Origin of the sequence: Actinacidiphila rubida, from assembly GCF_900110255.1 — a bacterium.
GTDB classification, from domain to species: Bacteria; Actinomycetota; Actinomycetes; order Streptomycetales; family Streptomycetaceae; genus Actinacidiphila; species Actinacidiphila rubida.
Window position 1 is genome coordinate 1 of sequence record NZ_FODD01000037.1, and the last position, 88,763, is coordinate 88,763.

63 protein-coding genes, 1 pseudogene and 1 riboswitch are annotated in these 88,763 nt (G+C 72.7%); of the genes and pseudogenes, 18 read left to right on the forward strand and 46 right to left on the reverse strand.

Features of this window, described 5'->3' with window-relative positions:
* From BMW99_RS29920 to BMW99_RS29965, 10 genes are all read right to left on the reverse strand, one after another.
* A partial coding sequence (locus BMW99_RS29920) for a carboxyl transferase domain-containing protein (RefSeq protein WP_322900217.1) occupies nucleotides 1–681 on the reverse strand: 681 nt, incomplete at its 3' end.
* Between the two features lie 178 nt (nucleotides 682–859).
* Nucleotides 860–1,729 carry an HpcH/HpaI aldolase/citrate lyase family protein gene (locus BMW99_RS29925; RefSeq protein ID WP_069462914.1) on the reverse strand — a complete coding sequence of 290 codons (870 nt, stop codon included), beginning with the start codon at nucleotides 1,727–1,729 and terminating at the stop codon, nucleotides 860–862.
* Nucleotides 1,726–2,811 (reverse strand): HpcH/HpaI aldolase/citrate lyase family protein, encoded by a 1,086-nt coding sequence (locus BMW99_RS29930; RefSeq protein ID WP_069462915.1) that lies wholly within the window; start codon nucleotides 2,809–2,811, stop codon nucleotides 1,726–1,728. Before BMW99_RS29930 ends, BMW99_RS29925 begins: the two co-directional genes overlap by 4 nt.
* Before the next feature lie 66 nt (nucleotides 2,812–2,877).
* The gene (locus BMW99_RS29935; RefSeq protein ID WP_069462916.1) at nucleotides 2,878–3,396 is read right to left on the reverse strand and encodes a GNAT family N-acetyltransferase; all 519 of its coding nucleotides are present in this window, start codon (nucleotides 3,394–3,396) and stop codon (nucleotides 2,878–2,880) included.
* A 150-nt stretch (nucleotides 3,397–3,546) separates the two neighbouring features.
* Nucleotides 3,547–4,098, reverse strand: coding sequence for a hypothetical protein (locus tag BMW99_RS29940; protein WP_069462917.1), 552 nt, complete (start codon nucleotides 4,096–4,098; stop codon nucleotides 3,547–3,549).
* A 187-nt stretch (nucleotides 4,099–4,285) separates the two neighbouring features.
* The gene (gene cimA / locus BMW99_RS29945; RefSeq protein ID WP_075017916.1) at nucleotides 4,286–5,896 is read right to left on the reverse strand and encodes a citramalate synthase; all 1,611 of its coding nucleotides are present in this window, start codon (nucleotides 5,894–5,896) and stop codon (nucleotides 4,286–4,288) included.
* 472 nt (nucleotides 5,897–6,368) lie between these two features.
* Complete coding sequence (locus BMW99_RS29950) at nucleotides 6,369–7,457, reverse strand: branched-chain amino acid aminotransferase (protein WP_069467442.1); 1,089 nt, start codon at nucleotides 7,455–7,457, stop codon at nucleotides 6,369–6,371.
* Nucleotides 7,458–7,593: 136 nt separating this feature from the next.
* Nucleotides 7,594–8,637, reverse strand: a complete 1,044-nt coding sequence (locus BMW99_RS29955; RefSeq protein ID WP_069467443.1) for a 3-isopropylmalate dehydrogenase — start codon at nucleotides 8,635–8,637, stop codon at nucleotides 7,594–7,596.
* Nucleotides 8,638–9,176: 539 nt separating this feature from the next.
* On the reverse strand, nucleotides 9,177–10,808 hold the full coding sequence (pruA, locus tag BMW99_RS29960) for an L-glutamate gamma-semialdehyde dehydrogenase (RefSeq protein ID WP_075017917.1): 1,632 nt from the start codon (nucleotides 10,806–10,808) through the stop codon (nucleotides 9,177–9,179).
* A 26-nt stretch (nucleotides 10,809–10,834) separates the two neighbouring features.
* Entirely contained in the window at nucleotides 10,835–11,764 is a 930-nt protein-coding gene (locus BMW99_RS29965; protein ID WP_069467150.1) for a proline dehydrogenase family protein, read from the reverse strand.
* 133 nt (nucleotides 11,765–11,897) lie between these two features.
* On the opposite strand from BMW99_RS29965, the gene BMW99_RS29970 reads away from it, so the two are divergent.
* Complete coding sequence (locus BMW99_RS29970) at nucleotides 11,898–13,172, forward strand: PucR family transcriptional regulator (RefSeq protein WP_107485438.1); 1,275 nt, start codon at nucleotides 11,898–11,900, stop codon at nucleotides 13,170–13,172.
* A 36-nt stretch (nucleotides 13,173–13,208) separates the two neighbouring features.
* Here BMW99_RS29970 and BMW99_RS29975 read toward each other — a convergent pair whose 3' ends face one another.
* From BMW99_RS29975 to BMW99_RS30005, 7 genes and pseudogenes are all read right to left on the reverse strand, one after another.
* A complete protein-coding gene (locus tag BMW99_RS29975; RefSeq protein ID WP_069465743.1) occupies nucleotides 13,209–13,796 on the reverse strand; it encodes a Uma2 family endonuclease in 588 nt (195 codons plus the stop codon).
* 117 nt (nucleotides 13,797–13,913) lie between these two features.
* Nucleotides 13,914–15,506 (reverse strand): phosphoglycerate dehydrogenase, encoded by a 1,593-nt coding sequence (serA, locus tag BMW99_RS29980; RefSeq protein WP_069465744.1) that lies wholly within the window; start codon nucleotides 15,504–15,506, stop codon nucleotides 13,914–13,916.
* 315 nt (nucleotides 15,507–15,821) lie between these two features.
* Complete coding sequence (ilvC, locus tag BMW99_RS29985) at nucleotides 15,822–16,820, reverse strand: ketol-acid reductoisomerase (RefSeq protein ID WP_069465745.1); 999 nt, start codon at nucleotides 16,818–16,820, stop codon at nucleotides 15,822–15,824.
* Between the two features lie 73 nt (nucleotides 16,821–16,893).
* A complete protein-coding gene (ilvN, locus tag BMW99_RS29990; protein ID WP_069465746.1) occupies nucleotides 16,894–17,421 on the reverse strand; it encodes an acetolactate synthase small subunit in 528 nt (175 codons plus the stop codon).
* Nucleotides 17,422–17,462: 41 nt separating this feature from the next.
* Entirely contained in the window at nucleotides 17,463–19,334 is a 1,872-nt protein-coding gene (locus BMW99_RS29995) for an acetolactate synthase large subunit (RefSeq protein ID WP_069465747.1), read from the reverse strand.
* A 228-nt stretch (nucleotides 19,335–19,562) separates the two neighbouring features.
* Nucleotides 19,563–22,437 (reverse strand): annotated as a pseudogene (locus BMW99_RS30000) (putative bifunctional diguanylate cyclase/phosphodiesterase).
* 321 nt (nucleotides 22,438–22,758) lie between these two features.
* Nucleotides 22,759–23,724 (reverse strand): 2-hydroxyacid dehydrogenase, encoded by a 966-nt coding sequence (locus BMW99_RS30005; RefSeq protein WP_069462943.1) that lies wholly within the window; start codon nucleotides 23,722–23,724, stop codon nucleotides 22,759–22,761.
* 74 nt (nucleotides 23,725–23,798) lie between these two features.
* Here BMW99_RS30005 and BMW99_RS30010 point away from each other — a divergent pair, with 74 nt between their 5' ends.
* Both BMW99_RS30010 and BMW99_RS30015 read left to right on the forward strand, forming a co-directional pair.
* Nucleotides 23,799–24,806: an aldo/keto reductase gene (locus BMW99_RS30010; protein ID WP_069462944.1), complete on the forward strand. Its 1,008-nt coding sequence runs from the start codon at nucleotides 23,799–23,801 to the stop codon at nucleotides 24,804–24,806.
* Between the two features lie 64 nt (nucleotides 24,807–24,870).
* Nucleotides 24,871–26,121, forward strand: a complete 1,251-nt coding sequence (locus BMW99_RS30015) for a PQQ-dependent sugar dehydrogenase (protein WP_075017918.1) — start codon at nucleotides 24,871–24,873, stop codon at nucleotides 26,119–26,121.
* Nucleotides 26,122–26,817: 696 nt separating this feature from the next.
* Here BMW99_RS30015 and BMW99_RS30020 read toward each other — a convergent pair.
* The 14 genes from BMW99_RS30020 to mnmA form a co-directional block, all read right to left on the reverse strand.
* A complete protein-coding gene (locus BMW99_RS30020; RefSeq protein ID WP_079176232.1) occupies nucleotides 26,818–29,976 on the reverse strand; it encodes a helix-turn-helix transcriptional regulator in 3,159 nt (1,052 codons plus the stop codon).
* Nucleotides 29,973–30,200: a hypothetical protein gene (locus BMW99_RS30025; RefSeq protein WP_075017919.1), complete on the reverse strand. Its 228-nt coding sequence runs from the start codon at nucleotides 30,198–30,200 to the stop codon at nucleotides 29,973–29,975. Before BMW99_RS30025 ends, BMW99_RS30020 begins: the two co-directional genes overlap by 4 nt.
* A 358-nt stretch (nucleotides 30,201–30,558) precedes the next feature.
* Nucleotides 30,559–32,871, reverse strand: a complete 2,313-nt coding sequence (locus BMW99_RS30030) for an MMPL family transporter (RefSeq protein ID WP_079176233.1) — start codon at nucleotides 32,869–32,871, stop codon at nucleotides 30,559–30,561.
* A 235-nt stretch (nucleotides 32,872–33,106) separates the two neighbouring features.
* Nucleotides 33,107–34,615 carry an Asp-tRNA(Asn)/Glu-tRNA(Gln) amidotransferase subunit GatB gene (gene gatB, locus BMW99_RS30035; protein WP_069464688.1) on the reverse strand — a complete coding sequence of 503 codons (1,509 nt, stop codon included), beginning with the start codon at nucleotides 34,613–34,615 and terminating at the stop codon, nucleotides 33,107–33,109.
* 25 nt (nucleotides 34,616–34,640) lie between these two features.
* Nucleotides 34,641–34,865, reverse strand: a complete 225-nt coding sequence (locus tag BMW99_RS30040) for a hypothetical protein (RefSeq protein ID WP_069464689.1) — start codon at nucleotides 34,863–34,865, stop codon at nucleotides 34,641–34,643.
* Nucleotides 34,862–36,358 carry an Asp-tRNA(Asn)/Glu-tRNA(Gln) amidotransferase subunit GatA gene (gene gatA, locus BMW99_RS30045; protein WP_069464691.1) on the reverse strand — a complete coding sequence of 499 codons (1,497 nt, stop codon included), beginning with the start codon at nucleotides 36,356–36,358 and terminating at the stop codon, nucleotides 34,862–34,864. Before gatA ends, BMW99_RS30040 begins: the two co-directional genes overlap by 4 nt.
* A gap of 5 nt (nucleotides 36,359–36,363) precedes the next feature.
* On the reverse strand, nucleotides 36,364–36,660 hold the full coding sequence (gene gatC, locus BMW99_RS30050) for an Asp-tRNA(Asn)/Glu-tRNA(Gln) amidotransferase subunit GatC (RefSeq protein ID WP_069464690.1): 297 nt from the start codon (nucleotides 36,658–36,660) through the stop codon (nucleotides 36,364–36,366).
* Between the two features lie 129 nt (nucleotides 36,661–36,789).
* Entirely contained in the window at nucleotides 36,790–39,099 is a 2,310-nt protein-coding gene (locus BMW99_RS30055) for a putative bifunctional diguanylate cyclase/phosphodiesterase (RefSeq protein WP_079176234.1), read from the reverse strand.
* 223 nt (nucleotides 39,100–39,322) lie between these two features.
* Entirely contained in the window at nucleotides 39,323–41,539 is a 2,217-nt protein-coding gene (ligA, locus tag BMW99_RS30060; RefSeq protein ID WP_069466868.1) for an NAD-dependent DNA ligase LigA, read from the reverse strand.
* Between the two features lie 14 nt (nucleotides 41,540–41,553).
* The gene (locus BMW99_RS30065) at nucleotides 41,554–42,564 is read right to left on the reverse strand and encodes a methionine synthase (protein WP_075017920.1); all 1,011 of its coding nucleotides are present in this window, start codon (nucleotides 42,562–42,564) and stop codon (nucleotides 41,554–41,556) included.
* Between the two features lie 52 nt (nucleotides 42,565–42,616).
* A complete protein-coding gene (locus BMW99_RS30070; protein ID WP_075017921.1) occupies nucleotides 42,617–43,831 on the reverse strand; it encodes a glycosyltransferase family 39 protein in 1,215 nt (404 codons plus the stop codon).
* A gap of 207 nt (nucleotides 43,832–44,038) precedes the next feature.
* Nucleotides 44,039–44,755 carry an SDR family oxidoreductase gene (locus BMW99_RS30075; protein WP_069467315.1) on the reverse strand — a complete coding sequence of 239 codons (717 nt, stop codon included), beginning with the start codon at nucleotides 44,753–44,755 and terminating at the stop codon, nucleotides 44,039–44,041.
* A complete protein-coding gene (locus BMW99_RS30080; RefSeq protein ID WP_069467314.1) occupies nucleotides 44,752–45,282 on the reverse strand; it encodes an LOG family protein in 531 nt (176 codons plus the stop codon). The genes BMW99_RS30075 and BMW99_RS30080 overlap by 4 nt, the downstream gene beginning before the upstream one ends.
* A complete protein-coding gene (gene mnmA, locus BMW99_RS30085; protein WP_218108537.1) occupies nucleotides 45,279–46,427 on the reverse strand; it encodes a tRNA 2-thiouridine(34) synthase MnmA in 1,149 nt (382 codons plus the stop codon). Before mnmA ends, BMW99_RS30080 begins: the two co-directional genes overlap by 4 nt.
* A 195-nt stretch (nucleotides 46,428–46,622) precedes the next feature.
* Here mnmA and BMW99_RS30090 point away from each other — a divergent pair, with 195 nt between their 5' ends.
* Both BMW99_RS30090 and BMW99_RS30095 read left to right on the forward strand, forming a co-directional pair.
* Complete coding sequence (locus tag BMW99_RS30090; protein ID WP_075017922.1) at nucleotides 46,623–47,483, forward strand: thioesterase family protein; 861 nt, start codon at nucleotides 46,623–46,625, stop codon at nucleotides 47,481–47,483.
* 60 nt (nucleotides 47,484–47,543) lie between these two features.
* Nucleotides 47,544–48,710 (forward strand): cysteine desulfurase family protein, encoded by a 1,167-nt coding sequence (locus tag BMW99_RS30095; protein ID WP_069467494.1) that lies wholly within the window; start codon nucleotides 47,544–47,546, stop codon nucleotides 48,708–48,710.
* A 422-nt stretch (nucleotides 48,711–49,132) separates the two neighbouring features.
* Here the strand turns inward: BMW99_RS30095 and BMW99_RS30100 are convergent, their stop codons facing one another.
* From BMW99_RS30100 to BMW99_RS30120, 5 genes are all read right to left on the reverse strand, one after another.
* Complete coding sequence (locus BMW99_RS30100) at nucleotides 49,133–50,179, reverse strand: ABC transporter ATP-binding protein (RefSeq protein WP_407640337.1); 1,047 nt, start codon at nucleotides 50,177–50,179, stop codon at nucleotides 49,133–49,135.
* A 17-nt stretch (nucleotides 50,180–50,196) separates the two neighbouring features.
* The gene (locus tag BMW99_RS30105) at nucleotides 50,197–51,249 is read right to left on the reverse strand and encodes an ABC transporter ATP-binding protein (protein WP_069461792.1); all 1,053 of its coding nucleotides are present in this window, start codon (nucleotides 51,247–51,249) and stop codon (nucleotides 50,197–50,199) included.
* A gap of 122 nt (nucleotides 51,250–51,371) precedes the next feature.
* Nucleotides 51,372–52,382 (reverse strand): ABC transporter permease, encoded by a 1,011-nt coding sequence (locus tag BMW99_RS30110; protein WP_069461791.1) that lies wholly within the window; start codon nucleotides 52,380–52,382, stop codon nucleotides 51,372–51,374.
* Nucleotides 52,383–52,487: 105 nt separating this feature from the next.
* Complete coding sequence (locus tag BMW99_RS30115) at nucleotides 52,488–54,260, reverse strand: ABC transporter substrate-binding protein (RefSeq protein WP_069461790.1); 1,773 nt, start codon at nucleotides 54,258–54,260, stop codon at nucleotides 52,488–52,490.
* A 94-nt stretch (nucleotides 54,261–54,354) separates the two neighbouring features.
* The gene (locus BMW99_RS30120) at nucleotides 54,355–55,353 is read right to left on the reverse strand and encodes an ABC transporter permease (protein ID WP_069461789.1); all 999 of its coding nucleotides are present in this window, start codon (nucleotides 55,351–55,353) and stop codon (nucleotides 54,355–54,357) included.
* A gap of 262 nt (nucleotides 55,354–55,615) precedes the next feature.
* Here BMW99_RS30120 and BMW99_RS30125 point away from each other — a divergent pair, with 262 nt between their 5' ends.
* Nucleotides 55,616–57,142 (forward strand): DUF885 family protein, encoded by a 1,527-nt coding sequence (locus tag BMW99_RS30125; RefSeq protein WP_069461788.1) that lies wholly within the window; start codon nucleotides 55,616–55,618, stop codon nucleotides 57,140–57,142.
* 7 nt (nucleotides 57,143–57,149) lie between these two features.
* Here BMW99_RS30125 and BMW99_RS30130 read toward each other — a convergent pair whose 3' ends face one another.
* Together BMW99_RS30130 and BMW99_RS30135 are read right to left on the reverse strand one after the other, a co-directional pair.
* Complete coding sequence (locus BMW99_RS30130; protein WP_079176235.1) at nucleotides 57,150–57,953, reverse strand: enhanced serine sensitivity protein SseB C-terminal domain-containing protein; 804 nt, start codon at nucleotides 57,951–57,953, stop codon at nucleotides 57,150–57,152.
* Nucleotides 57,954–58,062: 109 nt separating this feature from the next.
* Nucleotides 58,063–58,803, reverse strand: coding sequence for an enhanced serine sensitivity protein SseB (locus BMW99_RS30135; protein ID WP_069466401.1), 741 nt, complete (start codon nucleotides 58,801–58,803; stop codon nucleotides 58,063–58,065).
* Nucleotides 58,804–59,009: 206 nt separating this feature from the next.
* A riboswitch (glycine riboswitch) is annotated at nucleotides 59,010–59,106 on the forward strand.
* A 186-nt stretch (nucleotides 59,107–59,292) separates the two neighbouring features.
* Here BMW99_RS30135 and gcvT point away from each other — a divergent pair.
* From gcvT to BMW99_RS30155, 4 genes are all read left to right on the forward strand, one after another.
* Nucleotides 59,293–60,426: a glycine cleavage system aminomethyltransferase GcvT gene (gcvT, locus tag BMW99_RS30140; protein ID WP_075017923.1), complete on the forward strand. Its 1,134-nt coding sequence runs from the start codon at nucleotides 59,293–59,295 to the stop codon at nucleotides 60,424–60,426.
* Nucleotides 60,427–60,493: 67 nt separating this feature from the next.
* Nucleotides 60,494–60,874 (forward strand): glycine cleavage system protein GcvH, encoded by a 381-nt coding sequence (gcvH, locus tag BMW99_RS30145; protein WP_069464045.1) that lies wholly within the window; start codon nucleotides 60,494–60,496, stop codon nucleotides 60,872–60,874.
* A gap of 10 nt (nucleotides 60,875–60,884) precedes the next feature.
* Entirely contained in the window at nucleotides 60,885–62,135 is a 1,251-nt protein-coding gene (glyA, locus tag BMW99_RS30150; RefSeq protein WP_069464046.1) for a serine hydroxymethyltransferase, read from the forward strand.
* A gap of 88 nt (nucleotides 62,136–62,223) precedes the next feature.
* Complete coding sequence (locus tag BMW99_RS30155; protein WP_069464047.1) at nucleotides 62,224–63,609, forward strand: L-serine ammonia-lyase; 1,386 nt, start codon at nucleotides 62,224–62,226, stop codon at nucleotides 63,607–63,609.
* A 33-nt stretch (nucleotides 63,610–63,642) separates the two neighbouring features.
* Here the strand turns inward: BMW99_RS30155 and map are convergent, their stop codons facing one another.
* Nucleotides 63,643–64,410, reverse strand: a complete 768-nt coding sequence (map, locus tag BMW99_RS30160) for a type I methionyl aminopeptidase (RefSeq protein ID WP_069464048.1) — start codon at nucleotides 64,408–64,410, stop codon at nucleotides 63,643–63,645.
* A gap of 58 nt (nucleotides 64,411–64,468) precedes the next feature.
* Between map and BMW99_RS30165 the strand changes: the two genes are divergently transcribed.
* Nucleotides 64,469–64,738, forward strand: coding sequence for a helix-turn-helix domain-containing protein (locus tag BMW99_RS30165; RefSeq protein ID WP_069464049.1), 270 nt, complete (start codon nucleotides 64,469–64,471; stop codon nucleotides 64,736–64,738).
* Nucleotides 64,739–65,171: 433 nt separating this feature from the next.
* A complete protein-coding gene (locus BMW99_RS30170) occupies nucleotides 65,172–67,571 on the forward strand; it encodes an endonuclease/exonuclease/phosphatase family protein (protein ID WP_075017931.1) in 2,400 nt (799 codons plus the stop codon).
* Between the two features lie 83 nt (nucleotides 67,572–67,654).
* Here the strand turns inward: BMW99_RS30170 and BMW99_RS30175 are convergent, their stop codons facing one another.
* The gene (locus tag BMW99_RS30175) at nucleotides 67,655–68,581 is read right to left on the reverse strand and encodes an NADP-dependent oxidoreductase (RefSeq protein WP_069467479.1); all 927 of its coding nucleotides are present in this window, start codon (nucleotides 68,579–68,581) and stop codon (nucleotides 67,655–67,657) included.
* 207 nt (nucleotides 68,582–68,788) lie between these two features.
* On the opposite strand from BMW99_RS30175, the gene BMW99_RS42960 reads away from it, so the two are divergent.
* The gene (locus tag BMW99_RS42960) at nucleotides 68,789–70,141 is read left to right on the forward strand and encodes a helix-turn-helix transcriptional regulator (protein WP_069467480.1); all 1,353 of its coding nucleotides are present in this window, start codon (nucleotides 68,789–68,791) and stop codon (nucleotides 70,139–70,141) included.
* A 937-nt stretch (nucleotides 70,142–71,078) separates the two neighbouring features.
* Here BMW99_RS42960 and BMW99_RS30185 read toward each other — a convergent pair.
* From BMW99_RS30185 to BMW99_RS30195, 3 genes are all read right to left on the reverse strand, one after another.
* Nucleotides 71,079–71,570: an ATP-binding protein gene (locus tag BMW99_RS30185; RefSeq protein ID WP_069461989.1), complete on the reverse strand. Its 492-nt coding sequence runs from the start codon at nucleotides 71,568–71,570 to the stop codon at nucleotides 71,079–71,081.
* Nucleotides 71,571–71,854: 284 nt separating this feature from the next.
* Nucleotides 71,855–72,622, reverse strand: coding sequence for an enoyl-CoA hydratase/isomerase family protein (locus BMW99_RS30190; RefSeq protein WP_069461988.1), 768 nt, complete (start codon nucleotides 72,620–72,622; stop codon nucleotides 71,855–71,857).
* Nucleotides 72,623–72,646: 24 nt separating this feature from the next.
* Nucleotides 72,647–73,870 (reverse strand): L,D-transpeptidase, encoded by a 1,224-nt coding sequence (locus BMW99_RS30195; RefSeq protein WP_245791683.1) that lies wholly within the window; start codon nucleotides 73,868–73,870, stop codon nucleotides 72,647–72,649.
* Between the two features lie 303 nt (nucleotides 73,871–74,173).
* Between BMW99_RS30195 and BMW99_RS30200 the strand changes: the two genes are divergently transcribed.
* Nucleotides 74,174–75,073 carry an MIP/aquaporin family protein gene (locus BMW99_RS30200; protein WP_069461987.1) on the forward strand — a complete coding sequence of 300 codons (900 nt, stop codon included), beginning with the start codon at nucleotides 74,174–74,176 and terminating at the stop codon, nucleotides 75,071–75,073.
* A gap of 103 nt (nucleotides 75,074–75,176) precedes the next feature.
* On the opposite strand, the gene BMW99_RS30205 is transcribed toward BMW99_RS30200, so the two are convergent.
* Nucleotides 75,177–76,112 carry a L,D-transpeptidase gene (locus BMW99_RS30205; RefSeq protein ID WP_407640338.1) on the reverse strand — a complete coding sequence of 312 codons (936 nt, stop codon included), beginning with the start codon at nucleotides 76,110–76,112 and terminating at the stop codon, nucleotides 75,177–75,179.
* 399 nt (nucleotides 76,113–76,511) lie between these two features.
* Between BMW99_RS30205 and glgX the strand changes: the two genes are divergently transcribed.
* Both glgX and BMW99_RS30215 read left to right on the forward strand, forming a co-directional pair.
* Nucleotides 76,512–78,800, forward strand: a complete 2,289-nt coding sequence (glgX, locus tag BMW99_RS30210; protein ID WP_075017925.1) for a glycogen debranching protein GlgX — start codon at nucleotides 76,512–76,514, stop codon at nucleotides 78,798–78,800.
* A 118-nt stretch (nucleotides 78,801–78,918) separates the two neighbouring features.
* Nucleotides 78,919–80,271, forward strand: a complete 1,353-nt coding sequence (locus tag BMW99_RS30215; protein ID WP_407640339.1) for an MFS transporter — start codon at nucleotides 78,919–78,921, stop codon at nucleotides 80,269–80,271.
* A gap of 219 nt (nucleotides 80,272–80,490) precedes the next feature.
* On the opposite strand, the gene BMW99_RS30220 is transcribed toward BMW99_RS30215, so the two are convergent.
* Together BMW99_RS30220 and BMW99_RS30225 are read right to left on the reverse strand one after the other, a co-directional pair.
* Nucleotides 80,491–82,401 (reverse strand): ABC transporter ATP-binding protein, encoded by a 1,911-nt coding sequence (locus BMW99_RS30220; protein WP_075017926.1) that lies wholly within the window; start codon nucleotides 82,399–82,401, stop codon nucleotides 80,491–80,493.
* Nucleotides 82,398–84,311, reverse strand: a complete 1,914-nt coding sequence (locus tag BMW99_RS30225) for an ABC transporter ATP-binding protein (protein WP_245791685.1) — start codon at nucleotides 84,309–84,311, stop codon at nucleotides 82,398–82,400. Before BMW99_RS30225 ends, BMW99_RS30220 begins: the two co-directional genes overlap by 4 nt.
* A gap of 300 nt (nucleotides 84,312–84,611) precedes the next feature.
* Between BMW99_RS30225 and BMW99_RS30230 the strand changes: the two genes are divergently transcribed.
* Both BMW99_RS30230 and BMW99_RS30235 read left to right on the forward strand, forming a co-directional pair.
* Nucleotides 84,612–85,751 (forward strand): peptidoglycan recognition protein family protein, encoded by a 1,140-nt coding sequence (locus BMW99_RS30230; protein ID WP_218108445.1) that lies wholly within the window; start codon nucleotides 84,612–84,614, stop codon nucleotides 85,749–85,751.
* Between the two features lie 594 nt (nucleotides 85,752–86,345).
* Nucleotides 86,346–88,763, forward strand: coding sequence for a M4 family metallopeptidase (locus BMW99_RS30235; protein ID WP_075017927.1), 2,418 nt, complete (start codon nucleotides 86,346–86,348; stop codon nucleotides 88,761–88,763).

The following is an 88,763-nucleotide window of genomic DNA, read 5'->3' on the forward strand; positions in this document are numbered from 1 at the left end:
CGCACCGCCCAGACCGTTCTGCGTGATGTCCTCACCCGTCACGGCCTTCACGACATCCGGCCCGGTGATGAACATCTGCGAGGTCTCACGGACCATGAACACGAAGTCCGTCAGCGCCGGACTGTAGGCCGCACCACCCGCACACGGACCCAGCATCACCGAGATCTGCGGGATGACACCCGAAGCCCGCGTATTGCGCTGAAAGATCCCGCCGTAGCCGGCCAGCGCCGACACACCCTCCTGGATCCGCGCACCCGCACCGTCGTTCAGCGACACCAGCGGAGCACCGGCCGAGATGGCCATGTCCATGATCTTGTGGATCTTCGTGGCATGGGCCTCGCCCAACGCACCCCCGAAGATCCGGAAGTCGTGCGCGTACACGAACACCGTCCGGCCGTGGACCGTACCCCACCCGGTGATCACACCATCGGTGTACGGACGCTTCGCCTCCAGCCCGAACCCGCTCGCACGATGCCGCCGCAACGGCTCCACCTCACGGAAGGAACCCTCGTCCAGCAGCAGATCGATCCGCTCCCGCGCCGTCAGCTTGCCCTTGGCCCGCTGCGCCTCGGTCGCCTTCTCGCTCGGCCCGCGCCAGACCTCCTCGCGAATCGCATGGAGTTCGGCCACGCGCCCCCGGGCGTCGTTCGCCGTGGCGGGCACCTCTTGCGATGTGGTCATGCAACGACAGTACGAGCGGGAGGCCCGGTTTCGGGCCATCGACTCTGTACAGTGTCCGTCCGCTCTTCATGGTGGAACCCGACAGACGCGCACGACCGCGGGCCCCGGCCCGGAGGAGGCGGGGGCCCGCGATCGGGTTCGCCGGCCGGTCCCGCGGACCCGGGCCCGGCCGTCCGGGTCAGCGCCCGGCCACCGCCTCGGCCAGCGCGAGCACCCGGCGCGCCTCCTCGACGTGCAGGTTCTCGATCATCCTGCCGTCCACCGTGACCACCCCGCGCCCCTGTGACGTGGCCTCTTCGAACGCGGCGATGATCCGCCGGGACCGCTCGACGTCGGCCTGGGCGGGTGCGTAGATCCGGTTGCAGGGCTCCAGTTGCCCGGGGTGGATCAGCGTCTTGCCGTCGAATCCCATCCTGCGGCCTTGGAGGGTCTCCTCCTCGAAGCCCGCCGTGTCCTTCACGTCGTTGTAGACACCGTCCAAGATGACCCGCCCGGTGGCCCGGGCCGCGAGCAGCGCCATGGACAGTCCGGTGAGCAGCGGGGCCCGGCCCGGGACGTGCTCCGCGTGGAGCTCCTTGGCCAGGTCGTTGGTGCCCATGACGAGCACGGTGAGACGCTCGGAGGCACCGGCGATGGCGCGGGCGTCGAACATCGCGACCGGGGTCTCGATCATGGCCCAGATGGCGGTGCGGTCGGGGGCACCGGCCGCCTCCAGCGCGGCCTCGACGGCGCGGACGGTGTCCGGGGAGTCGACCTTGGGCACGACGACCGCGTCCGGGCCCGCCTCGGCGGCGGCCCGCAGGTCGTCGGCGTGCCAGGGGGTGCCGGGCGCGTTGACCCGGATGGTCACCTCGCGGTGGCCGTACTCGCCGCCGGCCGCGGCGGCCGCGACCCGGCCGCGGGCCTCGGCCTTGGCGTCCGGGGCGACGGAGTCCTCCAGGTCGAGGATCAGCGCGTCGGTGGGGAGGGTCTTGGCCTTCTCCAGGGCGCGCTCGTTGGCGCCGGGCATGTAGAGCACCGAACGGCGCGGGCGCGGCTCGCCGCTCATCGGGCCTCCTCCCCTGCGGTGGCGGCCGCGTAGGCCGCGGCGAGCTCGGGGTCGCGGGCGGCGAGCGCGTCCGCGAGGTCGGCGACGACCAGGCACTGCTTGTAGGTGGCGTCGTCCTGCATCTTGCCGTCGATCATCACCGCGCCGGTGCCGTCTCCCATGGCCGCGATGACCCGGCGGGCCCAGGCGACGTCCTGCGGCGACGGGGAGAACACGCGCTTGGCGATGCCGATCTGCACCGGGTGCAGCGACCAGGCGCCCACGCAGCCGAGCAGGAACGCGTTGCGGAACTGGTCCTCGCACGCGGTGGTGTCCTGGATGTCCCCGAACGGCCCGTAGTAGGGCAGGATGCCGTGCGCCGCGCAGGCGTCGACCATCCGCGCGATCGTGTAGTGCCACAGGTCCTGCTGGAACGTCGGCCGCGGCCCGTCGCCGGCGGCTCCCCCGCCGGAGGCGGGCGGATCGGCGCGCACCAGGTAGTCGGGGTGGCCGCCGCCGACCCGGGTGGTCTTCATCCGGCGGCTGGCGGCCAGGTCGGCCGGGCCGAGCGAGATGCCCTGCATCCGGGGGCTGGCGCCGGCGATCTCCTCGACGGCGGCCACACCGGCGGCGGTCTCCAGGATGGCGTGCACGAGGATCGGCCGGGTGAGTCCGGCCTTGGCCTCCAGCTGGGCGAGCAGCCGGTCCACGTAGTGGATGTCCTGCGCGCCCTCGACCTTGGGCACCATGACGACGTCGAGCTTGCCGCCGATCTCGGGCACGAGGGTGAGCAGGTCGTCCAGCGCCCAGGGCGAGTCGAGGCTGTTGATCCGCGTCCACAGCTGGGTGTCGCCGAAGTCCACGTCCCGCGCGGTCTTCACCAGCCCGGCGCGGGCCGCCTCCTTGCGGTCGGCGGGGACGGCGTCCTCCAGGTTGCCGAGCAGGACGTCCACCTGCGGCGCGAGGGACGGCACCTTGGCCGCCATCTTCTCGTTGCCGGGGTCGAAGAAGTGGATCATCCGTGAGGGCCGGAACGGCACCTCCCGCACGGGGGCCGGAGCCCCCACGGCCAGCGGGCGGAAGAAGTCCTTCGCCGAGCGCATGCGATCTCCCGGTTGTCGGTCGGGGTGAGGGTGTGGCGCCACCCTACGGGGAGCGGCCCTCGCCGGTTACCCGACAGTACGTGTGCCGTTCGTCACCGGTGACCAGCGCATCGCGAGATCGGGTTCGCGCTCCATGTTGCCGGAGCCGTCGGTCTCCGCCGTGACGGTGAAGCCGTGGCGGACGTAGAACGCGCGCGCGTCGGTGTTCTTCTGGAACACGAACAGGCCGAGCCCGTCCGGCCGGTGGGCCTTGGCGGCGGCCAGCAGGAGGCTGCCGATGCCGTGCCTGCGGTGCTCGGCCAGCAGGTAGAGGGCGTCGAGTTCGTCGCCCTCGACGGCGGCGTAGCCGACCACGGCGCCGTCGGCCTCGGCCACCCAGACGGCGCTGCCGGGCAGCACGACGTCCCGCACCCAGGACTCCACCTCGGCGTCGCTGCGCTTGCGCGGCGGCAGGTAGGGCATGGTCGCCTCGCGCGACCTGATGTGGACCTGAGCGATGGCGGCCGCGTCGGCCGGCTGGGCGGGGCGTACCAGCGGCGCGGGGCGGGAGCCGGCGGGGGCGTTCTCACGGGAGGTGTCGGTCACCCCGGCACCCTACGAGGACACCACCCGCCCGGCCGAACGGTTTTCCGCCGGCCGGACGGGTGGCGAGGGCCCGGAGCGCGGGCCCGGAGGCGCGGTACCGCGGCTGCGGTGCCGCGCGGTGTGCTTCGGGTGCGCTCGGCTCCGCCGGGGTCAGCAGCCGCCGCAGTTGTAGTAGAGGACGTCCCAGTGGCTGCCCTCGTCGGTGTAGACGTTCCCGGCGGCGGAGTCCCACATGGGGTAGCCGTCGCCGCGCAGCCCGGCGTACGCGAACACGTTGTGCACGTAGTTGTTGAGACAGGTGTACTTGCTCATGTCGAGCTTGTAGCCGTTGTAGTGCGAGTACGTGCCGCTGGCGTGGCCGACCTCGGTGCCGCCGGTGATGTTGATCGCGCAGCCGCTGGCGTGCTTGAGGGTCACGGCGCCCTGCGCGGTGGCCTGGTTGAGGCCGTCGAAGGACGTGCACGTGGAGTTGTTGCGGTTGGTGCAGCCGCCGGACGACGACCAGGTGATGCCGGCCGCACGGAACATGCTCTCGGCCTGCGCCTGCGTCAGCTTGGTGACCGCGAACGCGTCGTGGCTCGAGGCGAGCCCGACGCCGGGCGCGAAGAGCACGGTGAGCAGGAGCGTCAGGGCGGTGACCACCGCCCGCAGACGGGTGCGCGGACGCGCGGGGGACGGGACGACCAGGGTGGTGCTGCTCATGCGATCTCCTCCTGCGGAGGCGGGCGTTGCCGCCTGGGATGGGGGATGTGCAGGTGGCGCAGGAGGAGTCTGCCCGAGCTCTACGCGCGTCCGCCAGGGTTCGGCCCGGATCTCCGTGCGGGCCCGGTCCTGGTCGCCGGACGGGCCCGCCGTGATCGCCCCGGGTCACCCCGGCACTACCGCGCCGTCACTCCTGGGGTTCGAGGCCGGCCCGCAGCAGGCCGTAGGCGTAGGCGTCGTCCAGGGCCTGCCAGGACGCGGCGATGACGTTGTCCGCTACGCCCACCGTGGACCACTCACCGCTGCCGTCGGTGGTGGTGATCAGCACCCGCGTGGTGGAGTCGGTGCCCGAACGGCCTTCCAGGATGCGGACCTTGTAGTCGACGAGGGCGAAGCCGGCCAGTTGCGGGTAGATCCGCTCCAGGCCCACCCGCAGCGCGCGGTCGAGCGCGTTGACCGGGCCGTTGCCCTCGGCGGTGGCGACGATCCGCTCCCCCTTGGCCCACACCTTGACCGTCGCCTCGTTGGCGTGGATGCCGTCGGGGCGGTCCTCGATGATGGCGCGCCAGGACTCGGTGCGGAAGAAGCGGCGCGGGGTGCGTCCGCCGGCCTGCTCGACCTCACCGCGCATCAGCAGCGCGAACGAGGCGTCCGCGGCCTCGTAGGTGTAGCCCTGCAGCTCACGCTCCTTGACCCGGTCGACGACGCGCTGCACCAGCGCGCGGTCGCCACCGAGGTCGATGCCCAGTTCCCGGCCCTTGAGCTCGATGGACGCGCGCCCGGCCATGTCGGAGACCAGCATCCGCATGGTGTTGCCGACCAGTTCGGGGTCGATGTGCTGGTACAGGTCCGGGTCGATCTTGATGGCCGAGGCGTGCAGCCCGGCCTTGTGCGCGAACGCGGACACGCCGACGTACGGCTGGTGGGTGGACGGCGGCAGGTTGACGACCTCGGCGATGGCGTGCGAGATCCGCGTCATCTCGCCGAGCGCGCCGTCGGGCAGCACCCGGCGGCCGTGCTTGAGCTCCAGCGCGGCCACGACCGGGAAGAGGTTGGCGTTGCCGACCCGCTCGCCGTAGCCGTTGGCGGTGCACTGCACGTGGGTGGCCCCGGCGTCCACCGCGGCCAGGGTGTTGGCGACCGCGCAGCCGGAGTCGTCCTGGGCGTGGATGCCCAGGCGGGCGCCGGTGTCGGCGAGCACCAGCCCGGTGACGGCCTGCACCTGGGCGGGCAGCATGCCGCCGTTGGTGTCGCACAGCACGACGACCGAGGCCCCGGCCTCGTGCGCGGCGCGGACGACGTCGGTGGCGTAGGCGGCGTCGGCCCGGTAGCCGTCGAAGAAGTGCTCGCAGTCCACGAAGACCCGGCGGCCCTGGGCGACGAGGTAGGAGACGGTGTCCCTGACCATCTCCAGGTTCTCCTCGAGCGTGGTGCGCAGGGCCAGCTCCACGTGCCGGTCGTGCGACTTGGCGACCAGTGTGATGACCGGGGCGCCGGACTCCAGCAGCGCGTTGACCTGCGGGTCCTCGGCGGCCGAGGCGTTCGCCCGGCGGGTGGCGCCGAACGCGACCAGGACGGAGTTGCGCAGCTTGAGCTCGCCGCGGGCCCGGGCGAAGAACTCGGTGTCGCGCGGGTTGGCGCCGGGCCAGCCGCCCTCGATGAAGCCCACCCCGAAGTCGTCCAGGTGCCGCGCGATCGTCAGCTTGTCCGCGACGGTGAGGTTGATCCCCTCACGCTGGGCGCCGTCGCGCAGCGTGGTGTCGAAGACGTGGAAGCCGTCGTCGAGTTCCGTGGTCATAGCCGTCTCACTCCTGTCAGGTGGATGGGTGTCCCCCGGGCGGCCTGAACCCACCCGGAGGTTCCGACTCCACTTGCCCCCAGCTCTCCCGTGCGAATTCGCCTCCGGCGCGGATGGGCCGGGAAACGAAAAAACCTCTCGCGGATGCGAGAGGTCTGCACGCGGGTCTGGGACACGGTGACGCTTCACTGGGGTCAGTGGGGCGTCACTGCGGACCGGCGTGCCTGCGGCCAATAATCATGGCGGGCGAGGACACGTTCGCAGTCTGCCACACCGCTCCGCTCGCGCCGCACCCGTCTCACCATCCGGTCCCCCCCGCCCGCCCCTCGGTCACCCCCCGCCGGGGCAGGGGCTCGCCGTCCTGGCGGGGGGGGTCGCCCTGTGCGGGCGAACGGCAACCCTCCGGGGCAGCCCCTCCCGCGCAGGGCGAACCGCTGCCCGGGGAGGGCGAACCGCTGGGAGAGGGGCGTCGTCAGACGCCCAGGGGGTGCATCCAGGTGTGCGCGTCAGCGGAACGGCCGGTCTGGATGTCGAGGAGCGCGGAGCGCAACCGCATGGTGACCTCGCCGGGCTGCCCGTCCGCGACGGACCAGTCCGCACGGGTGGACTTCACCGACCCCACGGGAGTGATCACCGCGGCGGTGCCGCACGCGAACACCTCGGTGAGCGTGCCGTCCTCGTTGCCCCGCTTCCAGTCCTCGACGCTGATCCGGCCCTCGCTCACCTCGTAGCCGAGGTCCGCGGCGATGTTGAGCAGCGAGTCGCGGGTGATGCCCGGCAGCAGCGAGCCGGACAGCTCGGGGGTGACGATGCGGTCCCCGTACACGAAGTACAGGTTCATGCCGCCCATCTCCTCGATCCAGCAGCGCTCGATCGCGTCGAGCCACACGACCTGGTCGCAGCCGTGCTCGATGGCCTGGGCCTGGGCGACGAGGGACGCGGCGTAGTTGCCGCCGGTCTTGGCCGCGCCGGTGCCGCCGGGCGCGGCGCGCACGTACTCCTCGGACAGCCAGACGGAGACCGGCTTGACGCCGCCGGAGAAGTAGGCGCCGGCCGGGGAGGCGATGACGAGGAAGAGGTACTCGTTGGCGGGGCGGACGCCAAGGCCGACCTCGGAGGCGAACATGAACGGCCGCAGGTACAGCGACGCCTCACCCTGGCTCGGCACCCACGCCTTGTCCTGCCGCACCAGCGCGTCGCACGCGGCGATGAAGGTCTCGACGGGCAGTTCGGGCATCGCCAGCCGGCGGGCGGACGCCTGGAAGCGCTCGGCGTTGGCCTCGGGCCGGAAGGTGGCGACGCTGCCGTCGGGCTGGCGGTACGCCTTGAGGCCCTCGAAGATCGTCTGCGCGTAGTGCAGCGTCATGTTGGCCGGGTCGATGGACAGCGGCGCGTACGGGACGAGCTCCGCGTCGTGCCAGCCACGGCCCTCGGTCCACCGGATGGTGACCATGTGGTCGGTGAAGTGGCGTCCGAAGCCGGGGCTGGCGAGGATCGCTTCGCGCTCGGCGTCGGCCAGTGGGTGCGACGAGGGCTTGAGCTCGATCGTGGGCGTCGTCATGTGTGGTTCCTTCACCGTCTTCCGCTCTGCCGTCCCGGATGCTAGGACGTCCAAGTTTCGCGCCGTACCGCGGCCCCGCCACCGATTATCGCAGCGGCGGGGCCGGGTACCTACCTCTGGGCGCGGTTCAGCCGGGTCAGGCCGAGACCCGGGCCGCCAGCGCGTCCCCGATCTCCACCGTGGACCGGGCCGGACGGCCGGCACGCTCGGCGAGGTCGGCCTGGACGGCGGCCTCGATCCTGGCGGCCTCGGCCTCGTAGCCGAGGTGCCGCAGGAGCAGGGCGACGGAGAGCACGGTCGCGGTCGGGTCGGCCTTGGACTGGCCGGCGATGTCCGGCGCGGAGCCGTGCACCGGCTCGAACATCGAGGGGAACGTGCGGCCGGGGTTGATGTTGCCGCTGGCCGCCACGCCGATGCCGCCGGACACGGCCGCGGCGAGGTCGGTGATGATGTCGCCGAACAGGTTGTCGGTGACGATCACGTCGAAGCGCTCGGGCTGCGTGGTGAGGAAGATCGTGGCCGCGTCCACGTGCAGGTAGTCCGTGGTGACGTCGGGGTACTCCGCGCCGACGGCCTCGAAGATCCGGGTCCACAGCCGGCCGGCGTGCACCAGGACGTTGTTCTTGTGGACCAGGGTGAGCTTCTTGCGCGGGCGGGCCTGCGCACGCTCGTAGGCGTCACGCACCACGCGCTCGATGCCGTACGCGGTGTTGAGGCTGACCTCGGTGGCGACCTCGTGCGGGGTGCCGGTCCTGATGGTGCCGCCGTTGCCGGTGTACGGGCCCTCGGTGCCCTCGCGGACCACCACGAAGTCGATCTCCGGGCTGCCGGCCAGCGGCGTGCCCACGCCCGGGTACAGCTTGCTCGGGCGCAGGTTGACGTGGTGGTCGAAGGCGAAGCGGAGCTTCAGCAGGAAGCCGCGCTCCAGCACGCCGGACGGCACCGACGGGTCACCGATGGCGCCGAGCAGGATCGCGTCGTGCGCCGTCAGCTGCTCGAGGTCGTCGTCGGTGAGGGTCTGGCCGGTGGCGTGGTACCGCTTGGCGCCGAAGTCGTAGTCCTTCGTCTCCAGCTTCACGTCCTGCGGGAGTACGGAGGACAGGACCTTGAGGCCTTCGGTGACGACTTCGGGCCCGATTCCGTCGCCGGGGATGACTGCGAGGCTGAGGGTGCGAGACATGCCCGCACCCTACTCCGCGTCCCATCCCGTGACACACGCCGTCCGCATGCCGGACGAAAGGTGCGACCGACGGGGCCGTACGGGGGGCCGGGGGCGGCCGGAGCGGCGGGCCGGTGGTCAGCCGCGCTCGTGGCCGGTGCTGCCGCCGTTGTCACGGCGGTCCATCGAGCGCTGCAGGGCGCGCAGGGCGTTCTGGCGGGCGGTCTCGTCCATGGGGATCAACTCCACTGGAAATCGGAGGAGATGGGAGTGCCATGGAACGCGGGCGGTGGGCCGGCGCCGCGGGGGGTGACCCGCCGGAAGGGCGCCGTGCTCGCATCCGCCACTCGCTCGATCGAGCGGGACGTTCGGCTTACCCACAACGCTAGGCCAGCAGCTTCGTCCTGTCTCCACAATTACTCGGACTTCCTACTATCTGAGACGGAGCGGCGGTCCGGAACGGCTGGAGCGGCAATGGAAACCGCCCCCGCGACCGGATGGGGACCGGGGGCGGGGGCGGCGGTTCGGGGGCGGGCCGGGCTGGCCGGGGCGGCCGGGGATCAGCCCTGGTGCGGGTACCGGTAGTCGGTCGGCGGCACCAGGGTCTCCTTGATCGACCGGGTCGACGTCCAGCGCAGCAGGTTCTGCGCGGCGCCGGCCTTGTCGTTGGTGCCGGACGCCCGGCCGCCGCCGAACGGCTGCTGACCGACGACCGCACCGGTCGACTTGTCGTTGATGTAGAAGTTGCCGGCCGCGAACCGCAGCCGCTCCATCACGTGGGCCGCGGCAGCGCGGTCCCGGGCGATGACCGAGCCGGTCAGCCCGTACGAGGACACCGACTCCATCTGCGTGAGCATCGCCTCGAAGTCGTCGTCCTCGTAGACGTACACGCCCAGGACCGGGCCGAAGTACTCCTCGCGGAAGATCTCGTTCTCCGGGTCGGTGGAAGCCAGGACCGTCGGGCGGACGAACCAGCCGACCGAGTCGTCGTACGTGCCGCCGGCCACGACCTCGACGGTCGGGTCGGCCTTGGCGCGGTCGATGGCGGCCTTGTTCTTCGCGAAGGCGCGGTCGTCGATGACGGCGCCGATGAAGTTGGTGAGGTCGGTGACGTCGCCCATGGTGAGGCCGTCGACCTCGGCCGCGAAGTCCTCCTTGAAGCCGGCGTCCCAGATCGAGCGCGGGATGTAGGCGCGGGAGGTGGCCGAGCACTTCTGGCCCTGGTACTCGTAGGCGCCGCGGGTCAGCGCCGTCTTGAGCACCGCCGGGTCGGCCGACGGGTGGGCGACGACGAAGTCCTTGCCGCCGGTCTCGCCGACGATCCGCGGGTACGAGCGGTAGCGCTCGATGTTCTCGCCGACCGTGCGCCACAGGTGCTGGAAGGTGCGGGTGGAGCCGGTGAAGTGGATGCCGGCCAGGTCCGGGTGCTGCAGCGCCACCTCGGAGACGGCCAGGCCGTCGCCGGTGACGAGGTTGATGACGCCGTCCGGGAGGCCGGCCTCCTTCAGCAGGCGCATCAGCAGCACGGCCGAGTGCGTCTGCGTCGGCGACGGCTTCCACACCACGACGTTGCCCATCAGCGCGGGCGCGGTCGGCAGGTTGCCGGCGATCGCGGTGAAGTTGAACGGCGTGATGGCGTAGACGAAGCCCTCGAGCGGGCGGTGGTCGAGCCGGTTCCACACGCCGGGCGCGTTGGCGACCGGCTGCTCGGCGAGGATCTGCCGGGCGAAGTGCACGTTGAAGCGCCAGAAGTCGACGAGCTCGCAGGGGCTGTCGATCTCCGCCTGCTGCGCGGTCTTGCCCTGGCCGAGCATCGTGGAGGCGGCGATGGTCTCGCGCCAGGGGCCGGCCAGCAGCTCGGCGGCCCGCAGGATGATCGCGGCGCGGTCGTCGAAGGACATCGCGCGCCAGGCCGGCGCGGCGGCCAGCGCGGCGTCGATCGCGTCCTGCGCGTCGCCGGTGGTGGCGTTGGCGAAGGTGCCGAGGCGCGCGCCGTGGTTGTGCGGCTGCACGACGTCGAACCGCTCGCCGCCGCCCATCCGCTCCTCACCGCCGACGAACATCGGCAGGTCGACCGGGTTGCCGGCCAGCTCCTTGAGCTTGGCCTCCAGCCGGGTGCGTTCCGGGCTGCCGGGGGCGTAGCCGTGCACCGGCTCGTTGACCGGCGCGGGGACCTGGGTCACAGCGTCCATGGAGCGTTCTCCTCGTGGGATTCGGGTCAGCGGGCGGGGAGGAAGGAGCGGAGGAAGAAGGCGAGGTTGGCCGGTCGCTCCGCCAGGCGGCGCATGAAGTAGCCGTACCAGTCTGCGCCGTAGGGCACGTAGATGCGCATCCGCTCGCCCTCGTCCGCCAGGCGCCGCTGCTCGGCGGTCCGGATGCCGTAGAGCATCTGGAACTCGTACGAGCCGGCGACGCGGTGGTTGCGGGCGGCCAGGTCCTGGGCGATGGCGATCATCCGCGGGTCGTGCGAGCCGACCATCGGGTAGCCCTCGCCCTCGAAGAGGATCCGCAGCGCGCGCACGTAGGCGCGGTCGACGTCCTTCTTGTCCTGCAGGGCGACGTCGGCGGGCTCCTTGTAGGCGCCCTTGACGAGCCGCACGCGGGAGCCGGCGACGGCCAGCGCGCGGGCGTCGTCCTCGGTCCTGAACAGGTAGGACTGCAGCACCGCGCCGGTCTGCGGGTGCGCGCGGCGCAGCTCGTGCAGGATCGCCAGCGTGGAGTCGACCGTGGTGTGGTCCTCCATGTCCAGGGTCACCGTGGTGCCGATCTCGGTGGCCAGCTCGGCGACCTCGCGGACGTTGGCCAGGGCGATGTCGTGGCCGCCGTCGGGCAGCGACTGGCCGAACGCGGAGAGCTTGACCGAGACCTCGGCCCGCGGGCCCAGATCGTCCTTGCGCAGCGTCTCCAGCAGGCGCAGGTAGGCGTCGCGGGTGGCCTGGGCGGTGGCCCGGTCGGTGACGTCCTCGCCGAGGTGGTCGAGCGTGACCTCGAGACCGCCGGCGGTCAGGCCGCGGACGGTGTCCATGGCGGGGTCCAGCTCGTCGCCGGCGATGAAGCGCTTCACCACGGGACGGGTGACGGGTGCGGCGGCGACGACGCGGCGCATACGGTCGCTGCGCGAGGCGGCGAGCAACACGGGACCGAGCACGGTGGCTCCTTCGGGCAAACGGATTCTGCTGACGTGCGGCGGACGCGCGCCGTCACCGTGAATCTAGGTACCGGCTACCCCGTGGACCATCGACAGCTGTCACGCATCCGGGTGCGGTCCCTCATACAGATGTATGAGCGCGGTGCGGGACAATGGGCGGGTGGCCGGTGAGTACGGGGATTTCCAGGAGCTTGTCGACGAGGTGTCGGCGCTGCTCGGCGCGCCCGCGACGCTGGAGGACCGGGACTTCCGGCTGATCGCGTTCGGCGTCCACGACAGTGACGACGACGCGGCCATGGACCCGGTGCGCACCCGCTCGATCCTCACCCGGCGCTCGACCGTGGAGGTCCGCTCGTGGTTCGAGCGGTTCGGCATCGCCCGCGCCACCGGCCCGGTGCGCATCCCCGCCGCCCCCTCCGCCGGGGTGTTCCGCGGGCGGCTGTGCCTGCCGGTCCGGCACGGGGGCGTCGTGTACGGCTACGTGTGGCTGCTCGACGAGGCCGAGCACACCGAGGCGCAACTGGCCGCGGCGATGGCCGTCGCCGCCCGGATCGGCGCGCGGCTGGCGGCCGCGGCCACCACCGGCTCGGCGGCCGGCCAGGCGCTGCGCTCGCTGCTCACGGCGGGGACCCGCGCGGCGCGCGACGAGGCGGAGGACGCGCTGGGTACCGCGCTCGGCGCGTCCGCCGACGCCTCGCCCGCCACGCCGCACGCGCTGGTCTGCGTCCTGGGCGCCGTGAACGTCCCGGGGGCCGCGGGTGGCGCGGTGGCGGAGCCGGTGGAGCTGCCGGGGCTGCGCGCGGTGCCGGGCGCCGCCGCGATCGCCTCCGTGCCGTGGGCGCCGTCCGGCGCGTACCGGCACGTTCCGGCGGCGCCCGGCACACCCGTCCCGGCGGCCGGACGGCCGGAGCCGGTGGCGCTGCTGGTGCGACTGCGCTCCCCGCAACTGGCCACGCCCGCGCGGGCCGCGGCACTGCGCCTGCTGGAGACGCTCTCCCCCGCGGTGGCCGGGCTGAGCGACGGCAGGGAGCGACTCGACGAGCTGCCGGACGCGTGGCGGGAGGCGCTGGACGCGGCCCGCGCGGCCGAGGCACAGCCCGAGCTGGGACCGGTCGCCTCCTGGGCCGACCTCGGCGCGTACCGGCTGCTCACCGCGCTCCCCCCGGGCGCCCCGCCGGACTCCGCGGTCGCTCCCCTGCTCGCCCCCGACCACCGCGACCTGGCGCACACCGCCGAGGTCTACCTCGACCACGCGGGCCAGGCGGCCCGCACCGCCGCCGCTCTGGCCATCCACCGCCAGACCCTCTACTACCGCCTGTCGCGCATCGAGCAGCTCACCGGCCTCGACCTCGCCGACGGCCGCTCCCGGCTGCTGCTCCACATGGCACTGAAGGCCGCCCGGCTGTAGCCGGACGGCCTTCGGGGTGACCGCGGAACGCGCCCGCTACATGGCGTCGATCTCGGTGAGGTCGATGTCGAGGGTGAAGGGGGCGGAGAGCTTGAGGTGGTCGTGATGGATGCCCGTCAGCTCGTACTTCTCCCCCACCCGGTCGAGTTCGTAGGTGTGGATCGCGGGCCGGCCGCTGTCCGTGCGCTCCACGAGCCAGAAGTGCGGGATCCCGGCTCCGGCGTAGAGGAGCGGCTTGCGCTTGCGGTCGCGGGCGGCCGACTCCGGCGAGACGACTTCGACGGCGAGCACCACGTCCTCGGCCTGGTAGGCGGTCTCCGCATGTCCCGTCGCGGGTACCGCTTCCTGCCGGATCACCACGAGGTCGGGCTCCGGCCGGCTGTTCCTGTCCACCACGACCGTCATCTCGCGCCGCACCCGGAGATGGCCGGGCGACTGTGATCGCAGTCCCACTTCGAGGAGGAACATCGCCAGCGTGTGGAAACTCTTCTGCGGACCCACGAAGACGAGGCTCCCGTCGATCAGCTCGCTGTGCGGCGGGAGATCGGGGATGCGGTCCAGGTCGTCCGCCGTGAAGCCGCCCGGGGGCGGGAATACCCAGGCCGGAAGCCGTTCGGCAGTCATGATTCCTCCCATGGGCGGAATTCTGTCCGCCGTGGTCAGAGTGGTGCCGGGAAACGACAGCGCCGCCATCCCTACGAGTGAATGGCGGCGCTGTGTTGACGAAACCGAGGTGCCGGGTCAGTCCACCAGGTTGACGGCGCGGGCCGAGGTGGCGCCGATCTCGTCGGCGATGTCGGCGAGGACGCCGGCCGGGATCGTCGTGTCGACGGTGAGGGCGACCAGCGCCTCGCCGCCGGCGGCCGCGCGGGCCACCTGCATGCCGGCGATGTTGACGTCGACCTCGCCCAGGATGCGGCCGATGGTGCCGACCACGCCGGGACGGTCGGTGTAGCGCATGAAGGCCATGTGGTCGGCGAGCGTCAGGTCGACGTCCTCGTCGCCGACCGCGACGATCTTCTGCAGGTGCTTGGGACCGGCGAGCGTGCCGGACACCGAGACGTCGCTGCCGTCGGCCAGGGTGCCGCGCACGGTGACCAGGTTGCGGTGGTTGGGCGACTCGCTGCTGGTCGTCAGGCGCACCTCGACACCGCGCTCCTGCGCGAACAGCGGTGCGTTGACGTACGACACGGTCTCCGCCACCACGTCCTCGAACACGCCCTTGAGCGCGCTGAGTTCGAGGATCTTGACGTCGTGCTGGGTGATCTCGCCGCAGACCTCGACGTCGAGCCGGGCGGCGACCTCACCGGCCAGCGCGGTGAAGATCCGGCCGAGCTTCTCGGCGAGCGGCAGCGCCGGCTTGACGTCCTCGGCGATCACGCCGCCCTGGACGTTGACCGCGTCCGGCACCAGCTCGCCGGCGAGCGCGAGCCGCACCGACTTCGCGACCGCGATGCCGGCCTTCTCCTGCGCCTCGTCGGTGGAGGCGCCCAGGTGCGGGGTGGCCACCACGTTGTCGAACTGGAAGAGCGGCGAGTCGGTGCAGGGCTCCTTGGCGTATACGTCCAGGCCCGCGCCGGCGACCCGGCCCTCCTTCAGCGCGGAGGCCAGCGCCTCCTCGTCGACGATCCCGCCGCGGGCCGCGTTGACGATCCGCACCGACGGCTTGACCTTGTGCAGCGCCTCGTCGCCGATCAGGCCGAGCGTCTCGGGGGTCTTGGGCAGGTGGACGGTGATGAAGTCCGACGTCTCCAGCAGCTCGTCGAGGGTGAGGAGCTTGACGCCCATCTGCGCGGCCTTGGCGGGCTGCACATAGGGGTCGTAGGCCACGACCTTCATGCCGAACGTGGCCATGCGCTGGGCGACCAGCACGCCGATCCGGCCCAGGCCGACCACGCCGAGGGTCTTCTCGCTCAGCTCCACGCCGGTGTACTTGTTGCGCTTCCACTCCCCCGCCTTCAGCGCCGCGTTGGCGGGCGCGATGTTGCGGGCGGTGGCGATGAGCAGGCCGCAGGCCAGCTCGGCGGCGGTGACGATGTTGGACGTCGGCGCGTTGACGACCATCACGCCGGCCTTGGTGGCGGCGGCCACGTCGACGTTGTCCAGGCCGACACCGGCGCGGGCCACCACGCGCAGTTTGCGGGCGGCGGCGATGGCCTCGGCGTCCACCTTGGTGGCGCTGCGGATCAGGATGGCGTCCACGTCGGCGATCGCGGGCAGCAGTTCGGCGCGGTCCGCCCCGTTGCAGTGCCGGATGTCGAAGTCCGGTCCGAGCGCGTCGACCGTGGCCGGCGACAGCTCTTCTGCGATGAGTACGACAGGCTTCTGGCTCACGTGGTCCTCACTTGTCCTTCGTGGGCGGCCGGTCCCGTGCGACCGCTCCAGGGAGGCGGGGTGGGCAGAGCCCACCAGGCGGGGTTGTGGCATGCCGCGGAAGACACACGACGCTGTGAGCCTGACGCGCTTGTTAAGGGAGTGTATCGACGGGGTGCTCCGACGGCCTTCGCCGAAATGGAAGGATCACCCGCAAGGGTTGCGTCGCTTCGTACAAACCCCGTACCGCATCGTGGTCAGGGTGCCGCCGGGGCGGCGGTCGAAGCGACGCAACCGAGCGCGTCGCGGGGTTCGCGGGCGGACCCGCGAGGGTGCTTACGCCTCCTCGTCCACCCAGCTCATCAGCTTGCGGAGCTTCTTGCCGGTGGTCTCCAGCAGGTGGTTCTCGTCGGCCTTCTTGTACTCGTTGTACTTCGGCAGGCCGGCGTTGTACTCCGCGATCCAGTTCTTGGCGAAGCTGCCGTCCTGGATCTCGCCGAGGACCTTCTTCATCTCGGCCTTGGTCTGGTCGGTGATGATCCGCGGGCCGGTGACGTAGTCGCCCCACTCGGCGGTCTCGGAGACCGACCAGCGCATCTTCTCCAGGCCGCCCTCGTACATCAGGTCCACGATGAGCTTGAGCTCGTGCAGGCACTCGAAGTACGCGATCTCGGGCTGGTAGCCGGCCTCGACCAGCGTCTCGAAGCCCGCCTTGACCAGCGCGGAGGTGCCTCCGCACAGCACCGCCTGCTCGCCGAAGAGGTCGGTCTCGGTCTCCTCGGTGAAGGTGGTCTTGATGACGCCGGCGCGGGTGCCGCCGATGCCCTTGGCGTAGGACAGCGTCAGCGCGAACGCCTTGCCGGTCGCGTCCTGCTCGACGGCCGCGATGCACGGCACGCCGCGGCCCTCCTCGTACTGGCGGCGCACCAGGTGGCCGGGGCCCTTGGGGGCGACCATGCACACGTCCACGCCGGCCGGGGGCTTGATGAAGCCGTACCGGATGTTGAGGCCGTGGCCGAAGAACAGGGCGTCCCCGTCCTTGAGGTTGTCCTTGACGGACTCCTCGTAGACCCGGGCCTGGATCGGGTCCGGCACCAGGATCATGATGACGTCGGCCTCGGCGGCGGCCTCGGCGACCGTCACCACGCGCAGGCCCTGCTCCTCGGCCTGCGCCTTGGACTTGGAGCCCTCGTGCAGACCGACGCGCACGTCGACGCCCGAGTCGCGCAGCGACAGCGCGTGGGCGTGGCCCTGGCTGCCGTAGCCGATGACCGCGACCTTGCGGCCCTGGATGATGGACAGGTCGGCGTCGTCGTCGTAGAACAGCTCGGCCACTTCGGGTCTCTCCTTGGTTCGGGTTGTACGGCCCACCGTAGACCGGTGGGCGGGAGGGGGGTCGGGGGTCTCGCTATGCGGATCGTTCCAGGGCGCGCAGCGACCGGTCGGTGATCGAACGCGCGCCGCGGCCGATGGCGATGGTGCCGGACTGGACCAGCTCCTTGATGCCGAACGGCTCCAGCATCTTGAGCATCGCCTCCAGCTTGTCGGCGCTGCCGGTGGCCTCGATGGTGACGGCCTCCGGGGAGACGTCCACGGTCTTGGCGCGGAACAGCTGGACGATCTCGACGACCTGCGAGCGGGACTCGTTGTCGGCGCGCACCTTCACCAGCACCAGCTCGCGGGCGACCGCGGCGGCGGCGTCCAGCTCGACGATCTTCAGCACGTTGACCAGCTTGTTGAGCTGCTTGGTGACCTGCTCGAGCGGGAGTTCGTCGACGACGTTCACCACGATGGTGATGCGCGAGATGTCGGGGTGCTCGGTCGTGCCGACCGCGAGCGAGTCGATGTTGAAGCCGCGGCGGGAGAAGAGCGCGGTGATCCGGGCCAGGACGCCGGGCTTGTTCTCCACCAGGACGGACAGCGTGTGCTTGGACATGGCGTGGTCTTCCTTCAGGTCTCTGCTGTTCCCGGTGGCGTTCAGTCGTCCAGTCCGTCGCTGAAGTCCGGACGGACGTCGCGGGCGGCCATGATCTCGTCGTTGGAGGTGCCGGCGGCGACCATCGGCCACACCATCGCGTCCTCGTGCACGATGAAGTCCACGACGACCGGGCGGTCGTTGATGGCATTGGCCTCGGCGATGACCTTGTCCAGGTCCTCCGGGGACTCGCAGCGCAGGCCGACGCAGCCCATCGCCTCGGAGAGCTTGACGAAGTCCGGGACCCGCGTGCCGCGGTTCTGGATGGAGCCGACGCCGCGGGTGGAGCCGGGGACGCCCTCGGCGCCGTCGTGCAGCACGGTGTTGGAGAACCGCTCGCCGTAGAAGAGGTTCTGCCACTGGCGGACCATGCCCAGGGCGCCGTTGTTGATGATGGCGACCTTGATCGGGATGTTGTTCAGCGCGCAGGTGACCAGTTCCTGGTTGGTCATCTGGAAGCAGCCGTCGCCGTCCACGGCCCAGACCGTGGCCTCGGGCCGGCCGGCCTTGGCGCCCATCGCGGCGGGCACCGCGTAGCCCATGGTCCCGGCGCCGCCGGAGTTGAACCAGGTGCCGGGCTTCTCGTACTTGATGAACTGCGCGGCCCACATCTGGTGCTGGCCGACGCCGGCGGCGAACAGCGTGCCCTCGGGCGCGAGTTGGCCGATGCGCTCGATGACCTGCTGCGGCGACAGGCTGCCGTCGGCGGGCACCTCGTAGCCCAGCGGGTAGGTGTTCCGCCAGAAGTTCAGGTGCTCCCACCACTCGGAGTAGTCGCCCTTGTGGCCGGCGTCGTGGTCGGCCTGGACCGCCACGATCAGGTCGGCGAGCACCTCGCGGGCGTCGCCGACGATCGGCACGTCCGCGACGCGGTTCTTGGAGATCTCGGCCGGGTCGATGTCGGCGTGCACGATCTTGGCGTGCGGCGCGAAGGTGTCCAGCCGTCCGGTGACGCGGTCGTCGAAGCGGGCGCCGAGCGCCACGATCAGGTCGGCCTTCTGCAGGGCGGTGACCGCCGAGACGTCGCCGTGCATGCCGGGCATGCCGACGTGCTGCGGGTGGCTGTCCGGGAACGCGCCGAGCGCCATCAGCGTGGTGGTGACGGGCGCGCCGGTCAGCTCGGCGAGGATGCGCAGCTCGGCGGTGGCGCCGGCCTTGAGGACACCGCCGCCGACGTAGAGGACGGGCCGGCGGGACTCGTTGATCAGCCGGGCGGCCTCGCGGATCTGCTTGGCGTGCGGCTTGGTCACCGGGCGGTAGCCGGGCAGGTCCTGCTGCGGCGGCCAGGTGAAGGTGGTCTCGTTCTGCAGCGCGTCCTTGGCGATGTCGACCAGGACCGGGCCGGGGCGGCCGGTGGACGCGATGTGGAACGCCTCGGCGATGGTCCGCGGGATCTCGTCGGCGTCGGTGACGAGGAAGTTGTGCTTGGTGATCGGCATGGTGATGCCGCAGATGTCCGCCTCCTGGAAGGCGTCCGTGCCGATGGACTTGGAGGCGACCTGCCCGGTGATCGCGACGATCGGCACCGAGTCCATGTGCGCGTCGGCGATCGGCGTGACCAGGTTGGTGGCGCCGGGACCCGAGGTCGCCATGCACACCCCGACCCGGCCGGTGGCCTGCGCGTAGCCGGTGGCGGCGTGGCCCGCGCCCTGCTCGTGCCGGACGAGCACGTGACGCACCTTCGAGGAGTCCATCAGGGGGTCGTACGCCGGCAGGATCGCACCACCGGGGATGCCGAACACCGTGTCGGCGCCGACGGCCTCGAGGGAGCGGATGAGGGACTGCGCGCCCGTCATGCGCTCGGCGGGGGCGGTGGATGCCGCACTGCGGGTCCGCGGCTGCGGATGGTGGGACCCGGTGGCCTGCTCGGTCATCTGCGTTCTCTTCTCTCGAAGATGAGGGCTGAGGGTGGTGGGATGAGGAGGAATTCCACTGCCCGAGACCGGCCCGGGCAACAAAAAACCCCTCGTGCCGTGAGGCAAGCGAGGGGAGCGCGCCGGTGGGGTGCGAGGCGGTGTGAGCCTCGGTCAGCCGACGCGCTTTCCAAGTACGAGAATTCGGGTGCGCATGGCCCTGACCTTCCTCCGGTCCCCCCTGGGGTGTCAAGCGGGTGGGACGGGCGTCTCATCATGTGAACGCCGTGGCCGGGGTGGCGGACCGCAGGAACCGACCTGCTCACGGGCGGTCTCCCCGGCCGGGACGGGGGCCGGGACGGGCCCCTGGACGGCCGCGGGCACGGGGTAGACGCCGCGGGCGAGCGAGCCGCGCAGGCGCCGCTCGTCCAGCGGTCCGGCGAAGGCCATGCCGACGCCCTGAGCGCAGCCCAGGTCGCGCAGTGCGTGCACCTGCTCGGGCCGGTCCACCCCCGCCGCGACGGTGCGGATGCCCAGGTCCTGGGCGATCCGCAGCAGCCCGCGGGTGACCGCGTGCTGGCGGCCCTGCTCCGCGACGCCCTCCACGAAGCAGCGGTCCAGCTTGAGCACGTCGACCGGCAGGGCGCGCAGCACCGCGAGCGCGCCGTGTCCGCGGCCGAAGCCGCCGAGCGCGATCCGCACCCCGCGCCTGCGCAGCCCGGACAGCCGGCGGCCCAGCTCGTCGTGCGGGATGTGCGGGTCGCCGCCGGCCAGCTCCAGGACCAGGGCGCCGGGGGGGCAGCTCGTGCCGGTCGAGCAGCGACTCGACGGTGCCGGCCGGCAGCTCGCGGTGGAACAGCCGCCGGGTGGACAGCCGTACCGTGACCGGGACGCGGTGGCCGGCGTCGTACCGCCGCGCGGCCTGCTCCACGGCCTGCTCCAGCAGCCACCGGGCCGGTTCCAGGCTGCGCTCCCCCGCGCCGGCCGGCGCGTCCGCGCCGTGCAGGAAGTCGGCCGGCGTGCTGGGGAACCCGGCCGCCGAGCGCCATCGCGGGTGCGCCTCGACGCCGGCGATCCGGCCGCCCGCCAGCTCCACCACCGGCTGGTGCAGCAGGGTCATCTCCCCTTCGTGCAGCGCCTTGCGGAGGCGTCCGGCCAGCTCCGTGCGGCGCACCACGTCGGCCTGCAACTGCGGGGCGTACAGCTCCACCCGGCCCTTGCCGGCCTGCTTGGCGCGGTACATCGCCAGGTCCGCGTTGCGCATCAGCTCGCCGGGGGTGTCGCCGGAGCGGGCGAGCGCGATGCCGATGCTCGCGCCGACCCGCACCTCGCCGCCCTCGACGCGGTACGGCCGGGACAGGGCGCTGCGCAGCCGGTCGGCGATCTCGCGGACCTGCTGCTCGCGGAACTCCTCGTGGCGGGCGCCGGAGCCGCTGATCAGCACCGCGAACTCGTCGCCGCCGAGCCGGGCGGCGGTGTCGCCGGAGCGCAGCGCCTCCCGCAGCCGGCGCGCGGCCTGGGTGAGCAGGTCGTCGCCGGCCTGGTGGCCCGCGGTGTCGTTGACCGCCTTGAAGCCGTCGAGGTCGACGTAGAGCACGGCGGCGCGGCCGTCGGCGGCCCGCCGGCCGCCCAGGGCGTTGCCGAGGCGTTCGGTGAACAGCGCCCGGTTGGGCAGGTCGGTGAGCGGGTCGTGCGAGGCGTTGTGCTGCAACTGGGCCTGGAGCGCGACGCGTTCGGTGACGTCGCGGCTGTTGAAGATCAGGCCGCCCTGGAAGCGGTTGACGCTGGACTCCACGTGCAGCCAGCCCTCGTGTCCGTCGCGCGCGTGACCGGAGCGGATCCGGCACTCGATGCGGGTGGCGGGCTCCTCCCCGGGCGGCGCGGCCAGGAAGCGGCGCACCTCGTGCACGACCCGCCCGAGGTCGGCGGGGTGGATGTGCGCGGCCAGCTCGGTGCCGACGAGTTCCTCCGGGTCGCGCCCGTAGACGCCCTTGGCGGCGGGCGAGACGTAGCGGAGCACGCCGCTGGGGGCGGCGATCATGATGACGTCGCTGGACCCCTGCACCAGGGACCTGAAGTGGCTCTCCTTCTGGGCCAGTTCCTGGGTGAGGGAGATGTTGTCCAGCAGCATGATGCCCTGCCGGACCACCAGCGCCATGACCACGGTGCAGCCGGTGAAGAGCACGACCCGGTCGCACTTCTGGCCGGTGATGACGTTGTAGAGGATGCCCAGGGTGCAGACGGTCGCGGCCAGGTACGGGGTGAGGGCGGTGAACGAGCCGGTGGCCTTGCGGGTGGCGCCGGCCGGGCGGCGCGGCACGGCGTGCTGCAGGCGGCTGCCGACCCAGGGCGCGTACGCCATCAGCAGCGCGCCGGCGAACCAGCCGGCGTCGAGCACCTGCCCGGAGCGGTAGTGGGCGCGCAGCAGCGGCGAGGTGAACAGTCCGTCGCACAGCACGGTCAGGGCCAGGGCCGCGATCGCGGTGTTCACCGCGGCGCGGTTGGCGGCCGAGCGCCGGAAGTGCAGCGCCAGCACCATGCTCACCAGCACGATGTCCAGCAGCGGGTAGGCCAGCGAGAGCGCGAGGCGGGCGGTGCTGGGGCCGTCGAGCTGCGCGGCGCGGGCCAGCGCCAGGCTCCAGGACAGGGTGAGCAGCGAGCCGCCGATCAGCCACGTGTCCAGGGCCAGGCACACCCAGCCGGCCCGCGTCACCGGGCGCTTGGCGAGCACCAGCAGGCCGATCACGGCGGGCGGCGCGAACAGCAGGAAGCAGAAGTCGGCGGCGGAGGTGCGCGGCACGGGTTCGCGCAGCACCACCTCGTACCAGCCCCACACGGCGTTTCCGGAGGCGAGCATGGCGGAGGAGATCGCGAACAGGACCCAGGCGGGGCGGTGCGGTCCCCGCGTCCTGCGGGCGTACAGCAGCGCGGACACGGTGGCCGTCACGGAGGCCGCCGACAGCCCGAAGTCGCCCATGACCAGGGCGACTTCGCTGGAGCCCCAGCCGAGGGCGGCGCCGGCGGTGTAGCCGCCGCAGAGCACCGCGAGGAGCAGTTGCGGCAGGAGCCCGCCGCGGCTCGCGGGGCGCACGGGTGGGAGCACCGCCGCGCTGGTGGCGCTCACGGTGCGGTCCGATGTCGGGTGGTGGTGGCTTCGGTGCGCTGGGCCCGCGTACCCGGATCGTTCGTTCCGTTCTGCATCGCCCGTCGCCCCCCTTGCTCGTGTCACTGGTCTGTCCGTCCACTCCCCGCCTCCCGCCGGTGTCCGGGCTGCGGCTCGTCCCCCGATCGGGACGATACACCAGATTCGTCACTCAGGGATAGGGCTTCTCTACTCAGCGTAATCACAAGGGAGTTGGTGGCAACCGCCCGCAGTCACCCGGTGCCTCAGGGTGCTCCGACCTGGGGTCCGGCGGTGGCCGGGAACGGGTCCCGGGCCGGCCGCTCAGCTGACCGCGACGACGTTCTCCAGCGGCTCCCCGGCCGCGAACCGCCGCAGCTGGGCGACGACCAGACGCTTGGCGCGCGGCAGGAACGCCGACGTGCTGCCGCCCACGTGCGGGCTGATCAGCACGCCGGGCGCGTGCCACAGCGGGTGGCCGGCCGGCAGCGGCTCGGGGTCGGTGACATCGAGTGCCGCGGTGAGCCGCCCGGACTCGGCCTCGGCGAGCAGCGCCTTGGTGTCGACGACGGGACCGCGCGCGACGTTCACCAGCAGCGCGCCGTCCTTCATCGCCGCCAGGAAGGGGGCGTTGACCAGCCCGCGGGTCTGCTCGGTCAGCGGCGTGGTCAGCACCACCACGTCCGCGGCGGGCAGCAGGCCCGGCAGGTCGTCCAGCGCGTGCACGGGTCCGCGCGGGGAGGTCCGCGCGGAGCGGGCGACCCGGGTCACCTCGCACTCGAAGGCCGCCAGCCGGTCCTCCACCGCCGCGCCGATCGAGCCGTACCCGACGATCAGGACGCGGCGGTCGGCGAGCGCCGGGTAGAAGCCCGCGTACCACTTCTCGTTGTCCTGACCGCGGACGAAGCGCGGAACGCCGCGCAGGGACGCGAGGATCAGCGTGAGCGCGAGCTCGGCGGTGCTCGCCTCGTGCACCCCGCGGGCGTTGCACAGGCGTGTGCCGGACGGGAGTTGGGACAGGTGCGGGGCGATGTGGTCGACGCCGGCGCTGAGCGTCTGGACCACCTGGACGCGGCGCATCCCCGGCAGCGGGCGGGCCCCCGCCGTGGGGCCCTTCATGTACGGCACCACGTAGAAGGCGGCGTCGGCGGGGTCGGCGGGGAACCGGTCGGACGTACCGTCCCAGAACACGTACGAGAAGGCGTCGGGCAGCCCCTCGATCTCCTCCGGTGGCAGGGACAGCCACACCTGGGGGCGGTCCTGGGCGACGGGCGCGGTCGAATCTGTCATGGTCAGGAGGCTACGGCTTCTTCCCCGGGGCGGACCGTGTGGCACAGTAAGGCCGCGCGAGGGAGGTCGGGTACGTGGAGCGCAGGACGGTCGGGGCGGCGGCTCTGGAAGTGGGCGCGGTGGGCCTGGGCTGCATGCCGATGAGCTGGGCCTACACCACGTCGCGGCAGGACGGCGAGGAGTCGCTGCGGGCGGTGCACACGGCGCTGGACCGCGGCACGACGCTGCTGGACACCGCGGACATGTACGGGCCGTTCACCAACGAGCTGCTTCTCGGGCGGGTGTTGAAGGAACGGCGGGCCGAAGCGTTCGTGTCGACGAAGTGCGGGCTGCTCGTCGGCGAGCAGCACATCGTGGCCAACGGCCGCCCCGGGTACGTGAGAAGGGCCTGCGACGCGTCGCTGCGCCGGCTGCAGACCGACGTCATCGACCTGTACCTGCTGCACCGCGTCGACCCCGAGGTGCCGATCGAGGAGACCTGGGGCGCGCTCGCCGGGCTGGTGGGCGCGGGCAAGGTGCGGGCGCTGGGCCTGAGCGCGGTGGGCGCCCGGGGCAGCCGGGTGCGCGCCCGGCAGGGCGGCAACGGGCACCTGCACGCGGAGACCCTCCAGCACCTGGCGCGCGCCCAGCAGGTCTTCCCGGTCAGCTGCGTGCAGGCCGAGCTGTCGGTGTGGGCGCCGGAGGCACTGGACGAGCTGCTGCCGTGGTGTACGGCGCGCGGTGTCGGCTTCATGGCCGCGATGCCGCTGGGGAACGGTTTCCTCACCGGCACGCTCACGCCCGGCGGCGGGTTCGAGCCGGACGACCTGCGGGCCCGGCACCCGCGGTTCACCGCGGAGATGATGGCCGCGAACCAGCCGATCGTGGCCGGCCTGCGCCGGGTGGCGGAACGCCACGGCGCGACCCCGGCGCAGGTGGCGCTGGCCTGGACGCTGGCCCAGGGGCGGTCGGTGGTCCCGGTACCCGGCACCAAGACCGCCCGCTGGGCCCGGGAGAACGCCGCGGCCGCGGCGCTCCGGCTGACCGACGGCGACCTCGCGGAGATCGCCGGGCTGCCGCCCGCGCGGGGGTCGTGGGACTGAACCGTGATCACCGCGCGGCGGCGAACGCGCACGGCGCGGGGTGGGTGTGTGGTGTGCTGGAAGGGTGAGGACAGTCAGTCGTACGGGCACGGACCGGCCGCGGGGCGCCGGGCGGCGCGGGCGCGCGGGCACGACCGCGGGTGCGGCGGCCGCCGGGCTGGCGCTGGTGCTGGGCGGCTGCTCCTCCGGCGGCGGACACGGGGTGTCGCCGCTGCTGTCCCCCTCGGGCCGGGCGTCCGCGTCCGCCCCGGCCGCGCCCTCCCAGCACGCGGCGCCCGGTGCGACGGCCTCCGCGACGCTGTCGGCGGCGCCGGCCAAGGGCACCGCGAAGGTCACCGCCACGGTGGCGACCGGTATCGCCCAGCCCTGGGGCGTCGCCCAACTCCCGGACGGCACGCTGCTGGTGGCCTCCCGGGACAGCGGGCGCATCTCCCTCGTCGACCCCGCGAAGCACACGGTCACGCCCATCGGCACGGTGCCGGGGGTGTCCCACACCCAGGGCGGTGAGGCGGGCCTGCTCGGGCTCGCCGCCTCCCCCCACTTCGGGTCCGACCATCTGATCTACGCGTACTTCACCACCGAGTCCGACAACCGCATCGCACGCATGCTGTACGACCCGACGCGGGCGAAGGGCGACCAGCTCGGGGCGCCCGACACCATCCTGCGCGGCATCCCCATGGGCCTGATCCACAACGGCGGGCGGATCGCCTTCGGACCCGACGGCATGCTGTACGCCGGGACCGGCGAGACCGGGCAGCGCGGGCTCGCCCAGGACGTGGGGTCGCTGGCGGGCAAGATCCTGCGGATGACGCCGGACGGGCAGCCGCCCAAGGACAACCCGGTACCCGGGTCGCTGGTGTACTCCACCGGCCACCGCAACGTCCAGGGTCTCGCCTGGGACGCCCAAGGACGCCTGTGGGCCTCGGAGTTCGGTCAGGACCGGTGGGACGAGCTGAACCTCATCAAGCCCGGAGGCAACTACGGGTGGCCGGTCGTCGAGGGCATCGCGCACCGCGCGCCGTACATCGACCCCGTCGTCCAGTGGCACACCGACGAGGCGTCCCCCAGCGGCATCGCCTACGCGGGCGGCTCCATCTGGATGGCCGCGCTGCACGGCCAGCGCTTGTGGCGCATCCCGCTCGACGGTCCCCGTGCGGCGGCCCCGCCGCAGGCCTTCTTCACGAACACGTACGGCCGTCTCCGCACCGTCGTCGCCGTCGACGCGCACACGCTGCTGCTCACCACGAGCAACACGGACGGCCGGGGCAGCCCGCACCCGGGCGACGATCGGGTCCTCCAGCTCACCGTCTCCTGAAGCTTTCCCCTGCGGAGAGCTAACGGGTGCCCCTGGGGCTTGCTGGGTTCGGCCTACGGGGTGCCCCCGGGGCTTGCTCGTTGTCCACCGGCCGGTGGGTGGCTACGGCTTCCGGGGTGCCCCGCGCTGCGCGCTGCCGTCTGCCGGTCTCGTCGTGGCTTGTCGCGCTGGGGGCACCTCCCGGCCGAAGGCTGGGGGACCCCGCGCCCCTGATATGCGTGCCCTTTGTCCGTGGGGTCGGGGGCGCTCCGGAAGCGTCTCCTCGGAAATGTGCATACGGGTTCGTCCACATCCGCACCCGGGGGCCACGCACATTTCTCTGCGGGGAGCACTTCCTCCCCACCCCCTCCCACTCACCCACCGTGCGGCGGGGGACATGGGACACGGCCAAGCTCTGTCCTCCCGCAGACGGGGACCGGCCGGAAGGGGACGATCCGGGTGTGTCCCCGCAGAGCTTTGCAAGGCCCCGGCCCACCAATCTGGAAAAAGCCGCCATGCAAAGCTCGAGGAGACACTCCCGGAGTGGCCCCTGACCCCACCCACCGACGTGCACCGCCAGGGGCGCGGGGAACTGCGCGACAAGCCACGACGGCGCGGCAGACGGCAGCGCGCAGCGCGGGGCAGCCCGGAAGCCGTAGGGCCGCGCGCAGCGCGGGGTGGGGCGAACCCCGCGCTGCGCGCGAACGCACCGGCGCGTCAGGAGGGGAAGAGGGCGAGCCGGTGGGCGAGCGCCGCCGCCTCGCCGCGGGTGGACACGGAAAGCTTCGCCAGGATGTTGGAGACATGCACACTCGCCGTCTTCGGCGAGATGAAGAGCTCCTCGGCGATCTGCCGGTTCGTCCGCCCCTCGGCGACCAGTCGAAGGACGTCCCGCTCGCGAGCGGTGAGCCCGAGCGTCTCAACCGACGTCCGCCCGGCGACGCTCGGCGCCGCCGTCGCGGTGGACGCCAGGGGAACCCCGGCCCGCCGGGCCACCTCCGCGACGCGCGCGCCCAGCGGCCCCGCCCCGGCCCGCAGGGCCGCGGCGTGCGCGAGGGACAGCAGGTCCGCTCCCGCCTCCCGCTCCCCCGCGGCCAGCACGCACTCGGCCCGGCGCAGCCGGATCCCGGCCAGCTCGACCGGCCGCTCCTCCGCGGCGAACGCCGCCTCCGCCGCGGCCCAGAGCGCCGCGTCGTGGCCGCCCCGGGCACGGTCCAGTTCGGCCGCGACCAGCAGTGCGTACGCCGCGGCCACGCCGGAGTCCCGTGGCAGCCGGCCCGCGGCGTCCTCGATCCGGCCGAGCGCCTCGGGATCGGCGCCGGCGGGGTCCGCCGCCTCCGCGGCCGCGCCCGCGGCGAGCAGCGGCCAGCCGAAGCGCGCGGTGCCGGGCGGGAACCCGACCTCGCCGACGGCCCGCAGCTCCCGCCGGGCGTCCTCGAACCTCCCTTGCGCGACGGCCAGTTCGGCGGCCAGGGCGCGCAGCGGGATGAGGTGCTGCGGCTGCGTGTCGTGCTGCAGGAGTGCCTGCGCCTCGGCGAGATGGGCCTCCGCGGCACCGTCGTCGCCGACGCCCAGCGCCCGGTGGCCGAGCAGGATCTCCAAGCCGCCGCGCAGATACGTGCGTTCGGCCAGCCGCCGGGCCTGGTCCAGCGGTACGAGCGCGGCCTCGTACTCGCCGGACGCCAGCAGCGACTCGCCCTCGTTGGTGAGCAGCCACGCCCGGGTGATGTTGGCGACCTTCTCCCCCAGCAGGGCCAGGCCCTCGCGGCTGACGCGGACCGCCTCGGCGGAGCGGCCGGCGCCCTCGAGCACCGAGGCGAGATTGCCGTAGGTGCGGGCGACGAGGCTGCGCGAGCGCAGGTCGCGGGCGACCCGCCGGACGTCCTCGACCTGCGCGATGCCGCGGTCGATCTCACCGATGTCGACCTGGAGGAGTCCGAGGGTGACACGGGCGTGCAGTTCGGTGTCGCGGTCGCCCGCGGCCCGGGCGAGTTCGACGGCACGCTCGGCGACGGAGATGCCCTCGGCACCGGACTTGTGGACCATGATCCACCCGGCGATCATGGCCATCACCTCGGCGTGCACGGCCGACGGAGGCAGCCCGCGGACGAGTTCGCGGGCGCGGGACAGCTCCTCCCAGCCGTCGCCGCGGGCGAGGTCCTCGGTGAGCCGGGACCGCTGGGCCCAGAACCAGGCGGCCCGGAGCGGCTCGACGGCGCCGGTGCGTTCGATGAGGTGCGTGGCGCGCTTGGCGACGGTGTGGGCCCGCTCGCGCTCGCCGCTCAGCCGGGCGGCGACGGTGATCTCGGCGAGCAGGTCGAGGAAGCTCAGCGGGGCGGCCGGCGCGTCGCCGCCGTCCGCGGCGTCCGCCGTGCCGGAGGCCGTCATGGGCGGGTAGGCCTCGGCGCAGTCCAGCGGCCGCAGCCGGGCGCGGACGTCCTCGGGGGCGTCCTCCCAGAGTTCCAGCGCGCGTTCCAGCAGGCGGTGCTGCTCGGCGTAGGCGTGCCGGCGGCGTGCCTCGACGGAGGCGCGCAGCACCGCGGGCAGCGCCCGGGCCGGGTCGTGGGCGGAGTACCAGTAGGAGGCGAGGCGGGCGGCCCGCTCGTCGGCCCGTACCAGGCCGGGGTCGGCCTCGACGGCCTGCGCGTAGCGGCGGTTGATGCGGCTGCGCTCGCCGGGCAGCAGGTCGTCGCCGACGGCCTCGCGGACCAGCGAGTGGCGGAAGCGGTAGCCGTCGCCGCTGTCGGTGGGCACCAGGATGTTCGCGCCGACGGCGGTCCGCAGCGCCGCGATCAGCTGGTCCTCCTCCAGGCCCGCGATCGCGTCGAGCAGCCGGTACTCGACGGTGTTGCCGCCCTCGGCGACGATCCGGGCGACCCGCTGGGCGTCCTCGGACAGCGCCTCGACGCGGACCAGCAGCAGGTCGCGCAGCGACTCGCTGATGCCGGTGGAGCAGGTGCCGTCGAGGGAGCAGGCGAGTTCCTCGACGAAGAAGGGGTTGCCGTCGGAGCGGGCGAAGACCTGGTCGACGATGGCGTCCTCGGGTTCGGCGCGGAGGATCGCGGCGAGCTGGCGGCGCACCTCGTCGTGGGTGAACCGGGACAGCTCGACGCGGTCCACGGTGCGCAGCCGGTCCGTCTCGGCGAGGAACGGCCGCAGCGGGTGGCGGCGGTGGATGTCGTCGGCCCGGTAGGTGGCGGCGATGAGGACCCGGGCGCGCTGCAGGGAGCGGAAGAGGTACGCGAGCAGTTCGCGGGTGGACCGGTCCGCCCAGTGCAGGTCCTCGACGACCAGGACCAGCGTCCGGTCGACGCCCAGGCGTTCCAGCAGCCGGACGGTGAGTTCGAAGAGGCGGACCCGGCCGTTCTCGTCGTGCGGGTCGCGCCGGGTGGCGCCCTGCTCGCCCAGTTCGGGCAGCAGCCGGGCCAGTTCGGTCTCCTGGCCGGCGGCGGCGCGCACGAGTTCGGGGCCGAGGGTGGCGTGCAGGTCGCGCAGTGCCGTGGAGATCGGCGCGAACGGCAGTCCGTCCGCGCCGATCTCCACACATGCCCCGACGGCGGCGACGGCCCCCGTGCCCCGCGCAGCCGTCAGGAACTCCTCGGTGAGGCGGGTCTTGCCGACGCCTGCCTCACCGCCGATCAGCACCGCCTGCGGCTCGCCCCGGTCCGCGGCGGCCAGGGCCGCGGCCAGGCGTTTCAGCTCGGCGTCGCGGCCGATGAACACCGGGCTCAGGGACTGTGTCTGCACGGTGTCGAGGATGTCATGCAAGGCCCTCGCGGCGACACCGTTTACCTGCGCGGTTCCGGTGCCCGCGGCCTCCCCGGCGGGCTGGGTGCCGGCGGCCGCCGGGGAGGCCGCCGGCGCCTGGGCGGTCATGCCGCGCTGTGCGGGTGCAGGGCGCGGTGCAGGCGGCCGAGTGACGATCCGGACGCCTCGGCGTCGCTGCCGCGGGACGCGGTCCTGGCGCCGGTGCGGCGCGCGCGCCGCTCGCTGGTGCGGGCGGCCTTGGCGTCCCGTGCGAGCCGCCACTGCTCGGCCTCGCGCTGGAGGTCGGAACGGTGGGCCTTCTGGAGCTCGTTCTGGAGTTCGTAGCCGAACATGGTGGGTCTCCTTGGATGTCGTGTCCTTTTCGCTGAGACAAGCTTCGTCTCCAAGGGGGGTCCGCCACATCGGGCACCTGCCCGAACTTCCGGGCCCGGGGGGGTCCCGGGCGCCTCAGACGGCGGCGCGGGGGCCTTAGACCGGACCGCCGCGGGGCCCGGCGGGGACTCAGAGGGCCTTAGGCCGGGCCCGGGGGGCCTTAGGCCGCCTCGGACGCCTTAGGCATCCGGGTTCCGGTGGCCCGTGGGCGCGCCGCGACCGTACGCGGCACGTGGGCCCGCGGCGCGGGCCCGTGCCGCGCCGGGACGCGGAACCCCCCGAACTCCTTGCGGAATCCGGGGGGTTGGGGCGCCGGTGTCAGCGGGTCCGGTACGTCTCCTGGGCGCTGCGGGCGCGCAACGCGCGCTCGTCGGACAGGGGCACCGGGCGCGGGGTGGGCGTGCGGGCCGGACCGGCGCCGGCGTGCTGGTCCGGTGCGGGCGGCACCGGTCCGCCGGGCAGCGCGGGCACCGGCGGTACGGCGGTGGCGGCGGGCGCCTCGATACTGAGCCGCGGCAGCCTGCGTTCGAGCCAGCCGGGCAGCCACCAGTTGGCGCCGCCCAGCAGGTGCATCAGCGCGGGCACCAGCAGGGTGCGCAGCACGAACGCGTCGAGGGCCACGGCGGAGGCCAGTCCGATGCCGAACATCGACATGACGCGGTCGCCGCTGAGCACGAAGGCCAGGAAGACGGCGATCATGATGACCGCGGCGGAGTTGATCACCCGGCTGGTCTCGGCCAGGCCGACCCGTACCGCGCGCCGGTTGTCGCGGGTCTCCTGCCACTCCTCGTACATCCGGCTGACCAGGAACACCTGGTAGTCCATGGAGAGCCCGAAGAGCACCGAGACCATGATCACCGGCAGGAACGGCTCGATGGGCCCGGCCCGGCCCAGGCCCAGCCACTCGGTGCCCCAGCCCCACTGGAAGATCGCGGTGACCACGCCGAAGGACGCGCCGACGGCGGCGACGTTCATCACCGCGGCCTTGAGCGGGATGCCCAGGGAGCGGAAGGCGAGCAGCAGCAGGATGCAGCCCAGGCCGACGACGGAGCCGACGAACAGCGGCAGCTTGCCGATGATCACCTGCGCGAAGTCGTCGTAGCTGGCGGTGGTGCCGCCGACGTAGACGTGCAGACCGTTCCCGTGCGCCGCGGACGGCAGCACGTCGTGTCGCAGGTGCTGGACCAGCGCGGAGGTGGCGTGGGACTGCGGGGAGCTGTCGGGGACGACGGTGATGACGCCGGTCGTGCCGGAGCCGTCGAAGACGGTGGGGCTGACGGACGCCACGCCGGCGGTGTGCTCCAGCGTCTGCGGCAGGGCGTCCATGGCCACCCGGGCGCTCGCGCTGTCCGCGGTGCCGACGAGGGTGAGCGGGCCGTTGGTGCCCGGCCCGAAGCCCTGGGCGAGCAGGTCGTACGCCTGGCGGGTGGTGGCGGTCGCCGGGCCGTTGCCCTGGTCGGAGGTGCCGAGGTGGAGCGTGAAGGTGGGCAGCGCGAGCACGACCATGACGACCGCGGCGAGCCCGCCGAGCAGCTTGGGGTGCCGTTCGACGAACGCGGACCAGCGGGCGGCCAGCCCGGCGGGCATCTCCGGCTGCGGGCCGAGCTCGGCGAGCGTGCGGCGCTCGCGGCGGCTGAGGGCGCGCTGCCCTATCAGGCCGAGCAGCGCCGGCAGCAGGGTGATCGAGGCGGCGACGGTGAGCAGCACGGTCAGCGCGGACGCGACGGCGACGCCGTTGAGGAATCCGAGGCGGAGGATGAACATGCCGAGCAGCGCGGCGCACACCGTGCCGCCGGCGAAGACCACGGCCCTGCCGGTGGTGGCGACCGCCTCCTCGGCGGCCTGGGCGACGGTCAGGCCGCGTTTGAGCCCTCTGCGGTGCCGGGTGACGATGAACAGCGCGTAGTCGATGCCGACGCCGAGGCCGACGAGCATGCCGAGCATGGGGGCGAAGTCCGCGACCGTCATGCCGTGGCCGAGCAGCACGGTGGCCATGTAGGCGGTGCCGCAGCCGACGAGCGCGGTCGCGATGGGCAGGAGCATCGCCGCGAACGAGCCGAACGCCAGCAGCAGCACCACGGCCGCCACGGCGACGCCGACGATCTCGCTGAGGTGGGCACTGGTGCCCTCGGTGCTGCCGACGGCCTGGCCGCCCAGCTCGACCTGGAGGTCGGCGGTCCCGGCGGCCTTGGCGGTGTCCACCAGGGCGTGTGCCTGGGCGGAGCTGATGTTCTCGGCCTCCTGGGCGTAGGAGACGGAGGCGTACGCGGTGTGGCCGTCGCGGCTGATCTGGCCGGCGCCGGAGGCGCCGTACGGGCCGACGACGGAGGTGACGCCGGGCAGGGTGCGGGTCTTGTCGAGGACCTTGGTCATGGTCTGCTCGACGCTTGCGGCCCGGACGCTGCCGTGGTCGGTGTGCCAGACGATGGTGTCGGTGTCGCCCGCCTGCCCGGGGAACGCGTCGTGCAGCAGGGCGGCGGCGTGGCCGGACTCGGTCCCGGGAGCGTTGTAGCTCTTGGAGTACGCGGAGCCGGCGGCACCGGCGGCCGCGGTCAGGCCGAGAAGGACGGCGAGCCACAGGATCACGACGGTGATGCGGCGGTTGATGCACCACCTGGCGAGTGCGGCCATGCGCAGTTGTCTCCTGTGAGGGCAGCCCGTGATTTCGCCCCACTGTGCCAGCTAAACGTGATCGATTGGGACTTTCGTGCCCTTCCTCACAAGCGGTAAAAAGCACGTAAGGACGGCACCCGAATTTCGGGTACCGCCCTTACATATGCCTTATCCGAGCGGCGAATCCGCCCCCGGAAGAGCTCCGGCCGGCCCTCGGACCGGGCCGGATCCCGGCGCCGGACCGGCCGCCGGATCAGCCCTGGACGCCGAGCTTCTCCAGCACCAGTTCACGGACGCGCTTGGCGTCCGCCTGGCCGCGGGTGAGCTTCATGACGGCGCCGATCAGCGCGCCGGCCGCCGCCAGGTTGCCGCCGCGGATCTTCTCGGCGATCGCCGCGTTGTCCGCGATCGCCTGGTCCACGGCCGCGCCGAGCGCGCTGTCGTCGGAGACGACCTTCAGCCCGCGCCGGTCCACGACCTGGTCCGGGTCGCCCTCGCCGGCCAGCACGCCCTCGATGACCTGCCGGGCCAGCTTGTCGTTGAGGTCGCCCGCGGCGACCAGCGCCGACACCCGGGCCACCTGCACCGGGGTGATCGGCACCGCCGGCAGCTCGACACCGGACTCGTTGGCGTGCCGGGCCAGCTCGCCCATCCACCACTTGCGGGCCGCGGCGCCGTCCGCGCCGGCGTCGATGGTGGCGACGATGAGGTCGAGGGCACCGGCGTTCAGCACCGACTGCATCTCGTGGTCGGAGATGCCCCAGTCCGTCTTCAGCCGCTCGCGGCGCAGCCGCGGCAGCTCGGGCAGACCGGAGCGCAGCTCCTCGACCCAGTCGCGGGGCGGTGCCACCGGCACCAGGTCCGGCTCGGGGAAGTACCGGTAGTCCTCGGCCTCCTCCTTGATCCGGCCGGAGGTGGTGGAGCCGTCCTCCTCGTGGAAGTGACGGGTCTCCTGGACGATGGTGCCGCCGGTCGAGAGCACCGCGGCGTGCCGCTGGATCTCGTACCGGGCGGCCCGCTCGACGCTGCGCAGGCTGTTGACGTTCTTCGTCTCGCTGCGGGTGCCGAACTTCTGCTCGCCCCGGGGGCGCAGCGACAGGTTGACGTCGCAGCGCATCTGGCCCATCTCCATGCGGGCCTCGGACACCCCCAGCGCCTTGATCAGCTCACGCAGCTCGGCGACGTACGCCCGCGCCACCTCGGGGGCCCGGTCGCCGGCACCCTCGATCGGCTTGGTGACGATCTCGATCAGCGGGATGCCGGCCCGGTTGTAGTCCAGCAGCGAGTACGTCGCGCCGTGGATACGGCCGGTGGCCCCGCCGACGTGGGTGGACTTGCCGGTGTCCTCCTCCATGTGGGCGCGCTCGATCTGCACCCGGAAGACCTCCCCGTCCTCCAGCTGGACGTCCAGATAGCCGTTGAAGGCGATCGGCTCGTCGTACTGGGAGGTCTGGAAGTTCTTCGGCATGTCCGGGTAGAAGTAGTTCTTCCGCGCGAAGCGGCACCACTCGGCGATCTCGCAGTTCAGCGCCAGGCCGATCTTGATCGCGGACTCGACGCCGGTCGCGTTGACGACCGGCAGCGAGCCGGGCAGGCCCAGGCAGGTCGGGCACGTCTGCGAGTTGGGCGCGGCGCCCAGCTCCGTGGAGCAGCCGCAGAACATCTTGGTGCGGGTGCCCAGCTCGACGTGGACCTCGAGGCCCATCACCGGGTCGTAGGTCGCCAGCGCGTCCTCGTAGGGCAGCAGGTCCGTGACGGTCACAGTTCGCTCTACCTCAGTCCTCTGATCAGTCCGTCAGGACGTCGTCGTCGTGCTGGCGCAGCTCGCGGATGAGCAGAGCCACGCCGGTGGCCACCGCGGCCACCCGGATCAGGCCGTCCACCAGCTGCAGGGTGTCCTCGTCGCCCCGTGCGCTGCGTACCTTCTTGACGTTGCTGAAGGCGGCGAACAGGGTCGTGCCGATGGCCAGGTAGGTGCCGGCCTTGCTCTTCTTGCCCTTGTTGGTGCTCACAGCTGCGGTGCCTCCTCAAGCAGCGGGTGGCCCCACTTCGTCACGAAGGCGGCCTCGACGGCGGCGCCGACCCGGTAGAGCCGGTCGTCCTTGAGCGCGGGCGCGATGATCTGCAGACCCACCGGGAGACCATCCTCCGGGGCGAGACCGCAGGGCAGCGACATCGCCGCGTTGCCGGCCAGGTTGACCGGGATGGTGCAGAGGTCCGCCAGGTACATCGCCAGCGGGTCGTCGACGCGCTCGCCGATCGGGAACGCCGTGGTCGGAGTGGTCGGCGAGACGATCACGTCGACGCTCTCGAACGCCCGCTCGAAGTCGCGGGAGATCAGCGTGCGGACCTTCTGCGCCGAGCCGTAGTACGCGTCGTAGTAGCCGGAGCTGAGCGCGTACGTGCCGAGGATGACGCGGCGCTTGACCTCGGGACCGAAGCCGGCCTCGCGGGTCAGCGCGGTGACCTCCTCCGCGGAGTGCGAGCCGTCGTCGCCGACCCGCAGCCCGTAGCGCATGGCGTCGAAGCGGGCCAGGTTGCTGGAGCACTCCGACGGCGCGATCAGGTAGTAGGCGGCCAGCGCGTAGGTGAACGACGGGCAGGACAGCTCGACGACCTCGGCACCCAGCTCGCGCAGCATCTCCACGGACTCGTTGAACCGCTGCACGACGCCGGCCTGGAAGCCCTCGCCGCCGAACTCCTTGATGACGCCGACCCGCAGGCCCGCGACGCTGCCGTTGCGGGCGGCCTCGACGACCGGCGGCACCGGCACGTCGACGGAGGTGGAGTCCATCGGGTCGTGCCCGGCGATCACCTCGTGCAGCAGGGCCGCGTCGAGCACCGTGCGGGCGCACGGCCCGCCCTGGTCCAGGGACGAGGAGAACGCCACCATGCCGTACCGGGACACCCCGCCGTAGGTCGGCTTCACGCCGACGGTGGCGGTGACGGCGGCGGGCTGCCGGATGGAGCCGCCGGTGTCGGTGCCGATGGCCAGCGGCGCCTGGTACGAGGCCAGGGCCGCGGCCGAGCCGCCGCCGGAGCCGCCGGGGATGCGGGTGAGGTCCCACGGGTTGCCCGTGGGACCGTACGCGCTGTTCTCGGTGGAGGACCCCATGGCGAACTCGTCCATGTTGGTCTTGCCGAGGATCACCACGTCGGCGTCCTTGAGCCGCTTGGTGACCGTCGCGTCGTACGGCGGGATCCAGCCCTCGAGGATCTTGGAGCCGACGGTGGTCGGCACGCCCTCGGTGGTGAAGATGTCCTTCAGGGCCAGCGGGACGCCGGCCAGCGGGCCGAGCGGCTCGCCCGCGGCGCGCTTGGCGTCCACCGCGCGGGCCTGGGCGAGCGCGCCCTCGCGGTCGACGTGCAGGAAGGCGTGCACCTTCTCGTCGACGGCCTCGATACGGGCCAGGTGCGCCTCGGTGACCTCGACGGCGGTCAGCTCGCCGGAGGCGATCTTCGCGGCGGTCTCGGCCGCCGTCAGCCTGATGATGTCGGTCGTCATCACGATCAGTCCTCCCCGAGGATCTGGGGCACCTTGAAGCGCTGCTGCTCCTGCGCGGGCGCGCCGGACAGGGCCTGGTCCGGGGTCAGGGACGGCCGGACGGTGTCCTGGCGCATGACGTTGGTCAGGGGCAGCGGGTGGGAGGTCGGCGGGACGTCCTCGCCGGCCACCTCGGAGACGCGGGCTACGGCACCGATGATGTCGTCGAGCTGTCCGGCGAAGTGGTCCAACTCTTCGCTGGAGAGCTCCAGTCGTGCCAGCCGGCCGAGGTGCGCGACCTCCTCGGGCGTGATGCCAGGCATGCGGCGATCCTCTGGGGGGTGAGATGTCGTTTGTGGCCTCAATCCTACGGGCCCCGAGGTACGCGCCCGCACCCCCATTACCCCCGCGCCCCGCCGGAACCCGGGGCCCGGCCCGTCGCGGGGCGGGAGCTAGCTCGTCGCGGCCCTGCCGGTGGGGGTGCCTGCGTCGGCGACGGACGCGTGCTCGGGCTCCGGCTCCGCGGGCGGGAGGGCGGGAAGGGGCGAGGCCGGGAGGGCGGACAGAGGCGCATCCGGGAGGGCGGGCAGAGGTGCGTCCGGCGCGGCGGAGGCGCCGCGGGCGGCGGCCGTCCGGGCGGGGCGGGCCGGCCGCTGCCAGCCGCCCTCGCCGCGGGCCCGCAGCCAGGTCGTGGCCTCGTCGGGCGGCATCGCGGCGGCGACCAGCCAGCCCTGCACGGCGTCGCAGCGCAGGTCCCGCAGCCGCTCCCAGGTCTCGTCGTCCTCCACGCCCTCGGCGACGACCATCAGGCCGAGGGAGTGCGCCAGGTCCACGGTGCAGCGGACGATCTCGGCGTCCTCGGGGTCCACGACCAGCCGGGCCACGAACGAGCGGTCGATCTTCAGCTCGCTGACGGGCAGCCGGCGCAGGTGGACCAGCGAGGAGTAGCCGGTGCCGAAGTCGTCCAGCGACATCTTCACGCCGTGGCCGGTGAGCGCGTTGAGCGTCTCGGCGGCCCGCTGCGGGTCCTCCAGCAGCACGTGCTCCGTGATCTCCAGCTGCAGGCAGCCGGGCGGCACCCGGTGGTGGGCCAGGCGGGCGGCGACGGCTCCGGCGAAGCCGGGGCTGTGCACGTCGCGCGGCGACACGTTGACGGCGACCGGCACGTCGATCCCGGCCTCGCGCCAGCGGGCGATCTGGGCCAGCGCGGTGTCCAGCACGTACTCGGTCAGCTGGGGCATCAGGCCGGACGTCTCGGCCATGGCGATGAACTCGTCGGGGTTGACCCGGCCGCGGTCCGGGTGCTCCCAGCGCACCAGCGCCTCCAGGCCGGCGACCTGGCCGTCGAACCGCACCTTGGGCTGGTAGTGCAGCTCCACCTCGCCGGCGTCCAGGGCGCGCCGCAGGTCGCCGAGCAGGCCCAGCCGGTCGGGGGTGTTGCCGTCGCGGGTGATCTCGTAGACCTCGACGCCGCTGCGGTCCCGCTTGGCCTGGTACATCGCGACGTCGGCGCGGCGCAGCAGGCCCTCGGCGTCCAGCGCGTGGTCCGGGAAGACCGCGACCCCGGCGCTGGCCTCCAGCACCAGGGTCAGGCCGTCGAGCCCGATCGGTGAGCCCAGTGCCGCGACCAGGGCCCTGGCGACGCGCTGGGCCCGGGTCGGCGAGTCGCAGGCCGGCAGCAGCACGGCGAACTCGTCGCCGCCGAGCCGGGCCGCCTCGGCGCCGCGCGGCAGCGCCAGCCGCAGCCGGTCGGCGATCTGCAGCAGCAGCCGGTCGCCGGCGAGGTGGCCGAGGGTGTCGTTGACCGAGCGGAACTTGTCCAGGTCGATGAGGATCAGGCCGACCCGGCCGGCGCCGGGCGTGGTGCCGCCGTCGGCGAGGCCGGGCTCCTTGGCCCGTTCCGCCGCGACGTCGATCGCCGACCAGGCGCGTTCCAGCAGCCACTGGCGGTTGGGCAGCCCGGTGAGCGGGTCGCGCAGCTGCTCCTCGGCACGGGCGTGGGCGATCCACAGGGTGGAGTCGAGCGCGATCAGCGGCACCGAGAACAGCGGCAGCAGCGACGGCTTGTCGCAGGCCACGACGAGGATCAGCGGGGAGATGCCGAGCAGGGCGACGCCGACCATGCCCTGCCGGACCAGTGCGGTGCGGGCCACCGTCGGCAGGCCGCCGCTGCGCGGCGCGAAGGCCCACCACAGCAGGGCGCGGGTGGCGGCCAGGTAGGCCAGTCCGGTGACGCCCACGGTGACGGCGGCGGTCGCCGACCACGCGTCGGGCACCCACGGGTGCTCGACCGAGGGAGAGGTGCCGAAGGCCCACAGGGCCAGCGCGCCGGCACCGATGCCGAGGATGTCGATGGCGCCGTGCAGCACGGCCTGCCGCCAGCGGTGCCGGCGGGCGGCGCCGACCAGGACCACCACGGCGAGGCTGACCAGGACGGCGGGGACCCAGCCGTAGAGCATCAGCATGGCCAGGGTGAGGGCGGCGCCGGAGCCGGTGCCGCCCCACCAGCGGTCGCGGCCCATGGCCACCAGGTGGCCGACGATGATGCCGGTGAGGAACGCGAACGCCCAGCCCACCGTGCCGCCGGGGAAGAGGGCGTGACCCTCGTTCAGCAACCGGACCACACCGGCCAGCAGGGCGGTCGCGGCGACGGCGGTGAGTGCCCGCCGGGCCAGCGGCCCGGGACGGGCGGGGAGTACGGACGGGCGCACGGCGGGGCGTCCCAGCAGGGGCGCCGCTCGGGCGCTGTCCGTTGATTCCATGCCCGTCCCTCTCACTGCCCTCTTGCAAGCAGGTACCTCGCGCCGATACCCCTGGGCGATGCCCCGCTTCAGGTGTGGTGCACGGTTGTTGCCGGGATGGCGCGCCGTTCCACAGTAGGCCGCGAGGCGGTGGCGCGAGCACCGAACGACTGCCATTGCCGAAGGCGACCTGCGGAGTCACCGTATTCTGATATGGGCTGATCGGGTGACAAGTTCGGCTTCTTCAGGCCGATTCACCGTCACTTTCCGCCGGATTCACCGCGACGCCGCGTGCCGCCTCGGGTCCCTGTTCGAGCAGGACGGCGAATCCGTCCTCGTCGAGGACCGGGACCTTCAGCTGCACGGCCTTCTCGTACTTCGAGCCCGGGTTGTCGCCGACCACCACGAAGTCCGTTTTCTTGGAAACCGAACCGGTGACTTTCGCACCCCGGCCGCCCAGCGCCTCCTTTGCGCCATCCCGGGTAAAGGAGGCGAGGGTTCCGGTCACCACCACGGTGAGTCCTTCGAGTGGCCGCGGGCCCTCGTCCGAGCCCTCCTCGGTGAACCGCACGCCGGCCGCGCGCCATTTCTCGATGATCTCCAGGTGCCAGTCCTCGGCGAACCACTGCTTGACGGAGGCGGCGATGGTGGGCCCCACCCCGTCGACCGCGGCCAGCTCCTCCTCGGCGGCGTCCCTGATCCGGTCCAGGTCGCGGAACTCGCGGGCCAGCGCCTCGGCGGCGACCGGGCCGACGTGCCGGATGGACAGGCCGGTGATGATCCGGGCCAGCGGGCGGTCCTTGGCGGCCTCGATGTTGTCGAGCATCGCCAGCGCGTTCTTCTTCGGCTCGCCCTTCTGGTTGGCGAAGAAGCTCACCACCTTGGGCTCGCCGGTGGCCGGGTCCCGCTTGGGCAGGCCGGTGTCCTGGTCCAGCACGTAGGAGCGGATCGGCAGCAGCGTGTCGATGTCGAGGGTGAACAGGTCGCCCTCGTCCTTCAGCGGCGGTTCGGCGTCCAGCGGCTGGGTCAGGGCGGTGGCCGCGACGTAGCCGAACGCCTCGATGTCCAGGCAGCGGCGACCGACCAGGTAGTACAGGCGCTCGCGCAACTGGGCAGGGCAGAAGCGGGCGTTGGGGCAGCGCAAGTCGACGTCGCCCTCCTTCATCGGCTGCAGCGCGGTGCCGCAGTCCGGGCACTCGGCGGGCATCACGAACTCCCGCTCACTGCCGTCCCGCAGGTCCGCGACCGGGCCGAGGATCTCGGGGATCACGTCGCCCGCCTTGCGCAGCACCACCGTGTCGCCGATCAGGACGCCCTTCTTCTTGACGACGTCCTGGTTGTGGAGGGTCGCGAACTCGACCTCCGAGCCGGCCACGTGCACCGGATCGACCACCGCGTACGGGGTGACACGGCCGGTGCGGCCGACGCCGACCCGGATGTCGACCAGCTTGGTGTTGACCTCCTCCGGCGCGTACTTCCAGGCGATGGCCCAGCGCGGCGCGCGTGAGGTGGAGCCGAGCCGGCCCTGCAGCGGGATCTCGTCGACCTTCACCACCACGCCGTCGATCTCGTGCTCGACGTCGTGCCGGTGCTCGCCGTAGTAGGCGATGAACTCCCTTACGGCGTCCAGGGAGTCGACGACCTTGTTGTGCCGGGCGGTGGGCAGGCCCCACTCGCTCAGCAGCTCGTAGGCGTGCGACTGGCAGTCGATGGCGAAGCCGCGGCGGGCGCCGATGCCGTGCACGACCATCCGCAGCGGGCGGGTCGCGGTCACCCGCGGGTCCTTCTGCCGCAGCGACCCGGCCGCGGCGTTGCGCGGGTTGGCGAAGGGCTTGTCGCCCGCCTCCACCAGCCGGGCGTTGAGCTCCTCGAACTTGTCCCCGGGGAAGTACACCTCGCCGCGGATCTCGACCAGCTCCGGTACCCGCTCGCCGGCCAGCCGGTCGGGGATGTCGGCGATGGTGCGCACGTTCGTGGTGATGTCCTCGCCGGTGCGGCCGTCCCCGCGGGTGGCGGCGCGGGTCAGCCGGCCGTTCTCGTACGTGAGGTTGACCGCGAGGCCGTCGACCTTGAGCTCGCACAGGAAGTGGTACGGGCTGCGCTCGTTGCCGGGCGGGCCCAGCTCGGCGGCGACCCGGTCGGCCCAGGTGGCCAGTTCCTCGTCGGTGAACGCGTTGTCGAGGGAGAGCAGCCGCTCGATGTGCTGGACGCTGGCGAAGTCCGTCTCGTAGGCGCCGGCCACCTTCTGGGTGGGCGAGTCCGGGGTGCGCAGCGCCGGGTGGCGCTCCTCGATCCCCTCCAGCTCCCGCAGCAGCCGGTCGAACTCGGCGTCGCTGACGACCGGCGCGTCGTTGACGTAGTAGCGGAAGCGGTGCTCCTCGATCTGCTCGGACAGGCGGGCGTGCTGCTCTCGCGCCTCGGCGGGGATCTCCGCGGGGGCTGCGTCCTCCTGGGCTGCCACGATTCCGTCCTTCCTCACTCAGGGTTGTCGACGAGCGAGCGTGCCGCCTTCGCGCAGTGCACGAGCGCGGCACGGGCATAGGCCGGCGAGGCCCCCGCCAGACCGCAGGACGGGGTCACGGCGACGGCGGACCCCATGTCCCCCGGTGCCAGTCCCAGCCTGCGCCACAGCGCCCGAACACCACTGACGCTACCGGCAGGGTCTGACAACGGGGCATCCTTGCCGGGCACGACACCGGCGAAGAGTGCGGTGCCGGCCTCGGCCGCCTCACCGAAGGCATCCCAGTCACGCTCGGTGAGCAGATCGAAGTCGAAGGAGATGCCCGCGACCCCGGCCCGGCGCAGCAGCGCGAACGGCACCTGCGGGGCGCACGAGTGGACGGTGACGGGGACGCCGGCCGCCTGGATCACGTCCCGCAGCGCGCCCTCGACGACCGCGCGGTCGACCGCGCGGTAGGTCCGGTAGCCGCTGGCGCTGCGGATCCGGCCTTCGAGGACGGCGGTCAGCGACGGCTCGTCGAGCTGGAGCACCGGCCGGGCACCGGGCACCCGACGGGCGATCCCGGCCAGGTGCGCGGTCAGGCCCTCGGTGAGCGAGGCGGCCAGGTCGCGGCAGGCCCCGGGGTCGGACAGCGCGGCCTCGCCACCGCGCAGCTCCACGCCGGCGGCGAGCGTCCACGGGCCGACCACCTGGACCTTCAGCGGCCCTTCGTAGCCCTGGGTGAACTCCTCGAGCGCGTCGAGGTCCTCGCCGAGCCAGGACACCGCGCGCCGGGTGTCGCGGCCGGGCCGGTCCCCGAACCGCCAGCCGCTGGGCTCCAGCCGGGCGTACAGCTCCGCCAGCATCCCCAGGGTGCGGCCGATCATGTCGGCGCCGGGTCCGCGTGCGGGCAGTTCGGGCAGGAACGGCAGTCCCGCGACCGCCTCGACGGCGACGCGGGCGGCCTCGCGGGCGTCCGTGCCGGGCATCGAGCCGATCCCGGTCGCGGTCCCCTCGGGCAGGCTGAGCTGGGTGTCCGTGGTCACGCCCGAAAGGGTAGTGGCTGCCGGGCGGCGGCCCGCCCGGGCCCTCGGCGGCTCACGGCGGCCCGTTCCAGATCAGCGAGAGGTGCACGCCGTAGACGGCGGAGGCGATCGCCGCGGTGCTCAGGGTGTACACGATCGTGCGGCGGTGGGTGCGGGCGAGCACCCGGGCCAGCGGGATCAGCAGCGGGAAGGCCGGCAGCAGGAAGCGGGCGCGGGCGATGTAGACGCCCTTGCCGAGCCCGACGACGGCCAGCAGCGCGCCGCTGAACAGCAGCAGCGGCAGCGGCTGCCGCTGCACCACGCACAGCACGAACAGCGCGAAGCAGGCGATCACGACGAGGGTGACGGCGACGTACGCGACGGGGATGTCGGCGCCGCGCTGCCCGAGGAACACCCAGCGGATGCGGCGCAGCAGGTAGCCGCCCTTGCTGAGCTTGTTGCCCCACGCGGACTGGACCGCGAAGTAGCCGTCGGCGCGGTGCAGCCGCACGCCGACCCAGATCACGAACGTCAGCCAGCCCGCGGGCGCGAGCAGCAGCGCCAGGCCGGGCCGCCAGGCCCGCCGCCACCAGTCGCCGCCGGCCCGCGCCTCGCGCAGCACCGCCAGGCCCGCGACCGCGCAGACCGCGGCGGCCAGGGCGATGCCGGTGGGCCGGGTGAGTCCGGCGAGCGCGGCGAGCAGTCCGGCGCGCACCCAGTGCCGGCCGAGCACCGCGTACAGCGCGCCGGCGCACAGCGCGGTGAACAGCGACTCGGTGTACGCCATGCTCTCCACCACGGCGTGCGGCAGGCAGCCCCAGAGCACCGCCAGGATCGTCCCGGTCCTGCGCCGGTACAGCCGGTTGCCGACGAGGAAGATCAGCCACGCGGCGGCCAGCGACGCGGCCATGGACACCAGCCAGGCGGACTTGGCGGGCCCGGTGGGCAGCAGGGCGTCGGCGATCCGGCACAGCCACGGGTACAGCGGGAAGAACGCCAGGTTGCTCCAGACGTGCCAGCCGTGCGCGGTGACGTCGAGGGTGTGGTCGTAGCCGTGCTGGGCGACGTCGAGGTACCAGCGTGAGTCCCACGACCCGTAGAGGACGGTGCCGGGCGAGGTGCCGCGCCGCTTGGCCAGGTAGTAGAGCAGCCCGATGCCCAGGGCGCGGGCGGTGGCGTAGCCGAGGAGCGCGGGGGCGGCCAGCCGGACGGCGGCCTCGGCACGGCGGCGCAGGTCCCGGCGGGCGCCGGCCGGTGCGGTCCGGGGTGCCGCGGTCGCTTGGGCCATGGTCGTCCGCTCCCTCGGATCGGTGGGGCGCGGACGACCCTACGGTCCGGGGGCGGACGACACGGCGGCGGACGGGCGCGCCTAGGCCCGATGAGAGCCCGAGATGCACACGGTCGGGTGACGGGGGCCCGGGCACCCGGCGGGAGGGGCCGCCAAGGGGAACGCGGGCCCGGCACGGCCGGCGGGACCGGCGGGCCCGACGGGGCGTCAGGCCAGGCCGGGCCGCACGGTCAGGTCGGTGATCAGGGCGTCCCGCGGCAGGTCGACGGCGGTGAGCACCGCCGTGGCGACGGACTCCGGGTCGATCCAGCGGGCCGCGTCGTACGCCTTGCCCTCCTGCTGGTGGACCTTGACCTGCATGGGCGTGGCGGTGCGGCCCGGATAGACGGTGGTGACCCGCACGCCGTGCTCCTGCTCCTCGGCCCGCAGCGAGTCGGCCAGCGCCTTCAGCCCGTGCTTGCTCGCGGCGTACGCGGACCACTGGGCGTGCGCGGCCAGTCCCGCGCCGGAGTTGGCGAACACCACGTGGCCGCGGCCCAGACGCAGTTGGGGCAGCACCAGCCGGGTCAGCTCGGCGGGACCGACCAGGTTGGCGGCGAGCGTCTCCTGCCAGATCTTCGGGGTGAGGTCGCCGACCGGGCCGAGCTCGACCACGCCCGCGATGTGCAGCAGGGTGTCCAGCCGGTCCGGCTGGGCCTGGTGGCCCAGTGCCCAGGACAGCCGTCCGGGCTCGCCGAGGTCGCCGACGAGGGTGCGGGCGCCGGCGTGGGCGGCCTCCAGCTCGCGGGCCCGTCCGGCGTCGCGGGCCAGCAGCCACACCTCGTCGCCGCGGTCCAGCAGGCGGCGGGCGAGCGCGGCGCCGATGCCGGAGCCGCCGCCGGTCAGCAGGTGGACGCGGGGGCCGGTCGTGCCGGGCGCGCTCACACCTGCTCCTGGAGGTAGGCGAGGGCGGCGGCGCCGTCGTCGGCGAAGTGGACCAGGTCGGCCAGCGGCAGCGGCAGGAAGCCCTCGGACTCCATCCGCCGGAACTGCTGCTCCAGGCCGTCGTAGAAGCCGGCGCTGTTGAGGACGACGACGGGCTTGCGGTGCATCCCGTGCTTCTTCAGCTCCAGGATCTCGGTGGCCTCGTCGAGCGTGCCGGTGCCGCCCACCATGACGACGATCGCGTCGGAGCGCTGCAGCAGTTCGGCCTTGCGGTGCGCGAGGTCGCGGGCGATCACCATCTCGTCGGCGTCCTTGCGCGCGACGTCGTGCAGGAACTCCACGGAGACGCCGATGAGGCGCCCGCCGGAGGCCTGCACGGCGTCGGCGACGACCTTCATCAGGCCGGACTCCGAGCCGCCCCACACCAGGCTGTGGCCGCCCTCGCCCATGAGCCGGCCGAACTCCTTGGCGGGGACGGTGTACTGCTCGCCCAGATCGGCGGCGGACAGGAACACGCCGATGTTCATACGGTCACCGGGGGTTTCTCCTCGACATGGCGGATGGTGGCCGCGATCGTCGCGGAACCGACGACGCGGGTGCCGTCGTAGAGCACGACGGCCTGACCGGGCGCGACCCCGCGCACCGGCTCGGCGAAGGACACCCGCAGCTCGTCGCCGACCGGCTCGGCGGTGACGGGGACGTCGTCGCCGTGGGCGCGCAGCTGCGCGGTGTACGCGGCGGGGCCGGTGGGCGGGGTGCCGCACCAGCGGGGGCGGATGGCGGTCAGGGCGTGGACGTCGAGCGCATCGGCGGGGCCCACGGTCACGGTGTTGCGCACCGGTGAGATGTCGAGCACGTAGCGGGGCTTGCCGTCGTCGGCGGGCACCCCGATGCGCAGGCCCTTGCGCTGGCCGACGGTGAAGCCGTAGGCGCCGCTGTGGGTGCCGAGCCGGTTGCCGTCCTCGTCGAGGATGTCGCCCTCGGCGGTGCCGAGGCGGCGGGCCAGGAAGCCCTGGGTGTCGCCGTCGGCGATGAAGCAGATGTCGTGGCTGTCGGGCTTGCGCGCGACGGCCAGGCCGCGGCGCTCGGCCTCGGCGCGGATCTCGTCCTTGGTGGTGAGGGTGTCCCCGAGCGGGAACATGGCGTGGGCGAGCTGCCGCTCGTCGAGCACGCCGAGGACGTAGCTCTGGTCCTTGGCCGCGTCGCTGGCGCGGTGCAGTTCACGGCCGCCGTCGGGGCGTTCCACGACCGTGGCGTAGTGGCCGGTGCAGACCGCGTCGAAGCCAAGCGCGAGCGCCTTGTCGAGCAGCGCGGCGAACTTGATCTTCTCGTTGCAGCGCAGGCACGGGTTGGGGGTGCGGCCGGCCGCGTACTCGGCGACGAAGTCCTCGACGACGTCCTCGCGGAACCGCTCGGCGAGGTCCCAGACGTAGAAGGGGATGCCGATGACGTCGGCGGCGCGCCGGGCGTCCCGGGAGTCCTCGACGGTGCAGCAGCCGCGGGCCCCGGTGCGGAAGCTCTGCGGGTTCGCGGACAGCGCGAGGTGCACGCCGGTGACGTCGTGCCCCGCCTCGGCGGCCCGGGCCGCCGCGACCGCGGAGTCCACTCCGCCGCTCATCGCGGCGAGCACCCGCAGCCGCTTGCCGGGGGCGGTCCTTGGGGTCTCGTTCACCTCACCAGGGTAACGGGCGGGGCGTGACCCTCCGGCCCCAGCCTTCCGGGCCTTCCGGCCTTCGCCTGCCTTCTCCTGCCTTCTCCTGTCATCTCCGTCGGCGTCCCGCTCGAGCCGGGAAGACTGAGCGGGCGCTTAGCGTTGCCACCCTCGAGTCTGGACACAGGGTGACTACCGACGGGTAACATAGCGATCATGGCAACTGCAGCGGCCCGCGCGGCCATCGGGGACAGCGAGTTCGACCGCGACACCGCGGTCGTGCCCAGGGACGGCGAGCCGGGGACGTACGACATCGACCTCTCCCCCGGCTGGACGATCATCGCCGCGGTCAACGGCGGCTACCTGCTGGCCGCGGTCGGGCGGGCGCTGCGCGACGCGCTGCCGCACCCCGACCCGCTCACCATCACCGCCCACTACCTCACCGCGTCCCAGCCCGGCCCCGCCGTGATCAGGACGCAGACGGTGCGCACCGGGCGGACCATGTCCAGCGGCCAGGCGTCGCTGTTCCAGACCGACGAGCAGGGCCGCGAGGTCGAGCGGATCCGGGTCATCGCCGGCTACGGCGACCTGGACGCGCTGCCCGACGACGTCCGCACCTCGGCCACCCCGCCCCCGATGCCCGCCTACGAGGACAGCGCCGCCTCCGACGACGCCCCCGGCGGCAGCCCCGTCCCGGGCGCCACCTCGTTCCTCGACCGGATCGACCTGCGGCTGGACCCGGCGACCGCGGGCTGGGCGATCGGCATGCCGTCGGGCGCCGGCGACATCCGCGGCTGGCTGGGCCTGGCCGACGGCCGCGACCACGACGCGCTGTCGCTGCTCCTCGCGGTCGACGCGCTGCCGCCGACCGCGTTCGACCTCGGCCTGAAGGGCTGGACGCCGACCCTGGAGCTGACCGTGCACCTGCGGGCGCGTCCGGCGCCCGGCCGGCTGCTGGTCTCGCTCACCACCCGGAACCTGGCGGGCGGGCTGCTGGAGGAGGACGCGCAGGTCTGGGACGGCGCGGGCCGCCTCGTCGCGCAGGCCCGGCAGTTGGCCCGCGCACCGCGCGGCTGAGCCGCCGCCCGCGACAGGGCGGGACCGGGGGCCCGCCGGCCGCCGTAGAATCGCTGGACCATGGCCTACTTCGACCACGCCGCCACCACGCCCATGCTCCCGGAGGCGGTGCAGGCGATGACCGCCCACCTGACGGTGACGGGCAACGCCTCCTCGCTGCACGCCGCCGGGCGGCAGGCCCGGCGCACCGTCGAGGAGTCCCGCGAGGCCCTGGCCGCGGCGCTCGGCGCCCGGCCCAGCGAGATCGTCTTCACCGGCGGCGGCACCGAGTCCGACAACCTGGCGGTCAAGGGACTGTTCTGGGAGCGGCGGGCCGCCGACCCGGGCCGGGTCCGGGTGCTGGCCAGCCCGGTCGAGCACCACGCGGTGCTCGACGCGGTGCACTGGCTGGCCGACCACGAGGGCGCGGTCGTGGAGTGGCTCGCGGTCGACGAGGTCGGCCGGGTCCGCCCGGAAGCCCTGCGGGCCGCGATCGAACGGAACCCCGACGACGTCGCGGTGGCCACCGTGATGTGGGCCAACAACGAGGTCGGCACGATCATGCCGGTTCGTGAACTGGCCGCGGTGGCAGCCGAGTTCGGGGTACCGCTGCACTCCGACGCGGTCCAGGCGTTCGGTCAGGCCGAGGTGGACTTCGCGGCCAGCGGCCTCGACGCGATGACGGTCACCGGGCACAAGATCGGCGGCCCCTACGGCGTCGGCGCGCTGGTCCTGCGCCGCGAGGAGACGCCGGTGCCGCTGCTGCACGGCGGCGGTCAGGAGCGCAGCAGGTCGGGCACGCTCGACGTGCCGGCGATCGCCGCGTTCGCGACGGCGGGCACGCTGGCCGCGGAGCGCCGGGCGGAGTTCGTCCGCACCGTGGGGGCGCTGCGGGACACGCTGGTGCGCGAGGTCATGGCCGCGGTGCCGGACGCCGTGTACAACGGCGACGCGTCGCAGGAGGGGCGGCTCGCCGCCAACGCGCACTTCACGTTCCCCGGCTGCGAGGGGGACGCGCTGCTGCTGCTGCTCGACGCGCAGGGCATCGCCTGCTCCACCGGCTCCGCCTGCACTGCCGGAGTGGCTCAGCCGAGCCATGTGCTGCTCGCGATGGGTCAGCCCGCGGAGGCCGCGCGGGCGACCCTCCGCTTCTCGCTCGGCCACACCTCCACTCCGGAGGAGGTCGCTGCGCTGGCCTCGGCGATCGGGCCCGCCGTCTCCCGCGCCCGCACCGCCGGCCTGACCTAACCCTCCGCGCCCACCGCCCCGCCCTGCCCGGGCGCGCATCCACCTGACGGTGTGCGGTCCGCTCTGTGCGGGCAGCGTCCACCTGACCGTGTGGGGTTCGCCCTGTGGGGGCGAAGGGTCACCACCAGGGGCGCGGGGAACTGCGCGGGCAACCGGCCACCGGCCGGTGGTCCGGAGACGACAGCAACAGCCCCTTTGGGGCGGTGACGAACCGCGGCGCCGCGGTGGCTGGTCGCGCTGGGGGCACCTCCCGGCCGGAGGCTGGGCGACCCCGCACCCCTGATGGTTGCCCTTCGCCCGCACAGGGCGAACCGCTGCCCACGGCAGGGGCAACCGCATCACCGCGAAGGTGAAGGCCGCCCGCGCAGGGGGGAACCGCCGCCCGCGCAGGGCGAACCGCACACCGCGAAGGTGAAGGCCGATCAGCTCGCCGCAGGCGAGTTCTCCGGGTGGTGGCAGGCCACCTGGTGACCGCTGGCGAGAACCTCCAGCTTCGGCTCCTGCGTCTTGCAGAGATCCGTCGCCTTCCAGCACCGCGTGTGGAACCGGCAGCCCGACGGCGGCGCGATCGGCGACGGCACGTCGCCGTTCAGCAGGATCCGCTCGCGCTGCTGCCTCCGCTTCGGGTCCGGCACCGGCACCGCGGACAGCAGCGCGTTGGTGTACGGGTGGAACGGCGTGCTGTACAGGTCCTCGCGGTCGGCGACCTCCACGATCTTGCCGAGGTACATCACCGCGATCCGGTCGGAGACGTGGCGGATGACCGACAGGTCGTGCGCGATGATCACGTAGGTGAGGCCGAGCTCGCTCTGCAGGTCGTCGAGGAGGTTGACGACCTGCGCCTGGATCGACACGTCCAGCGCGGAGACCGGCTCGTCGGCGACGACCAGCTTGGGCTTGAGGGCCAGCGCGCGGGCGATGCCGATGCGCTGCCGCTGACCGCCGGAGAACTCGTGCGGGTAGCGGTTGTAGTGCTCGGGGCTCAGGCCCACCAGCTCCAGGAGGTTCTGCACCTCCTTCTTCACGCCACCCTCCGTCTGCACCTTCTGCAGCCGGAACGGCGCACCGACGATCGTGCCGATCGTGTGCCGCGGGTTGAGCGACGAGTACGGGTCCTGGAAGATCATCTGCACGTCGCGCCGCAGCGGACGCATGGCGCCGGTGCTCAGGTGCGTGATGTCCCGGCCCTGGAACTCGACGGTGCCGCCGGTCGGTTCGAGCAGCCGGGTGATCAGCCGGCCCATGGTGGACTTGCCGCAGCCGGACTCGCCGACCACGCCCAGCGTCTCACCCGCCCCGACCTCGAAGTCGATGCCGTCGACCGCCTGCACGGCGCCGACCTGGCGGCGCAGCAGGCCCTGGGTGATCGGGAAGTGCTTCACCAGTCCGGTGACCTTCAGCAGCGGCTCCCGGTCCCGGCTCTCGGGCGCGCCCTTCTCCAGCGAGGTGTTCGCCGACGGTGCAGTCACGGCTTCGTCCTGGCCCTTCACAGCTTCGGTTCGATCTCTTCGGTCCAGATCCGGGACCGCTCGTCGTCCGCCAGATGGCACGCGGCGAAGTGGCCGGGGGCCATCTCGCGCAGCTCGGGCACGAGGGTCTCGGAGGAGCCGCCGGTCAGCGACGCGTACGGGCAGCGCGGGTGGAAGGCGCAGCCGTCCGGCACGTTGATCAGGCTGGGCGGGCTGCCCTTGACCGGGTTGAGGCGGTCGGTGCGCTCGCGGTCCAGGCGCGGCATCGAGCCCAGCAGGCCCCAGGTGTAGGGGTGCTGCGGGTTGGTGAACACCCGCTCGGCACTGCCGCGTTCGATGACCCGGCCGGCGTACATCACCAGCAGGTCGTCGGCGACCTCGGCGACCACGCCGAGGTCGTGGGTGATCATGATGACCGCGGAGCCGAACTCCTTCTGCAGGTCCCGGATCAGGTCCAGGATCTGCGCCTGCACGGTCACGTCGAGCGCGGTGGTCGGCTCGTCCGCGATCAGCAGTTCGGGGTTGTTGACCAGCGACATCGCGATCATCGCGCGCTGCCGCATACCGCCGGAGAACTGGTGCGGGTAGTCGTGGAACCGCTTGCGGGGCTCGGGGATGCCGACCCGGTCGAGCATCTCCACGGCCCGCTCGGCGGCGACCTTCCGCGACACCTTGTGGTGCACCCGGTAGGCCTCGACGATCTGCGCCCCGACCTTGTAGTAGGGGTGCATCGCGGACAGCGGGTCCTGGAAGATCATGGCCATCTTGCGGCCCCGCAGCCGGCGCACCCGGTCGGGGTCGGCCGCCACGAGCTCCTCGCCGTCCAGCCAGACCTCGCCGCTGATCCTGGCCCGCGAGGTGCGGTGCAGGCCCATGATGCCGAGCGAGGTGACGGACTTGCCGGAGCCGGACTCGCCGACGATGCCGAGGGTGCGGCCGCGCTCCAGGTCGAAGCTGAGCCCGTCCACGGACTTCACCAGGCCGTCGTCGGTCTGGAAGTGGATGCGCAGGTCGCGCACGGACAGGTACGCGTCGCCCGCGGGCGCGGCGGCGGCCACCGGCTCGCCGATCGCGCCGGCCGGTTCGCCCGTCGCGGCGGCCGCCGGTTCGTCGGTCGCCTTCTGCGCCGGTACCTGGGCCGCCGGTTCGTCAGCGTCCTTCTTCAGCGCGTCGCTGCTGCTGTTGTCGGTGCTCACGAGTACCTCACGCGGGGGTCGATGGCGGCGTAGAGCAGGTCCACCAGGAGGTTGCAGATGACGATGAAGGCGGCAGCGACCATGGTCACGCCGAGGACCTTCGGCAGGTCGTTGTCCGTCACGGCCTGCACCGCATAGGCACCGATGCCCTGGAACGAGAAGACCTGCTCGGTGATGATCGCGCCGCCGATGAGCAACCCGAAGTCCATACCGAAGATGGTGACGATGGGGGTGAGCGCGGCCCGCAGGCCGTGCTTGCCGACCACGGTGCGCTCCGGAAGTCCCTTGGCGCGCGCGGTGCGGATGTAGTCCTCACCCATGGTCTCCAGCATCCCGGCTCTGGTGAGGCGGGCGTAGAGAGCGGAGTAGAGGAACGCCAGGCTGATCCACGGCAGGATGAGGTTCCAGGCCCATTCGCCGGGATTGCTGGTGAAGCTGTGGTACTGGACGTTGTCCCAGATGACCCACTTGTAGGAGAACAGGCCGAGCAGCAGCATGCCGGTGAAGAAGATCGGCAGCGAGACGCCGGCCAGGGCCACGCCCATGGAGAAGCGGTCGAACAGGGTGCCCCGCTTGAGGGCGGAGACGACGCCGATGGCCACACCGGAGACGACCCAGATCACCGCGGCGCCGATGGCGAGCGAGAACGTGACCGGGATGCGGTCCTTGATCTCGGGCCACACCTCGACGTGGGACTTGAAGGAGTAGCCGAAGCAGGGACGGTGGCAGTACGCGGCGTCGGGGCCGAACTTGTAGTGCGCGCCCATGACGATGGCCTTGATGAAGTGCCAGTACTGCTGGTAGATCGGCAGGTCCAGACCGAGGTTCTTCTTGACCGCCGCGATCGACTCGGGGTTGGCGTCCTTGCCGACGTACTGGGTGGCCAGCTGGGTGGTGGTCTGCCCGCCGAGCTTCGGGACCAGGAAGAAGATCGCGAAGGTGACCGCGCTGACGACCAGCACCAGGACTATCGCGGCGATCACGCGTCGAATGATGTACGCAGTCACAGCGGGTCGGCGCCGGGTCCGCCGGGCCGGGTACCACCCGGCCCGGCGGACGCCGATGCCTTCACCTGCCTTCCGGTGTTCGTGTGCCTTCTGTGCTTACTGGGCTTACTTGGACGAGCCGAGCAGCAGGTAGTCGTACATGCCCAGGTACGCCTGGGTGATCGTGACGTTCGTCGCCGAGTCCGGGCGGTAGAGCAGGTTCTTGCGGTAGATCAGCGGCACCACGGTGGCGGTGTCGACGACCATCTTGTCGATGTCGCCCCACGCCTTGGTGCGGGCCGCGGCGTCGGTGTTGGCGATCGCGGCCGCGAGCGCGGCGTTGATGTTCTTGTCGTTGAGCTCCTGGAGGTTGTTGCCGCCGGACGGCTTGATGGCGCTGCCGTCGACGATCTGGTCCAGGAAGCCGTAGCCGGTCGGCCAGTCGGCGCCCCACGCGGTGAGCATCAGGCCGAGCTGGTGCTGGTGCACGTAGCTCGGGACACCGGCGAAGTTCGAGAAGTACTTGCCGGCCGGGAAGCTCTTGATGTTGGCGGTGATGCCGACCTGCTTGAGCGAGTTCTGGATCGCGGTCGCCTCGGCCATCTCGGCCGGGCGGTCGCTGCGCGCCGTCAGGTTGGTGGTGAAGCCGCCCGGCTTGCCGCACGCGGCCAGCGAGGCCTTGGCCTTGGTGGCGTCGCCCTTGTTGTCCGGCGTCGCGAACTCGTCGAACTTGGTGTAGCCGTTGACGGTCGGCGGGAGCAGCGTGGTGGCCACGTCACCCTTGACCGGGCCGCCGATGGCCGTCTGCACGGAGACCTTGTCGATCGCGTACTCGATCGCCTTGCGGCAGTCGGCGTTGTTGTACGGCGCGACGTTCGGGTTGATCGCCAGGTACGAGGTGGCACCGGCGTACGAGTCGTCGGTGTTCTTCGCGTACTTGGGGCCGATGACCTTGGCCTGGGTCTGCGGGGTCACGCCGGTGCCGCCGGAGTCGACGGTGGTGTTGCCCGCGAGCAGGTTGTTGTCGATCGTGTTCGCGTTGACCTTGAACTTGATCTTGATCTCGTTCGGCAGGGCCTTGCGGATCGGGTCGGTCGCCTGCGACCACTGCGGGTTGCGCACCAGGTCGGCGGAGGCGCCGTCCTGGTAGGAGGCGAACTTGTACGGGCCCGAGGACACGATGTGCTTCACGTACCCGGCGCCGTCGTCCTTCGCCGCCGGCACGGGGGCCGTCTGCGAGAACGTCGCCAGGTAGTCGAAGTCCGCGAAGGGCTTCGCCAGGTGGAAGACGATCGTGGTGTCGTTCGGGGTCTCGATCGACGCGATCCCGTTGGGGTTCTTGTCCTTGTAGGGACCCTTGTACGCGTCACCGCCGGCCAGGTAGGCCTTGAAGTACGTCGGGCCGTTGGACAGGGCCTCGGGCGCGAAGTTGCTGCGCTCGATCCCGTACTTGATGTCCTTGGTGGTGATCGGCGTGCCGTCGTCGTACTTCAGACCGGAACGGATCGTGTACGTCCAGGTCTTGGCGTCCGGGCTGGCCTTGCCGAGGCCGGTGGCCAGGTCGGGGACGACGGTCAGGCCGTCCTTGCCCGCGGCCGGCTTGAAGGTGAGCAGCGTACGCGCGTAGAGGCGCGAGAAGTTCTGCACCCAGCCGTAGTAGGTGTTGCCCGGGTCCAGGGAGTCCGGCACGTCCGAGTTCTCCATGACGACCGTGCCCCCCTTCTGGTCCGAGGCGTTCACGATGCCGGTGAGCGCGGCGTCCTTGGCGGCGGAGGTTCCCTGGCTGCTGGAGCTCTTCTTGCCGTTGTCACTGCTCTTGGAGTCGCTGCTGCACGCGGATGCTCCCAGGGCGAGTGCCGTGGCAAGCGCCAGCGCGGCTGTCGCTTTTCTGCTGTTCATGCCGAGGAAAGCCTCCCGGTTCGACGGTGTGGTGCACGGCCGGACGCGGGGGACCGCGTCCGGCGGGTTGAGAATGCGCGGATGAGAAGTTCGGTTACTTGCTGCGCGGGTCGAGGGCGTCCCGCAGCCCGTCGCCCAGCAGGTTGAAGGCGAGGACGGTGATGAAGATCGCGACGCCCGGAACGACCATGTACTCCGGGTCGGCGTAGAAGAGGTCGATCGCCGAGTTGAGCATGCCGCCCCAGGACGCCTGCGGGGGCGAGATACCGACGCCGAGGAAGCTCAACGCGGCCTCGAAGAGGATGTTGGTCGGGATCAGCAGCGTCGAGTAGACGAGGATCGGGGCGACCAGGTTGGGCAGCAGCTCGCGGAAGAGGATGAACGGGCCGCGGGCGCCCAGGCTGCGCGACGCCTCGACGAACTCGCGCTCCCTCAGGCTCAGCGTCTGGCCGCGCACGATCCGGCCCATGTAGGGCCAGTTGAAGAAGCCGATCACGAAGATCAGCACGCAGATCCGCAGCTTCAGGCCGGCCAGGCCGAACGCGCCGTCCTGCAGCGACGCCGAGATGGAGATGGCGAACAGCAGCAGCGGGAAGGCCAGGAAGATGTCCATCACCCGGCTGATCAGGGAGTCGACCCAGCCGCCGTAGTAGCCGGCGATCAGGCCCATGACCGAGCCGATGATGACCGACAGGAGCGTGGCTCCGGTCGCCACGATCATCGACACCCACGAGCCCTCGATGATGCGGGCGAGCAGGTCGCGGCCGTACTGCGGGTCGACACCGAGCAGGTGATGCATGCTCATCCCGCCCCAGCCGCCCTTGGGGACGGTCGTCGACGGGTCGATCAGGTCCTGGTGGAAGGCGTTCGGGTCGAGGCCGAAGACGCTCTCGATCGGCTTCGCCAGGACGGCGAGCAGCACCAGCAGGATGACCACGACGCCACCGGCCACCGCCACCTTGTCGCGCTTGAAGCGCATCCAGGCGATCTGACCGAGGGAGCGCCCCTCGATCGTCTTGCGACCGGCCCCGGCGAGGATGGCCTCCGGCTGTGCCGCGGCCTGTGCCTGGGTGGTCTCTATAGGTGCGGTCATGGTGAAGCTGACCCCTCTCGCCGGCGGGTAACCGGCGCGCGCCCGCCGCTGTAGCGGCTTTACTCATTGGTCGTGCTGCGGTGCGAAGTTCAGGATTCGGGGACGTTTCTGAAAACGTGCAGTGTCGCTTTGGGTCCCCGTTGCGCTGGATTCTTCTGTGCGTCGGCGATCACCCGCCAGACCTCACCCAGAAGGGATGCGCAACTGTGATGTGGTGATTCTTAGTCCGTTACCCGCCCCTACCACGCGGTACGGTCGGCGGGTGGACGAGCGGCTGCGCGCGGTGTGCGACCTGATGATGCCCCAGGCCAGGGAGATGGCGGGCCTGCACGAGTACGACGGCAGGGTGCAGGACCTGTCCCCGTCGGGGGTGGCGGCCTCGCTCGCCAGGCTGGAGAGCGCCCGGCGGTCCGCGGGACCGCGGCGCGACGCCCACGACGAGGCCCATCTGGCGGTCTTCGAGGAGGCGATGCGGGTCCGGTTCGCCGAGCTCGAACTGCACCGCAGGGACCCGTATCCGCATCTGTCGAATCTCGAACTCGCCTGCTACGACCGCGAGTACGGCTCGCGCAAGGAGCGGGCGGGGGCCCGCAGGAAGCATCTGGCGCAGTGGCCGGAGGCGATCCAGGCGTCACTGGAGTCACTCGACCAGGTGAGCGCGCCGGTCGCCGAGGCGCTGCTGGGCACCGCCTACGGGCTGGCCGTCGGACTGGAGGCGGGGCACGGCCGGGAGGAGGAGCAGGCGCTGCGGGCGCACGCCCGGCTGGTGGCCCGGCTGGAGGACGCGGCCCGGCACGGCGATCCCGACCCGCGCATGGGCGGCCGCGCCCTCGCGGCCCTGATGGGGTCGCAGGAGGGGATGGCGGTCGATCTGGGGGCGCTGGCCGAGGAGGCCGACCGGGAACGGGCCCGGCTGACCGGACTGCTGGAGGACGCCTGTGCGGAGCTGGACCCGCGGCGCCCCGTCGACGAGCTGATCCCGGGGCTGCTGGCCGACCACCCGGACGCCGACGAGGTCATCGCGGAGGCGGCCCGGCTCACCGACGAGGTCATCGACTTCACCCGCGACCGGCGGCTGGCGCCCTTCCTGGACGGCGAGTGCCTGGTCGGCCCGGCGCCGGCGTCCCGCCGCTGGTCGATGGCGATGATGAGCTGGGCGGCGCCGGCCGAGAAGTCGTCGGTGCCGTCATGGTTCCACGTCACCCCGCCCGAGCCGGAGTGGCCGCGCGAGGAGCGCGAGGAGTGGCTGTCCGTCTTCAGCCGCACCAGCCTGCCGTCGATCACCGTGCACGAGGTGGCGCCCGGCCACTTCGCGCACGGCCGCGCGCTGCGCCGGGTCTCCGGGCCGGTGCGCCGGGTGCTGCACAGCCTGGCGTTCGCCGAGGGCTGGGCGCACTACGTGGAGGAGGTCTGCCTGGAGGAGGGCTTCCGGTCGCGCGACCCGCGGTTCGCGATCGGGGTGGCCCTGGAGGCCCTGGTCCGGGTGACGCGGCTGACCTGTGCGATCGGGCTGCACACCGGCGCGATGACCCTGGAGGAGGCGACCGGCCGGTTCATGCGGGACGCGCACCTGGCGCGGGCCAGCGCGGTGGCGGAGGCCCGGCGCGGGACCTTCGACGCCGGCTACGGGCGGTACACCTGGGGCAAGTTGGAGATCATGCGGCTGCGGGAGCGGGCCCGGCGCCGGTGGGGCCGGGAGTTCGGCCTGCCGCGCTTCCACGCCGCCCTGCTGTCCCTGGGCAGCCCGCCGCTGGGGCTGCTGGCCGACGCGCTGGACCTGCGGGACTGAACGGGCCTCAGCGCGCGGGTCCCCAGGCGGGCCCGGCGGCGTACGCGTCGCGGTCGAAGAACGCGGAGGCGTGGACCCGCATCCACAGCGCCACCGGGTCGTAGGCGTCGCCCATGGCCACCGTGGAGACGGCGAGCCCGTCGGGCACGCCGCCGACCGCCTGCTGCATCATCATCCGCACGCCCTCCACGGCCTGCGGCACACCGTCGTAGACCTCGACGCCGATCGCCAGGTACGGCTCGCCGAGCGCCGGCTGCACCCAGGCGCGGCGCAGCGCGCGGACGGCCGGGGTGCGGTGCGCGGCCTGCGCCAGCAGCGCGTAGAACTGCGGGACCTGGAGGGTCGGTTCGGCGATCTGCAGCGGCCCGGCCGGCAGCACGTCCAGGCCGACGGCGATCCGCCGCAGGTCCGGCCACGGCACGCCGACGCCGCCGCCCCCGGTGTGCGGGTTCAGCCACAGGCCGCAGCGGTCGGGGTAGAGCGTCAGCGCCACGTCCCGCCCGGAGACGACCTCGTGGTCCCGGCCCCAGCCGCTGGCGGCCAGTTCGCGCGGCGAGGTGAAGCACGGCGCGTAGGCGTGCCCGCCGACCTCCATGCTGCCGTACTGCGCGTCCGGCGAGCCGGGCATGCCGTGCCACAGCAGCATCCACACCTGGCCCCCGGCCAGTGACGCGAGCAGGTTCTCGTATGCGTCGAAGCGGCCGGGGGCCACCTGGAGCAGCATCTGCTCCACATGGCCGGCCGCCGCAGCGCCGCCTTGCGCGCCCGCGATCACGTGGGACCGCCCCTTCTCCTCGTCCGTTCCCGCCATCAAATCAGGTCGAGTGTTCCCGGTGGAACGCTCGACGACTCAAGCGGCGCTGTCTATATGTCCGCTGAACAACGCATACACACGGCCGCCGGGCCGTGCTCCGGGCAGGTCAGCCGCGGGTGAAGAAGGGCCGGACGGCCTCCAGCATCCAGTCCGCGACCGGGTCCTGGGCCACGTCCAGCAGGATCAGGTGGACCGGCATCGGCAGCGGGGCGGCGCCCAGCGCGCGCCCGAGCGCGTCCATCGCCGCGGCCCGGTCGGGCTCGTGCCAGGCGTCGAGCTCCACTCCGACGAAGAGCGCAGGCGGCTCGTCCTCGACCGCGGCCACCGCCCGGCGGGCGGTGAGCACCACGGGCGTCACGGCGAACTCGGAGGCCGCGGCGGCGAGGAAGTCCACCGGCTCGTCCTCGTGGCCGGGCTCCCACAGCCGGACCCGGCCGCCGGACGCGGCGTCCTGGACGCCGCGGTCGGGCCGGCACAGCTCGGCGACCGCGGCGGGCGGCAGCGGCACACCGACGGCGCCGCCGGGGTTGACGGCGATCCCGACCGTCGGCGGCAGCCCGCGGGCGAACTCGTGGACCGGTGCGACCGTGCAGGACATGCCGTCGGCCGCCTGCCGGAACTGCTGCTCGGAGCTGAAGACCGGAACGTAGGTGGCGCCGCCGAGTTCGACCGTGGGCAGGTCGAGGTCGGCCGCGCCGGGGTGGCCGCCGTTGGGCAGCGGAACCCAGACCTGGGAGCGGCCGAGGACCTCCAGCAGTCGCGCTCCGGCGGCGGGGTTGCCGACGCTGGCGGTGAGGACCTCTTCCAGCTCGTTGGCCGGCCATATGTACGGTGCCGGATTCTCCATGTCGTCGCCGTCCGCCCTCGTCCGCCCTCGTGTGCCCTGGTCCGGCCCGGTCCGCGCCGGTGCGGCGAAGTCCGCCGTGGTGCCGTGGGGGCACTGACCTGCTGCCCGGGAAAATCTTAGGGCCTGGCGCGGACAGCGGGCCCGGGGGCGGGCACCCGCGACACGGGCGTGCAATGATGTCTGGCACAACTTGCATACCGGCCGTTCGAGGCCGCGCGGGAGAGTTCCGACCCTGTCCGGGCCGGGCGCCGAAGGAGCAAGTCCTCCCTTGAATCTCTCAGGCACAGATACCGCGCGGGCGAGGCAGATCTGAAAAGCGGAGGGGCCGCAGGGCTCCTCTCACCCAAGGTGCAAGCCGCGGGCCCGCGTCGGGTTCACGGTGAACCTCTCAGGTTCCGATGACAGATGGGGAGGCCGCTGTGGCCTCGTCCGTTTCCTGTCCCGGTACCTCCGTCCCGTTCACCGTCCTCACCTGGGAGCCCGTTTCCGATGAGCGAATCCCCGAGCCAGCCCGCGCAGCGCCGTACCGCGCTGGACGCCCTGCACCGCACGCTCGGCGCCACCATGACCGACTTCGCCGGCTGGGACATGCCGCTGCGGTACGCCAGCGAGCGCGAGGAGCACCAGGCGGTGCGCACCCGCGCCGGCCTGTTCGACCTGTCCCACATGGGCGAGATCACCGTGACCGGCCCGCAGGCCGGTGAGGTGCTGGACTACGCGCTGGTCGGCCACCTGTCGGCGCTGGCCGTGGGCCGGGCCCGCTACACGATGATCTGCGCGGCCGACGGCGGGATCGTGGACGACCTGATCGTCTACCGGCTCGGCGACCAGGAGTTCATGGTCGTCGCCAACGCCTCCAACGCGCAGGTCGTGCTCGACGCGGTGACCGGGCGCGCGGCCCGCTTCGACGCGGCGGTCCGCGACGACCGGGACGCGTACGCGCTGCTCGCCGTCCAGGGGCCGGAGTCCCCCGGCATCCTGAAGTCGCTGACCGACGCCGACCTGGACGGGCTGAAGTACTACGCCGGCCTGCCCGGCACGGTCGCCGGGGTGCCGGCCCTGATCGCCCGCACCGGCTACACCGGCGAGGACGGCTTCGAGCTGTTCGTGGCGCCGGCCGACGCCGAGCGGCTGTGGCAGGCGCTGACCGGGGCCGGGGCGGACAAGGGCCTGGTGCCGTGCGGCCTGTCCTGCCGGGACACGCTGCGCCTGGAGGCCGGGATGCCGCTGTACGGCCACGAGCTGACCACGGCGCTGACGCCGTTCGACGCCGGCCTCGGCCGGGTGGTGAAGTTCGACAAGCCCGGCGACTTCGTCGGCCGCGAGGCGCTGACCGCCGCCGCGGAGAAGGCCGCGGCGACCCCGCCGCGCAAGCTCGTCGGCCTGGTGGCCCAGGGCCGCCGGGTGCCGCGCGCGGGCTACCCGGTCACCGACGCCTCGGGCGCGGTCGTCGGCGAGGTCACCTCGGGCGCCCCCTCCCCCACGCTCGGCGTGCCGATCGCCATGGCCTACGTGGACGCGGCGCTCGCCGCGCCCGGTTCGGCCGGGGTCGCGGTGGACATCCGCGGCGCCCAGGAGCCGCACGAGGTCGTGGCCCTGCCGTTCTACAAGCGCGAGCGCTGAAACTCCTCTTACGTCACCGTCCTCGCGCCGCGCGCGAGCACTGCCAACCATCCGGGAGAATTCCGACATGAGCATCAACCCTGAGCAGCTGCGCTACAGCAAGGAGCACGAGTGGCTCTCCGCCCCCGAGGCCGGGGTCGCCACCGTGGGCATCACGTCGCACGCCGCGGACGCGCTCGGCGACGTCGTGTTCGTCCAGCTCCCCGAGGTGGGCGCGACCGTCTCCGCGGGCGAGACCTGCGGCGAGCTGGAGTCCACCAAGTCGGTCAGCGACCTGTACTCGCCGGTGTCCGGTGAGGTCACGGAGGTCAACCAGGACGTCGTCGACGACCCGTCCCTGGTCAACTCGGCCCCGTTCGAGGGTGGCTGGCTGTTCAAGGTGCGGGAGTCCGCGGAGGGGGCGGATCTGCTGACCGCCGCCGAGTACGACGCGTTCATCGCGGGCTGAGGGCGCCGTCATGTCGCTGCTGAACCAGTCCCTGCACGAGTTCGACCCGGACGTGGCGGTCGCGGTCGACGCCGAGCTGCACCGCCAGCAGTCCACGCTGGAGATGATCGCGTCGGAGAACTTCGCTCCGGTCGCGGTCCTCGAGGCCCAGGGCTCGGTGCTGACCAACAAGTACGCCGAGGGCTACCCGGGCCGCCGGTACTACGGCGGCTGCGAGAACGTCGACGTCATCGAGCAGATGGCGATCGACCGGGTCAAGGCGCTGTTCGGCGCCGAGGCGGCGAACGTCCAGCCGCACTCGGGCGCCCAGGCCAACGCCGCCGCGATGTTCGCGCTGCTCAAGCCGGGTGACACCATCCTGGGCCTGGACCTGGCGAACGGCGGGCACCTCACCCACGGCATGAAGATCAACTTCTCCGGCAAGCTCTACAAGGTCGCCGCGTACCACGTGGACGAGACCGGCCGGGTGGACATGGCCGAGGTGGAGAAGCTCGCCAAGGAGCACCGTCCGCAGCTGATCATCGCCGGCTGGTCGGCGTACCCGCGGCAGCTGGACTTCGCCGAGTTCCGGCGGATCGCCGACGAGGTCGGCGCGTACCTGATGGTCGACATGGCGCACTTCGCGGGCCTGGTGGCGGCCGGACTGCACCCCAACCCGGTGCCGCACGCGGACGTGGTCACCACCACGACGCACAAGACGCTGGGCGGGCCGCGCGGCGGTGTGATCCTCTCGAAGGCGGAGCTGGCCAAGAAGATCAACTCCGCGGTCTTCCCTGGTCAGCAGGGTGGCCCGCTGGAGCACGTGATCGCCGCGAAGGCGGTGGCGTTCAAGGCCGCGGCGACGGACGAGTTCAAGGACCGCCAGTCCCGTACGCTGGAGGGCGCGAAGATCCTCGCCGACCGGCTGTCCCAGCCGGACATGGCCGAGGTGGGCGTGTCGGTGCTGTCCGGCGGCACGGACGTGCACCTCGTGCTGGTCGATCTGCGCGACTCGGCGCTCGACGGCCAGCAGGCCGAGGACCGGCTGCACGAGGTCGGCATCACCGTCAACCGCAACGCGATCCCGAACGACCCGCGGCCCCCGATGGTCACCTCGGGTCTGCGGATCGGCACCCCCGCGCTGGCCACCCGCGGCTTCGGCCCGGACGACTTCCGCGAGGTCGCCGAGGTCATCGCGCTGGCGCTGAAGCCCGTGTACGACGCGACGGTCCTGCGGGAGCGGGTCACCGTGCTGGCCGCGAAGTACCCGCTGTACGCGTAAGTCCCCGAACGGGGGTGTGCCGTGCCCGGCGCACCCCCGGACCCGGGGGGACAACGGCGTCCCCCCGCCAGACAGGAGTCCCCAAACCATGGCAATCTCGGTCTTCGACCTGTTCTCGGTGGGCATAGGCCCGTCGAGCTCGCACACCGTGGGCCCGATGCGGGCCGCCGGCATCTTCGCCCACCGGTTGAAGAACGAGGGCCTGCTCGCGCACACCCGGGCGGTCCGCGCCGAGCTGTTCGGCTCGCTGGGGGCCACCGGGCACGGCCACGGCACGCCCAAGGCCGTCCTGCTGGGCCTGGCCGGGCACTCGCCGCGCACGGTGAACGTGGAGACCGCCGACGACGAGGTCGCGGCGGTCCACGCGAGCCGGCGGCTGAGCATCCTGGGCGCCCACGAGATCGACTTCGACCCGGCCACCCAGCTGGTGCTGCACCGCCGCAGGTCGCTGCCGTACCACGCCAACGGCATGACGCTCGCCGCCTACGACGAGGCCGGCGCCGTGCTGCTGGAGAAGACCTACTACTCGGTCGGCGGCGGCTTCGTGGTGGACGAGGACGCGGTCGGCGAGGACCGGATCAAGCTGGACGACACGGTGCTGCGGCACCCGTTCCGCACCGGTGACGAGCTGCTGCGGATCTCCCGGGAGACCGGTCTGTCGATCTCCGCGCTCATGCTGGAGAACGAGAAGGCCTGGCGTTCCGAGGCGGAGATCCGCGCCGGCCTGCTGGAGATCTGGCAGGTGATGCAGGCGTGCGTGTCGCGCGGGATGTCCCGCGAGGGCATCCTGCCCGGCGGCCTGAAGGTGCGCCGCAGGGCCGCCCAGTCCGCCCGCCAGCTGCGCGCCGAGGGCGACCCGGCGACGCACGCGATGGAGTGGGTCACGCTCTACGCGATGGCGGTCAACGAGGAGAACGCGGCCGGCGGCCGGGTGGTGACCGCCCCGACGAACGGCGCGGCCGGGATCATCCCCGCGGTGCTGCACTACTACCTGAACTTCGTCGCGCCGAAGAACGCCCCGGCCGAGGAGCAGGAGGACGCGATCGTCCGCTTCCTGCTCGCGGCGGGCGCCATCGGCATGCTCTTCAAGGAGAACGCCTCGATCTCCGGCGCCGAGGTCGGCTGCCAGGGCGAGGTGGGCTCCGCCTGCTCCATGGCCGCGGGCGGCCTCGCCGAGGTGCTGGGCGGCTCCTCCGAGCAGGTGGAGAACGCCGCCGAGATCGGCATGGAGCACAACCTGGGCCTGACCTGCGACCCGGTCGGCGGCCTGGTCCAGATCCCGTGCATCGAGCGCAACGGCATGGCCGCGGTCAAGGCGGTCACGGCCGCCCGCATGGCCATGCGCGGCGACGGCCGGCACCACGTCTCCCTGGACAAGGTCATCAAGACCATGAAGGAGACCGGCGCCGACATGAAGATCAAGTACAAGGAGACCGCCCGCGGCGGCCTCGCGGTCAACGTCATCGAGTGCTGACCCCGGCCCCCGCCGGCCGGTGGGGAGGGCGGGTCAGAGGGTGGTGAGGATGCGGGGGCCGTCGGCGGTGACGGCGACGGTGTGCTCGATGTGGGCGGCGCGCGAGCCGTCGCTGGTGAACAGGGTCCAGCCGTCGGGGCCGGTGCGGTAGGTGTCGCGGCCACCGGACATCAGCATCGGCTCGATCGCCAGGGTCAGGCCGTGCCGCAGGGGGAAGCCGCGCCCGGGACGGCCCCGGTTGGGCACGTGCGGGTCCTCGTGCATGCGGCGGCCGATCCCGTGGCCGCCGAAGTCCGCGGGCATCCCGCAGGCCGCGCGGCGGGCGACGCGGCCCACCGCGTGCGCGATGTCGCCGATGCGGTTGCCGACGGTGGCCGCGGCGATCCCGTCCTCGAGGGCCTGCTGGGTCGCCGCGATCAGCCGCACGTCCTCGGGGCGGGGCGTGCCGACGGTGAAGCTGATCGCCGCGTCGCCGGTCCATCCGTCCAGTTCGGCGCCGCAGTCGATGCTCACGAGGTCGCCGTCGCGCAGGCGGTAGTCGTCCGGGATGCCGTGCACCAGCGCGTCGTTGACGGACGCGCAGATGACGGCGGGGAAGGGGGTCGGCGCGAAGGAGGGGCGGTAGCCGAGGAACGGCGAGGTCGCGCCGGCCCCGGTGAGCACCGTGCGGGCGACGCCGTCCAGCTCGCGCAGCGACACGCCGACGGCGGCGGCGTCACGGACGGCGGCCAGTGCGCGGGCGACGACGCGGCCGGCCTCGCGCATCGCATCCAGCGACGCGTCGCTCTTGATCTCCACCATGGTCCTGCCTCGCACTCCCCTGTCGCCCAATTCTTATACCGGTATTAGTATCACGGTCATGGTGAGGACTCCACTGACCCCGGAAGAGCACGAGCGCGGCGAGCGGCTGGGCGCGATCCTGCGGGAGGCGCGCGGTGACCGCACGATGGCGGAGGTGGCCTTCGCGGCGGGCGTCTCCGCGGAGACGCTCCGCAAGATCGAGACGGGGCGGGCCCCGACCCCCGCGTTCTTCACCGTCGTGGCGCTGGCCGCGGCGCTCGGCCTCTCCACCGACGCGATCGCCTCCGCGGCGGCAGCCGCACCCCTCCGGGAACCCCTCTCCGCGTAGCCCCTCCGGGGCGGCCCCCGCCACCGGCCGCGCCCGCGCCCGCTTGTCGCGTGCGCCGCAGAGGGATGCGGCTTGTCCCGGGTTCGCCCCGCGCGAGCAAACGGCACCCCCCGAGGGGCGCGGGTCCCCCGGGGTACCCCCGTGCGGGCGAACGGGCCGCGCCATCGCGCCATGGGCCCAGGTCGGTGCGATCCAGCCGTCGGCAGGACAAATTGCGCCCAGATTTAACCTGAGACCTCCTTCTGCGCCCCGGTCTACGCGCGTATCTTGAGCCCGATCACCCGTCCAGCACACGGATGTGACGCCGCGTCATGTCAGAGTGCCGTTCGCACGAAGGAGAACCCGTCCGGTGTCGCACCCCTCTCAGGCCACGCCCTCCCAGCCCGCGAGACCGCGCTCCGCGCGTCCCGCCGGCTCCTCGTTCCGCCGGCGCATGCTGCCGATCGGCATAGCCGGCGCCGTCGTCCTGGCCGGCGTGACCGTCCACTCCGCGTTCGCGACGCCGTCCGCGGACGGCCTGATCGCCGAGGTCTACGGCGGCGGGGGCAACTCCGGAGCCACGTACACCAACGACTTCGTGGAGCTGGCCAACGCCGGCGCCGCGCCGCTGGACATGAGCGGCTTCTCGGTGCAGTACCTGCCGGGCACCCCGACCGCCACGTCCAAGTGGCAGGTCACCACGCTCACCGGCGCGCTGGCCGGCGGCGGCCGCTACCTGGTCGGCGAGGCCGCCGGCACCGGCGGCACCACGCCGCTGCCGACGCCGGACGCGACCGGCACCCTCGCGATGTCCGGCACCAGCGGCACCATCGCGCTGGTGACCGGCGCCGACCCGCTTGCCTGCCTGACCGCCGCGGACTGCGCGGCCGACCCCCGCGTCAAGGACCTCGTCGGCTACGGCACGGCCGTGGTGCACGAGGGCAGCGGCCCGGCCGCGGGCGCGAGCAACACCAACTCGGTCACCCGGGGCGCCGCGCTCACCGACACCGACGACAACGCCGCCGACTTCACCGCCGGCGCGCCCACCCCGCAGAACTCCGGCGGCACCGCGACCACCCCGCCCACCACTCCCCCGACGACGCCGCCGACCAGCCCGCCCCCGGTCACCGCCCGGATCCACGACATCCAGGGCGACACCCGGGTCTCCCCGCTGGACGGCAAGCAGGTCGGCGGCGTCACCGGCATCGTCACCGGGGTCCGCGCCTACGGCTCGTCCAAGGGCTTCTGGATGCAGGACCCGGACGCCGACGCCAACCCCCGTACCAGCGAGGGCATCTTCGTCTACACCGGCGCCAACCCGACCGTGGCGGTCGGCGACGCGGTGTCGGTGGCGGCGACCGTCTCGCAGTACTACCCGGGCGGGGCGACCGCCGGCGGCCAGGCGGTCACCGAGCTGACCAAGCCCACGGTCACCACGGTCTCCAGCGGCAACCCGCTCCCCGCGCCCGTGGTGCTCAACGCCTCCTCGGTGCCGGACGCCTTCGTGCCGAGCGCCGGCGGCGGCAGCATCGAGAACGTGCCGCTGCGGCCCTCGGACTTCGCGCTGGACCTGTACGCGTCCCTCGAGGGCATGAACGTGCAGATCTCCGACACGCGGGTGGTCGGCGCCACCGACCCGTACTCCGAGATGTGGGTGACGGTCAAGCCGGACCAGAACCCGACCAAGCGCGGCGGCACCCTGTACACGGGCTACGACCAGCCCAACTCCGGCCGCCTGATGGTGCAGTCGCTGATCCCGACGGCCGACCAGGCGTTCCCGGTGGCGAACGTCGGCGACACGCTGTCCGGCACCACCTCCGGCCCGCTGGACTACAACCAGTTCGCCGGCACGTACGCGGTGCAGGCGCGCACCCTGGGCACCGTCAAGAGCGGTGGCATCAAGCCCGAGGTGACCGCGAAGGCGTCGTCCGACGAGGCGACCGTGGCCACGTACAACGTGGAGAACCTGGCGCCGGACAACGCGCAGACGAAGTTCGACCGGCTGGCACAGGGCCTGGTGACCAACCTGCGCTCGCCCGACGTCGTGGCCCTGGAGGAGATCCAGGACAACTCCGGTGCCACCGACGACGGCACGGTGGCCGCGGACAAGACGCTGGACAAGCTGGTCGGCGCGATCGTGGCGGCGGGCGGCCCCCGCTACCAGTGGCGGGAGATCGACCCCGTCAACGACAAGGACGGCGGCCAGCCCGGCGGCAACATCCGCCAGGCGTTCCTGTTCAACCCCGACCGGGTGTCCTTCACCGACCGGGCCGGCGGCGACTCGACGACCGCGGTCGGCATCACCGGCACCGGCGCCGACACCGCGCTGACCGCCTCCCCCGGCCGGATCGCGCCGGCCGACCCGGCGTGGAACGACAGCCGCAAGCCGCTGGCGGGCGAGTTCACCTTCCGCGGCAAGAAGCTGTTCGTGATCGCGAACCACTTCGACAGCAAGGGCGGCGACCAGGGCATCGACAGCCGCTTCCAGCCGCCGGTGCGCAGTTCCGAGGTGCAGCGGGTGCGGCAGGCGGTCATCGAGCACGACTTCCTGCAGCAGCTGGAGCAGGCGGACCCGAAGGCCGACGTGGTGGTCCTGGGCGACCTCAACGACTACCAGTTCTCGCCGGCGGTGCTCAGCCTGACGGGCAACGGCTCGGTCCTCACGGATCTGGTCAACACCCTGCCGGTCAGGGAGCGTTACTCCTACGTCTACGAGGGCAACTCGCAGGTGCTCGACCACATCCTGGTCAGCCCGGCGGTGCGCCGCGCCGACTACGACGTGGTGCACATCAACTCCGAGTTCGCCGACCAGACGAGCGACCACGACCCGCAGGTGGTGCGGATCAAGCCGTGATCCGGGGGCGGTGATCCGCCCTCAGCGCGGCCGAACTCCCCTGGGGCGGGCTGGACTTCGTGTCCGGCCCGCCCCACGCCGTGTCAGACGGCCAGCAGGAGCTTGCCGACCGCGTGGCCGCCCTCGCTCACCCGCTGCGCCTCCGCGGCCTCGGCCAGGGGGAACACCCGGTACACGGGCAGCACCAGCTTTCCGGCCGCCAGCAGGTCCAGCGCCTCGGCGAACGCGGGACCGCCGCGGTACTCGTCGGCGCCGCCGGAGGTGAACCGCACGCCGTGCTCGGCGGCGCCCGGCGCGTCGGCGATGGTGACGACCCGGTCGGTGCCGCCGGTCAGCTCGATGGACGCCTCGACGGCGCCGCCCCGCCCGGCGGCGTCCAGCGCCGCGTCGATGCCCTTGGGGGCGGCCGCGCGCACCCGGTCGACGAGCCCGTCGCCGTAGGTCACCGGGATCGCGCCGAGGGCCCGCAGGTGCGCGTGGTTGGCCTCGCTCGCGGTGCCGACGACCGTCAGCCCGCGGGCCACCGCGAGCTGCACGGCGACGCCGCCGACCGCACCGGCGGCCGCGTGGATCAGCACGGTCTCGCCGGGCTGCAGGCGCAGCATCTCCAGCGCGCGGTACGCGGTCTCGTCCGCGACCGGCAGCGCGGCGGCCTGCTCCCAGCTGACGCTGTCGGGCTTGTGGACGACCCGGGAGGCGTCGGCGAGCGCCAGTTCGGCGTAGGAGCCGGTGACGGTCTGGCCGAACACCGGGTCGCCGACGGAGAACCCCTGGACACCCTGGCCGAGCGCCTCGATCACCCCGGACGCCTCGACGCCGGGGACGTGCGGGAGGGTGACGGGGAAGACCTGGTTCATCAGGCCCGCCCTGATCTTGTGGTCCAGGGCGTTGACGCCGGCCACCCGGACGGCGATCCGCACCTGGCCGGGGCCGGGCATCGGGATCTGGGTCTCCTGCATGTGCAGGACGTCAGGGGAGCCGAACTCGGCGAAGGCGATGGCCTTGGGCATGGGTTCACGGTCCTTACGGCGGTGGGTTCGATGGATCGGTACCAGGTCGCGGCCGCGGGTCGCGGCCCGTGGAGCGCGGCGGGCCGCGGTGCGGTCGCGAGGTCCAGCATGTCCGGGCGGGCCCGGGCACCCGGCCCGTCCTTCGGCCGGTTCCGCCTGGCCGTCGGGACAGTCCGCACGTCCCATCCTCGCCGTACCGTGGACGCCATGCAGACCGAAGCGTGGAGCACCCCGCAGGACGCGCTGGACCGCACGCTCCAGGTCCTCGGGGCACCGCTGTCGGAGACGATGGCGCGGTTGTCCGAGGTGCTGGCCCCGCTCGTGCCGCACGCGGCGGTGGCCCGGCTGAGCGGCGTGTGCGCGTTCACGCCGGCGCAGTCCGCGGGGGACGGGGAGGTCGCCGGGCGGATCAGCGCGGCGGAGCTGGGCGGGCTGGCCGGGCAGGTGCCGATCGGCCGTCCGTGGCAGGGCGGCGCCCGGATGGCGGGCGTGCTGCGGCCGGTGCTGGCGGTGTCGTCGGCGCCGGAGGGGGTCGAGGCGGCGCCCGGCGGCACCGGGACCCTGCTGGTGGTGGTGCGCGACGGGGCGTCGCCGGAACCGGTGCCCGACGACGTCGCGCGGATCGTGCAGCGACTGTGGGACCTGGTCACCGCGCACACCGCCCGGCGCACCGCGGAGGCCGACCCGGGCCAGGCGGCCAGTACGCGGGCGGCCGCCGGGGCGCGGGCGCGGGTGATCGCGGAGCTGACCGACGCGCACTCCAGCGCGCTCACCTCGGTCCTGGGCACGCTGCGGGCGAGGGCGCTGGACGACGCGACCGCCCGGCGGGCGGCCGCGGACCTGGCGGTGGCGGCGCTGGCGCGGCTGCGGGCGGGCGCGGACCTGGACCGCGAGCTGACCGAGGAGCCGGCGGACGCGGCCTTCGCGCGGCTGGCCGACGAGCTGCGGCCGCTGCTGCGGCACAGTCCGGTGGAACTGGACCTGCGCGGGCCCGGTTCGCGCCGCTCGCTGCCCGTCACGCCGGCGCACGGTGCCCGGACGGCGGTGCGCGCCGCCGTGCTGGCCATGCTCGAACAGGGCGACGCGCTACGCCGGTTGCACGTCAGCTGGCAGGTCGGGGACGACGAGCTGCGGGCCGTGGTGCGCGACGACGGCCCGGGCCTGCTCGCCGCGGAGGCGCTGGCCGGGCACCGGATCGCCGAGCGCCTCGCCGCGGTCGACGGCAGGCTGCTGGTGGACGCGCTGCCGGGCTGGGGCACGACGGTCACCGTGACGCTGCCGCTGCGGGCGCCCGACGTGCCCGCGGCGCGCCAGGACCCGCTGGACGCCCTGCATCCGCGCGAGCGGGAGGTGCTGGGCGAGCTGGCGCTCGGGCGCCGCAACCGCGAGATCGCCCGGACCCTGCACATCAGCGAGTCCACGGTGAAGTTCCATGTCGCGAACATCCTGGCCAAGCTCGGTGCGGGCTCCCGCGGGGAGGCCGCCGCGCTGGCCCACCGGGCCGGCCTGGTGCCCGCTCCCGCCGTGCCCGCCCCGGCCGTGCGTGCGGTGACCGGGTAGCCGGCGGACGGCGGCGGCGCCCGGGGCGAAGACGACGTAGCGCAGGAGCAGGAAGCGGGCCAGGCCCGCGAGCCCCGAGGCGGTGAGGTAGACGCCCTGCCGCAAGAGCGCGCCGCCGCCCGGGCGGACGCCGTCGTAGGCGAGCAGGGCGCCGGTGGTGAACAGGTACGACATCAGCACGGTCAGCCCGCTCGCCGCGTGGTCGCGCCAGCTCGCCCCGCCGCGGCCGAAGGTGAACCGTCCGTGCAGTTCGGTGGCCAGCACGGTGGAGGCCACGGTGAGCACGGCGTTGGCCAGGGCGAGGGGCACCCGGTCGCCGACCAGGAGCAGCGCGGCGGAGGCGAGCACGGTGACCCCGCCGCCGCAGACCACGAAGCGGACGAAGGACAGCAGCGCGGGCAGGGCGGGCCGCGGCGCCGCGGGGGCGGCTGGAGGAGCCGCCGGGACCGCGGCGTGGGCGGCGGCCGGCGCGCTGCCTGCGGTGGGTGTCATCGGGGCTCTCCTCGGGGTTCTGGGCGTGTCCCCGACTCTGGCGCACCCAACTCCCCCGGCCCATCCGGTCTTTCCCCGATCCGGGGTGGGGGCTACCCCCACCCCTCCTCAGGGGTGCCGATCAGGGCGAGTCTTCACGGATCTTTCACATGAGAGGTACATGAGGAAACTTAGCCGCTATTTACAAGGCGAGTGGCCCATGTCACCCTCACATTGCACAGACCCATGTCCATTTTATTAATAAATGCCACGATTCGCAGATTTGCCCCAACCCCCCCTTCTGTGCGAGAGTCGTGACAACGGCCCCCCGGACCCGGGCTCAGCCGTTCCACAAGCGCCGCGGACACACCCCCCCTGCTCCGCGGCGAACCGAAGAGGCCCTCCCGCTGTCACCCCCCCCCGACGCGGAGGGCCTCTTCTCGTGCTCTTACGGGGTCCCGCCCGACTACCGTTCCGGGACGCGCAGTTCGAACCAGGTGGTCTTGCCGCGCGGCTGGAGGTCCACGCCCCAGCGGTCGGAGAGGGTGTCGACGAGGAAGAGGCCGCGGCCGCTGGTGTCCATCTCGCGCACCGGCAGCAGGCAGGGCAGCGCCCGCGAGGGGTCCCGCACCTCGATCCGGATCCAGCCCCGCCGGCGCTGCATCCGGAGGCCGAACGTCCGGGCGCCGGTGTGCCGCACGGCGTTGCCGACGAGTTCGGAGACGAGCAGTTCGACGGTGTCGGCGTGGACCGCCAGTCCCCACAGCCTGATCACGGACAGTGCCAGCCGGCGGGCGGTGGACGCGGACTCCGGACGCGACGTCAGATGCACCTCGCGGGCCGACGGGTCACCCAGAAGGTCCAGCACCCCGGCCGCGGGGTCGTCCGCGACGAGCGGGGCAACGGCCGCCGCGGGTTCCGCCCGCTGCGGCTGCTCAGAACCGCCCCGGGCCGCCATGCCTTTCATGATGGCCGCAACCGGCAGGTTCCGGGGGGTAACCCCGGGAATTCATACCCCCGGAACGGGGGGAGCCGGGGCCGATCCGGGCATATGCGCGCGGCATACAACACCCCGGAACGACCCCGCCGACCTGCGGAGTCGTCCTCGCGGTCCGGCGGGCGGGCGGCGAGGACCGCACAACTCCTTAAGGTCTGCTTAAGGTTGCCTTAAGGGTGACCGTCGACCCTGCGTGACGTCCCGTCCGCCCTCCGCGGGCGGCGGGACGCCCACCCTCCGGGCGCTCAGGCGAAGGTCGCCTTGCCCGGTCCGTCCTCGACGAAGCTGCGCATCCCGGTCTCCCGGTCCTGGGTCGCGAACAGGCCGGCGAACAGGGTGCGTTCGATGGCGAGCCCGGTGTCCAGGCCGGCGTCCAGCCCGGAGTCCACCGCCTCCTTCGCGGCCCGCAGCGCGTAGGCCGGGCCGCGGGCCAGCCGCCCGGCCCAGGCGCGCGCCTGCGCGTACACCTCGCCCGCGGGCACCACCTTGTCGACCAGGCCGAGGGTCAGCGCCTCGTCGGCGGTGACCGTCCGCCCGGTGAAGATCAGGTCCTTGGCGCGCGACGGGCCGATCAGCCGGGACAGTCGCTGGGTGCCGCCGGCGCCCGGGATCAGGCCGAGCAGGATCTCCGGCTGCCCGAGCTTGGCGTTGTCGGCGGCGATCCGGTAGTCGGCGCACAGCGCCAGCTCGCAACCGCCGCCCAGCGCGTACCCGGTGACCGCGGCGACGACCGGCTTGGGGACGCGGGCCACCGCCGTGAACGCGTCCTGCAGGCCGCGCGACCGGTCGACCATGTCCTGGTAGGACATGGCCTGCATCTCCTTGATGTCCGCGCCGGCCGCGAAGACCTTCTCGCCGCCCCACACCACGACGGCCCGCACGTCGGAACGGCGGCCGGCCTCCTCGGCGAGCTCCTTCAGCCGGTCCTGCATCGCGCTGTCCAGCGCGTTCATCGGCGGCCGCTCCAGCCGGAGGGTGCCGACGCCTTCGTCGACTTCGAGGGTCACAGTCATGGTCGGGAGCGTACGCGACCGCGATCAGGACGCCAGCCACTGGCTCCAGGTGAGGTTCCAGCCGTTCAGGCCGTTGTACCACTGCACCGTGGTGTCCTTGGAGTTGACGACCTTGACGACGTCGCCGACCAGCGAGTTGGCGTAGAACCAGGCGGCCGGCGTGCCGGGGTCGCCGGCGCCCTGGACGTCCTGCAGGCCGACGCAGCCGTGGCTGGTGTTGCTGCTGCCGAACACCGAGGGCGCGGCCCAGTAGTTGCCGTGGATGAAGGTCCCCGAGTTGGTGAGCCGCATCGCGTGCGGCACGTCGGGGATGTCGTACTCCCCGCCGAAGCCGACGGTGTCGCCGTTCATCCGGGTCCTGACGTACTTCTCGGAGATCACCATCGCGCCGTTGTACGTGGTGTGGTCGGGGGCACCGGAGGAGATCGGGACGGTCCTGATCGCCGCGCCGTCCCGGTAGACGGTCATGGTGTGCTTCGCCGCGTCGACCACGCTGATCTGGCGGCGGGCGACGGTGAAGCTCACGGTCTTGTGCTGCTTGCCGTAGACGCCGGGGGCGCCCTCGACGCCGTTGAGGTTCAGCGCGAGCGTGACCTTGGTGCCGGCCGCCCAGTAGTCCGCGGGCCGGATGTAGAGGTCCTGGTCGCCGTTCCACTTCGCGGCCACGGGCACCGACGGGGTGGCGGTGACCGTCAGGCCGTGCGCGACCGCCTTCTTGTTGCTGATCGGGCGGTTGAAGTGGAGGTAGACCTCCATGCCGACGCCGACGGTCGAGCCGTCCTCGGGCGTGAAGAACCCGACGAAGGTGTCCCTGGGCACGACCGTGGTGAACGACGCGTGCTTGTCGGACTCGCGGCCCGCCGCGTCCTTGGCCACGGCGTCGACGGTGTACTGCGTGGACGTGTCCAGGTGGTCGTCGGGGTTCCAGCCCGAGCCGTCCGCGGTGATCGTGCCCGGCACGGGAGTGCCCTTGTCGTCCTTGACCACGACCGAGGAGAGCCGGCCGCCGGACGCGGCGACCTTCAGCGTGCCGGTCGTCGGCACGTCCGTGGCGCCGTCCCGGGGCAGGATCGACACGACCGCGGTCGACACCGCGGCGCTCGGCGCACCGGTGCCGCCCGCACCGCCCTTGCTGTCGGCCTTCCCTGCGTCGTCCGGCCCGCAGGCCGTCGCCAGGACCAGCAGGGCACCGAGGACCAGCGCCGCCGCGCTCCTCCGGACGCCCGACGGCACACCCTTCGGCTCCACTTTCTCCGCTCCCTGATTCCCCGCGCGCACGGCTGCCGTGCGCGGAACACCTGGACTCCCGCTGATAGAGAACCACACGGGTATCCCGTCCCGACCCGGGGTTCGTCACCGTTTCGTCCCAGTCCACCCTGCCGGTTCCGCGGAACCGCCGTAGAAGCCCGCCGGGCCGCCCCAGCACGGGGAACGGGGCGGCTTTTCCGCAACGCGGCGCGCCGAGCCGTTCACTCCGATGGCCTTTCTGCGGTCCGCGGGGCCGTTCATACGGTGATAGGTCTTTCCTCAGTACCGACCAAGGAGAGACCGATGGCTGAGCAGCGCAGTGCGCGTAGACGCGGTTACCGAGAAGGCCTCGGCGGTGAAATGATCGCCGAGTTCCTGGGCACGTTCGTTCTGATTCTTCTGGGCATCGGGTCCGTCGCAGTCGCCGTCGTCGGCCTGCCCGGATCCGGACGCCAGGTCGTGCCCTTCGGCGCGGACAACTGGCTGATCATCTCATGGGGGTGGGGCCTCGGCGTGGTGTTCGGCGTGTACGTCGCCGGCGGCATCAGCGGCGCCCACCTCAACCCCGCGGTGACCCTGGCCTTCGCGGCCCGCCGGGAATTCCCGCTGAAGAAGATCCTCCCCTACTGGTTCTCCCAGTTGTTCGGGGCATTCACCGCGGCCGCCCTGGTGTACGGGTCCTACCACTGGGCGATCAACGCCGCGGAGGCGAAAGCGGGCACACCGCGGACCAAATCCCTGGCCACGTATTCCATCTTCGCGACCTTCCCGTCCCAGTACTTCGGGAATTCCTGGTGGGGTCCGTTCCTGGACGAGATGATCGGCACCGGCATCCTGCTGCTGCTCATCTGCGCCCTGATCGACCTGAAGAACACGGCGCCGCTGGCCAACCTCGGCCCGTACCTGATCGGCCTGGTGGTCGTGGCCATCGGCCTGACCTTCGGCACCAACTCCGGGTACGCGATCAACCCCGCCCGTGACTTCGGCCCGCGGTTGTTCACCTACTTCGAGGGCTGGGGAGCGATCGCACTACCAGGGCATTTCCAATGGTTCGACCACTACTGGTGGATCCCCATCGTGGCCCCGCTCTGCGGTGCTCTGATCGGCGTCGCCGTGTACGACCTGCTGATCTCGCCGATCATCAGGGCCCGCACCCTCGCCGCGGAGGAGAGGGAGGAAGGACCCGCGACGGAGGAGTTCTGACCGCGGCGGGCGCACGCCGCCCCCGTCACCCAGCCGTTCCGGATCGTCCCGGGGCCGTGCCGCGCGCACGGCCCCGGGACGTTCCGCGCGTCCCGGCAGCGGCTCACTGCAGGGCGGAGCCCGTCCGCCACTGGTCCCACGTCAGGTTCCAGCCGCTCAGGCCGTTGTCCGGGTCGACGGTGCGGTCGTCGGAGTTCACGACGCGGACGGCGTCGCCGATCATCGAGTTCTCGAAGAACCAGCCGGCGGGTGTGTCCCGGCCGCCGCCCTTGCGGTCCTGCAGGCCGATGCAGCCGTGGCTGACGTTCTCCTCGCCGAAGATCTGCGGCGGCGACCAGTAGTTGCCGTGCACGAACGTGCCGGAGGTGGTCAGGCGCAGGGCGTGCGGCACGTCGGGGATGTCGTACTCCCCGCCGAAGCCGACGGTGCGGCCGTTCATCCGGGTCTGCAGGTACTTGTCGGCGATCACCATCACGCCGTTGTACGTGGTGTGCTCCGGGCTGCCGACGGTCACCGGCAGCACCCGCAGCACGTGCCCGCCGCGGACCACGGTCATGGTGTGCTCCACGGCGTCGACGGTGCTGCGCTGGTCGCGGCCGACGGTGAAGGTGACGTCCTTGGACTGGGTGCCGTAGGTGTGCGGCGCGCCCTGCACGCCGCGCAGCCGCAGCGACAGGGTGATGCGGGCGCCGGCCGGCCAGAAGTCGGCGGGGCGCAGGTCGAGGCGGTGGTCGCTGAACCAGTGGCCGACGACGGCGCGGGCGGGCGCGCTGGTGACGGTGATGCCGCGTTCGACCGCGGCGCGGTCGGTGATGCCGTGGTCGAACCGCAGGGAGATGATCATCCCGGTGCCGATGGTGGACTGGTCCTCCGGGCTGAAGTACCCGATGAAGGTGTCGTGCTGCGGCTTCGGGCCGTCCGCGCCGCTGGGGCGCCCGGAGCCGCCGCCGCAGGCGGTGGCCGCCGCGAGGAGGAGGACGGTCGCGGTCAGCGCGGTGCGGAGGGTGCGGGCTCCCCTTGTACGCGGCGAAGTGGTCACGCATGCGCCAACGAGAGTTTCCCTGCGGGGCAACGCGGCACCTGGGAATGCCATCCCGTCGGCCCTAAGGGGTTCCCCCGTCCCCCTTCCCGCGCTTCCCTCCGGAGAGGGATCACCCTCGGGCGCGGGTTCACCCTCCGGTGGCGGTCCCGCCCGTGCCTTGCCGTCGCCGGCCGACGGTCCCCCCTGACGGCCATGCGCCGACGCGCCGTTGCCGCGAAACCGTGGGCCCCCTGGCGGGGCACGAGCTTGCCTCTTGCCGGAGTCCGCCGGCTGCCGCGCCGTCGCGGCTGGAGGGGTGCCGTTCCTTGGAGGGGTGCGGGGGGAAGGAATGGGGGAAGGGGCACGGCCGGACGGGTATGGGACGCCCGGAGGGAGCCGTGCCGGAGCCGCGGGAGGATGCACGTGTCAGAGACACGCGAGTTCGGCGTCGCCGACGCGGCGCAGACCTCCCCGAGGTCTGCGCCGGCGGCGCCGCCGCGGCCGCGGGCGGCTCCCGAGGCCGCGGGGAACGCGCCCGCGCCGGCCGTCGCGACGGTGTGGCCGGGGGCGCCGCATCCCCTGGGCGCGCGCTTCCACACCGGGCCGGACGGCCGCCCCGGCACCAACTTCGCGCTGTGGGCGGGTGGCGCGGAGTCCGTCGAGCTGTGCCTGTTCGGCGCGGACGGCAGCGAGACGCGCGCGCCGCTGACCGAGCTGACCCACGAGGTGTGGCACGGCTTCGTGCCGGACGTGCTGCCGGGGCAGCGCTACGGCTACCGCGTCGGCGGCCGCTGGGACCCGTGGACCGGCGCCCGCTGGAACCCGGCGAAGCTGCTGCTCGATCCCTACGCCCGGGCCGTGGACGGGGAGTTCGAGATGGTGCCCGAGGTGTACGGGCACGTGCGGGACTGGCAGGAGCCAGCCGTCGCGGACACGGTCCGCGACAACCGGGACTCGGCCCCGTTCGTCCCCAAGGGCGTCGTGGTCGACGACGACGACGACTGGGAGGACGACCGGCGGCCCAAGACACCGTGGTCGGACTCGGTCATCTACGAGCTGCACGTGCGCGGTTTCACGCAGCGCCACCCGGACGTCCCGCCCGAGCTGCGCGGCACCTACGCCGGGCTCGCCCACCCGGCGGCCCTCGCGCATCTGACGGACCTCGGCGTGACGGCCGTGGAACTGCTGCCGGTGCACCAGTTCGCACACGAGGACCACCTGGAGCGGCGCGGGCTGCGCAACTACTGGGGCTACAACTCGATCGGCTACTTCGCCCCGCACGCCGCGTACAGCGCCAGCGGCACCCGCGGCGAGCAGGTGGGCGAGTTCAAGCGGATGGTGCGGGCGCTGCACGCCGCGGGCATCGAGGTGATCCTCGACGTGGTCTACAACCACACCGCGGAGGGCGGCCAGGGCGGCCCGACGCTCTCGCTGCGCGGCGTCGACAACCGCGGCTACTACCGGCTGGCCGGCGACCCGCGCGGCTACGCGGACTACACCGGCTGCGGCAACACCCTGAGCGTGGTGCAGCCGCACGTGCTGCGGCTGATCACCGACTCGCTGCGGTACTGGGTGACGGAGATGGGCGTGGACGGCTTCCGCTTCGACCTGGCCGCCGCGCTGGCCCGTTCGATGCACGACGTCGACATGCTCTCCCCGTTCCTCGCGACGATCGCGCAGGACCCGGTGCTGCGCCGGGTCAAGCTGATCGCCGAGCCGTGGGACGTGGGCGCTGGCGGCTACCAGGTCGGCGCGTTCCCGCCGCTGTGGACCGAGTGGAACGACCGTTTCCGGGACACCGTCCGGGACTTCTGGCGCGGCGCGACCGGTGACGTGCGCGACCTCGGCTACCGGCTGTCGGGCTCCAGCGACCTGTACGACTGGGGCGGCCGCCGGCCGTACGCGTCGGTCAACTACGTCACGGCGCACGACGGGTTCACGCTGCGCGACCTGGTGAGCCACAACGGCAAGCACAACGAGGCGAACGGCGAGGACGGCCGGGACGGCACCGACGACAACCGGTCGTGGAACTGCGGCGCGGAGGGCGAGACCGGCGATCCCGAGGTGCTGGCGCTGCGGGCCCGGCAGTTGCGCAACCTGCTGGCCACGCTCCTGCTGTCCACCGGCGTGCCGATGCTGGTGGCCGGTGACGAGATGGGCCGTACCCAGGGCGGCAACAACAACGCGTACTGCCAGGACAACGCCACCAGTTGGGTGGACTGGTCGCTGCTGGAGGACCCGCGGTGGCGGGGGCTGCGCGATCTCACCGCGCGGCTGGTCGCGCTGCGCCACGCCCACCCGGTGCTGCGCCGCGGCGGCTTCTTCTCCGGGGTGGCCAGCGCGCCGGAGGGGCTGCGGGACGTGGCCTGGTTCGAGCCGGGCGGGCGGGAGATGACGGACGCGGACTGGTTCGCGCCGTCGGCGACGCTCGGCATGTTCCTGTCCGGGCGGGACATCCCGCAGCGTGACGTGCGCGGCGAGCCGGTCGTCGACGACAGCTTCCTGCTGGTGGTGCACGCCGACCACCGCCCGGCGCCGTTCGTGCTGCCCGGCGGGCGGTGGGCGGCCGGGTACGAGCCGCTGCTGGACACCGCGGAGGACGAGCCGTGGGCCGCGGCGGACCGCGAACTGCCCGCCGGGGAGGCGGTGACGGTGGCCGCGCGCTCGGTGCGGCTGTTCCGGGTGCGGGAGGCGACCGCGGGGTGACGGCAGGCGGGCGCCGGGACGACGGCGGGCCCGCGCGAGGGCGGCGGCGGGGGTGACGGCGGGCGGGCGCGGGGTAATCGTCTGGACGGCGCCGAGTGGTCCAGTCCATATTGGCCCGGTGAGCTCACGCCCGTCCGGTCACGACGACGCCCTGCCAGAACCCGCCGCCGACAGCGCCGCCACCTGCGCGACCGTCACGGGAACCACTGCCGCCACCAGCGGCACCAGTGCCCTCTCCGGCACCACGCGCTCCCGGGCCGGCGGCGGCACCGGCGGGGTGTGGTCACCGAACTTCCGCCTGTACTTCATCGCCCGCACTGTCGCGATGCTCGGCGACACCATGCTGCCGGTGGCGCTGTCCGCCGGGCTGCTGACGTACGGCTACTCGGCCGGTGACATCGGCCTGGTGATGGCCGCGTCCACCGCCTGCTTCGCGGGCTTCGTGATCTTCGGCGGGGTGTTCGCCGACCGGCTGAACGCGCGGGCCCTGATGATCGGCGCGGACCTGGTGCGGGTGTGCACCCAGTCGCTCGCCGCGGTGCTCTTCCTCACCCACCACGTGCGGCTGTGGGAGGTGGTCGGCATCGCGGTCGTCAACGGCACGATGGCCGCCCTGTTCCAGCCGGGCGTGGCCAGCACGCTGGTGCGGGTCGCCAGCGACGTGCAGGGCGCGAACGGGGTGACCAGGACCGCGGAGTCGACCGCGGCGCTGCTCGGACCGGCCTTCGCGGGCCTGCTGATCGGGCTGACGTCCTCGGGCGTGGTGTTCCTGGTGCACGCCTCGACGTACGCGGTCAGCGCGCTGTGCCTGGTGCTGCTGCGGCTCGCGCCCCAGGTGCCGCGGGCCGCGAAGGCGGTGAACGGCTTCCGCAGCGATCTCGCCGAGGGCTGGCGGGAGTTCAGGGCGCGCACCTGGATGTGGTCGGTGATCGTGGTGTGGATGCTGTTCATGGTCTTCACCATCGGCCCCTACACGCCGCTGGCCGCGGGCCAGATCATCCCCACGCACGGCGCCGGCGCCTACGGTCTGGTCAACTCCGCGCTGGGCGGCGGGACCGCGGTCGGCGCGCTGGTGGCGATCCGGCTGCGCGCGCAGCGGCAGTTGAGGGCGGGGTCCCTCGCGCTGTACCTGACGGCCGCGATGCCGCTGTCGGTCGGCCTGGGGCTGCCTGTCCCGGCGGTGTGCGGCTGCGTGTTCGTGGCCGGCATGGGCTCGGCGTACTGGGGCGTCAACTGGGCCACGTCCGTGCAGACGCAGGTGCCCGGGGACATCCTCAACCGCATCCACGCCTACGAGGTGGCGGGCTCGGTGGCGATGGTGCCGGTCGGCCAGGCACTGGCCGGTCCGGCGTCCTCGGCGTTCGGCGCCCGCCACGTGCTGGTGGCCGGCAGCGTCGTCGCGGTGGCCGTCGCCACGACCCTCCTGTCGATCCCGGCCGTCCGCACCCTGCGCCGCGCCCACGGCGCGTAAGTCCTTCGGACGGAAGGCCCGGCCCCCGCCGCCCCGTCCTCGCACCCGTCCGGCGCTCCCCGCACCCACCCCGGTACGCCCACCCGTCCGCGCACCGCCCTCCGACCCCGGCGGCCGGGGAACCCGCGGGCCGCCGCGCGCGAAGCGCCGGGCACGCGCGCGCCGGCGCGACGGGAGGGCGTGGGCGGCCGCTCCCGCGTCCGCGCCGGAGGCGAGGCGTCAGACCAGGCTGTCCCGCCAAGCCTGGTGGAGACCGGCGAAACGGCCGTCGCCCGCGATGAGCTCGCCGGGCGTGCCGTCCTCCACGATGCGGCCGCCCTCCATGACCAGCACACGGTCGGCGATCTCCACGGTGGACAGGCGGTGGGCGATGATCACCGCCGTGCGGCCGGTGAGCACGGTGTGCATGGCGTGCTGCACGGCCCGTTCGCCGGGGACGTCGAGCGACGACGTGGCCTCGTCGAGGATCAGCACCGCGGGGTCGGCCAGCAACGCGCGCGCGAAGGCGACGAGTTGGCGCTGCCCGGCCGAGATGCGGCCGCCGCGCTTGCGGACGTCGGTGTCGTAGCCGTCCGGGAGCGCCGCGATGAAGTCATGCGCGCCGATGGCCTTGGCGGCCGCCTCGACCTCCTCACGGGTGGCGTCCGGGCGGCCGATGGCGATGTTCTCGGCGACCGTCCCGGAGAACAGGAACGCCTCCTGCGTCACCATGACCACGCCCCGGCGCAGGTCCGCCGTGGCCAGGTCGCGCAGTTCCACGCCGTCCAGCACCACCCGGCCGCTGGTCGGGTCGTAGAACCGGGCCAGCAGCTTGGCGAGGGTGGACTTGCCGGCCCCGGTCGCGCCGACGACCGCGACGGTCTGCCCGGCCGGCATCCGCAGGTCGAACGAGGGCAGCACCTCGCCGCCGGTCCGGTAGGCGAACCGGACCCCCTCGAAGGCGACCTCGCGGCCGGGGATGCCGCCGGCCGGCTCGGGCAGCGGCCGCGGCTCGGCCGGTTCCGGAACGGCGGGCGCCTGCGCGAGCAGCCCGGCGATCTTCTCCAGCGACGCGGCCGCCGACTGGTAGGAGTTGAGGAACATGCCCAGCCGGTCGATGGGGTCGTACAGCCGCCGCAGGTAGAGCACGAAGGCGGCGAGCACGCCCAGCGCCATGCCGCCCTCGGCCACCCGGTAGGCGCCCCACAGCACGATCCCCGCGATGGTGACGTTGGCGATCAGCCGGGAGCCGACGACGTAGCGGGCCATCTCCAGGATCGCGTCGCCGTTCGCCCGCTCGTGACGGTGGTTGAGCTCCCCGAACGCGTCGTCGTTGGGCTCCTCGCGGCGGAACGCCTTGACCGGGCGGATGCCGTTCATGGTCTCGGTGAACTTCACGATGACCGCGGCGACGGCCGTGGACCGCTTGCGGTACGCGACCATCGAGCGCTTCTGGAAGACCCGGATCGCCCAGTACAGCGGGACGTAGCTCACCAGGGTGGCCAGGGCGAGCTTCCAGTCGAGGAACATCAGCAGCGCGGTGATGTACACCGCGGACAGCACCACCCCGACCAGTTCCTCCAGGCCGTCGGTGAGCAGTTCCCTGATCGACTCGACGTCCGAGGTGGCGCGGGCGATCAGCCGGCCGGAGGTGTAGCGCTCGTGGAAGTCCAGGCTGAGCGACTGGGCGTGGCGGAAGATCCGCCCGCGCAGGTCGATCAGCACGTCCTGGCTGACCCGGGCGGCCACCCGGATGAAGGCGCGCTGCAGCACCCCGGAGGCGACGCCGCAGGCCAGGTAGCCGAGCGCGACGGCGATCAGCGCGCCGTGCTGCCCCTGCCGCACCTGCGGGATGGCGTTGTCGATGGCGTAGGCGACGAGCAGCGGCCCGGCCTGCACGGCCGCCTGCTGCACCAGCAGCAGCACGGACGCGGTCCACGCCCGGCGGCGGTGCGGGGCGAGCAGCGAGCGCAGCAGCGCGATCTGGGCGTTCCTCGGCGCGGGCAGCACGTCCTGGTCGAACGGGTCGGGCGCGGCGCCGGGCGCGGCACCGGTGCCCGGGACGGGTGCGGCCCGGTCGTCCGCGACGGCGGTGCCGCACGGCGGCCGCGGCTCCAGGGCCTGTTCGGGCTGGTCGGCCACGGAGGTCATCGGGCCTCGCTCCTCTCCAGGCCGGCGGCCTCGTGCCGGCGGTCGTCGTGCGCGCCGCCCCGCGGGTGCTCCCGCGGGTCGCCGTGCGGGTCGCCGTGCGGATCACGGTCCAGGTCGTCACGCGGGTCGTCGTGGGCATCGTCGCGCGAGGCGCCGTGCGGATCGCGCTCGCCGCCGTCCCCTCCCGCGTCCCCGTCCCGTCCCGCGTCGCCGGACATCAGGTAGCGGTACTCGGCGCTGTCCCGCAGCAGTTCGGCGTGCGTGCCGACCGCGGTGACGCGCCCGCCGGACATGAGCGCGACGCGGTCGGCGAGCAGCACCGTCGACGGCCGGTGGGCGACGACCAGCGCCGTGGTGTGCCGCAGCACCTCGCGCAGCGCGGCCTCGACCAGTGCCTCGGTGTGCACGTCGAGCGCGGACAGCGGGTCGTCGAGGACGAGGAAGCGGGGACTGCCGACGACCGCGCGGGCCAGCGCGAGGCGCTGCCGCTGGCCGCCGGACAGGCTCAGCCCCTGCTCGCCGACCTGGGTGTCGAGCCCCTGGGGCAGCCGCTGCACGAAGTCGCACTGGGCGATCGCCAGGGCGCGGCGCACCTCTTCCTCGCCTGCGCCGCCGGGTCCCGCGCCCATCGCCACGTTCTCCCGGACCGTGGCGGAGAAGAGCGTGGCCTCCTCGAAGGCGACCGCGACCAGTTCGCGGACCCGGTCCACCGGCAGTTCGCCGATGTCCGCGCCGTCCAGGGTGATCCGGCCGCCGGTGACGTCGTGCAGGCGCGGCAGCAGCGCGGTGAGCGTGGTCTTGCCGCAGCCGGTCGCGCCGACGAGGGCCATCGTCTCGCCGGTGCGGATGTGCAGGTCGACGCCGGTGAGCAGGTCCGGGGTGCCGGCCGGGGCGTCGGGGTAGCGGAACCGGACGCCCTCCATCCGCAGGCCGTCGTCCCGCGGGTCGGTCCGCCGTCCGTCGGTGTCCGCCTGGGGTGTGTCCATCACCTCGAAGTACCGGTCGGCGGCGGTGCCGGCCTCGTTGCTCATGGCGAGCAGGAAGCCGATGGACTCCACCGGCCAGCGCAGCGCGAGGGCCGTGGACAGGAACGCGACCAGGGTGCCGGCCGACAGCTTGTCGTCGGAGACCTGGAGGACGCCGACGACCAGCGCCGCGCCGATGGCCAGTTCGGGCAGCGTCATGATGACGGCCCAGATGTCGGAGAGCAGCCGCGCCTTGCGCATCTCGGTGTGCCACAGGCCCTGCGCCTGGTCGCGGAACGCCCGGGCCTGGCTGCGGTGCCGCCCGAACGCCTTGACGATCCGGATGCCGAGCACCGACTCCTCGATGACGGTGGCCAGGTCGCCTGCCTGGTCCTGGGCCCTGCGGGCGGCCAGCGCGTAGCGCGCCTCGAAGTACGAGCAGAGGATCATCAGCGGCACGACCGGCACCAGCAGCACCAGGCCGAGCAGCCAGGACTGGACGAACAGGATCCCGAAGCCGATCAGCACGGTGGCCGCGTTGACGACGAGGAAGACCAGCGGGAAGGCCAGGAACATCCGCAGGATCTGGAGGTCCATGGTGGCGCGGGAGAGCAGCTGACCGGACGCCCACCGGTCGTGGAAGTCCACCGGCAGCCGCTGCAGGTGCCGGTAGAGGGCGGCCCGCATGGAGGCCTCGACACCGGCGAGCGGGCGCGCCACCAGCCAGCGGCGCACCCCGAAGAGCCCGGCCTCCAGCAGGCCCAGGAGCAGGACGAGGCCGCCGCCGAGCCACACCCCGCCCGGGTCGTGGTCGGTGACCGGCCCGTCGACCATCCACTTCAGCACCAGCGGGATGAGCAGGGACATGCAGGAGGCGACCACCGCGACGACCGCGGAGAAGCCGAGTCTGAGCCGGACCGGTCTGACGTACGGCCACAGCCGCATCAGCGACCGGGAGGAGGATCGGTGGGGCGCGGGGGGCGCGGGGTCAGGGACGGCGGCAGGCATCACCACACGACCCTAAGCGGGGCCGGTGACAGCCCTCACCTGGTTTTCGCTGCTGGCGTGAGGACGGCGCGAAAGCGCTGCCACGGCGTCGGGCCGCCGACCCGCTCCCCCGGGGCGGCCCGGATGTCCCAACGGACTTGCCGGCGCAGACATCTGGCACCCCGTCACCTCATGGAAATATCCTCCGTCTGCCCAGTGGCAGTCGGAAGAAGCTGCCACGTTGCCCGCGGAGCACGCATGGCCATGCACGAGCACGAGGTCGACCGCCGCACGCTGTTCAGAGTCGGCCTGGGTACGGCGGTCGCCGCCGTGGTCGGGACGGAACTGGCGTTCCCGGCGGTCGCCGGCGCGACCCCGTCCCCTGAATTTCCCTGGATCATCGACTGCGACACCTGGGGAGCCCGCCCGCCGTCCAGCCCCATCCAGATCACCGGCAACACCACCAACAAGATCATCCTGCACCACATGGCGTTCCCCAACGTCACGGACTACTCCCGCGAGCACGCCGTCCAGCTGGCCAAGGACTGCCAGAACCTGCACATGGACACCAACGGCTGGGCGGACACCGGCCAGCACTTCACCGTCAGCCGCGGCGGCTACGTCCTCGAAGGCCGCCACCGCAGCCTGGAAACCCTCGACGCCGGCCAGCACCAGGTCATCTCCGCCCACTGCCCGGGCGAGAACGGCAACGCCATCGGCATCGAGAACGAGGGCACCTACATCACGGAGACCCCGCCGCAGGCGCTGCTCGACTCCCTGGTCGACCTGTGCGTCGCGGTCTGCCGGCAGTTCCGCCTCAACGCCTGGGACATCTTCGGCCACTGGGACTTCCGGCTGGGCACCGACTGCCCGGGCATCGCCTTCTACGCCGAGTTCCCGCAGATCCGCTCCCGGGTCCTGAAGGCCATGGGCGTCCCCGCATCGGCCGCGCCCGCGCGCCGCTGGCCGGACATCTGGCGGTTCGTCGACAGCCAGGTGGTGCAGGTCGCGCAGTACCTGCTGGTGAACGCCGGCTACACCGACCTGGCGGTCAACGGTGTCTTCGGCACCGACATGAACGTGATCGTGGCGGACTTCCAGACCACGCACGGCATCCCGGTCACCGCGGACGCCACGTTCGACACCGCCACCTGGGAGGCGCTGGCGCCGGTGCTGGACAAGGACGCCTCGGGGCTGCCGGTCGAGGCCGTCCAGTACCTGCTGACGATCAAGGGCTACGCCGACACGGTGAGCATCACCGGCGCGTACGACCACGCGACCATGAAGGCCGTCCAGGACATGCAGCGCCTCCACGGCCTGCCGCCCAACGGCAAGGTCGACCTCAGCACCTGGTGCGCGGTCGTCGGCGGCACCGTCCGCGAGGCGTTCGGCGCCTGACCTCCCGCCCGCACCGCGCGTTTCCCGCTCCCCGGCGCCCGGCCGGCCCCTGCGACAGGGGGCCGGCCGGGCGTCGTCGTGGTCCCGGCCCGGCGGCCCTCGGGGCAGCCGGCGGTGCGCGGTGCGCGGTGCGGCGATGGTGAACACCCGCCGGCAGCAGGGGAAAGCGCTTCCGCGACGGGCAAAGAGGCACCCGGCAGCAGGCAAAGGATCCAGCCGGGCCGCATCGACGGAGTTCGGCCACGCGTCTCACGGGTCGAGTTGACACGCGAGGCCCCGGGAGTCCCCGCGAGAGCGTCGACGCGCACCGGTATGTCAGGGAACGCCCCGATCATTTCTTTGCTTCGCCGCAACACGGCGCACACATCCGCCCGCTATGCGGAAGCGGGCGACCGGACACCGAACCGGTTTCGGCCAATTCACAGCCACGGGTCTGGCATGAACAGGTAAAGAGTGTCACTCTGTGGCCCGTCCCACAGCACGGCAGCCCCACCGCTGTGCCCGCAACACCCAGCTCTACCGGGCAGCCCACCATCCCCATCTGCCCGGACTGTCCCGGCCGCCACGCGCGGCCGCCGCAGAAGGAGTCCAGGAGTGCGCAGATCCCCCCGCACGAAGACCGCGGCCGGAGTGCTGATCGCCGGCGCCGCGATGGTCGCCGTGGCGCTTCCCGCCACCGCGTCGGCACATTCCGCGTCGGGCGACGGCGGTTCGGCCGCCGCCACCACGGCCGCGTCCCACGCGCAGCCGCGCCCCGGCGCCCTGCCCCTCGCGCTGTCCCCGGCGCAGCACGCCTCGCTGCTGTCCCAGGCGCGGACGTCGGCCGCGGCCACCGCGTCCTCGCTCCACCTGGGAGCGAAGGAGAAGCTGGTCGTCAAGGACGTCGTCAAGGACGAGGACGGCACCACGCACACCCGCTACGAGCGCACCTACGACGGCCTGCCGGTCCTCGGCGGCGACCTCGTGGTGCACCAGAGCGCGTCGGGCGCCACCACCGGTGTCGACAAGGCCACCAACGCCTCGGTGGCGGTGGCCGGCACGACCGCCGCCAGGAGCGCCGCCTCGGCGCAGTCCTTCGCGCTGTCCCGCGCGAAGGCGGACGGCGCGGCCTCCCCGAAGGCCGCCGCCGCGCCCCGCAAGGTCGTCTGGGCCGCGAACGGCGTCCCGGTCCTCGCCTGGGAGTCGGTGGTCGGAGGCGTCCAGGACGACGGCACCCCGAACCAGCTGCACGTCGTCACCGACGCCACCACGGGCGCGAAGCTCTTCGAGTACCAGGGCATCGAGACCGGCGTCGGCAACAGCGAGTACAGCGGCCAGGTGAACATCACCACCACGCTGTCGGGCAGCACCTACCAGCTGACCGACAACACCCGCGGCGGCCACAAGACGTACAACCTCAGCCACGGCACGTCCGGCACGGGCACGCTGTTCACCGACGCCGACGACACGTGGGGCGACGGGAACGGCGCGACCGCGCAGACGGCGGGCGTGGACGCCGCCTACGGCGCCCAGGAGACCTGGGACTACTACAAGAACACCTTCGGCCGGAACGGCATAGCCAACGACGGCCGCGCCGCGTACTCCCGCACCCACTACGGCAACAGCTACGTGAACGCCTTCTGGGACGACTCCTGCTTCTGCATGACCTACGGCGACGGCAGCGGCAACGCCCACCCGCTGACCGCGCTGGACGTGGCCGGCCACGAGATGAGCCACGGCGTCACCGCCAACTCCGCCGGCCTGAACTACTCCGGCGAATCCGGCGGCCTGAACGAGGCGACCTCGGACATCATGGGCACCGGCGTGGAGTTCTACGCCAACAACTCCGCCGACCCGGGTGACTACCTCATCGGCGAGAAGATCGACATCAACGGCGACGGCACGCCGCTGCGCTACATGGACCAGCCGAGCAAGGACGGCGGCTCCAAGGACTACTGGGACTCCAGCCTCGGCGGTCTGGACGTCCACTACTCCTCGGGCCCGGCGAACCACTTCTTCTACCTGCTCTCCGAGGGCAGCGGCGCCAAGGTCATCGGCGGGGTGAGCTACAACAGCCCGACCAAGGACGGCCTGTCGGTGCCCGGCATCGGCCGGGACAACGCCCTCAAGCTCTGGTACAAGTCGCTGACCGAGCGCTTCACCTCCACCACCAACTACGCCGCCGCGCGCACGCAGTCGCTGCAGGCCGCGGCCGACCTGTGGGGTGCGGGCAGCGCCACGTACAACACCGTCGCCAACACCTGGGCGGCGATCGGCGTCGGCAGCCGCGTCAGCACCTCCGCGGTGACGGTGACGCAGCCGGCCAACCAGTCCACGGTGGTGAACACCGCGGCCAGCCTGCAGATCCAGGCCAGCTCCACCAACGGCGGCGCGCTGACCTACTCGGCCACCGGCCTGCCGGCCGGCCTGTCGATCAGCGCCTCGACCGGCCTGATCTCGGGCACCCCGACCGCCACCGGCACCTCGTCGGTCACCGTCACGGCCAAGGACTCCACGAACGCCACCGGCTCGGCGACGTTCACCTGGACGGTCACCGGCTCGGGCGGCGGCGGCTGCACCGCCGCACAGCTGCTGGGCAACCCGGGCTTCGAGACGGGCACGGCCGCGCCGTGGACCGCCTCCAGCGGCGTGATCGACAACAGCACCGGTGAGGCCGCCCACAGCGGCTCGTGGAAGGCGTGGCTGAACGGCTACGGCACCACCCACACCGACACGCTGTCCCAGTCGGTGACCGTGCCGGCGTCCTGCACCACCGCCACCCTCACCTTCTACCTGCACATCGACACGGCCGAGACCACCACCACGACCGCGTACGACAAGCTGACGCTGACCGCCGGCTCGACGACGCTGGCCACCTACTCCAACCTCAACAAGAACACCGGCTACGCCCAGAAGTCGGTGAACCTGTCCTCCTACGCCGGCCAGACGGTGACCCTGAAGTTCACCGGCACCGAGGACTCCAGCCTCCAGACCTCGTTCGTCATCGACGACACCGCGGTCAACGTGAGCTGA

Coding starts and splice junctions, on each gene's coding strand:
- BMW99_RS29925 (WP_069462914.1), bottom strand. CDS start 1,729: ATGAGCGGCGAGCCGCGCCCGCGCCGTTCGGTGCTCTACATGCCCGGC.
- BMW99_RS29930 (WP_069462915.1), bottom strand. CDS start 2,811: ATGCGCTCGGCGAAGGACTTCTTCCGCCCGCTGGCCGTGGGGGCTCCG.
- BMW99_RS29940 (WP_069462917.1), bottom strand. CDS start 4,098: ATGAGCAGCACCACCCTGGTCGTCCCGTCCCCCGCGCGTCCGCGCACC.
- cimA (WP_075017916.1), bottom strand. CDS start 5,896: ATGACCACGGAACTCGACGACGGCTTCCACGTCTTCGACACCACGCTG.
- BMW99_RS29950 (WP_069467442.1), bottom strand. CDS start 7,457: ATGACGACGCCCACGATCGAGCTCAAGCCCTCGTCGCACCCACTGGCC.
- BMW99_RS29955 (WP_069467443.1), bottom strand. CDS start 8,637: ATGTCTCGCACCCTCAGCCTCGCAGTCATCCCCGGCGACGGAATCGGG.
- pruA (WP_075017917.1), bottom strand. CDS start 10,808: ATGGACGCTGTGACCCAGGTCCCCGCGCCGGTCAACGAGCCGGTGCAC.
- BMW99_RS29970 (WP_107485438.1), top strand. CDS start 11,898: ATGAGCGCGGTGCGGGACAATGGGCGGGTGGCCGGTGAGTACGGGGAT.
- BMW99_RS29975 (WP_069465743.1), bottom strand. CDS start 13,796: ATGACTGCCGAACGGCTTCCGGCCTGGGTATTCCCGCCCCCGGGCGGC.
- ilvN (WP_069465746.1), bottom strand. CDS start 17,421: ATGTCCAAGCACACGCTGTCCGTCCTGGTGGAGAACAAGCCCGGCGTC.
- BMW99_RS29995 (WP_069465747.1), bottom strand. CDS start 19,334: ATGACCGAGCAGGCCACCGGGTCCCACCATCCGCAGCCGCGGACCCGC.
- BMW99_RS30005 (WP_069462943.1), bottom strand. CDS start 23,724: ATGACAGATTCGACCGCGCCCGTCGCCCAGGACCGCCCCCAGGTGTGG.
- BMW99_RS30020 (WP_079176232.1), bottom strand. CDS start 29,976: ATGACCGCCCAGGCGCCGGCGGCCTCCCCGGCGGCCGCCGGCACCCAG.
- BMW99_RS30025 (WP_075017919.1), bottom strand. CDS start 30,200: ATGTTCGGCTACGAACTCCAGAACGAGCTCCAGAAGGCCCACCGTTCC.
- BMW99_RS30030 (WP_079176233.1), bottom strand. CDS start 32,871: ATGGCCGCACTCGCCAGGTGGTGCATCAACCGCCGCATCACCGTCGTG.
- gatA (WP_069464691.1), bottom strand. CDS start 36,358: ATGACGACCGACATCATCAGGCTGACGGCGGCCGAGACCGCCGCGAAG.
- gatC (WP_069464690.1), bottom strand. CDS start 36,660: ATGCCTGGCATCACGCCCGAGGAGGTCGCGCACCTCGGCCGGCTGGCA.
- BMW99_RS30055 (WP_079176234.1), bottom strand. CDS start 39,099: ATGGAATCAACGGACAGCGCCCGAGCGGCGCCCCTGCTGGGACGCCCC.
- BMW99_RS30070 (WP_075017921.1), bottom strand. CDS start 43,831: ATGGCCCAAGCGACCGCGGCACCCCGGACCGCACCGGCCGGCGCCCGC.
- BMW99_RS30080 (WP_069467314.1), bottom strand. CDS start 45,282: ATGAACATCGGCGTGTTCCTGTCCGCCGCCGATCTGGGCGAGCAGTAC.
- BMW99_RS30090 (WP_075017922.1), top strand. CDS start 46,623: ATGGCAACTGCAGCGGCCCGCGCGGCCATCGGGGACAGCGAGTTCGAC.
- BMW99_RS30095 (WP_069467494.1), top strand. CDS start 47,544: ATGGCCTACTTCGACCACGCCGCCACCACGCCCATGCTCCCGGAGGCG.
- BMW99_RS30115 (WP_069461790.1), bottom strand. CDS start 54,260: ATGAACAGCAGAAAAGCGACAGCCGCGCTGGCGCTTGCCACGGCACTC.
- BMW99_RS30120 (WP_069461789.1), bottom strand. CDS start 55,353: ATGACCGCACCTATAGAGACCACCCAGGCACAGGCCGCGGCACAGCCG.
- BMW99_RS30130 (WP_079176235.1), bottom strand. CDS start 57,953: ATGGCGGGAACGGACGAGGAGAAGGGGCGGTCCCACGTGATCGCGGGC.
- BMW99_RS30135 (WP_069466401.1), bottom strand. CDS start 58,803: ATGGAGAATCCGGCACCGTACATATGGCCGGCCAACGAGCTGGAAGAG.
- gcvT (WP_075017923.1), top strand. CDS start 59,293: ATGAGCGAATCCCCGAGCCAGCCCGCGCAGCGCCGTACCGCGCTGGAC.
- gcvH (WP_069464045.1), top strand. CDS start 60,494: ATGAGCATCAACCCTGAGCAGCTGCGCTACAGCAAGGAGCACGAGTGG.
- glyA (WP_069464046.1), top strand. CDS start 60,885: ATGTCGCTGCTGAACCAGTCCCTGCACGAGTTCGACCCGGACGTGGCG.
- BMW99_RS30155 (WP_069464047.1), top strand. CDS start 62,224: ATGGCAATCTCGGTCTTCGACCTGTTCTCGGTGGGCATAGGCCCGTCG.
- map (WP_069464048.1), bottom strand. CDS start 64,410: ATGGTGGAGATCAAGAGCGACGCGTCGCTGGATGCGATGCGCGAGGCC.
- BMW99_RS30165 (WP_069464049.1), top strand. CDS start 64,469: ATGGTGAGGACTCCACTGACCCCGGAAGAGCACGAGCGCGGCGAGCGG.
- BMW99_RS30170 (WP_075017931.1), top strand. CDS start 65,172: ATGCTGCCGATCGGCATAGCCGGCGCCGTCGTCCTGGCCGGCGTGACC.
- BMW99_RS30175 (WP_069467479.1), bottom strand. CDS start 68,581: ATGCCCAAGGCCATCGCCTTCGCCGAGTTCGGCTCCCCTGACGTCCTG.
- BMW99_RS42960 (WP_069467480.1), top strand. CDS start 68,789: ATGCAGACCGAAGCGTGGAGCACCCCGCAGGACGCGCTGGACCGCACG.
- BMW99_RS30185 (WP_069461989.1), bottom strand. CDS start 71,570: ATGGCGGCCCGGGGCGGTTCTGAGCAGCCGCAGCGGGCGGAACCCGCG.
- BMW99_RS30190 (WP_069461988.1), bottom strand. CDS start 72,622: ATGACTGTGACCCTCGAAGTCGACGAAGGCGTCGGCACCCTCCGGCTG.
- BMW99_RS30200 (WP_069461987.1), top strand. CDS start 74,174: ATGGCTGAGCAGCGCAGTGCGCGTAGACGCGGTTACCGAGAAGGCCTC.
- glgX (WP_075017925.1), top strand. CDS start 76,512: ATGCACGTGTCAGAGACACGCGAGTTCGGCGTCGCCGACGCGGCGCAG.
- BMW99_RS30220 (WP_075017926.1), bottom strand. CDS start 82,401: ATGACCTCCGTGGCCGACCAGCCCGAACAGGCCCTGGAGCCGCGGCCG.
- BMW99_RS30225 (WP_245791685.1), bottom strand. CDS start 84,311: ATGCGGCTGTGGCCGTACGTCAGACCGGTCCGGCTCAGACTCGGCTTC.
- BMW99_RS30230 (WP_218108445.1), top strand. CDS start 84,612: ATGGCCATGCACGAGCACGAGGTCGACCGCCGCACGCTGTTCAGAGTC.